The 99,533-nt window shown below is 50.2% G+C and carries 81 protein-coding genes, 1 pseudogene, 1 riboswitch and 2 other annotated features; of the genes and pseudogenes, 62 read left to right on the plus strand and 20 right to left on the minus strand.

Translation table 11 applies throughout. The annotated features are described in order from the left end of the window. Together OEL90_RS05590 and OEL90_RS05595 are read left to right on the plus strand one after the other, a co-directional pair. A pseudogene (locus tag OEL90_RS05590) lies at positions 1 to 2,032 on the plus strand (ATP-binding cassette domain-containing protein); the annotation flags it as partial. A 15-nt stretch (positions 2,033 to 2,047) separates the two neighbouring features. Then, complete coding sequence (locus OEL90_RS05595) at positions 2,048 to 2,956, plus strand: patatin-like phospholipase family protein (RefSeq protein WP_300687435.1); 909 nt, start codon at positions 2,048 to 2,050, stop codon at positions 2,954 to 2,956. A gap of 24 nt (positions 2,957 to 2,980) precedes the next feature. Here the strand turns inward: OEL90_RS05595 and OEL90_RS05600 are convergent, their stop codons facing one another. Further along, positions 2,981 to 3,964 (minus strand): ornithine cyclodeaminase family protein, encoded by a 984-nt coding sequence (locus OEL90_RS05600; RefSeq protein ID WP_300687436.1) that lies wholly within the window; start codon positions 3,962 to 3,964, stop codon positions 2,981 to 2,983. A 211-nt stretch (positions 3,965 to 4,175) separates the two neighbouring features. Further along, positions 4,176 to 4,257: riboswitch (cyclic di-GMP riboswitch) on the plus strand. A gap of 145 nt (positions 4,258 to 4,402) precedes the next feature. Between OEL90_RS05600 and OEL90_RS05605 the strand changes: the two genes are divergently transcribed. The 7 genes from OEL90_RS05605 to OEL90_RS05635 all read left to right on the plus strand — a co-directional run bounded on the left by OEL90_RS05605 (position 4,403) and on the right by OEL90_RS05635 (position 9,810). Continuing rightward, complete coding sequence (locus OEL90_RS05605) at positions 4,403 to 6,271, plus strand: DUF4153 domain-containing protein (RefSeq protein ID WP_300687437.1); 1,869 nt, start codon at positions 4,403 to 4,405, stop codon at positions 6,269 to 6,271. Further along, positions 6,261 to 6,422 (plus strand): hypothetical protein, encoded by a 162-nt coding sequence (locus OEL90_RS05610; RefSeq protein WP_300687439.1) that lies wholly within the window; start codon positions 6,261 to 6,263, stop codon positions 6,420 to 6,422. The genes OEL90_RS05605 and OEL90_RS05610 overlap by 11 nt, the downstream gene beginning before the upstream one ends. 43 nt (positions 6,423 to 6,465) lie before the next feature. Then, positions 6,466 to 6,657, plus strand: a complete 192-nt coding sequence (locus OEL90_RS05615) for a YwbE family protein (RefSeq protein WP_291402784.1) — start codon at positions 6,466 to 6,468, stop codon at positions 6,655 to 6,657. Positions 6,658 to 6,696: 39 nt separating this feature from the next. Then, a complete protein-coding gene (locus tag OEL90_RS05620; protein ID WP_291402774.1) occupies positions 6,697 to 7,329 on the plus strand; it encodes a DsbA family oxidoreductase in 633 nt (210 codons plus the stop codon). 171 nt (positions 7,330 to 7,500) lie between these two features. Further along, positions 7,501 to 8,274, plus strand: coding sequence for a nitroreductase family protein (locus OEL90_RS05625; RefSeq protein ID WP_291402772.1), 774 nt, complete (start codon positions 7,501 to 7,503; stop codon positions 8,272 to 8,274). Between the two features lie 48 nt (positions 8,275 to 8,322). Continuing rightward, complete coding sequence (hisC, locus tag OEL90_RS05630) at positions 8,323 to 9,423, plus strand: histidinol-phosphate transaminase (RefSeq protein ID WP_300687441.1); 1,101 nt, start codon at positions 8,323 to 8,325, stop codon at positions 9,421 to 9,423. 183 nt (positions 9,424 to 9,606) lie between these two features. Then, positions 9,607 to 9,810, plus strand: coding sequence for a cold-shock protein (locus OEL90_RS05635; RefSeq protein WP_330583746.1), 204 nt, complete (start codon positions 9,607 to 9,609; stop codon positions 9,808 to 9,810). Between the two features lie 99 nt (positions 9,811 to 9,909). On the opposite strand, the gene OEL90_RS05640 is transcribed toward OEL90_RS05635, so the two are convergent. After that, positions 9,910 to 10,944 carry a LacI family DNA-binding transcriptional regulator gene (locus OEL90_RS05640; protein ID WP_300687442.1) on the minus strand — a complete coding sequence of 345 codons (1,035 nt, stop codon included), beginning with the start codon at positions 10,942 to 10,944 and terminating at the stop codon, positions 9,910 to 9,912. 377 nt (positions 10,945 to 11,321) lie between these two features. Between OEL90_RS05640 and OEL90_RS05645 the strand changes: the two genes are divergently transcribed. From OEL90_RS05645 to OEL90_RS05700, 12 genes are all read left to right on the plus strand, one after another. Continuing rightward, entirely contained in the window at positions 11,322 to 12,500 is a 1,179-nt protein-coding gene (locus OEL90_RS05645) for a Gfo/Idh/MocA family protein (protein WP_300687444.1), read from the plus strand. Positions 12,501 to 12,621: 121 nt separating this feature from the next. Beyond that, positions 12,622 to 12,921: a nitrous oxide-stimulated promoter family protein gene (locus tag OEL90_RS05650; RefSeq protein ID WP_300687446.1), complete on the plus strand. Its 300-nt coding sequence runs from the start codon at positions 12,622 to 12,624 to the stop codon at positions 12,919 to 12,921. Positions 12,922 to 13,077: 156 nt separating this feature from the next. Then, a complete protein-coding gene (locus tag OEL90_RS05655; RefSeq protein WP_300687447.1) occupies positions 13,078 to 13,596 on the plus strand; it encodes a sigma-70 family RNA polymerase sigma factor in 519 nt (172 codons plus the stop codon). Then, positions 13,589 to 14,530, plus strand: coding sequence for a hypothetical protein (locus tag OEL90_RS05660; protein ID WP_300687448.1), 942 nt, complete (start codon positions 13,589 to 13,591; stop codon positions 14,528 to 14,530). The genes OEL90_RS05655 and OEL90_RS05660 overlap by 8 nt, the downstream gene beginning before the upstream one ends. Positions 14,531 to 14,718: 188 nt before the next feature. Further along, positions 14,719 to 15,714, plus strand: a complete 996-nt coding sequence (locus OEL90_RS05665) for a macro domain-containing protein (protein WP_300687450.1) — start codon at positions 14,719 to 14,721, stop codon at positions 15,712 to 15,714. A gap of 125 nt (positions 15,715 to 15,839) precedes the next feature. Beyond that, positions 15,840 to 16,532 (plus strand): vWA domain-containing protein, encoded by a 693-nt coding sequence (locus tag OEL90_RS05670; protein ID WP_300687452.1) that lies wholly within the window; start codon positions 15,840 to 15,842, stop codon positions 16,530 to 16,532. Positions 16,533 to 16,777: 245 nt separating this feature from the next. Next, positions 16,778 to 17,296: a methyltransferase family protein gene (locus OEL90_RS05675; RefSeq protein WP_291402753.1), complete on the plus strand. Its 519-nt coding sequence runs from the start codon at positions 16,778 to 16,780 to the stop codon at positions 17,294 to 17,296. 34 nt (positions 17,297 to 17,330) lie between these two features. Continuing rightward, positions 17,331 to 17,729: an iron chaperone gene (locus tag OEL90_RS05680; protein ID WP_300687454.1), complete on the plus strand. Its 399-nt coding sequence runs from the start codon at positions 17,331 to 17,333 to the stop codon at positions 17,727 to 17,729. Between the two features lie 44 nt (positions 17,730 to 17,773). Continuing rightward, complete coding sequence (locus OEL90_RS05685; protein WP_300687455.1) at positions 17,774 to 18,088, plus strand: MGMT family protein; 315 nt, start codon at positions 17,774 to 17,776, stop codon at positions 18,086 to 18,088. 239 nt (positions 18,089 to 18,327) lie between these two features. Next, the gene (locus OEL90_RS05690; RefSeq protein WP_291402747.1) at positions 18,328 to 18,765 is read left to right on the plus strand and encodes a MarR family winged helix-turn-helix transcriptional regulator; all 438 of its coding nucleotides are present in this window, start codon (positions 18,328 to 18,330) and stop codon (positions 18,763 to 18,765) included. A gap of 13 nt (positions 18,766 to 18,778) precedes the next feature. Further along, on the plus strand, positions 18,779 to 20,014 hold the full coding sequence (locus OEL90_RS05695) for an efflux RND transporter periplasmic adaptor subunit (RefSeq protein ID WP_300687456.1): 1,236 nt from the start codon (positions 18,779 to 18,781) through the stop codon (positions 20,012 to 20,014). 17 nt (positions 20,015 to 20,031) lie between these two features. Next, complete coding sequence (locus tag OEL90_RS05700) at positions 20,032 to 23,151, plus strand: efflux RND transporter permease subunit (RefSeq protein WP_300687457.1); 3,120 nt, start codon at positions 20,032 to 20,034, stop codon at positions 23,149 to 23,151. A 123-nt stretch (positions 23,152 to 23,274) separates the two neighbouring features. Here the strand turns inward: OEL90_RS05700 and OEL90_RS05705 are convergent, their stop codons facing one another. Beyond that, complete coding sequence (locus tag OEL90_RS05705) at positions 23,275 to 23,712, minus strand: MarR family winged helix-turn-helix transcriptional regulator (protein ID WP_300687458.1); 438 nt, start codon at positions 23,710 to 23,712, stop codon at positions 23,275 to 23,277. A 188-nt stretch (positions 23,713 to 23,900) separates the two neighbouring features. Here OEL90_RS05705 and OEL90_RS05710 point away from each other — a divergent pair, with 188 nt between their 5' ends. Continuing rightward, positions 23,901 to 24,458, plus strand: a complete 558-nt coding sequence (locus tag OEL90_RS05710) for a glutathione peroxidase (RefSeq protein ID WP_300687460.1) — start codon at positions 23,901 to 23,903, stop codon at positions 24,456 to 24,458. Between the two features lie 158 nt (positions 24,459 to 24,616). On the opposite strand, the gene OEL90_RS05715 is transcribed toward OEL90_RS05710, so the two are convergent. After that, positions 24,617 to 26,785 (minus strand): stalk domain-containing protein, encoded by a 2,169-nt coding sequence (locus OEL90_RS05715; protein WP_300687462.1) that lies wholly within the window; start codon positions 26,783 to 26,785, stop codon positions 24,617 to 24,619. A 473-nt stretch (positions 26,786 to 27,258) separates the two neighbouring features. Here OEL90_RS05715 and OEL90_RS05720 point away from each other — a divergent pair, with 473 nt between their 5' ends. From OEL90_RS05720 to OEL90_RS05735, 4 genes are all read left to right on the plus strand, one after another. Further along, positions 27,259 to 29,460 (plus strand): M6 family metalloprotease domain-containing protein, encoded by a 2,202-nt coding sequence (locus OEL90_RS05720; RefSeq protein WP_300687464.1) that lies wholly within the window; start codon positions 27,259 to 27,261, stop codon positions 29,458 to 29,460. A 342-nt stretch (positions 29,461 to 29,802) separates the two neighbouring features. Continuing rightward, entirely contained in the window at positions 29,803 to 30,684 is an 882-nt protein-coding gene (locus tag OEL90_RS05725) for a VOC family protein (protein WP_300687466.1), read from the plus strand. A 35-nt stretch (positions 30,685 to 30,719) separates the two neighbouring features. Beyond that, entirely contained in the window at positions 30,720 to 31,181 is a 462-nt protein-coding gene (locus tag OEL90_RS05730) for a hypothetical protein (RefSeq protein WP_291403483.1), read from the plus strand. A gap of 350 nt (positions 31,182 to 31,531) precedes the next feature. Continuing rightward, positions 31,532 to 31,900, plus strand: a complete 369-nt coding sequence (locus OEL90_RS05735; protein ID WP_291403485.1) for a hypothetical protein — start codon at positions 31,532 to 31,534, stop codon at positions 31,898 to 31,900. Positions 31,901 to 31,960: 60 nt separating this feature from the next. On the opposite strand, the gene OEL90_RS05740 is transcribed toward OEL90_RS05735, so the two are convergent. Then, a complete protein-coding gene (locus OEL90_RS05740) occupies positions 31,961 to 33,229 on the minus strand; it encodes a M48 family metallopeptidase (RefSeq protein WP_300687468.1) in 1,269 nt (422 codons plus the stop codon). A gap of 180 nt (positions 33,230 to 33,409) precedes the next feature. Here OEL90_RS05740 and OEL90_RS05745 point away from each other — a divergent pair, with 180 nt between their 5' ends. The 7 genes from OEL90_RS05745 (at position 33,410) to OEL90_RS05775 (ending at position 41,560) form a co-directional block, all read left to right on the plus strand. Further along, positions 33,410 to 34,807, plus strand: a complete 1,398-nt coding sequence (locus OEL90_RS05745; protein WP_300687470.1) for a DUF2254 domain-containing protein — start codon at positions 33,410 to 33,412, stop codon at positions 34,805 to 34,807. 225 nt (positions 34,808 to 35,032) lie between these two features. Next, positions 35,033 to 35,359, plus strand: a complete 327-nt coding sequence (locus tag OEL90_RS05750) for a hypothetical protein (RefSeq protein WP_291403490.1) — start codon at positions 35,033 to 35,035, stop codon at positions 35,357 to 35,359. 159 nt (positions 35,360 to 35,518) lie between these two features. Then, positions 35,519 to 37,009 (plus strand): DUF2201 family putative metallopeptidase, encoded by a 1,491-nt coding sequence (locus OEL90_RS05755; protein ID WP_300687473.1) that lies wholly within the window; start codon positions 35,519 to 35,521, stop codon positions 37,007 to 37,009. A gap of 33 nt (positions 37,010 to 37,042) precedes the next feature. Continuing rightward, positions 37,043 to 38,620 carry an ATP-binding protein gene (locus OEL90_RS05760; protein WP_300687474.1) on the plus strand — a complete coding sequence of 526 codons (1,578 nt, stop codon included), beginning with the start codon at positions 37,043 to 37,045 and terminating at the stop codon, positions 38,618 to 38,620. Between the two features lie 48 nt (positions 38,621 to 38,668). Beyond that, positions 38,669 to 40,264 (plus strand): leucine-rich repeat domain-containing protein, encoded by a 1,596-nt coding sequence (locus OEL90_RS05765; RefSeq protein WP_300687476.1) that lies wholly within the window; start codon positions 38,669 to 38,671, stop codon positions 40,262 to 40,264. 81 nt (positions 40,265 to 40,345) lie between these two features. Further along, positions 40,346 to 40,813 carry a UPF0158 family protein gene (locus OEL90_RS05770; protein WP_300687478.1) on the plus strand — a complete coding sequence of 156 codons (468 nt, stop codon included), beginning with the start codon at positions 40,346 to 40,348 and terminating at the stop codon, positions 40,811 to 40,813. 225 nt (positions 40,814 to 41,038) lie between these two features. Further along, positions 41,039 to 41,560, plus strand: coding sequence for a GNAT family N-acetyltransferase (locus OEL90_RS05775; RefSeq protein ID WP_291403500.1), 522 nt, complete (start codon positions 41,039 to 41,041; stop codon positions 41,558 to 41,560). A gap of 71 nt (positions 41,561 to 41,631) precedes the next feature. On the opposite strand, the gene OEL90_RS05780 is transcribed toward OEL90_RS05775, so the two are convergent. Together OEL90_RS05780 and OEL90_RS05785 are read right to left on the minus strand one after the other, a co-directional pair. Then, on the minus strand, positions 41,632 to 42,210 hold the full coding sequence (locus OEL90_RS05780; RefSeq protein ID WP_291403502.1) for an RraA family protein: 579 nt from the start codon (positions 42,208 to 42,210) through the stop codon (positions 41,632 to 41,634). Positions 42,211 to 42,378: 168 nt separating this feature from the next. Further along, on the minus strand, positions 42,379 to 44,292 hold the full coding sequence (locus OEL90_RS05785; protein ID WP_300687481.1) for a peptidoglycan-binding domain-containing protein: 1,914 nt from the start codon (positions 44,290 to 44,292) through the stop codon (positions 42,379 to 42,381). Between the two features lie 641 nt (positions 44,293 to 44,933). Between OEL90_RS05785 and tdh the strand changes: the two genes are divergently transcribed. From tdh to ypfJ, 9 genes are all read left to right on the plus strand, one after another. Beyond that, positions 44,934 to 45,959 carry an L-threonine 3-dehydrogenase gene (gene tdh, locus OEL90_RS05790; protein ID WP_300687482.1) on the plus strand — a complete coding sequence of 342 codons (1,026 nt, stop codon included), beginning with the start codon at positions 44,934 to 44,936 and terminating at the stop codon, positions 45,957 to 45,959. A 285-nt stretch (positions 45,960 to 46,244) separates the two neighbouring features. Next, a complete protein-coding gene (gene hutH, locus OEL90_RS05795; protein WP_291403508.1) occupies positions 46,245 to 47,777 on the plus strand; it encodes a histidine ammonia-lyase in 1,533 nt (510 codons plus the stop codon). 363 nt (positions 47,778 to 48,140) lie between these two features. Then, positions 48,141 to 49,367, plus strand: coding sequence for a M20 metallopeptidase family protein (locus tag OEL90_RS05800; protein WP_300687484.1), 1,227 nt, complete (start codon positions 48,141 to 48,143; stop codon positions 49,365 to 49,367). Between the two features lie 170 nt (positions 49,368 to 49,537). Beyond that, complete coding sequence (aspS, locus tag OEL90_RS05805) at positions 49,538 to 51,637, plus strand: aspartate--tRNA ligase (protein ID WP_300687486.1); 2,100 nt, start codon at positions 49,538 to 49,540, stop codon at positions 51,635 to 51,637. A gap of 15 nt (positions 51,638 to 51,652) precedes the next feature. Beyond that, the gene (gene gatA, locus OEL90_RS05810) at positions 51,653 to 53,110 is read left to right on the plus strand and encodes an Asp-tRNA(Asn)/Glu-tRNA(Gln) amidotransferase subunit GatA (protein ID WP_331488108.1); all 1,458 of its coding nucleotides are present in this window, start codon (positions 51,653 to 51,655) and stop codon (positions 53,108 to 53,110) included. Beyond that, positions 53,100 to 54,539 (plus strand): Asp-tRNA(Asn)/Glu-tRNA(Gln) amidotransferase subunit GatB, encoded by a 1,440-nt coding sequence (gene gatB / locus OEL90_RS05815; RefSeq protein WP_291403514.1) that lies wholly within the window; start codon positions 53,100 to 53,102, stop codon positions 54,537 to 54,539. Before gatA ends, gatB begins: the two co-directional genes overlap by 11 nt. A 605-nt stretch (positions 54,540 to 55,144) precedes the next feature. After that, positions 55,145 to 56,482, plus strand: coding sequence for an NADP-specific glutamate dehydrogenase (gene gdhA, locus OEL90_RS05820; RefSeq protein ID WP_291403516.1), 1,338 nt, complete (start codon positions 55,145 to 55,147; stop codon positions 56,480 to 56,482). Positions 56,483 to 56,710: 228 nt separating this feature from the next. Beyond that, positions 56,711 to 56,972 (plus strand) — a binding site (T-box leader). A gap of 116 nt (positions 56,973 to 57,088) precedes the next feature. Further along, positions 57,089 to 58,465 carry a TrpB-like pyridoxal phosphate-dependent enzyme gene (locus OEL90_RS05825; RefSeq protein WP_291403518.1) on the plus strand — a complete coding sequence of 459 codons (1,377 nt, stop codon included), beginning with the start codon at positions 57,089 to 57,091 and terminating at the stop codon, positions 58,463 to 58,465. A 224-nt stretch (positions 58,466 to 58,689) separates the two neighbouring features. Further along, a complete protein-coding gene (gene ypfJ, locus OEL90_RS05830; protein ID WP_291403520.1) occupies positions 58,690 to 59,538 on the plus strand; it encodes a neutral zinc metallopeptidase in 849 nt (282 codons plus the stop codon). Positions 59,539 to 59,632: 94 nt separating this feature from the next. On the opposite strand, the gene leuB is transcribed toward ypfJ, so the two are convergent. The 4 genes from leuB to OEL90_RS05850 all read right to left on the minus strand — a co-directional run bounded on the left by leuB (position 59,633) and on the right by OEL90_RS05850 (position 64,192). Further along, complete coding sequence (gene leuB / locus OEL90_RS05835) at positions 59,633 to 60,712, minus strand: 3-isopropylmalate dehydrogenase (RefSeq protein ID WP_300687489.1); 1,080 nt, start codon at positions 60,710 to 60,712, stop codon at positions 59,633 to 59,635. Then, positions 60,712 to 61,209, minus strand: a complete 498-nt coding sequence (locus tag OEL90_RS05840) for a 3-isopropylmalate dehydratase small subunit (RefSeq protein WP_291402105.1) — start codon at positions 61,207 to 61,209, stop codon at positions 60,712 to 60,714. The genes leuB and OEL90_RS05840 overlap by 1 nt, the downstream gene beginning before the upstream one ends. A gap of 49 nt (positions 61,210 to 61,258) precedes the next feature. Continuing rightward, complete coding sequence (gene leuC / locus OEL90_RS05845; protein WP_300687491.1) at positions 61,259 to 62,557, minus strand: 3-isopropylmalate dehydratase large subunit; 1,299 nt, start codon at positions 62,555 to 62,557, stop codon at positions 61,259 to 61,261. 75 nt (positions 62,558 to 62,632) lie between these two features. Then, the gene (locus OEL90_RS05850) at positions 62,633 to 64,192 is read right to left on the minus strand and encodes a 2-isopropylmalate synthase (protein ID WP_291402108.1); all 1,560 of its coding nucleotides are present in this window, start codon (positions 64,190 to 64,192) and stop codon (positions 62,633 to 62,635) included. Between the two features lie 128 nt (positions 64,193 to 64,320). Beyond that, positions 64,321 to 64,577: a binding site (T-box leader), on the minus strand. Between the two features lie 271 nt (positions 64,578 to 64,848). Between OEL90_RS05850 and OEL90_RS05855 the strand changes: the two genes are divergently transcribed. The 3 genes from OEL90_RS05855 (at position 64,849) to OEL90_RS05865 (ending at position 68,117) form a co-directional block, all read left to right on the plus strand. Further along, entirely contained in the window at positions 64,849 to 66,900 is a 2,052-nt protein-coding gene (locus OEL90_RS05855; RefSeq protein ID WP_300687493.1) for a molybdopterin-containing oxidoreductase family protein, read from the plus strand. 104 nt (positions 66,901 to 67,004) lie between these two features. Then, positions 67,005 to 67,601 carry a protein-L-isoaspartate(D-aspartate) O-methyltransferase gene (locus OEL90_RS05860; protein WP_300687495.1) on the plus strand — a complete coding sequence of 199 codons (597 nt, stop codon included), beginning with the start codon at positions 67,005 to 67,007 and terminating at the stop codon, positions 67,599 to 67,601. A gap of 126 nt (positions 67,602 to 67,727) precedes the next feature. Further along, positions 67,728 to 68,117 (plus strand): acyl-CoA thioesterase, encoded by a 390-nt coding sequence (locus tag OEL90_RS05865; protein WP_300687517.1) that lies wholly within the window; start codon positions 67,728 to 67,730, stop codon positions 68,115 to 68,117. Between the two features lie 184 nt (positions 68,118 to 68,301). On the opposite strand, the gene OEL90_RS05870 is transcribed toward OEL90_RS05865, so the two are convergent. Beyond that, the gene (locus OEL90_RS05870; RefSeq protein ID WP_300687497.1) at positions 68,302 to 69,348 is read right to left on the minus strand and encodes a LysM peptidoglycan-binding domain-containing protein; all 1,047 of its coding nucleotides are present in this window, start codon (positions 69,346 to 69,348) and stop codon (positions 68,302 to 68,304) included. Between the two features lie 505 nt (positions 69,349 to 69,853). Here OEL90_RS05870 and OEL90_RS05875 point away from each other — a divergent pair. Then, positions 69,854 to 71,659 (plus strand): DUF4153 domain-containing protein, encoded by a 1,806-nt coding sequence (locus OEL90_RS05875; protein ID WP_300687499.1) that lies wholly within the window; start codon positions 69,854 to 69,856, stop codon positions 71,657 to 71,659. A 61-nt stretch (positions 71,660 to 71,720) separates the two neighbouring features. Here OEL90_RS05875 and OEL90_RS05880 read toward each other — a convergent pair whose 3' ends face one another. Beyond that, positions 71,721 to 72,137 (minus strand): ACT domain-containing protein, encoded by a 417-nt coding sequence (locus tag OEL90_RS05880; RefSeq protein WP_291402122.1) that lies wholly within the window; start codon positions 72,135 to 72,137, stop codon positions 71,721 to 71,723. Then, positions 72,137 to 73,438, minus strand: coding sequence for a phenylacetate--CoA ligase family protein (locus OEL90_RS05885; protein ID WP_300687502.1), 1,302 nt, complete (start codon positions 73,436 to 73,438; stop codon positions 72,137 to 72,139). The genes OEL90_RS05880 and OEL90_RS05885 overlap by 1 nt, the downstream gene beginning before the upstream one ends. A 643-nt stretch (positions 73,439 to 74,081) precedes the next feature. Here OEL90_RS05885 and glmS point away from each other — a divergent pair. The 14 genes from glmS to OEL90_RS05955 all read left to right on the plus strand — a co-directional run bounded on the left by glmS (position 74,082) and on the right by OEL90_RS05955 (position 89,257). Continuing rightward, entirely contained in the window at positions 74,082 to 74,501 is a 420-nt protein-coding gene (gene glmS / locus OEL90_RS05890; RefSeq protein WP_291402126.1) for a methylaspartate mutase subunit S, read from the plus strand. A 20-nt stretch (positions 74,502 to 74,521) separates the two neighbouring features. Beyond that, a complete protein-coding gene (gene glmL, locus OEL90_RS05895) occupies positions 74,522 to 75,919 on the plus strand; it encodes a methylaspartate mutase accessory protein GlmL (RefSeq protein WP_300687504.1) in 1,398 nt (465 codons plus the stop codon). Positions 75,920 to 75,937: 18 nt separating this feature from the next. Then, entirely contained in the window at positions 75,938 to 77,440 is a 1,503-nt protein-coding gene (locus OEL90_RS05900; protein ID WP_291402130.1) for a methylaspartate mutase subunit E, read from the plus strand. Between the two features lie 22 nt (positions 77,441 to 77,462). Continuing rightward, positions 77,463 to 78,710, plus strand: a complete 1,248-nt coding sequence (locus tag OEL90_RS05905; protein WP_291402132.1) for a methylaspartate ammonia-lyase — start codon at positions 77,463 to 77,465, stop codon at positions 78,708 to 78,710. Between the two features lie 235 nt (positions 78,711 to 78,945). Beyond that, positions 78,946 to 79,788 carry a fumarate hydratase gene (locus OEL90_RS05910; protein ID WP_291402134.1) on the plus strand — a complete coding sequence of 281 codons (843 nt, stop codon included), beginning with the start codon at positions 78,946 to 78,948 and terminating at the stop codon, positions 79,786 to 79,788. A 14-nt stretch (positions 79,789 to 79,802) separates the two neighbouring features. Beyond that, positions 79,803 to 80,441: a Fe-S-containing hydro-lyase gene (locus tag OEL90_RS05915; protein WP_291402136.1), complete on the plus strand. Its 639-nt coding sequence runs from the start codon at positions 79,803 to 79,805 to the stop codon at positions 80,439 to 80,441. Continuing rightward, a complete protein-coding gene (gene citD, locus OEL90_RS05920; protein ID WP_291402138.1) occupies positions 80,438 to 80,722 on the plus strand; it encodes a citrate lyase acyl carrier protein in 285 nt (94 codons plus the stop codon). The genes OEL90_RS05915 and citD overlap by 4 nt, the downstream gene beginning before the upstream one ends. Further along, a complete protein-coding gene (locus OEL90_RS05925; RefSeq protein ID WP_300687506.1) occupies positions 80,719 to 81,657 on the plus strand; it encodes an HpcH/HpaI aldolase/citrate lyase family protein in 939 nt (312 codons plus the stop codon). Before citD ends, OEL90_RS05925 begins: the two co-directional genes overlap by 4 nt. Next, complete coding sequence (citF, locus tag OEL90_RS05930) at positions 81,657 to 83,234, plus strand: citrate lyase subunit alpha (RefSeq protein WP_300687507.1); 1,578 nt, start codon at positions 81,657 to 81,659, stop codon at positions 83,232 to 83,234. The genes OEL90_RS05925 and citF overlap by 1 nt, the downstream gene beginning before the upstream one ends. An 898-nt stretch (positions 83,235 to 84,132) precedes the next feature. Further along, positions 84,133 to 85,344 (plus strand): ammonium transporter, encoded by a 1,212-nt coding sequence (locus OEL90_RS05935; protein ID WP_291402142.1) that lies wholly within the window; start codon positions 84,133 to 84,135, stop codon positions 85,342 to 85,344. Positions 85,345 to 85,359: 15 nt separating this feature from the next. Beyond that, positions 85,360 to 85,722, plus strand: coding sequence for a P-II family nitrogen regulator (locus OEL90_RS05940; protein WP_291402144.1), 363 nt, complete (start codon positions 85,360 to 85,362; stop codon positions 85,720 to 85,722). A gap of 236 nt (positions 85,723 to 85,958) precedes the next feature. After that, positions 85,959 to 86,987 carry a 3-deoxy-7-phosphoheptulonate synthase gene (locus OEL90_RS05945; RefSeq protein WP_291402146.1) on the plus strand — a complete coding sequence of 343 codons (1,029 nt, stop codon included), beginning with the start codon at positions 85,959 to 85,961 and terminating at the stop codon, positions 86,985 to 86,987. Between the two features lie 324 nt (positions 86,988 to 87,311). Next, on the plus strand, positions 87,312 to 89,036 hold the full coding sequence (locus tag OEL90_RS05950; RefSeq protein WP_291402148.1) for an aldehyde ferredoxin oxidoreductase C-terminal domain-containing protein: 1,725 nt from the start codon (positions 87,312 to 87,314) through the stop codon (positions 89,034 to 89,036). Further along, positions 89,033 to 89,257 carry a MoaD/ThiS family protein gene (locus tag OEL90_RS05955; RefSeq protein WP_291402150.1) on the plus strand — a complete coding sequence of 75 codons (225 nt, stop codon included), beginning with the start codon at positions 89,033 to 89,035 and terminating at the stop codon, positions 89,255 to 89,257. The genes OEL90_RS05950 and OEL90_RS05955 overlap by 4 nt, the downstream gene beginning before the upstream one ends. Before the next feature lie 134 nt (positions 89,258 to 89,391). On the opposite strand, the gene OEL90_RS05960 is transcribed toward OEL90_RS05955, so the two are convergent. The 6 genes from OEL90_RS05960 to OEL90_RS05985 form a co-directional block, all read right to left on the minus strand. Beyond that, on the minus strand, positions 89,392 to 90,690 hold the full coding sequence (locus OEL90_RS05960; protein ID WP_291402152.1) for an MFS transporter: 1,299 nt from the start codon (positions 90,688 to 90,690) through the stop codon (positions 89,392 to 89,394). Between the two features lie 98 nt (positions 90,691 to 90,788). Continuing rightward, complete coding sequence (locus OEL90_RS05965; RefSeq protein WP_291402154.1) at positions 90,789 to 91,727, minus strand: ketopantoate reductase family protein; 939 nt, start codon at positions 91,725 to 91,727, stop codon at positions 90,789 to 90,791. A 247-nt stretch (positions 91,728 to 91,974) separates the two neighbouring features. Continuing rightward, positions 91,975 to 93,567 carry an L-glutamate gamma-semialdehyde dehydrogenase gene (gene pruA / locus OEL90_RS05970; RefSeq protein WP_291402156.1) on the minus strand — a complete coding sequence of 531 codons (1,593 nt, stop codon included), beginning with the start codon at positions 93,565 to 93,567 and terminating at the stop codon, positions 91,975 to 91,977. Between the two features lie 12 nt (positions 93,568 to 93,579). After that, positions 93,580 to 94,026: an Lrp/AsnC family transcriptional regulator gene (locus OEL90_RS05975; RefSeq protein ID WP_291402158.1), complete on the minus strand. Its 447-nt coding sequence runs from the start codon at positions 94,024 to 94,026 to the stop codon at positions 93,580 to 93,582. Between the two features lie 351 nt (positions 94,027 to 94,377). Beyond that, positions 94,378 to 95,328 carry a carbamate kinase gene (arcC, locus tag OEL90_RS05980; RefSeq protein WP_291402160.1) on the minus strand — a complete coding sequence of 317 codons (951 nt, stop codon included), beginning with the start codon at positions 95,326 to 95,328 and terminating at the stop codon, positions 94,378 to 94,380. A gap of 416 nt (positions 95,329 to 95,744) precedes the next feature. Further along, a complete protein-coding gene (locus OEL90_RS05985; protein ID WP_291402162.1) occupies positions 95,745 to 97,010 on the minus strand; it encodes a dicarboxylate/amino acid:cation symporter in 1,266 nt (421 codons plus the stop codon). A gap of 634 nt (positions 97,011 to 97,644) precedes the next feature. Between OEL90_RS05985 and allC the strand changes: the two genes are divergently transcribed. Both allC and allE read left to right on the plus strand, forming a co-directional pair. After that, positions 97,645 to 98,877, plus strand: coding sequence for an allantoate deiminase (gene allC / locus OEL90_RS05990; RefSeq protein WP_291402164.1), 1,233 nt, complete (start codon positions 97,645 to 97,647; stop codon positions 98,875 to 98,877). 28 nt (positions 98,878 to 98,905) lie between these two features. Beyond that, a partial coding sequence (gene allE / locus OEL90_RS05995; RefSeq protein ID WP_300687514.1) for a (S)-ureidoglycine aminohydrolase occupies positions 98,906 to 99,533 on the plus strand: 628 nt, incomplete at its 3' end.

Below are 99,533 nucleotides of genomic sequence, written 5' to 3' on the forward strand. Positions count from 1 at the left end.
GCGGCTGACGCCTATTGACACCGAGTTTCACTTCAAAAAAAGTGAGGCAGAAAAGGGTGACGAACACCCTCTTCTGCCTCACTTTTCATTTTTTGCTTTACCCTTTGAATGCACATGGCATGCCGGTTTCAGCTACTATGGTCTTGAGGCGACGGGCGCTAAACCCGTGAGGTCATTTAACGCCGGACAACTGGCGCTGCTGCTGTATGGGGCGGAGAGCGAAGAGGTCCGGAGCCTGTATCCCGACCGGCCGGTGCCTAAGAAGGTGACGGACGGCAGGTTTGAAGGCGTCCTGACCACCCTTTGGCGGCGGCTCTCTGAAAAGGGCGGCCTCACTGAAGCTCTGGAGACCTATTTTCACTCTGAAACGTGTGAGACTTGCCACGGTGAGAAGCTCACTTCCCTCAGCAGAAATGCGACTGTCATGGAGACCCGGCTGCCGGTACTTTCCACCCTATCCTTGGAAGCGCTTCGGGCATGGATCACACGTCTTGGAGAACGCCTCGGTGAGCGCGAAAAGTCGCTGGTTGAGCCCTATCTTCTGGATCTTGAAACCAAGCTCCGGCGGATCGTCCAGGTAGGCCTGGGCTACCTGTCCCTGGACCGTCAGACAATGACCTTGTCCGGCGGGGAAGGGCAGCGGATCAAACTGGCCGCAGTGCTGGATTCGACCATGTCCGGGCTGATCTATATTATGGATGAGCCGACCATAGGCCTCCACGCCAAGGATACGGAGGGGATTCTCAGAGTCCTGAAATCCCTCAGAGACCTTGGCAACACAGTTCTGGTCATTGAGCACGACCCGGAGGTGATCCGGGCGGCCGACTATATTGTAGATCTGGGACCGGGTTCAGGGAAGCTGGGCGGCGAGGTTGTGGGCTTTGGCACTTATGATGCGCTTCTGGCTCAGCCCTTGTCGGTCACCGGTCGCTATTTGAACAGGGAGATGCCCGTTCTGGCGGTGCCGAAGCGGAAGGCTAAGGGCTATTTTTCTGTTCTGAACGCGACGCGTTTTAATTTAAAGCATGTGGATGTACATTTTCCGGTGGGCTGTCTCACGAGTATCACCGGGGTTTCCGGGTCGGGAAAGTCGACGCTGATTTTTGAGGTACTGGCGGCTGGGGCACAAGACCGGTTAAAAGACCAGGATGCTGCCGATGGTTCCGCTCTCAAGCACAGTGAATCCGCCGGCGGCACTGAGTTAAACGGCAATTTTGAGAACCAGGTCATTGGCATGGCGCATTTTGACGCAGTCATCACCGTTGAACAGACACCGGTAACGCGCATGAAGCGCTCCAATGTCGCGACCTACTCCGGGCTCTATTCAGAAGTCCGAAAGATCTTTGGCGCCCTTGAAGCGGCGAAGGCTCAGGGACTGGATGCCAGACATTTTTCCTTCAACACCAAGGGCGGACGGTGCGAGCACTGTGAAGGCCTGGGTTTTGTTGAGAGCAACATGCTGTTTTTTGAAAATATTGATGTGGTCTGCCCGGTGTGCGGCGGCAATCAATTCAATGATGAGGTGTTGTCCGTAACCTACCAGGGGCACTCCATCAAGGCCGTACTCAGGATGACGGTCGTCGAGGCTATGGCGCTGTTTCACGGCCGCGGCAAGCTGCTCAAGATTCTGAAATTGCTGGACGACGTGGGGCTTGGCTACCTGGAACTCGGTCAAACCTTGACGACCCTCTCCGGCGGCGAGGCACAGAGGTTGAAACTGGCAAAAGAACTGATTTCCAGCGAGGGGAAGAACAACCTTTATCTGATCGATGAGCCCACAACGGGACTGCACCCCCTGGATGTGGAGAATTTTCTGGTCCTCCTGAACCGAATGGTGGAGGTTGGGAATACCGTCATTCTCGTCGAGCACAATCTTCAGGTGGTCGGCGCCTCGGACTGGGTCATTGATCTTGGGCCATTGGGTGGCGCACAAGGCGGTCAGGTTGTAGCGGTGGGAACACCGCTGGAGGTTGCGGGGAATCCGGGGTCCATAACCGGCGGTTATATGGCTAAAGCGTTTGCTATAGAGTAAGGAGTTTGACGACTTATGACTAATAAGACAGCACCACTTGATAAACTGGAAAGCAATATAAAAGACACCGCGTTGATTTTTGAAGGCGGCGGCATGCGGGCAAGCTACACGGCTGGTTTTCTTGTCAACTTGCTGGAAAATCAACTCTATTTTGATTATGTTGCCGGGATTTCGGCCGGCGCCAGCCACAGCGTCAATTACCTGTCCAGGGACATTGAGCGCGCGAAGCGTTCCTTTGTGGATCTGGTACGGGATCCGGAGTTTGGCGGTTGGAAGTCTTTTTTCAAGGGCGAGGGCTACTTCAGGTCGGATTATATCTATGAGCAGACACCGGTTCAGGGCGGCGCGCTGCCTTTTGACTTTGAGACATTTCAGAGAAACAGCGCGCGACTTCGAATTGGGGCGTTTGACAGAGACAGCGGTGAATTTGTGGTGTTTAAAAAAGAGGATATACATGAGATTCAGGATCTGATGAAAATTGTCAGAGCCTCCTCTTCATTGCCAATCTTTATGCCTCCGACCCGCCTTGGCGGTCAGGTTTTAGTCGATGGCGGCATTGGCCCCGGTGGGGGAATCGCTCTGGACATCGCGAAGCAGGACGGCTTCAAGAAGTTCTTTGTCGTTTTGACCCGTGAAAAGGGATACAGCAAAAAACCGCCAAAGTTTGGCGGTCTGATTAAATCCTATTATCGCCGGTATCCGCTGGTGGTCGAGGCCATGTTTGAGCGCTACGCCACTTACAATAGGACCCTTGAAGAACTGAAAGAGCTCGAGTCAGAGGGCAAGGCCTTTTTGGTCTACCCGGATCAGATGCCCATTTCCAACCGTGAAACGGACTATGACAAACTTGCCGCCAGCTATCAGCTGGGCTATGCCCAGGGCAAGCGGGATGTGGCGAAGTGGACGAACTGGCTGCGAGGCTGACCACGAGATGCAGCGGTTAGGTGATCAAAACACCACCTGCTGCCCAAGTCCCTTCCGAACGGCCTCTGCGTAGATCAGCTGTGCGACCTTCAGGTCCAGCAGCCCCATGCCCACGGACTTGAAAAAAGTGGTCTCACCCTTTTTCGGAGGCTTTGGCCTATGGTTTTCCGTCAGCAAATCCCCCAGGAACTTCACCTGATCCAGGGTGAGCAGCCCTTCCGAAAGGGGCTGGGACAGGTCTCCGCTTTCCTCACAGGCAAATGGCAGCTCGGTGTAAACGTGGTCTGCCAGCTGCCAGATTGCTGCAGGAAACTCCCGCATCTCGGGCTTGTAGGAGCCAATGCCAATGAAATGCTTCCCGCGCAGCAGGTCGGGATCATTCGGCACCACAGGTTGAGCAGAGGTCGTCGTTGTGATGACGATCTCGCTGTGGCGAACCAGATCTTTTGCCGAGTCGCAGACGTGAAAGTTCGGATGTTCGCGGTCGCTGCCCAAAGCCGCTTTAAGGTCCGCAATGTAAGTATCAAAATCCTTTGGTGAGTGATTAAAGAGATAGACGTCTTTAAGTTCCCTTGCCTCGATCCCATAAAGAATCTGATAGAAGGCCTGGGTCCCAATGCCAATGACCCCAAGGCTCTGACTGGCTTCAGCGGTAAAGCAGCGTATGCCGACCCCGCCCACAGCCCCGGTTCTCAGGGAAGTCAGGTACGACCCGTCCATAATGGACAAGGTTTTGCCGGTTTCACCATCATTAAGCAGCATCAGGCCATCAATATACTTGAGTCCTTTTTTTGGATTGTTTGGGAACAATGTTAGAAACTTCGTCCCAAAGCCATCCTTTAGAAAACAGGGCATAAAAAGGAGCGTGTTGTCACCGTGGGTGACAGAAGGGCGATCCGGCATATAGAAATCGCCGCTGGCAAATATTCTGTATGCCTCTTCGACCTGATCCATGACCTGAGTCAAAGAGACTGCGCTGCGCATGTCCTTTTCGTTTAAAATCAACATGGGTTAGTCCGCCTTTCTGTTAGTAAAAGCTGTGTTAGACGCCTATTATCCCTCAAAGTATTAGAAACAGAGACACCAAAGACTGAGTTTGCCGATGGTGGGTAGATTTACCAAAAGGATAACATCACAGCCCGTTCTTAGTCAAATGGCGATTGAAGACCCGGAAATTTGGTATATATAATACGAGACCTACGCTTTCTGTGAAGCGCCAGTTACATAAGGAGGCTGTGAACCAAAGACTTATTTGGACGCTTGGTCTTTGGGGAGCCGGCAGCGTAACCGACCTTTGTGGGTCGGTTTTCTGTTGGATTGGCAGGAACTAAAATGCGCAATTATTAGTCTAATAATTAAGTGATAACGATTTTCATAGAACGTTGTCATATGGATCGGTCTTATCCAATTTTTCAAATGGATTTCAAAATTATGGAGGTGACTATAATGAGTGCTTTTACCCGTTCGATCTCTAAAGTTTTCGAAAGTGCAATCGGTACTTTCAAGACTTTTCCTGCTTCCATTGCCAGCGCAGTGGGCTTTGCCGTGGTCACCATGATCCGGATTCAGCTGGACTGGCCCGAGCAGGAAGCGTATAATTTCCTGTTCAACTGTCTGCATCTAGCCTTTGCGGTGGGCGCCATTTTCAGCCTTGCGGCCATAACAGCTGCCAAGGTCAAATTTAACACCGCCAAGGCATTCCTGATCGCAAACCTCCTGGGTGTGGCCTCTGTCGTTGTAACGTTCCTGCTGCTGTATTTCTTTGGCGGAAGTGAGCCGGACCGCTGGGCAAACATGATTGTCAGAGTTTCCGGATTGGCGGCTGCCCGTGTATCCGTGGTCATAGCGGTCAGCGTGCTCAGCTTCATTATCCTCGCAGCACAACCCAAGGAACAGTCAGACTTCTCCCGTGCGTTTCTGATGACGCACAAAGCGTTCTTTATTGCCATGATCTACGGCGCGGTCATCATGGCCGGCACCTCCGGTGTGGCCGGAGCCGTCCAGGCGCTGCTTTACAGGCAGATGAGCAGCAAGGTCTATCAATATATTGGGACGATCGTAGGGTTCCTGACCTATACCATTTTCGTGGGCTACTTTCCGGACTTCAGGAAGGGTGTTGTCGACGACAGGCGCGAAAATCTCCAGAAGCAGCCGCGGTTTATTGAAGTCTTATTTGAGTTTATTATGATCCCAATAGCCTTGGCACTGACAGTCGTCCTGTTGATTTGGACTGGCAAGACCCTCGTAGCCGGTCAGGGGGCATCCTTTATGCGCCTTGCCGGGATTGCCACCAGTTATGCAGTGGGGGGCATCTGGCTCCATATTATGGTGACCCACAACACGTCGAATTTGGCGAAATTCTATCGCAAAATCTATCCGTTTGCAGCGCTCCTGATCCTCGCGTTTGAGGCCTGGGCACTGATTGTACAGTTGAATCGTTTCGGGATGAAAAGTGTGGAGTATTCTTTCCTCCTCATGTGGATCGTAGCCGTATCAGCTGTGGTGCTTTTAATTCTCAGGAAGGATAAAGCACATGTGCTGATTGCGCTATTGGTCTCATCGGCCGCTTTGGTCTCTGTTTTGCCACTGGTGGGCTATCATTCCCTTCCTGTCAGATCTCAAATCAGCCGTTTGGAAAATTTGCTGGTTTCAGAGAACATTCTTAAAGACGGGACACTGGTGCCAGCGACGCAAGAGCCTGAACGTTCCGTACGGGAAGCTATCACAGATTCGGTCACCTTCCTTGCCTACGCTGAGAATGCGAACCTGCCGGCGTGGTTCAGCGACGAACTTGGCCAACCTAATAATTTTAAAACACAGCTGGGATTCGAACAGATCTGGCCGGATCCTGAAGACTACTTTGGAGAAGCACCTCAGGAGGTTATGGGGGTCTCTCTCATGCTCGCGAATGGCGCTTTTGAGATTGAGGATTACCGCTGGGCGGTCAAACTGCAAAACTATGAGGGCAAGGAGCCCGGCAGCGCAGAAACTGTAGTGGAAGGCGACAGGGGAACCTACAAAATCAACTGGATTGTCGACACTGTGAGCGGCATGCCAACCCTTGAGATTAGGCTCAATGATCAGGTTATTTTGGAAGAAAGCATGCGCGCTTATTTTGACCGGATCTCCGGAAGTTACGAACTTGGTCCTCGACCTTATAATGAAGGGACCCTGGAAGAAATGAGTCATAAGTTAGAAAGTCCGGAAATTGAAGTGCTGTTGGTCTTCAATAATATTGATTTCAATGTCAATGTCAAAGAAGATCAGATGCATTATTGGATCAACCTGGACATGATGTATATGCGTGAGAAATAGACCCATCATTCTTGACATGGAGCGGGGTCTGAGGGTGATGTCTTCGGACCCCTTCATGATTCAGGGACAGGCTCAGGAAGAGGCTCAGGAAATGGTGCCAGTGAAAGTCAGCTGTCGACTTCACATTGACACCATTTTTCCTTTAGTGTGAAAATGGTTTGAGAAATGCAGAAGAGAAGGATTGTGAGCGAAATATGGTAAACTATAATAAAAGCGAGCTGAAAATTGGTTCAAAGGTGCGGATTGTCCAAAAACAGGATCAGCGCAGCGGCACTTTAACCGAGGGCGTTGTCCAGCGGATTCTGACGAAATCACCAGCGCATCCCCACGGTATTAAAGTTATGCTTGAGAATGGTCTGGTCGGAAGGGTCAAAGAAATATTATAAGGGTGAAGGAGCGGGAAAATTATGGGCGGCAAGCGTAAAATGAAAATAGAAATTTGGTCTGATTATGTATGTCCTTTTTGCTATATGGGTAAGAGAAGGTTTGAAGAGGCCTTGAGGCAATTTGAGCACCGGGATTCCATTGAAGTCGTTTATAGAAGCTTTGAACTGGATCCCAATTCAAGGCGGGATGTGACCATTAATCTCGTGGATCACCTTGCTGAAAAGTACAACATTACCAAGGCGGCAGCGAAGGCGAACATTGAAAATATCACCATGAATGCCAAGATGATGGGTCTCGAATACCATCTGGAAGAGGCGATCCAAGCCAATACGTTTGATGCCCACAGAGTGTCCCATTACGCGCAAACGCTCAATCTGACGGATGAAATCACAGAGAGACTGATGCAGGCGCATTTCACTGAAGGCCTTAATATTGGCGACCAGGACGTGCTGGTGACGCTTTCAGAGGAAGTTGGTCTGAATGGGGAAGAGGTTCAGAAGGTGCTCAGCCAAGGTCAATTTGGAGAAGAGGTACGGCGTGATCAGCAGAGAGCTCGTGAGCTCGGGATCAGAAGTGTGCCGAACTTCTTAATTGATGGCCGCATATCCGTTTCAGGCGCTCAGCCTATCCGGGTGTTTCTGCAGGCTTTGGAAGAGGCCTGGGGGAAATAATCGTCTGAGAATAAGCAACAAGTTGGAAGAAGGTGTCAGAGGCCTTTGGCCTAGTGCCCCACCATTTTTCCAACTTATGATGGAATAAGGTGTCAGCAGCCTTTGGCCTATTGAGCCCTCTTCCAACTTATTAAAAGTTTCACCACCAATAATGTCAACCGGAGGCTTTCTATGATTAACCAGCAACTCTACCAAAACATTTACAAGCGAAAATCTGTACGCAGATATGATATGACCCCGTTGCACGAGTCGGTGCTGATGGATGTCAAGGCCTTCGCCGAGTCGGCGGTGCCATTGATAGATGACATTAAGTACGAATTCACTTACCTCAGTGCTGGTGATGTTAAAAATCTCTTGCCTATCAAGGCCCCACATTATATCTGCCTCTATTCGGAAGCGAAACCTAATTATCTAATGAATGCGGGCTATCTGCTCCAGCAGATTGATCTATACCTGTCCCATAAAGCCCTGGGCAGCTGCTGGCTGGGGGTGGCGAAACCAAGTAAGCAGGTCGCGCTTCAGCAGAATGGACTTGATTTTGTCATCATGCTGGCGTTTGGCGCGCCAAACGAGCCCGTTCACAGAGAAAAGCCTGACGACTTTAGGAGAAAAATGACCCATGAAATATCGAACGTGTCTGGTCATGATGCGCTGGTGGAGGCGGTGAGACTGGCGCCCTCCGCTTCAAATTCCCAGCCTTGGTTTGTCAGTGAAACCCCGGAGGGTCTGATCCTCAGCCGGGAAAAGCTAAATATCCTTCGTGGGGCTCTTTACGGCAAGATGAACCAGATCGATATTGGCATTGCGCTGCTTCACCTGGATATGGCGGTCAGACATCACGGCAGACAGGCGATTTACAGCTTTTCACCTCAGAATGCGCCGGGCGGGATCCCACTGGGCTATGAATTCATGGTCAGAGTTGAGACGAAGGCGATTGACGAGTGAACTGAAGGCGTGGTAAGATGCTAAAAAACAGAAAAGGTGCGGTTCTGTATGAAAAACTTCTTAAGCCAGCTGGCACTTGGTCTAGAGCCCTACATTCCCGGCGAGCAGCCGAAAGATAAAAAGTACGTCAAACTGAATACCAATGAGAATCCCTATCCGCCTTCCGAAAAGGTAGAAGCGGCAATTCATAGCGTCCCAATGGATCAGCTGCGGCTTTATCCGGATCCGGAATCGACAGATCTGCGCGTCACTATTGCAGACTACCTCAATGGGCTGATGGACTGCGAGTCGGCAATCCTCACCGCAACCAATGTCTTTATGGGCAACGGTTCTGACGAGGTCCTGGCCTTTGTATTTCCTGCGTTTTTCACCGGCCGGTATATTGTGTTCCCTAATATTACCTACAGTTTTTATCCTGTTTACGCGAATCTGTTCCAGACAGAGTACCGGGAAATTCCGCTTCTCGAAGATTTTTCGGTTAGGGTGGAAGATTACCTGGAACTGGCTTCCAAAGGCGATCTGGGTGCTGATGGTATCCTCATCCCCAACCCGAACGCCCCGACCGGCCGCGCATTAACTAAGGCTGAAATCGAACAGATCGTCGCTTCCAATCCGGACATTGTGGTCGTCGTAGATGAAGCCTACATTGATTTTGGCGGCGAATCCGCAGTAGATCTCGTTCCAAAATATGATAATCTGCTGGTGGTTCACACCTTATCAAAATCCAGATCCCTGGCGGGCTTGCGTGTCGGTTTCGCCATAGGCAGCGATCAACTGATCGACGGCCTCAACAGGGTCAAAAACTCCTTCAACTCCTACACCATGGACCGGATTGCTATGGCAGGCGCCAAAGCCGCGATCCTGGATCACGATTACTTCAATGAGAATCGAAACCGGATTATCAGCACCCGGGAGCGCGTTGTCGCCAGACTGGAGACAATGGGTTTTGAGGTGGTGCCATCCAAGGCCAATTTCATCTTTATCAGCCACGAGACTAAGGCGGCAGCAGAACTGTTTTCCAGACTGAGGGAAATGGGAATCCTGGTGCGGTACTTTAAAAAGCCGCTCATTGATGATCATCTCCGGGTTTCCATAGGCACAGACGAGGAGATGGATCAGTTCTTGAAGGCTTTGGAGTCCTTGATTTAACTATTAAAAATAACATTTGACATTGTGGTCTCTACGTGTTAGTATAAGTTGTTGCTTAAATGAAGAGCAAATGATTTGACAAATGGTTTTAGAATTGGTGTCCGTTCAGTTGGGCCCTCTGATTTTAAAAGTCTATGTTATTTTCATTGCCAAGGTTTAAGACTAAAAAATTAGGAGGTACCTATTATGAATGGTACAGTAAAATGGTTTAACGCAGACAAAGGCTTCGGCTTTATCACAGATGAGAATGGCAAAGACGTCTTTGCTCACTACTCACAAATCAATGCTACTGGTTTCAGAGCATTGGAAGAAGGCCAAAAAGTAACGTTTGACGTTGCTCAAGGTCAAAAAGGTCCACAAGCTGAGAATATCGAAATCGTAAGATAGTCCCTTGAGACTTAAGCCCCTGCGCCGTATGGCGCAGGGGCTTTTTTAAGGTTTTTGGCTGTAAGTGAAAAGGAAACCGGGTGTCAGACACCCAGTTTCTCATTTAAGATGTTCACCCGACGATTCCCTCAGAAGCAGCTCGGTGGGCATAACAATGCTCTGAATGGGCATACTCGGATTTGACATCCGGCTTTGCAGCAGCTCGACCGCTTTGGCGCCCTGAAGCCTTGGGTGGGCGGTCACTGTGGAGAGGGAAGGACTGAAGGAAAGTCCTTCCGGAATCTCGTCGAAACCTATGACCGCCACATCCTTCCCTGGCACAATACCTCTGGATTTAAGCGCCATCATAGCACCTATGGCTATGGTGTCGTTATACGAGAAAATGGCTGTCGGCGGATTCGGAAGTTTAAAAAGGTGTTCAATCAAGTTTGACGCTTCTTCCCGGTTGCAAAGGCTTTCGGGTGTAAGTTCAGGATCGAAGTCGATCCCGAATTCATTCAGTGCCTGTTGATACCCCTGAAGGCGGCCATGCCAGGTATAGAGCTGCCGGTTGCCTCCAATGAAGGCAATGCGTCTGTGTCCTAGGGCCAGTAAATGCCTGGTGGCTTCGTAACCGCCATGGACGTTGTCGACCCCAATATAATCACAAGGCAGATCCGGAAACAGACGATTGATCAAAACAACCGGAATCCCAAAACGCTGAATACGTTTGATCACCTCACTGCTGGTACCTGGCGCAGCGAAGAGCAATAAGCCGCTGATCCGGTACTCAAGCATCATAGAAATCATTCTGTCTTGGACCTCACAGGAGTCAAAGGTGGTTCCGAGCAGTGAAGTCTGCTCGGTTTCGTTCAGCTTTTGCTGAATGCCTATTAAAAGTTCCGTATAGAAAGGATTCACCAGATCCGTCACAATGATGCCTATTGCGCCCGAACCGGCAGTACTTGAGCGAAGGCTGGCAGCGCCCCGGTCATAGACGTAGCCCAGTTCCTCAATAGCTTTGAAGACCTTCTGGCAGGTCGCTTCGGGGATGCTTGGGTTTCCATTCAGGGCCATGGAAGCCGTCGTCAGGGAGACCCCTGCATGGGCCGCGACTTGCTTTAGGGTCACGCGTTTTTGTGTGGATTTTTTCAAGGGGGGGATCACCTGCTTCATTTGAAATCTAAAGACCTTTCTCCAACGGCGTCGAAACACAGCCAATCGTCTGACTTCCTTTGCGCTTATTCAGCGCTCTGGAATTCAAAAGCCTGGAGTTTTACATCATTATACTCGGTTTTGAGAGACTGTGTCAAAGAATTTACTGAAACGATTCAACGGTTCGTAATTGACAATTTAATAACGTGCTAATTCAGAGTTGAACCCAATTGACAAACTGAACCAGCCCGCTTAAAATACTATTAAAACGATTTACTGAAACGATTTAGTAATCGGTAGAGACTTAATCAACCAGTATAAAGCATAGACATTTTATCGGGATGTATGATAATGATGAAAGCTCAGGAGGGTTTCAAATGGCGAAAAAGGAAGTTGTTATCGCACTGGTGGGCGGAGGATACGGCGCGGTTCTTCACCTCAACGGTTATGAGAAAATTCATGGTGTGGATGTCCGAATCAAGACGCTGGTCGACGTGGATGTTGAAAAGGCTATGACGCTCAAGGAAAAGTACAATATTGAGCAAGTCATCACAGACTACAAAGACGCCCTCAACGACCCTGAAATTGACATCATTGATATTGTCACCCCGCCATCGCTGCATCCTATGATGGTCTATGACGCCATGCGCGCTGGCAAGCACGTCATCTGCGAAAAGCCTTTTACAGGGTATTTTGGTGAAGCAGGCGATCCGGAGCTGATTGGCAAAAACGTCTCTAAACGTCAAATGTTTGAAGCTGTCTGCATGGAGCTGGACAAGGCGAGAGACATAGTCCAGGCCAGCGGCAAGCTTTTCATGTATGCTGAGAATTTTGTCTATGCGCCAAACCTCAGAAAGGCCGCTGAGTTCATCACCGCCAAGGGCAGCCGCATCTTGTTCATGAAGGGCGAGGCCAGTCTCAAAGGCTCCAGCTCGGCAGTTGCGGGGCTTTGGAACAAAACCGGCGGCGGGCCGCTCATGCGCAACGCGATCCATCCGCTGACCGGCATGCTTTGGCTGAAGAAGACTGAGGCTGCTTCTAAAGGCGAGGACATGAAGGTGGTCAGTGTCACGGCGGATGCCGGGAATGTGGTTCCTAGGCTCACCAAGGAAGAACGCAGGCACCTCAGCGCCAACCCTGTTGATGTGGAAGACACGATCACCGTCACCCTGACCTTTTCGGACGGGACTAAAGCCCTGGTCATAGGCTCGGATACCTATCTGGGCGGGACCAAAACCTATATTGATGTCTACGCGAACGACGCGACCTTCAATTGCAACGTCGCGCCTACGGATTACTTTCAGACCTATTTCCTGGATGAGGAAAAGATTGAGGACATCTATCTGGCGGAAATGATTCCGAACAAGCTGGGGTGGAACCGCTCCTTTGTGTCGGATGAAGTCCTCAGAGGCTATACCGGCGAGCTTCAGGATTTTGTTGAATGCGTTGCGTTTGACCGCCATCCGGTCAGCGACTTTGACCTGGCAGCGGAAAGCGTGAAGCTGGTGTACGCCGCCTACCTCTCGGCGGAGGAAGGCAGACGGGTTGACCTTTAGGCGCATTGTGGGATTACGGGACCATCGGCAGAGCTTTTGTTATTGCCGATGGTCTTTTGTCGTCCTCCATTACGCGGTTTACTCGGGCATAAAATTGGTAAATATGTAAAAGGTGATTCGTATGGACAAGGACAGAATAGAGATGGAAAAACGCGTTGTGAATAAAATGATCGAGATCTACTGTAAGGGGCACCACAACAAGGCATCCGTCTGTTCTGAATGCGACGCGTTGGCTTCTTACGCGCTGACTCGGTTAGAGCGCTGCAAATTTGGCTCTGAGAAACCGTTTTGCTCTAAGTGCTCAGTGCATTGCTACAGTCCTGAGATGCGGGACCGGATCCGGGAGGTCATGCGGTATTCAGGGCCTAGGATGCTGTTTTATGAACCCGTCGCGGCACTGCGCCATTTGGTGGGGAAGTAATAAGACGACAGACTGATTCAACTTAAGGATAATGGTGGGATTAAGGGACCATCGGCAGAGCTTTTGTTTTTGCCGATGGTTTTTTGTTAGCGTAGTGAAACCTTTTAATCTCCTCGATGGTCTAATGGGTGAATCTTGAAAGGAGGGATCGTAGCGGTGTTTGGAAAAAAGAGAAATCAGCTGCAGGATCGGGAAGCAGCGCTCATTCAATTAATACAAGAGCATAAACTCCAGCTTTACCGTATTGCTTACAGTTATGTCAAGAACGAGCAGGACGCATTGGATGTGGTTCAGGAGGCCACGTACAAGGCTATTGTCAATCAGGAGAAATTGAAAGAGGAAGCCTATATGAAAAGCTGGCTGATCAGGATCCTGATCAATTGTGCTTTGGATGTGCTCAGAAAAAGAGAAAATGTCGCCCAAGCCCCTGAAGTCTGGGTTGGAGCCTCATCAAATCAGGGACTGGATACTGAGGCTGTCATGGACTTGAGGGAGGCCATTCAGGGACTGGATGAGACTCAGAAAAAACTGATTCATCTGAAATACTTTGAGGATCTGAAACTCGAAGAAATTTCCGGGATTATGGAAATGCCGCTGGGCACGGTGAAGAGCCAGCTGCACAGAATTGTGAAGCGGCTGAGAATTGAGTTAAAGGAGGTCGAAGTGTTTGAATAAGCGGGTTCAAGCATTAAATCATATGAAAATGAATTATCGTGAGTTGAAGGCACCTGAGAAATTGGATGAGGTCATAAATAATGCGATTCTTGAGGGGCAACGTGACAAGCAGACTATGACACGAAAAATTAATTCTGGAGAACAGAAGTCTTCGCAGGCACTTAGGCGTGTTCTTTATGCTTCAGCTGCGGCGCTGGTAATTTTTGTAGGCAGTCTAAATGCTTCGCCCATGTTCGCAAGTAAACTGGCAGAGATCCCTGTTTTGGGTCAGTTGGTCAAAATACTGACCTTCACGGACGGCAAGGCAAGCGGCGGAATGGTCACTGATGGCACTGACATCAGTGGAATCAGCACACAAACTGAGAACGGAAAGGCGCAGTTCATCATCCATTTCGACCAGGACGGCGCGTCGCAAGACCTTGCCAGTGCCTATAAGGTCGTCTATGCGCAAAAGCCTGAAACGCTGTTGTTTGAAATCAGCGGTGTCAGAATGCTCTCGGCGCTAGAGGATTTTGAAAAAATCAAGGAGAGTCCGCTTGTAACAGCGGTCTATCCTGTCGTCACGCTGGATGACTCCATGGTCCGCTTTATGATTGTGTTTTCGGTGTCTATTTCCTACGAAATACGCGAGATGGCGTCACCTGCGAGTCTGGTGGTGGAGGTAGAAACCTCTCCTGAGGCCACAACTGTTTTAGAGAGCTATCGAGTTCGAACTGTGGACATGCCGCGTGGCGAAGGTCTGGCGATCCTGGAAGAAACCATCATGAATCAGTATCCAAATCGCAGGATTTTGCCTTCCGCAACGGAAAGCGACCTCTTTTTCCTGGAGATTGGACAGCTGGATTCTGAAGCCCTTGCTGTGGAAATGCTGGATGAGCTCAGGGCATTGTATCCAGGGCTGGAGATTTTCATTGAGAAGACTGAGGCACAATAGATATCGCTTATAAAAAAATTATAAAAAAATTTGGGATACCTCTTGGCAGCATAAAAGTGGTAAGATGGGAAAAAGAAGGATAAACTCGTGGTTGATAAACTCGATGTCAGCGGCTAGCGCCTATCAACCCCGAGTTTCAACCCCGAGTTTCACTACCTTTTATACACTGTGACCAGGAGGCTGAGCCCATGCCGTTAAAGTTTGTTCGAAATGACATTACCAAAATGAATGTGGATGCCATTGTCAATGCGGCCAATGCCGGGCTGCAGATGGGCGGCGGTGTGTGCGGCGCTATCTTTGAGGCAGCGGGACCAAGAGAGCTCCAGGCCGATTGTAACCGCATAGGCAGCTGTGCCGTGGGCGGCGCAGTGATCACCCAAGGCTACCGGCTTCCGGCGAAATTCGTCATTCACGCGGTAGGGCCCATCTGGCAGGGTGGCGGGAACAAGGAGGAAGAACTCCTGAGAAGCTGCTACACTCGCTCCATGACTCTGGCCGTTCAGCATAATTTAAATTCGATCGCCTTTCCCCTGATTTCCTCTGGCATTTACGGCTACCCTAAGGATGAAGCCCTGCGTGTGGCTATAACGGCCATCAGTGAGTTTTTAATGAAGCATGAGCTCGAGGTTTACCTGGTGCTGTTCGACAAGAAGGCGTTTGTCCTGAGCCAGAAGCTGGTTGAATCAATTGATCAGTATATAGACGATCATTATGTGGATGAGCGTGCAGTTAGCGAACGTGGGCGTGTCCTGCAACATTATGATGTCAGTGTAATGGAGTCTGTGAATCGACCATCGGCGGCCATAAGCAAAGAGATGACGCTGGAGGAGCGGCTGGATCGGCTGGACGAATCGTTTTCAGGCATGCTCCTGAGGCTGATCGACGAGAAGGGCATGACGGACGTGGAGGCCTACAAGAAGGCCAACATTGACCGACGGCTGTTTTCGAAGATCAGAAGCCAGCCGGAGTACAGCCCCAGCAAAGCGACAGCCATAGCTTTCGCCATATCCCTCAGACTGGACCTGGGAGAGACCCGGGAACTGCTGAGCAAAGCCGGCTTTACCCTGTCCCGCAGCAGCCGCTTTGACCTGATCATCTCCTATTTCATTGAAATGGAAATCTACGATATCTTCAAAATCAACGAGGTCTTGTTTGCCTACGATCAGGCGCTCCTCGGTGCGTGAGGATCAAATCTGATTTAGATATATTGCCTTGTCTTGACCGGTTTAAATTGTCGCTTCCGAGGCGACCATCCGACCTCCCGAAATTGGTATGCTTAAGGCATCCAATACCAGGGAGGTTTTAAATTATGAAAGCTATGACTGAGACAATGGACAATAAACCGCAAGCCGCAAACCTCACCGAACTGATTTTTATTCTGGACCGCAGCGGATCCATGTCGGGGCTGGAAAGTGACACCATAGGCGGGTACAACGCCATGATTGAGAAGCAAAAACAGGAACCCGGCGACGCCGTCATCACCACGGCGCTCTTTGACGACCGCTATGAGCTGCTGCACGACAGGATTCCGCTGAAAGGCATTCGACCTATCACAGAACGCGAATACTATGTGCGTGGGACGACCGCGCTGCTGGACGCTATTGGACAGTCGATCCAGAAGCTCATCAATGTTCACCGTCATACCGCACCGGAAGCCCGGGCGGACAAGGTACTGTTCGTCATCACCACGGACGGCATGGAAAACGCCAGCCAGGAATATACCTACAAAAAAATTTACGACATGATTCGCCATCAAAAGGAACGCTATGGCTGGGAGTTTATTTTCCTCGGTGCCAACATTGACGCCATCAAGACCGCGGCCAAGTTTGGCATAAATGCCGACCGCGCAGCCAATTACCATGCAGATGAAGCCGGGACCCAGCTGAACTTCAGGTCTGTCAGTGAAGCTGTCAGCGCAGTAAGGGCGAACAGGGAACTGACCGAGGACTGGAAGGCAGACATTGAGCAGGATTTTGTGAAGCGCGGGGGCAAGCGGAAGTAGTGAGCCGCTCAATTTAAAAGTCATCCGGAAGATGGCATCTCAAAGCTTATGGCGGAGGATGCCGTCTTCTTTTTTTCGATTAATGTCGAAATTTCGCGTTTCAGTGCTCGCTATAAAGGGGATGAATGAGGTGATAGGTTTGCCGATGGTCTCCTAAGGCAGATGTCATCCAACATTACTTCAGGGGGTAAATGACGCTCATAAGAAGCAAAATATATAAAAATCTGTTTTGGGTGGTGAGCCACGTGAATGCGATCTGGACTGTGTTTCCCGTCTTGTTAATCCGTTACGCGCTGCCAAACTTATTTGACAAAGACGCTCTCAAAAGGCTCGCGCATTTTCCACCGCTCATTGGAAAAGAGAAATGGGCTTTTTGGGTCTATCAGCTCACTAACGCCGCTATGGTTTTGCAGTTATACTTTTTTGAAATTAAGTTCAACACGACTTGTTCAGTTGTTGGCGCTGTCATTTACCTTTTGGGTTTGATAGGCTACGTCATTTCGGTCGGCCAATTTTCAAGACCTTCGAGGCGCGGCATAATCACCGGTGGTCTTTATAAGTGGTCTCGAAATCCCATGTATATAACTTATTTCATTATTTTTGTTGGATGCGTCATCTTGACGGGCTCATTTTCGCTTTTAATGCTGCTCGTCGCTTTTCAGATTTCAGTCCACTGGCTGATTCTGGCTGAGGAGCGCTGGTGTCTCGAAACTTTTGGATCCAGATATCAGGACTACATGGATCAAGTTGGGCGGTATTATTAAGGTTATTTGCGGCGTGATGAAGAGGAGGCTAAAAATGACAGGGCAATCCAGTATAATAGACGACTATATCTCTCAATGTGAACCGGCGCTTCAGGACCGGCTTCGCGAGATTCGCAGGGTTATTCAGGAGGCGGCGCCTGATGCTGCGGAGGCCTTCAGCTACCAGATGCCAACCTTTGTATTTCATGGCAATCTGGTGCATTTTGCCGCCTTTAAAAATCATATTGGTTTTTATCCCGCGCCAAGCGGTATCGAGGCTTTTAAGGATGAAATCTCTGTCTATAAATGGGCGAAGGGCTCAGTTCAGTTTCCCCTGGATCAGCCCATTCCCTTCGATTTGATCCGCAGGATTGTGCTGTTTCGGGTTGAGGAGAATCAGAGGCTTGCTGAAGAGAAAAAGGCCAGGAAGAAATCAGCCGCAAAAAAACCATAGAGTCAACACCTTGACTAAAATCCGCACTTAGGAGCTGCTGAACCATGACACCATTTACGGAGCGCACCATTGAAATCATAAAAAACATTCCGGCGGGCAAAGTGGCGACTTATGGCCTGATTGCGCTTAGGGCAGGAAATCCCCGGGCTGCCCGTCAAGTAGCCCGCATTCTCCATTCCATGAGCAGCAGTCAGGGTTTGCCTTGGCACAGGGTCGTCAATGCGCAGGGGAAGATTGCACTCAGTGCCCCTGAGGCGTTTATAACGCAAAAACGATTGCTCGAAGCAGAAGGTGTGGAAGTGGACGCTGCAGGTCAAGTGGATTTGGATGTGTTCTTCTGGAATGAGCAGACCTATTAAATTAAGTGAATGTACGAGAGATGCTGGTGGTTGAAGTGACCATCGGCATATTTTTTTGAATTGGAAGGCGGGGGTGATAGTCATAGGCCAAAGCAGGCCCAAGCCTATTGAGGCCTGCTTCCAACTTCCTCAAAATTACTTGTTTTGCCGGATTGACGCCAGCTTTTTTAAATGTTACATTTTATAATAGTTACTAAACATAACTATTAAACAGAATAATAACGGAATGGAGGCTGAGGATGGATCGGAGAATTCTGATTGAATCTATAATGACTTTGGTGCCGGTGCTTCACAAGAAATTTTCGAAGGATCTGGGCAGCTGCGAGATTACGAGGCAACAGATGGAACTTCTGTTTTTTGTCAGCACGGAGGGCGAGAAGCCCATGTCTTATTATGGCTCGAAGCTGATGATTTCAAAACCCAACCTGACGGTTATGGCGGACAAGCTGATCGAAGAAGGCTATATTGAGCGGATTTTGTCGCCAACCGACCGCCGTGTGGTGCTGCTGAAGATGACCGAAAAGGGTGAAGCGTTTTTTGATGACCAGCGAAAAAAGGTGACGGAGCTGATGCTCGAAAGACTGGAAGACTATAATGATCTGGAAATTGAAAGACTGAATGAATTATTTAGTGAAATCAAGTCGATCTTCATGAAAAATGAAGTATCTGACGTTTAATGGAGGGTGCCCTTTGAAAAAAATTTTTAGCGCACTTATGATAGTGACCCTGGGCCTGACTTTGCTGACAGGGTGCAGCGACAATACCAACACCGCTGAAACCCCGGAGGTCCAAGCTGTGGCAGTCAGCGTCACTGAGATTCAGAAGACCAGCATTGAAAACTTGCGGACGGTTGTGGGCAAGACCCAGCCGGTTCAGGAGGTCAGCGTCTTTGCCAAAATGCCGGGCACTGTGACTCAGGTCAATGCCGAGGTCGGACAAGTGGTCAGCAAAGGTGACCTGCTTTTCTCTGTCGAAGATGAGGATATCCGCCTTCAGGTTCAGCAGGCCCAGGCGGGGCTCAACTCTGCCCGCGCGAATCTGGCCCGCTCCAGCGGCGGATCTGTGGAACTGCAGCTCGTCCAGCTGAAGTCCAGCCTGCTTCAGGCTGAGCTCATGTTCAAGGATGCTCAGACCGCTCTGGACAGCGCCAAGATTTTGTATGACGCAGGCGCCGTTTCAAAATTTGAGCTGGACTCAGCACAGACCCGCTTCACGACTGCCCAGGCGCAGTATGAAACCGCGAAGAAGGCCGTCGAGCTGACGGAGTCGACGATCAATAAAGAAAATGCTGCCATCGCCAGCGCTCAGGTTCAGCAGGCCCAGGCGTCTTATGATCTGGCTAAAAACCAGCTTGAGAACGCCCGCGTCACAGCGCCTATCAGCGGCATTGTTTCAGTGAGAAATGCCACCAAAGGCGAACTTATTTCCGGCGCTGTGCCAGCGTTTACCCTGGTTGACCTCTCGACGGTGGTCGTGGAAATCAGCGTCATGCAGGAACTGGTAAATACGGTGACTATGGGTGAAACCGTTGAACTGGAGATTGAATCCGCCGGTTCGGGATCTTATAACGGTAAGGTGACGGCCATCAGCCCAAGCGCCGACCCGCGTACCCAGGCCTACCTGATTAAAATCGAAGTCCCTAATGCCGACGGCATGATCAAGGGCGGCATGCTCGCCACGGTCAACCTGACTACTGATGCACGCGCCGAAGCCTTGGTTGTCCCTATGGACGCCGTCCTGGACGACAACGGCAAGAGCATTGTCTTTGTGGTCGAAGGCGACGCAGCAGTCCGCAGGGAAGTGACCACCGGCCTTTCCAACGGAGAATTCGTGGAAGTTTCCGGCGAGATCAGCGAAGGCGAAAAAGTCATCATCAAGGGTCAGAACTATCTTCAGGACAAATCTAAAATCACCGTGGTGGACTAAGCGGAGGGGGAAGACTTATGAATATTTCTGAACTCTCCATAAAGCGCCCGGTCACCGTCATCATGATGATGCTGATCATTGTGGTCCTGGGCGTCGTGTCGTTTATGCGGGTACCAATCGACCTCATGCCTAGCCTTGAAGTGCCTATGGCCATTGTTGTGACGAGCTATGAGGGCGCCGGTCCCCAGGAAGTGGAGAACTTCGTCACGCGCAATATTGAAAACGCCCTGGGCTCTGTCAACAATATGAAGAGTATCCAGTCCCAGACCTCGGAGGGCAATTCCGTGGTCATTGTGGAGTTTAACGATGGCACCGACATGGACTTCGCCACCCTGCAGATGCGGGAAAAAATTGACCTGATCCGGGGCTTTCTGCCGGAGGGCACCAATGACCCCATGGTTCTGAAGCTGGATCCCAACATGCTGCCGGTTGTTCAGATAGGTGTGTTCTCTTCCACGCAGGACGACATTGAGCTTAAGCAATATGTCGAAGACGTGGTAAAAATGCGCCTGGAGCGCCTGGACGGCGTGGGTTCTGTCAACGTCACCGGCGGCGTCGAACGTGAAATTCAAGTGGAGCTGGATCCGGACAAGCTCACGGGCTATGGGATCAGCTTCAATCAAATCGTGTCCGTGCTGCAGTCGGAGAACATCAATCTTCCGGGCGGCAGTGTGGAATATGGCAGCAAGAATCTCATTGTAAAGAGCATGGGCGAGTTTTCGTCCGTTTCAGAGATCATGGAGATGCCGATAGCGCTGCCATCGGGCGGCGTCGTTTATCTTTATGACCTGGCGGAAGTCAACGATGGGCTGAAGAACCAGGCCACCCTCACCCGAATGAATCAGGAGAACAGCGTCGGCGTCTCGATCCAGAAGCAGACGACGGCAAACACGGTCGCAGTGGTCAACCTGGTCAAGGAAGAGATCGCGCAGATCAAAAAGGACAACCCGGAGGTCGACATTCAGCTGGTCTTTGACCAGGGGCAGTTTGTCGAGCTGGCCATCAGCAACGTGTCGACGAACGCGGTCATGGGTGGGCTGCTCGCTGTCCTGATCCTGTTCATTTTCTTGAGAAACCTCAGAACGACTCTGATCATAGGCATCGCCATCCCCGTGTCGATCATTACGACGTTCATTTTGATGTATCTGGCGGACACGACCCTCAACCTGATTTCCATGGGTGGCCTGGCGCTGGGGGTCGGCATGATGGTCGACAACTCTATAGTCGTTCTTGAGAATATTTTCAGGCACCGGCAGCAGGGCGAGGGGCGGTTCCATGCAGCCATCAAGGGTGCCAAAGAGGTTGGCGGTGCTATTACAGCCTCGACGCTGACGACAGTAGTCGTCTTCCTGCCAATCATCTTTACGGAGGGCATGGCAGCCCAAATCTTTAAGGAAATGGCGCTGACAGTGACATTTTCACTGCTGGCTTCACTGGCAGTGGCTTTGACAGTCGTGCCAATGCTCAGCTCAAAAATGCTGGCCATGGCCAAAACAGACAAACCTAAGAAGACTTTCCTGGATGCGGTCTTTGATGGCTGGGGCAGATTCTTCGACAGAGTGGATGCCTATTATCAGCGCGTCCTGGTGGGGGCGCTGAAGCGTCGAAAGCTGACGGTGCTGATTGCCCTTGTCATTCTGGTGACTTCTGTATTTGCTGTCCCGTTGATTGGCGTTGAATTTATTCCTGCAACGGATCAGGGCCAGTTCACGGTCAGCATTGAGCTGCCTCAGGGTACACAGCTTGAGGAGACAAATCTGGTCGCTTCTCAGGTGGAAAGTCTGCTGGCGGAAACACCGGAGGTTGAGAAGGTGTTTACGACTATAGGCGGGGGCGACAGCATGATGATGTCCACCTCGACCGATTCCCACGTCGCATCGATCAGCGCGACTCTGGTCTCAAAGGGGGACAGGCGGCTGAGCACTGCTGAGGTCGTCGAGGCGATCAGAAATCAGGTTAAGCTGATCCCGGGCGCCAAAATTGACGTCACCGAGGTCACTATGATGATGGGTGGCGGCGCTTCCGGCATGGGCGGCGACGCGATTTCCGTCGAGATTTCCGGTTTTGATTTTGAACAACTGGGGCAGATTGCTGCGGAGGTTGAGGAAAAGATACAGCGCGTGGAAGGAACCAGACAGATCAGTTCGAGTATTGCCGATGGTCGCCCCGAAGCCCAAATCTTCGTTAACAAGGAAAAGGCGTCACAGTACGGCATCACCAATATCCAGGTGGCCTCTGCCATACGGAGCGCGCTCCAGGGACAAGTAGCGACACGCTATAGAGTGGAGGGCGACGAGATCGACGTCCGTGTTCAGCTGCCTGAGGACCAGTCTTCAACTTTTGAACATCTACAGGATTTGAAATTTACAGCACCGACCGGTTCAGTCATGAGACTGGGTGATCTGATTGACATACAGATTGATGAAGGCCCGGTCAGCATAGCCCGTAAAAATCAGGTGCGCTACGTGACAGTGAGCTCAGAACTCTTTGACCGGGATGTCGGGAGCGCGACGGATGAGCTGCAAATCTATTTAGACGAGCTCGTCCTGCCTGAAGGCTATGATTTGACTATTGGCGGACAGTACCAGCAGATCGTGGACGCGTTTTCATCTTTGGTGCTGGCGCTGATTCTGTCGCTGCTTTTGATTTACATGGTCATGGCGGCGCAGTTTGAATCCCTGATTCAGCCGTTTATCATCATGTTTTCGGTGCCGCTGGCATTTTCGGGGGCGGCAATTGGACTCGCGCTCACAGGCAGGACCTTTAATGTACCTGCGTTCATTGGCATTATTATGTTGTCGGGTATAGTCGTCAACAATGCGATTATCTTGATCGACTACATCAATATGCTGAGGCACAACGGTCATGAGAGAAATGAGGCAATTATCAAAGCCGGTCCAACCCGTCTCAGGCCAATCCTGATGACGACGCTGACCACGGTTCTGGCCATGATTCCTATGTCGCTTGGATTAGGCGAAGGCGGCGAGATGCAGGCGCCTCTGGCGACGGTCATCATCTTTGGTCTGTCGCTGTCAACCATGCTGACTTTGCTGGTCGTTCCGGTGACCTATACGTTGTTTGATGATTTGGCTGTGAAGCTCAAGGATAAGTTCAAGAAGAAAGAATTGAGCCACTAAAAAAAGATCAAGCAGATGCCCTTGGGCGTTTGCTTGATCTTTTTTTTGAATGAGGGTGGGCAATAGACCAAAGGCCGCTGACACCCGCTTCCAAGTTGTTTATAAGAGTTCAATGCATTAAATTCACTTTTTTAATGCGCCAATCAGACGATGCAGATCGACGAGCAGGTTGCCGGTGGATTCCAGATCTGATGGCAAGGCGCAGATCATCTGCTTGGGTACCTCCAGCGCTGGGTTTTTGAGCTGCTTGCCTTTTGCGGTCAGCCAGATGTAGACCTGGCGCTCGTCCAGTGGGCTGCGGCGGCGGGAAAGGAGACCATCGGCCTCCATTTTTTTAAGAAGGGGGGTTAATGTGCCGGTGTCCAGGGAAAGGCGCTCGCCCAGTTCTTTGATGGTGATTTGGTCTTTCTCCCAGAGGACGAGCATGACAATGTAGCCCGTATAGGTCAGACCAAGGGGATCCAGCAGGGGTTTGTATAGGCGGATGATTTCCTTGGAAGCGACGTAGAGCGCGAAACAGAGCTGATTGTCGAGTTTTAACAGATCATCAGTGGTTGTCATAGTAGTATGACCTCCCGTCGATTTATCAATTATACAATTGAATTGTATGAAATATTTTTTAAAAAGTCAACAAAAGGGTTGACGACAACAAATATATTGCGTACAATACAATTGTATCAAATACAAATGAATTGCTCCTCAAAACGACCGAAGTTAACACACAATATAATGAATGGATGGTGCTTACTATGTCAGTACATGAATTTGTTGTCAAAGATGCAGAGAATAAGGATGTTTTACTTAAAGACTATGAAGGCAAGGTGCTTCTGATCGTCAATACTGCCACGGCTTGCGGACTTACACCGCAGTATGACGGACTTCAGTCCCTTTATGAGAAATATGCGGACAGTGGCTTTGAAATTCTGGACTTCCCGTCCAATCAGTTCCTAAATCAAGCGCCGGGAACGAATGAAGAGATCGTCAGCTTCTGCCAGCTCAATTTTGGCACAACTTTTAAAACTTTTGGCAAAATCGATGTCAATGGCGAGAATGCGGATCCGCTTTATAAGTACTTGAAGGCTCAGAAACCATCGGATGCAGAGAATAAAGAGAGCGAAGGCTTCCTGGGTAAACTGAAATCCATCAACCAGATGGTTTTAGGCAACAGCATCAAGTGGAACTTCACGAAATTCCTGGTGAATCAGGACGGACACGTGGTCAAGCGTTATTCCCCTACTGTGAAGCCGGAAGAGATTGAAGGGGACATTGAGGCGCTGCTGCAATACAGTGAAGAAGCAGCGGTGTAAGTGGTCGCAGTTAGAAAGCGGAAGGAAACTGGGGGTTGATAGGCTTAAGCCGCTGACACCGAGTTTCTTTTGGAAAGAAACTGGGTGTCAGACACCCAGTTTCATTTGATATGAAAGAAGTGAGGTCATCGGGAGCGATGATCTCACTTCTTTTCGTCTTACAAATCGATTTCGTCCAGCTTGTAGAGCTGGTGGGTTTCAATCAAATCCATCAATTTGATGGGATACTTCGAGTCGGTGGCATAACCGGCACGCTTCAACGCCCAGGCCCCGAGGCTGCTGTCGAACATCACGGTGCGGAAGGTTTCGTAGCGGGCACCGGTCAGCAAGAATTTCTTGTGGTCCGCCCAGCTTTCGTTGGCGCTGTAGTAAGCTCTGAATTTCGCATCCACTCTAAAGGCAACGCCGTTGTATTCCTCCCAGGTGTTGGAGGTGACGGAGCCGGCAGGGCCGCTGCCCTTGATGCCAAAGAGGTTGGAGGAAAGGCGGCCGGTGTATTTGTCGACGGGGACGCTCTGGCCCCATCCGGTCTCGAGGATCGCCTGAGCGGCTTGCAGGGCGGCGGACATGCCGGACTGGCGGAAATCGTACACCGCCAGATTGGAGGCCATACTGAGGAATTTGCTTTTTTCAATAATGGGCTGCGGTCCATAGATCTTGCCCGTGTAGACCATGACAGCAACTTCCTCGGTTTCAACAATTTGGCCGTTAGTTGTCGTGGCCACGGCTTTGAGCTTGTACTGGCCATCATCGCCAGGGACCGGGGTATAGGTGAATTCAGTCGCGCTGCCTTGGAGGGACGCGACAATTTTTTGTTTGCCCGTCGATGTCCGGGTTAGGATGTAGCGAATCCCGGAGAGTTCAAAATTGCTCAGGGCGCTGAGCTTGGCAGGGACAGCGGTGGTGATGACCTGATCCGGTCCTGCGCCTCGAAGGAGCAGCCGGTTGGAGCCGCTGAGCACAACTGCCACGGGATCGCTGGTATACCACTCACCAGTCATGTCCTTGACACGGACCAGAAGCTCCTTGCTGCCTGAGTAAGCCGGTCCAGGGAACCAGACGTGAGCGCCGTAAGGGATTTGAGCCAGGTACTCTTCTTTCTGAGTGACGGGATCACGAAGGATATATTCGGTCGCCTGAGCATCAAAATTTCGAACGGCTATGAGGGAGACCGGTTTGCTGATGGTCTGCCCGGCCTTGACGCCGCCCAGGGCGAGGCGCCGTGGCACATTCACCGCGAGGGTCACGGTTTGTCCCGGATAGGCTTGATGTTTCTGATCATAGGCGGTGACCTTCAGAGCCACGTCGCCGTTATATTCTACAGTTGGGGTCCACGCGTAAGTGCCCAGCGGATCTTGGACGTCTGTGGCGAGGGTTTTCCCTGTAGCGAGATGAACGATCTCATACTTCACGTAAGCTGCGCCAAAGTTGAGGCGTGCGCTCAGGTTGACCGTGCCCGTCGCGGGTTGGCCGGCCTCAACGCCGGTGACCATCAAGGCCACAGCAGGACTGATACTTATGGTTACGGGAACTGCATCGCCGCCGAGGAACTGGCCACTTTCAGAATAAAGGGCTGCGGTGAGGACTTTTGCGCCCTGGTCTCTCATTTTAGGATTCCAGGTGTAGGAACCGGACAAATCGCTGCCTTGGGCAATCACCAAACCCTTACCGGTTGAAGGATCCACCAGGAGGTATTTGATCTTGGCGGCATTCTCTGGGGGCGCGGCCGTAAAGGCCGACTGAAGGGTGGTGGTGCCGGGGATGAGGGCGTTAGGCTTGATCGAGGTGAGTTTGATGTCGAAGAAAGGCTCGATCACTGCGCTCGTCGAAGAATCCACACGTACGGTTCGGGTCTCGCCCTCCCAGGAAATGCCCACGCCCAAAGCGTTGCTGATCAGGCGCAGGGGCACAAAGGTCCGGTCCTGATGGATGAAGGGCTGTACGTCGCTGAACTGGTACTGCTTAAGGCCGTCGATGGTGTAGTCCACGAGGCTGCGGTCGATTCTGAGGAGGATGGTTCTGGTGCCTTTTTCGATCAAAACAGAGCGGTCGGCCGCGTTCCAGGTGACCTCGGCGCCCAGGGTTTCGGAAACAACGCGAAGGGGAACGACAGTGCGGTCGTTTTTGATCATAGGCGCCGGGTCTGCGGTGATGGTCTGGCCATCAATGATGAGGTTGACCAGTGGGGTGGTGGCTGGGGCGGCGAAGGAAGGTGTCAGAATGCCGAAGGTCGCGGTTAAAAATGCGGTGAGCAGGACGGCTTTGATTTTTTTGTTTTTTGCCGCGGAGAGGATCAGTTTTGGTGATGAATCAAGTTTAAAGATCATGGTGTGAATTCCCCCAATATTGGTTGATGGGTGATGCGGCGATTAATGAGACCATCGGCAGAAAATGCTTTAATTTTAGACGTGTGAATAGGGTGAAAAGTTTCATCATACTTAAGGATAGCATATTTGGGAGAGAGTTGGGAGATTGAAGGGCAAGTGGGGACTATGAGTCGGATCAGGCATCAAGAAATTGATCGAAGGACTGGGGAATTGAAATGGCTTGCAAATAAGTTTTTAAAAAATGGGTATAAATGTAGCGGAAGTGATGAATGTGAGGACCATATGGACGCGTTTCCCCACAGGAGCCAAAAGCGTAACCGACCAAGAAATTAGGTCGGTTTTTTTATTGGGGAAAATACTGCTAAAAAAGGGGGTGGCCATGTAAGTGTGCTTGATGTTGAGGTTTATTCTAGATTATGTAAGGTTAAGAGATGTTGGCAATGCAACCTGTATACAATTTGGAGGTCTTGAAAATGTGTTTGAAAAAAGTTGGGCTATTGTTGCTGATGGCCATCCTCGTTTGGGGGATGATGCCTGCAGGCTATGCTGTGAACGATCGGGACGGTAATGTTGAGGAGGGTGTCGAAGAAGCACCCAAAATGGACAATAAGCCAGATCCACTCACCACTGAGCAATTGGAGTTGAAGGGTAAGGCTTTTGAAGCAAAATTAAGTGGCAAGGATGCTGGCAATACAGTCGAAGTCGCCAAAGGGCAATTTGTTGAACTGGCCCGCGAAGGAGAAGGGGCTATTTGGACTGTGCTTGGGGAGTTTGCGGATTTAGCGCATAACTCAATGCCTGAACCGGACAGAGCGGTTGACAACACAACGATTTGGGTTCCTGACTTTAGCCGGGACTATTACATGGACCTATTATTCGATGATGCCAAAGGCGCGAATTCCATGCGCAACTATTACATTGAGCAGTCTTCCAACCGTTACACGGTGCATGGGGATGTGACGGATTGGGTGGAAGTGCCTGGTAATCTTGTGGATTATGATGATAATCCTGATTCCAATGTTTGGTACTTCCTTGAAGACAGCGTCAACAGCTGGTATGCATCTCAGATTGCAGCAGGGAAGACACCTGCTGAGATCAATGCCTATTTAAGTCAGTTTGATGTTTGGGACCGCTATGACTACAATGGGAATGGCAATTTTGATGAACCTGATGGTTATATTGATACCTTCCAGTCTGTCCATGCTGGTTATGGCGAAGAAGGCGGCGGGGCACCTACAACTATTTGGAGCCATAGCTGGTACGCTCGATATAACTTAATAGGTTTTGATGGACCTGCATTTAACTTATATGGTGGGATCCAAATTGGAGACAGCGACTATTGGGTTGGTAAGTACACCGTTCAACCTGAAAACGGCGGAGTAGGTGTCTTTGCCCATGAATTTGGCCACGACCTCGGACTGCCTGATCTTTATGACTATTATGGAGAGAATGGAACAGGTTTCTGGACGTTGATGTCTTCAGGCTCTTGGATGAATGACGGTTTAGATGACATTGGTTCCAAACCAAGTCATATGGGTGCCTGGGAGAAATTCCAACTTGGTTGGCTGAATTACGAGGTCGCCAGAGCAGGTGTGAAATCTGTTCACAGACTGGGTCCAATGGAATTTAACACAAAACAGGCACAGGGGTTGTTTGTGATTTTGCCGCAGAAAGCGGTTACGAGCTTTATCGCAGATCCATTTGCAGGTAGTTACTTCTACTTTAGTGGATCAGCCAATAATCTGAATAACAAGATGGTAAAATCATTCACCTTACCAGTAAGTGCAACATTAAATGCAAAAGTAAATTATGGAATCGAAGAAGATTATGACTTTGCATACTTAATCATATCTACTGATGGTGGAGTAAATTGGTCAAATGTACCGACTAATCTTTCCAATCAACCTGATTTCGGTTTTGATGGTGATTCAGGCGGTTGGGTTGATTTAACAGCAGATTTAAGTGCTTATACAGGTCAGGTCATGATTGGATTCAAATATCTTTCTGATGGCGGTGTTAACTATGATGGTTTGATGGTAGACGACATAACTGTCTCAGGTGATGCTGCAACCTATGGTGCTGAATTAGACGAAGGTTGGACAATGACTGGTTTCAGAATCACCACAGGAACAGAAGACAAATTTTTCAACCAATATTACGTCGCCGAATACAGATCCTACCTGGGCTATGACAGTGTTCTCAAAACAGGCCCATATTACTTTGGGTATCCAACTATGCCTGATTTCGTCGACCACTTCCCATATCAAGACGGACTTTTGATTCACTATTGGGATACAGCACAAGCAGACAATAATACAGGATTACACCCAGGACAAGGTTTGCTGCTGCCAATTGATGCACATTATCAAGCACTTAAACGTGTAGATAATGGCATATGGCGCAACCGCATCCAGTCTTACGATTCAACCTTCTCCATTTCACCTACAGATGGTATTCCTAACATTCATCACAATGGCGTTCTTTCCCCTGTCCCTAGCCTCCCTGGTGTCAAGGTTTTCGACGACAGGATTACCTATTACGATCCAGCTAATCCATTAGGCAGTGTCATGAATCCAAACACCGGAACCATGATCACCGTCCTTCAAGAACCATACCTGAAAGTCAAAAATCCACAGGCACCATTCATGCAAATTCAGGTTAGTCCTGCAAAATAGTACAAAGTGCGATCTGTGAATGACATGTTGATCCTCAAATATTGACAAAATAATTTCGTGTAAATTCTGAAGTCAGATTGATCAATCCACAAGAGGGAAAGCAGCGCTGCGGAAGTTGGCCCCCTAACTTTCGGCATGACGCTGCTTTCCCTCGTTTTTGATTTCCGTTCATTTATTTTAGCAATGACGCAATATTTGGGTATAATAGAAAAGCTGACAAATCGAATCTATAATTGTTTGTCACAGCTAGAAAGCAGGTTTTGAAATTATTGATGATGGGCTGATGGGGTGGTTGGGTGACCATCGGCAAAACTTTCGCTTTTGAATTAGAGGAGGATCTTCATGCAAAAAATAGTGCCGCATTTATGGTATGATACGGAAGCTGCTGAAGCTGCTGAGTTCTACATGTCACTATTCGAGAAATCCAGGCTCATCAGCAAAAACGTCCTCAAAGACACGCCTTCAGGTAACGCGGAAATTTTGATGATTCAGCTTGCCGGTCAGGAGTTTATGCTCATGTCAGCAGGTCCGTACTTCAAGTTTACGCCTGCGGTGTCCTTTCTGGTCTCCTGCAGCACACCTGAAGAGGTGGACGCTTTCTGGGGCAAACTGATTGAAGGCGGTGCTGCGCTCATGCCGCTGGACACTTATGACTTCAGCGCCAGATATGGCTGGCTGATGGACAAATACGGCTTGTCCTGGCAGTTTATGTGCACGGGGGATGCGCCTATCACACAAAAGATCAAACCGACCCTCATGTTTGTCGGTGATCAGTGCGGCAACGCTGAACCGGCGGCTGAGTTTTATGCCAGTCTCTTCAACAACTCTGAAATTGGCGGCATCATGCGCTATGAAGAGGGCTGGGCACCAAACAAACCGGGAACGATTCAGCACATGCAATTTACCCTGGACGGTTATCAGATAGCCGCCATGGACAGTGCTTATGAGCACGATTTCACTTTTAATGAGGCGGTTTCCCTGGTGGTCCACTGCGATACCCAGGAGGAAATTGACCATTTCTGGGATGCCCTCAGTGCCGTTCCGGAAGCGGAGCAGTGCGGCTGGCTGAAGGACAAGTTTGGTCTTTCCTGGCAGATCGTGCCTTCCATTATGAATGACTTAATGGTGACCGAGGATACAGATCAGCTGGCTCGTGTCACCCAAGCCTTCCTCAAAATGAAGAAATTTGATCTTGAAACGCTGAAAGAGGCTGCGAAAGGCTAAGTTTTCCATAAATTTTGAACAAGGAGCGTCAAAGTATGGCAAAAATCGTATCGAAAAGTAAGCCATCATGGAAGGCTAAACCTGAGGCTGGCACCAAGCCAGCTGCTCAAGGGAAAAGCACCGGAGGTTTGAAGACAACCGGAGGAGTAAAATCGTCAGGTGAATCGAAGTCCTTTGGGGGATCAAAGCCAGCGGGTGGCCCAAAGACCATGAGCGGATCAAAAACCTTTAGTGGATCGAAGCCATCAGGAGGGGAAAAATCAACCGGATTTGAAAAATTCTCTGATGGCGCCAAGTTTAACAATCCTGTCAAAGCTATGACAGACCAGCTGATTCTCGAATTGCTTCTGGAGGATGTTTTTGAAGAGCCAACGGATTACGGCGCAGTGAAGATTCAATCTTTTAAGAAAGCCGGCATTCAAAGTGAGCAGCCGGGTGTCCTCGTCACTATGGAGGATGGATCGGCGTACGAAATTGTGATTAAGAAGGTTAAGTAAGAAAGCGAATGGAGCGGATCTCAGTGGTTTTAAACTGTTGATCCGCTTCTTTTTTTGCGGTGCAATAGGTAAGCGGCCGCGATAGGCCAATGGCTGCGAACACCAACTCCCCCCCAAAAAAAAAATAGAAATGTGGAAGTTGGTGTCTGACACCCGCTTCTTGTTACTAAAAATATTTTCATAAAAACGTTGATTTTAACTCGGATTCGAAAAAAAATTTCATTATTTCAAAATTATTTATTGAATATTCAGAATTCATGTGTTATAGTCAATTTAACAAATACATAAATAATTTTACCTGAACAAATAATATCAACAAAAATTTAACGAAAAATTAGGAGGGAATAAACATGAGTAAAAAAGATGTCATCCACGCTAACGATAGGATCCCTTTTGTCCTTAATGAAGATCTCGATTACGACTTTATGCGCGGAGGAGACATGTTCCCTTCGAATTACAAAGAGGTTTCTGCTGAGGCCTTTGGAAATGCCTATGATCAGGCACTCACCAACATCAGCAGGTCTATTGCAAAACAAAGCGAAAAACAAATGGAAAATGGATTTAAAGTAGATCAGGTCACGCTGAATCTCGAGTTCAAACTGGATTCCTCCAGCGGCAGGATTGGGCTGGACGGATCAGCAAAAATTGAAGTTGTGCTAAAACCGGCAGATCAAGTTCAAGTGTTTGAGGTAACAAAAAAATTTGGTGCGGCAGTTTAAAAGAGAAGGGCAGCCGGCGCGGTAACGCGCCAGCTGCCCTATATTATTTTTTGCGATTATCTACTGTCCACCAAGCCTCTCAATCGCCTCAATCCGTTGACTGATGGGCGGGTGTGTGTAGGTGAGTTTGACGGCCAGGGGGTGAGGGGTCAGGTTGGAGAAATTCTCACGAGCTAGAATTTTGAGGGCGCGAGTCATGGCTGGGCCGCTGGTGGTGGAGGCGGCGAAACCATCGGCCGCATACTCTGCCCTGCGGGAGATTGCGGTAAGGGGAATGCCAAGCAGGAATCCGAGGGGATCCGTGAGCATCCCAAAGTGGAGAAGGGCAAAACCAAGGTGCGGATTGGAAAACCCGAAGGACGACGCCCAACTGCCTGAAGCGGTCAGGAAAAACAGGAGCAGCGCGAGGGTCGCCCCAATCTGGACCACGGACAGCAGGAAATTCTTTAGGACGTCCTTATGCTTGGCATGGCCAATTTCATGGGCCAAGACGGCCACAACCTCTTCGAGACCACACTTTTCAATGAGTGTATCATAGAGCACAATGTGCTTGAAACGGCCAAAGCCGGAGAAAAAGGCATTGAGCCGGGTAGAACGCTTAGAGGCGTCCATCACGCTGATTTCCTTAATGGCGTAACCGGTGTTGTCCGCCAGCCCGACGATTTGATCGTACAGGGGTCCCGACCTCAGAGGCGTCAGGGTATTGAACAGTCGAATGAAGACTTTTGTATACAAAAGATTTACGACCAGAGTCACCAGAACAATCAGCAGCCATGCGATCAGCCAGACCTGGACCCATGCCGCCCCGCTGCCTGGCCCAGAAGACGCCTTAAACAGATTTAAATACAGCCACAGCAGGCAGTAAAGCAGGCCTCCGCCCAGCAGCAGGCCCAGGATGACCGACTTGATCTGATCCAGAACAAACACGCGCGATGTCGTGGCGTTAAAGCCATAGCGCGACTCTATGCCAAAGGTTCTGTAGAGTTTGAAGCCCAGGTTCAGGGTGTACTGGAGCAAATAAACCAGTCCCAGAAAAACAAGCACCCTCAGAATCTCGTGACCGGTCAGGCCGTCAGCGCGCTGGGCCAGGTACGGAAAACCCTTGAATAGGAGCACTGCGACCAGCGCCCCGGTGTTGACAACCCGTGAGATCATGGCAAGTCTGTGGGTTTCCATGGTGTAGTCGAGCCAGCGCTGATATTGAGCCGAGTCGTAGACATCCCGGACATTTTCTGGGATAGGCTGGCTGCGGCGGCGGTAGTTTAACAGGCTGATGGTTGTTTCCAGCACCAGCGTGAAAATGACGATTAGGATTGTAAAGATTAGCATGCTATGGCCCTCCTTTGAGTGCAGCTGTGTCACAGACTATTGTACCCAACTTTGCGCCACACTATTTACAAAAACTTTTTAGTCGTGATTATGCAATCCCATTCTATTTACGGGTAATAGACATAACATAGACAGAATATGCCGCTGTACACAGGAAATTTTGAAATTGGAGGCGTCCGCATGTTAAAAAAACTGCAGCTTATGATCCGAAAACGCGTCTGGTTTTATCCGGCACTCATTTCTGGGCTATCTTTTATTCTCGCTTTTGGAGTGGGGTGGTTCGACCTCAGTCAGGTCTTATCCTCCGGAGACGGCTTTCCGACTTTGTTCCTGACCAGTGTTGATCTCGCTAAAACTATTCTCAGCGTCATTGCCGGGTCCCTTATGACCATGACGACCTTCACCTTTTCCACAACCATGGTAGTTCTGACCACCTACGCTTCTCAATTTTCCCCGCGCACGGTGGAAAATTTCCTGTCGGATGACGATACCATGAAGGTCCTGGGTGTCTTCATGGGTGGATTTGTCTACGCCATTATAACTTTGATGTTCATGCGTAATAGTCTGGGGGATCATTTGGTGGTTTCTGCGACCATCGGCATAGCTTTTGCTTTGGTATGTCTGGTGCAGTTTATGGTGTATATCCAGCACGTGGGCTCCTACATCCAGACGCACAACCTGATTCAAAGGATTTTTGACGAGGCAGAGGAAAACATTGAGGCGTATCATGGGCTGCAGAAGCGATGCGAGCGGCTGGAGAGGCTTGAGACGGGAGACCAGGCTTTTGTGGTGCGGCTGAAGAGCAGGCGCTATGGCTATATCCAGCGGATTGAGCATGAAAAGCTCGCGGCGCTGGCCAGGTCTCTGGGGTGCCGCGTGGTCGTTGAGAAGATTAACGGGCAGTTCGTGACGGATGAAACGCCGCTCGTGGTGCTTTACTTTGATCGTGAGATGACGGCTGAAGCCGGTGAGATGGAGAAAGCCCTCGACTATATAGCGATTGGCAGCGAAAAGCTGGAATATCAAAACTTCAATTTTTCTATTCAGAAGATCGTCGAGATTGCCCTTAGGGCTATTTCACCGGGCATCAACGACCCCAATACGGCCAGGCACTGCCTCAAAATGTTGGGGGTGTTAGTGTCGCGGCTTGCGAGCCTTGAAGGCGGGTATTTTGTCTACTCTGTGGGGGCGTCGTCGACTGAAAAGACTCAAGAACCTGAGGAGCGCAATGAGTCAGGCGGGCGTTCAGGCAGTGAAGAAGCCGGCGTCCCTAAAGGCGATGCAGTATTCGAGGCGGTTGACTTCAAGCAAGAGCTTTATGCCGGGTTCTATCAGATCGTTCACTACGGGCGTTCGGATGTGTCTGTGATGCTGTCACTGTTGAAGGCGCTGCGGTTTGTCATGGAAAAGGCATCCATGGAGAACCGGAGGGCAGTGCTGTCGTTTCTCGAGGTCCTTTGGAGCAAGCTGGACCCGGCTCTGCTGGAGGGGTATGATCGAGACCTGCTGGAGAAGGAGCGGGCGGACATTCAAGCGCTCATTGCCCTTGGGAAGCAGGCTGGCTCAGTAAGGCTATAAAAAAAATTAAATCCGGTTGGCGGGGTCGTTTGAGTAAACAACGAACAAAAGCATGGATAATGTTTCTTTTTTCAACTGGATTAAACAATAAGTGACAATCAGAGGCAGTTTCAGACATGGCTTGACAAAATAATAACCTTTAATCTGCTTCTTAAAATTATGAGTAAGCCAATTGCTTTTGGGCATAATAAAAGCATGACATTTCAACATGAGGAGGCGGGCGGTATGGGTCAACCGGAAAAAAAGGACAACACGGATATGATTCCTTTTGTTTTCAGTGAGGATCAAGATTATGATTTTATGGGCAGTGATAACATGGAGACGCCCAATTATCTGGAAGTCAGCACAGATACTTTTGAGAAGGCTTATGATAACGTAATGAACAATCTCAGCAAAATAATCTCCGCCCAGAGTGAAAAGCAGAAGGAAGCGGGATTTAAGCTGGATCAGGTCAAGCTCAATCTCGAGTTTGGCGTGGACGTCGCTTCCGGGAAAATTGGCATAGCGGATAGTGCAAAGATTGAGGTTGTGCTGAAGCCAATTGAGAAATAATTGAGTAAGAATGTGAACGAAAGCTGGAAAGTCCCGCGTCCGTGAGTCGGACTCGGGGCTTTCTTTTAGATTCCAAACACTTTACTTCTTTTTGTAAGCGTGATACCGTCATTATAAGAAAGAATGACAGCTTACATCAGAGAACAGGAGGGGACTGGGATGCAGGAGAATTTAACCTCGGAGGCGGACAGACTGTCGGCAGAAATTATGAAGCTGACGCGAGATTCGCTGATGGTAGGGCTCAGATTCATGGATGTGGCCCTTTGTCAGCTGGTCCCGATTCCCTTTGACCTGAAGGGGTTCACCTCGGATGGCACCCACTTCTTTTACAATACGCGGTATGTGCTGGAAACCTACATGAAGGACCGGGAAACTCTATCCAGAGACTATTTGCACGTCGTCTTTCACTGGGTGTTCAATCATCCTTTCGTGGGAAAAGGCATTGACCGGGAACGCTGGAATTTGGCGTGTGATATCACCGTTGAAAACCTGATGCTGGAGCTGGGTGTGCACAAGACGCCGGATCCCCGACAGGCTGAAAAGCTCAGACACATTGAGGCGCTTAAAAACAGTCTGGCAGTCTTAACGGCTGAGACCCTCTACAGACACCTGGCGGATTCCGATACAGGGGAACAAGAATTAGCCGAACTCAAGAAGCTCTTCTACCGTGATGAGCATCAAACCTGGTACGTCGAAAATCCGGATGAGGGCGATCAAAAACCTGAAGATCAAAAAAATGAAGACCGGGATGAAAATCAGGACGACCAGGGTCGCCGGCGAGAGCGGGACCAGGACAGCAGTGAGGAAGACACCAGGCCGGATGCCAGGGAAAATGACCACACGCAAAACACCAACAACACTGAAACTCGAAGAACGCAAATGCCCAGAACTTCAGAGGCGGACCGCGAAGAGGCCTTTGACACCTGGCAAAAAATAAGTGACCGCGTTAAAATGGACATAGAAAATTTTTCGAAGGCCTGGGGTGAGCAGCCCAATAGTCTGACCCACAACCTGAACGCCCTCCGGCGTGAAACCTATGACTACAGCGCTTTTCTGAAGCGCTTTGCGGTCCTCGGTGAGGAAATGCAGGTCAACGACGATGAATATGATTACATTTTCTATACCTATGGATTAAAGCTCTATGAAAAGATTCCTTTGATCGAGCCTCTGGAATATAAGGAAACCAAGCGGGTTCGGGAGTTCGTCGTTGCCATTGACACCTCCGGCTCCTGCTCGGGGACCGTGGTTCAGGCGTTCCTCAACAAAACCTACAACCTATTGAAGCAGAGCGAAAACTTTTTCTCGAAGATCAATCTCCATATCCTGCAGTGCGACGACATGCTCCAAAAGGATACCAAGATCACGTCTCAGGCAGAGTTTGACACGTTTCTGAGTACCCTCGAGCTGCTGGGCGAAGGCGGCACGGATTTTCGACCAGTTTTTCGCTATGTGGATGAGCTGATTGAAGCCGGAGAGTTCGAGAACCTTAAAGGATTAATTTATTTTACCGATGGTTTTGGCACCTACCCCAAACACCCAACCTCATATGACACCGCTTTCGTCTTTTTAGGGGATGAAATCACCAGCCAGATTGAGGTTCCGCCCTGGGCCATCAAACTGGTCCTGCCGCCGGAATCACTGGTAAACTAAGACCGCAAAGTGACAGAACAAGGAGTGACGCCCATGAATATCAAAGACGCCAAGACCCAGGTCAAGAACGCGGTCTTCGCCTATCTTTCCAAGGATGAATTCAACGACTACAAAATTCCGGTTGAGAAGCAGCGCCCCATTTTCCTATATGGTGTGCCGGGAATTGGAAAAACCGCTATCATGGAGCAGATCGCCGAGGAAATGAGCATTGGTCTCGTGGCCTATTCCATGACGCATCATACCCGCCAAAGCGCCCTGGGGCTCCCGTTTATTGCCCGAAAGACCTATGGTGGCAAGGAATATGACGTTTCAGAATATACCATGAGCGAAATCATTGCCAGCATCTATGACACCATGGAGGCTTCCGGGGTTCACGAGGGGATCCTGTTCCTGGACGAGTTGAACTGCGTCTCTGAGACGTTGGCTCCGGCTATGCTTCAGTTCCTCCAGTTTAAAATTTTCGGACGCCATAAGGTGCCGGATGGCTGGATTATTGTCACCGCAGGCAACCCGCCGGAATATAACAAATCCGTCCGTGAGTTTGACATTGTCACTATGGACCGCATCAAAAAAATTGACGTGGAACCCAACCTCAAGGTCTGGAAGGAATACGCCTATCAGCAGCAGGTCCACGGCGCGATCCTTTCCTATCTTGAACTGAAGAACCACCATTTCTATTCAGTGGAAACCACCATAGATGGCAAAGCCTTCGTTACCGCCAGGGGCTGGGAAGATCTGTCCAAAATGATTCAGCTCTATGAGGGTGCCGGCATTCTGGTGGATGAGCACTTGATCATCCAGTACCTCCAAAACAACAAAATCGCCAAGGACTTCTCGGTGTATTATGATCTCTACAATAAATATAAATCCGACTATCAGATTCGTGAAATCTTAGAGGGAAATGCCTCTGAGACACTTCTGGAGCGGGCGGCTGCGGCGCGGTTTGACGAGCGTCTGTCCCTTTTGGGGCTGCTTCTTGACGCTGTGACTGCTGAAATGCGGGATACAGTCGAAATGGACAGGGTGATCTCAGAGCTAGTAAAGCTTCTCAAAGACGTGAAGGCAAGGCTTATGGGAGGCAGTGCTTCATCCTTTATGTCAGAAAGAGGACCGGTCCAGTCTGCAGCGCCATCGGCAATTGATCTCCTGGAGGAAGCCATTCAAGGCCAGCAGCAGGCTATGTATAAGGAAAAGATGACCGGCGCAGTGTCTCAGGAGCGAAAGGCGATCCATCTCAGGATCATTCAGGCAATGGAGGCATATAAATCAAAATTGGTGCTGGCAGCTGCCGGCAGTTCCGCTGAAGCGTTTGAGATCCTGAAGTCCTTATTTGAACAGGATGTGGCTAAACTCAAATCCAGTATCACGGAAGTTCAAAAAAACCTCGACCACATGTTTGCGTTTGTAGACGAGGCTTATGGTTCCGGCAATGAAATTTTGATACTGGTGACAGAGCTCACCGCCAATTGTCATAGCGCTGGTTTTATTGGACAATTCGGCTGCGACGCTTATTTCAAGCACAACAAGGCGCTTCTGTTCTATGAGCGCCAGCAGGAGATTGTTCAAAAAATTGAAGCCCTTGGATCAGCTATGCACTCGCTTGAGAAATGATCATAATGTGTTGCTGACTGAATAACCGCGCTTCAAAGGAGGTAACCTATGGATACGGCGGGATTTCATGTAGATCAGGAGCAGGGCCTGCTGATCCGCTATAAGGGACACGATCCGCATGTCGTAGTGCCTGAGGGCATCCGTGTGATTGGAGAGTATGCCTTCGCCAACAATAAAGATCTTTACAGCGTCGAGCTCCCCAAGAGTGTGACTGAGCTTGGCAGCTGGGTCTTTGACCGCTGTGAGCGGCTCGGAAGCGTATATTTGCCGGAAGGACTCGAAGCCATAGGCAATAATGCCTTTTATGCGTGCTACAACCTCGCGTCCATTCATTTGCCGTCCAGTTTGAAGCGGCTCGGGGAGAACGCGTTTTGGGGCTGTATTCATCTTCAGAGCATTGCATTGCCTGAGGGACTGGAGGAAATCAGCCATTGCGCATTCAAAATGTGCCTTAAGCTGAAACGCGTTGAGATTCCGGAAACCGTTAAAAGCATTGGCCGATGGTCGTTTTCAGACTGTGAAAGCCTCGACGGACTGGTGCTTCCAAAAGGCATCCGCCGGATTTCGGATCACGTCCTGAGTGGCTGCAAGTCACTTACCCGGCTGGAGCTGCCAGAGGGAATTACACAAATTGGCGAATGGTCATTTTCCGGCTGTGTGTCCCTTGGTGCTCTAATACTTCCAAAAAGTCTTGAGGAAATAGGCGAATGGGCCTTCAAGGGCTGTACAGGTCTTCAGTCAATGGATATTCCTGCTGGGGTCAAACGTATTGGCGCAAATGCATTTCATTCATGTACCGCCTTAAAGCGTATTGAGGTATCGAAGGACAACGTCTTTTACACGTCTGTGGACGGCGTTTTGATGAACCGGTCTGAGAGTCTCTTGATCAGGTATCCTGTGGCGTCTGAAGCGGTTGAATATCACATACCTTTTGGTGTGAGACAAATTTCGGACCGGGCTTTTGGAGACTGCGTCACCCTTGAAAAGGTGGAGGTCCCTGAAAGCGTCGATCACATTGGCGATTTCGCTTTTGAAAACTGCAGGCATCTCAAAGTGGTGAGTTTTCGAAATCATTTGGCGCAGGTGAAAGACGACACCTTCAAAAAGTGTCCGGAGCTCAGACTGCACCTTGGTCTTCAGGCTTTTAACGGAGAGGATTTGCACAAGGTGATTCAAAGCCACGACGTGGAGCCTGAGCGCATCCTGTTTCCTTTTGTTTCAGTATGGAGCAAAGTACCGCTTTCCAGAATCCCTGAGCTCAAGGCATGTGTTGAATCTGATGAGGCAGAAATCCGCATTCGGTACGGCACGTATCAAAGGCTCTTTGAAGTAGTCGACACCATGGACGAAAAAGTGGAGCTTGCACTTAAACGCATGGTACATTCTGTGGCGCTGACTGCTGAAAACTATGAAATCTATCATCTCTATCTTCGAAATAACCTGAAAAAATGTGTCTGGCATTTCATGAAACGGCATGATGCGCAAGCAATGCTTCAACTGATTGAGCATGGCGTGATCCACACAGACAATGTCGATCAGATAATAGAGATGGCAAATACCGGAAAGCATGCGGAAATTGTGGCAATGCTGCTTCAGTACAAATATGAGCATTCAAGTTTTGCCGAGGACAAGTACACTCTATAGACTCAAGTGTGGAGAAAGTGGATTAAATTGTTTGCAATCTTATTTTATGAAATACAAGTTGGTTTGAGGGGGGCGTGCAAAATGAAGGTCGATATTGACGCACTGGCCAGCGAACTCGAGATGAGCTTTGATGAACTAAACATGTATTTGGATCTGGAAACCGGCGAGCTAACCATGGTGAGTGATGAAGAAATGCGGCTCGCCATTAATTCAGAAGAGGGGGAAGATTACGCCTCTTATTCTGAGTGGGAAAAAGAAGCTATTGAAGCAGCTTTAAAGATCTGGTTGAATAGTGATCGGTATAAACTGCTTCCAAAGATGTCCTCCCATGAAGCTTATGAGATCATGTCTGATTTTTGTAATACTGTCAAATCTGCGTCCATCAGAGAAAAGCTTTATGAGGCACTCGAAGGAAAAGGGCCTTTTAGAAGGTTTAAGGATACGGTATTACATTTTAACATTGAACAGGACTGGTATGCTTTCAGGAGTGAGAGAGTAAAGGCGTTCGCAATAAAATGGTGTGATGAGAATGGGGTGCCTTACGAATAAGCAAAGTGATGCTTTGCCTTGGGGTGTGAAGTGAATAAGTCAAGAACTGAGACGAGCCTGCGGACTGTGGTGAGATCACAATCGGCAGGCTTGTTTTTTATACAAAATTGTTTATGAATATTGCTTTTTCCTCTTGAAATGATTTCGGGTTTCGTGTATCATTATGCATATCAAATGTATAACTTGTGTTTTCTGAAAATAAAATCTATTCCCGGGAGGTGCCTTATGGCTGTGAAAACTGTTATGGTAAGACTAGCGACAAAAGAAGATGTGCCTGCGATTCGTCAAATCATGCAGGAAGCATTTTCCTTCTATGCCATGAAGGTTGGAATCTCGACCCCGGGAGCGGTTCAAGCCCTTGAAGAAACCTGTGCCGACATCGAAAAGCAACTGGACGAGAAAATTGTCTATGTCGCTGAATGTGACGGTGTGGTAGCAGGCAGCGTCAGACTTGAAGTGATGTCGGACGGCACTGTTTATTTTAGCCGCTTTGGCGTTCTGGATGCCTATAAAGGTCAAAATATTGGCGATCAGCTCATGGAAGCTGTAGACGATTTTATGCATCACCATGGTTATGAGTGTTTGAGCCTGCATACGGCGGCAAGTTTATTGTCGTTAATCAGATTTTACTATGCCAAGGGTTTTGTGATCGTTTCCTCAGACGCGCCGCGCGGGTACACACGTGCTATGCTGTGCAAGTATTATGAAGGTGTTCAGGTGAAATACGCAGTTGGCGGCAGCTGGTAGAGTTTATAGAACTTAAATTTAAAGGAAGTTGGAGCATCATTTGATGTCGCCAACTTCCTTTTTGGTTGCTGTTATTTTGGGGAGGAGATGATCTCCTTCTTAAGGTCGTGATCTGCTTGCCATTTGCGTTCAGCGGCGGCATAGACAGTCTGAAAATGCTCAGTGGGGATGACTACTACGCCGTTTTCGTCCCCCACCACAATATCTCCGGGAAGCACGTTGAGGCCGCCGCAGCTGACGGGAATCTGTGTTTCACCCAGTTCGCTGTCGAAATAGGAGGCGGGGGAAATGTATCTGTAGAAGACGGGCAGGCCCATTTCGGAGATGCGGTTGACATCTCGGATTGGTCCGTCTACAACGACGCCGCTGACGCCTCGCGACAGGGCCATGGTTGTACGAACGTCGCCCCAGACGGCGCGGCGCTTGCTGTTGCTTGTGGATATGACAATGACGCTGCCTTCCGGCGCGTTCAGGACTTCATCCATGGTGGTTTTTCCGTTTTCAAAGGGAAGGTGGATCGTGAATGCAGGTCCGGCCATTTTCATATTGAAGTGAATCGGGCGGATTTCCACGTCCATGACGTTTTCACCGCGCATAGCATCGGCCAGTTCGGCGGTGGAAAACTTGCTGAGTAAGTCAGATGTTGTCATTTCTATAACCTCAAATCTTTTGAATTAGTGTTGTTGGAATAGGTTGAAGGGCTTATTTAAGATTGTATAAAATATAATGTTTTTTTGAGGTTATGTCAATACACTCATAAAAAAACGGCCCTGCTGGAATGAGTCCCGCAGGGCCGATCTTTTAACTCGATCAATTAATTACTGACCAACTGTTGATGTCGAGCCTGTAACAGCACTCTTCTCATCCATTGTAAAGCCAACTGCAGCTTCTGCGTTCATGAAGACAAGGTTTCCAACAATCTTGGAATTTGTCATCTTGAAGTTAGGGGTGCTGACATAAACGTTGCCGTCAACCGTTGTGTTGACCAATTGGAAGTTCGTGCCTTCAACGTAGACGTTACCGTCAAAGATGCCGCCCTGAATGCGGGCATTCGGGCTCTTCACCGTAATGCGCTGAGCCATCAGTGTGAAGTTTCTGGTGATTTTATGATCCGCGTCCTGGCTATAGAGCGCAAGCTTTCTAGCGACTGCAGGAGGTGTCTTGGTGTTTTCGAATTCGCCGTCCATGACCAGCGCTTTATTGACTGCGAGGTCTCTGGAGATGGAAAGAATCCAAGTGCCTTCTGTGCCGATCCCTTTTTCAAGGTCAGCGACGTTGTCGACGAGGGAAGCGTTTGTAACTGCGTCAACCTGGATCAGAACCTTTTCACCGTTGACTTTGCTGACTGCGTCCGTTTTGAACGTGTCTTTAGCTTCTTGTGTCATGAAGTAGATGTTGCCGTTGACAGTTTGCTTCACGAGGTTGAAACCTTTAGCGTTGACATAGACGTCACCGTTGAAGATACCGCCCTGGAAGACTGTATTCGGGCTGTTGACCCAAACTTTAGGCGCTGTCAGGGTGAAGACGCGTGTAATGTTGCGCTTGTCATCCTGGCTGTAGAAAGCGAGCTTTCTGCGGATAATGTCATTGCCTTCAGCGTCTTTCTTGCCATCTGTGAAAGTGCCGTTGATGACAACTTCTTTATCTGTCTTGATGTCGCGAAGCGCTGCGACGATCCATTTGCCGTCAGATTTGAGGCCTGCGGTCATAGCGTCAGCGTTGTCGACGAGGGATGCTGTAGTAACAACGTCAGGCTGAACGAGGATCATTTCGCCGGAAACTGTGGACTTGGCGTCAATGATAGCGCCGTCTTTAGCAGCTTGAGTTGTAAAGTGGACGCTGCCTTCGATTTTAGCGTTGGTCATTTTGAAGCCGGCTTCGGAAACGTAAACGTTGCCTGTAACCTTAGTGTTGCGGATTTCAAACTTCGCAGCATTCACATAGAGATCGCCTACAAAGGCACCGTTCTGAAGACGGCCGCTTGGACTCTGGATTGTGAGCTTTGGTGCTTTTAATGTAAAGTTGTCAATAACGTTGTGATCCGCGTCTTGAGTATAAAGCGCGATTTTTCTCGCTTCTTTGCCGTCGTCATTGACGAAATTGCCGTCGAGGACAAGCGGTGTAGTAAACGTCAGATCTTTGAGCGTAGCGGCGAGCCAGAAACCGTCTTTGCCGATTGCTTTTTCAAAGTCTGCGTTGTTGTCTACAATAGAAGCGGTTGCGACAGTGTCGACTGCCGGTCCTACAGTCTTCTCTTCAGAAGTCGCTGTTCCGGAGGTGACAGGCGCAAGCTTAGCAAGAGTTTTTGGTCCAACGATGCCATCTGCAGCAAGACCATTTGCGCCTTGGAAAGTTCTGACTGCTGCTGCTGTCAGTTTTCCAAAGAAGCCGTCTACTGAAAGATTATAGCTGAACTTGTTGAGCAGGGTCTGAAGGAGCTTGACATCTTCGCCGAACGAGCCTTCAACGAGGAGTCTCAGGATGCTCGTGCCATTAGCAGGCGCGGAAGCAACAGGTGCTGAAGTGGATGGCGCCGGTGCAGCTGGTTTTGGAGCAGGTGCCGGAGTTGGCTTTGGAGCAGGTGCTGGAGCCGGTGGCGGAGCAGGTGTCCAGTTCGATGCGCCTGTGTTGCCGTCAGTGGCATAAGAGCCGGTAGACGTTACAGCAGGAAGCATTGAGAAGGAAACTGCCGCAGCCATGGTGAGTGCGATGAGTTTTTTGTGTTTAATCATACTGTCCCCCTTGATTTTTTTGTGAAAAGCCACGCAATTCTTATGACATTTGCTAGTCCTATAGCGGCCATAGTGGTGCGACATTGCGTTTTATTTTTCACATACTTACATTATATCAGATGATGTAATTTCGTATATGGATTCGTTATCATTTTTCTGTAAACAATATTTACAAAATAATATTAGACATTAATGTAAAAAATTAACACTCTCTGTGGCAGGGAATGGAAACGTCTGATAATTTGAAATAATCTTTTCTTACCATAAAGAAATTGATTAAATAACCGGTTTTTTGCTTTTGAGAAGGGGTTTAGTATTTGCCTTGAAATATTAAAGTATACATTTTGTATACGGTATTGGATTGACAAAACCAGATCCGGATGGTAATCTTTGAACGGGTAAAAATGATACACACTTCCGCTTGGCGGAATGATTGCTGGTCTCTTGGTTATTCAAATATCAAACCGTCCTTTTCGATTCCCCAATCGAAGGAAGGCTGGGACGTTGGTTAAAAATACCAACTTACCAGCCTCTTTTTTTGTCTTGAAAATATTATGTAATTGATATAGAATGCTGAATTGTATTAAACCGCAGGATACGATAAAATTAGAGCAGAAATTAATCAAAGGGGATTGAAAAGTATGAAAGCTTTAGTTAAAAAGTATGCCAAACCAGGCCTTTGGCTGGATGATGTCGAAATGCCGGAAGTCGGGATCAATGACGTTCTGATCAAAATCAAAAAAACTTCAATTTGTGGTACGGACATCCATATCTATCAATGGGATGATTGGTCCCAAAAAACAATCCCGGTGCCAATGCATATTGGCCATGAATTCGTAGGCGAGGTCGTTGGCTTTGGGGATAATGTTCATGACGTCTACCTTGGTGAAATTGTTTCCGGTGAGGGCCATCTCGTCTGCGGACGCTGCCGCAACTGCCTCGCGGGCAGACGTCACCTGTGCATGAATACCAGCGGCGTTGGCGTGAATCGTCCTGGCGCTTTCGCTGAGTATCTTTCTATCCCTGTTACGAACGTTTGGCACTGTGATCCTGAAATCCCCCTCGAGATCCTTTCCAGCTTTGATCCTTTTGGCAATGCAGTTCATACAGCGCTCAGCTTTGATCTTCTTGGTGAAGATGTTCTCATTACCGGCGCGGGTCCTATCGGCATTATGGCTGTGGCTGTCGCGAAGCATGCCGGCGCACGCAACGTGGTCATCACTGATGTCAACGAGTACCGTCTGGAGCTCGCCAGAAAAATGGGCGCGACTCGTGCCGTCAATATCATGGACACTAAAATTGAAGACGTCATGAAAGAACTGAAAATGAAGGAAGGCTTTGACGTTGGACTCGAGATGTCCGGTAATGCCGCTGCCCTGAACAGCATGATTAAAAATATGTGCCACGGCGGTAAAATAGCAATGTTGGGCATTCAGCAGCCTAGCACGACAATCGATTGGAATACCGTCGTCTTTAATGGACTTACCATCAAAGGGATCTATGGCCGCGAGATGTACGAGACTTGGTACAAGATGACGGCGCTGCTCCAGTCCGGACTTGATCTGTCACCAATCATCACCCATCAGTTCCATTACACTGAGTTCGAAAAGGCCTTTGAGTTGGCGGCTTCCGGCCAAACCGGAAAAGTTGTGCTCAACTGGGATTAATAAAGGACTCGATTTTAAAATTCAGACACATTTGAATAAAGCGTGACACTTGCGACCATCGGCATAGCTTTTAGTTTTTTGTGCCGATGGTTGTTTGTTTCCAAGTCAGCCTTCACGACAGGCAAATAATTTTAAACTCTCTCAGGAAATTTGACGTATTCTTGACGCTTTGTCCTTATACTTTGGGTAAATAATAAAAGTGTCAAGCGGATGCCTTTCATTAGTTATGGCGCTGTGTCACTCACAAAATAAAATCAATCCGTCCAGACCAAAGGAGAGAATTACATGTCCAAAATCAGAATTGACGGCAATCAATTGACGATCAGCCAGGTTGTTCAGGTAGCGCGGTACGGTTACGAAGTCGAAATCGTTGAAGCTGCTCAAGCGGCGATCACGCGTTCCAGGGAAATCGTCGACCGGTTCGTCGAAGAGAAGCGCAATGTCTACGGCATCACAACAGGTTTTGGCAAGTTTTCTGATGTGCCAATCTCCAAGGAAGAGACCAAAGAGCTCCAGCGCAATCTGATTATCAGCCACGCATGCGGCGTGGGACCGTTTTTAAGCGAGGAAATCTCAAGAGCCATCATGCTGCTGCGGGTCAACGCCCTTTCAAAAGGATTTTCCGGCATTCGCCTTTCCACGGTAATGACGCTGGTTGAGATGCTCAACAAAGGGGTTACGCCATTAGTGCCTGAAAAGGGCTCCCTTGGTGCCAGCGGGGATTTGGCGCCGCTCTCTCATATGGTTCTGGTTATGCTTGGTCTGGGCGAAGCGCTCTACAAAGGCGAACAGCTTTCTGGTGCGGAAGCTATGTCGCGTGCCGGCATCCCTGTCGTCGAGCTGACGTCTAAAGAAGGGCTTGCGCTCATCAACGGAACTCAGGTTATGACAGCAGTAGGCTGCATCACGGTCTATGACGCCATGAACGCATTCAAATTGGCGGATATCACCGCTTCAATGACCATGGAAGCACTCAATGCAGTCACAGACGCGTTTGATCCGCGCCTTCACGCCGTCAGACCGCATCAAGGCCAAATGGATACAGCTGCGAACCTTCTCAGAATCTTAGGGGGCAGCGGGCTGACGACACGTCAGGGCGAAATCCGCGTTCAGGATGCTTATGCGCTGCGCTGCGTACCGCAGATTCATGGCGCGAGCAAGGATGCGCTCAAGTTTGTCAAAGAAAGAGTTGAGATTGAGATCAACTCTGTAACAGATAACCCAATCATCTTCCCGGATGACGACGCGGCTATTTCAGGCGGAAACTTCCATGGACAGCCTGTGGCTATGGCTTTTGATTTCCTGGGCATCTGCATCGCAGAAATGGCTAACTCCAGCGAACGCAGAATTGAGAGACTTGTTAATCCGCAGCTCAGCGGACTTCCGGCGTTCCTCACGCCAAACGGCGGCCTGCACTCGGGCTTCATGATCGCACAGTATAGCGCGGCGGCGCTTGTTTCTGAAAATAAAGTTCTGGCACATCCGGCCAGCGTGGACTCCATTCCTTCCTCTGCTAACCAGGAAGACCACGTCAGCATGGGGACGATCGCAGCCAGAAAAGCCAGAGACATTTTGACCAACACAATTCATGTCCTTGCAGTCGAGCTGCTTGCTGCGGCACAAGGCATTGAGTTCAAGGATCCCAGCAAGCTTGGCAAGGGTACTGCTGCTGCCTTCGAAGTTGTTCGTGCGTCCGTGCCTAAATGGGTGGAAGACCGTGAAATGTACATTGACCTTCGTAAAGGCGAAGCCCTCGTCCGAAGCGAAGAAGTCGTCAAAGCGGTTGAAGCTGCCATTGGTGAGCTTAAGCTGGTATAGTGAGTGGATTGTTGAGCCAAGGCAAGAAAACGGCGCACCGCGTCGTTTTCTTGCCTTGGCTTTTGTTATAAGGTGGATCAGACAAAGTCATATAGACGTAAAAAAATCATTACCTTGTAAAAATGCTTTGACGTTTGAGGGGGTGGAAGGGGGTGTCTGGCACGTCCTTCCACTTTTTTTTGTGATGACGTTTTCAGAATGCAGTTTTTGCAAGCGCTCGAATATAATTATTTAAGTTCCTGTTTTCAACTTCATGTGGCACATTTTTTGCTTTACAACTAAGTGAAAAGATTTATGTTATGAATCCCGGACTTTGGAGATGAATAAAACAGAAGTGCTTAGATGGATCAGGAGGTCTGCATTATGAAAGGTATTATTGAAGCTGCAAAAGCAGTCGAGAGCAAGATTATTGAAAACAGACACGCGCTGCATCAAATTCCTGAGATAGGATTCGATCTCCCTGCAACGGCAGCTTACATTAAAGAGCAGTTGAGAGAAATTGGCATTGAGCCTAAGGATTGCGGCGGACCGGTGGCGCCGGAAGTACGAGAAAAGTTTCGTTCAGCAGGTTTTCCGGATATGGCCAATTGTACCGGGATTACAGCAACAATTGGACAGGGAGAACCTTGCATTCTTCTGAGAGGTGACATGGACGCGCTGCCTATGAAGGAAACTTCGGGTCTGACCTTTGCTTCTCAAAATAATTTCGCTCACACCTGCGGCCACGACAGCCATGCTGCCATGCTGCTCGGAGCGGCGAGGATTCTCAAAGCTATGGAGTCCGAATTGAAGGGCACGGTAAAGCTGATGTTCCAGCCAGGCGAGGAGCTTGGGTATGGGTCAAAGCTAATGATTGAGGCAGGACTCATGGAAAGTCCAAAAGTCGACGCCGCCATCGCCATACACGTCATGTCGGATATTGAGGCGGGTCAAGTGCAGTATATCAAAGGCATTACCTCGGCGGCCATGGATACCTACATGCTGAAAATAAAAGGCAAAGGCGGCCACAGCTCCATGCCCCACAAGGCCGTGGATCCGAACATGATCATGACACAGCTGTATACGGCACTGAACCTGCTTCCGGGTCGCGAGATCGATCCTCAGGAAACGGTTATATTGACGGCGGGCAAGGCGGCTGGCGGCTCGGCTCCGAATATCATCCCGGACACCGCTGAGCTGCAGGTCGGCATCAGGTCTTACAATAAAGAAGCCAGGGCACATATTTTACAAAGAGTGCCGGAGATGATCGACCACTATGTGAAGGCATGGCGCGGAGAGTATGATATGGTGAAGTTCTCAACACCTTCAACCTACAATGACGCTGAGCTCTGTAATACTTTATTGCCTTTCGTTCGGGAAGCGGCGGGTGCGGATAAAGTTGTCGAGGCGGCAAAACCTCTTCCGGGCTCAGAAGACTTCAGCCACGTCAGCGACCTTGTGCCCGGTCTTTTTCTTATGCTCGGCGCAGGAAAACCCGGCGCGTACCCTATGCATAATCCGAACATGGTGCTGGATGAATCTGTTTTCGCGACGGGGTCTGCCATTTATGCGAATTGTGCGGCAGAGTGGCTGGCTGCTAACGCGAAATAAAGATTTTTCTGCCGATGGTTACGGGCATACCCTCAATCTGGGGCATACTGTTTTAAAAACTGAAAAAATGGATATAAATACTCTAATTCGGGGTGGGGGATCTTTTAAGGTGCCCTGCCTCTTTTTATTAGCAGTGAAAATGGAAAGTATGTTGAAGGGGGGGCATCAGTTTGGCGGAGACACTTGGCACCATGAAACGCAGTCATTACTGTGGTGAAATTAGAGAAACGGACATAAACTCAAAAGCCGTCATGATGGGTTGGGCGCAGCGCAGGCGCGATCTCGGCGGGGTTATTTTTATTGATCTCAGAGATCACACGGGCCTTGCGCAGATCGTCATAGACGCGAAAAATGTGGACGAAGCGGATTTTGTCAAAGCAGAGCGCATTCGGAGTGAGTATGTCATAGCGGTAGAAGGTGTGATTGAAAAGCGTGATCCGGAAACAGTCAATCCACTGCTGGAAACCGGGACGGTGGAGCTGAGAGCGAGTAAACTCAAAATCCTGTCAGAGGCCAAAACACCGCCTTTCGCCATTGAAGAAAAGAGCAGTGTTCGCGAAGAGCTGCGGCTCAAGCACAGATATTTGGATCTCAGGCGGCCTGACCTCTTACATAATTTGAAAATGCGTCAGAAAATGACCCAGGCGGTACGGGAATTTTTAATGGGGCAGCGCTTTCTTGAAGTCGAGACACCGGTGCTGACCAAGAGTACGCCTGAGGGTGCCAGGGACTATCTGGTTCCGAGCCGCGTCTTCAAAGGCAGCTTTTACGCTTTGCCTCAGAGTCCGCAGATCTATAAGCAGCTCCTTATGGTTGGCGGTGTAGACCGGTATTTTCAGGTGGCGCGCTGTTTTAGGGACGAGGATCTCAGGGCGGATCGCCAGCCTGAGTTCACCCAGGTGGACATGGAAATGAGCTTTGTGGATGAGGCTGAGATTGAGTCTCTTCTGGAGATTTTGTTCGCTTCGGTGTTCAAGACGGTGCTCGGGAAGGATATTGCGCTGCCTATGCGCCGGATGACCTGGCTGGAAGCTATGGACAAGTATGGTGTCGATAAGCCGGACCTGCGTTTTGGTATGGAAATAGTCGATCTGACGGATATAGCTGCGACCTGCAGCTTTGAAGTCTTCAAGAAAGTCACGGCCTCCGGCGGCGTCGTAAGGGCGATCAATGCCAAGGGCTATGGAGATTTGACGAGGACGGAGATTGAATTTCTCACTCAGAAGGCGGTGTCCTACGGCGGAAAAGGCATGGCGTGGATCTCTATTCGAGAAAACGGGGAGCTTTATTCCGTGCTGACTAAGTTCTTTAAGAAAGAAGAGCTCGACGACATGATAGAGCGTCTGGACGGAAAACCCGGAGATTTCATTATTTTCAGCGCGGACAGGCTGGAAGCGGTCAGAACCATACTTGGAAGCCTGCGCCTTGATTTGGCTGACCTCAGGCATTTGAGGCGAAAAGAAGACTTTGCGTTTCTTATTGTAACGGACTTTCCTCTCCTGGAATGGGATGCGGAAGAAAACCGCTATGTGGCCATGCATCATCCTTTCACCATGCCGTTGGAAGCAGATTTGCCGCTGCTTGAGAAAGAGCCTCTCAAGGTCCGGGCCAAGGCCTATGATGTGGTGCTGAACGGCGTTGAGCTGGGCAGCGGCAGTATCAGGATCCACCAGAGAGAGCTCCAGAAGAGGATGTTCAAGCTCCTTGGCTTCTCAGAAACCAGCGCTCAGGAACGCTTTGGGTTTATGCTGGACGCGTTTCAATATGGCGCGCCGCCCCACGGAGGATTTGCCTTTGGTCTGGACCGCCTCATGATGCTGGTCGTTGGGGCGGACAGCATACGGGATGTTATTGCGTTTCCGAAGATGCGGGATGGGTCCTGCGCTATGAGCCAAAGTCCGTCGAGGGTCAGTCAGAGCCAGCTCAAGGAACTGGATTTGCTGTCCGGCTCCAAGGATTATGTTCATGTGGAACCAGAAAAGCCTTTGGTGTCTGAAGAGGATGTCGATTATGTCGCCGCCCTGGCGCGACTTGAACTGAATGATGAGGAAAAAGAGGAGCTGACGAGAAACCTGCGGGACATTATTGCCTTTGCGGATAAACTGAATGAACTGGATGTCTCCGGGCTGGATCCAATGGCCCATGTCATGCCAATAGAAAACGTCTTCAGGGCAGATTTTCTGGGAATTTCAGATGATCGAGAGCTGATTCTGAAGGCTGCGCCTGCCCAAAAGGACGGCTGCTACTTCGTGCCCAAGGCTGTAGAATAGGAGGTGTCAGAGCTTATGAAAAAAATGAATGAATTTACACTTGCTGAGAGCCTTTCGCTTCTCGGTAAAAAAGAGATCTCCAGTCAAGAGCTCGTGAGCGCCTATTTCGAGCAGATCGATCGAGTGGACGCAGAGGTTGGCGCTTGGATTACCTTAGACCGGCAGGGTGCGTTGCGGCAGGCGGCGCGGATCGATGACCATCGGCTAAAAGGTTTGGCACTTGGGCCTTTGGCTGGCGTGCCGGGGGGATTGAAGGACAATTTGTGCACGACAACCATGCCGACGACCTGCGCCTCGAAAATGCTGGTCCAATATACCTCGCCTTTTGACGCGACGGTTGTCGAGAAGCTTGCTGGCGCGGATGCAGTGATCCTGGGGAAATTGAATATGGATGAGTTCGCCATGGGATCTTCCACGGAGAATTCTTACATTAAACCGGTGCGAAACCCTGTCGATCTGACGAGGGTGCCCGGGGGGAGCTCCGGCGGTTCAGCGGCGGCGGTGGCGTCTTTCCAGGCTGCGTTCACCTTGGGGTCGGACACGGGTGGTTCCATTCGTCAGCCGGCTGCCTTTTGCGGCGTGGTGGGTCTGAAACCGACCTATGGCGCGGTATCGAGGTATGGACTGATCGCCTTTGCGTCCTCTCTGGACCAGATTGGGCCGTTGACGCGGGATGTGACAGACCTGGCGCATGTGATGAATGTTTTGGCGGGACATGATCCAAGGGACTCCACCTCCGTAACCGTGGACTGGCCGGATTTCCGGGACAGCCTGAGGGCGGACGTGAAGGGCATGAAAATTGCTCTGCCAAAAGAGTATTTTGGCAAAGGGTTGAATCCTGAGGTCAAGGCGGCTGTGCTGGAAGCGGCGCGGCGTTTTGAACTGCTTGGCGCTGATGTGGATGAGGTCGGCGTTACGACTATGGAATACGCGCTCCCTGCGTATTATCTGATTTCTTCCGCGGAGGCGTCTTCAAATCTGGCGAGGTTTGACGGCGTGCAGTACGGCTATAGAGCGGATGACTTTGAGGACCTGAGGGACTTGTATGTCAAGACTCGAAGCCAGGGCTTTGGCAAAGAGGTCAAGCGCAGAATTCTGCTGGGCACCTATGCCTTGAGCTCGGGCTATTACGACGCCTATTACAAGAAGGCACAGCAAGTCAGGGGGTTGATCCGCAAGGAGTTCAGCGATTTATTCAAGACCTATGACCTGATCTTGTCGCCGGTGGCGCCTACCACCGCCTGGAAGCTGGGTGAGAAAAGCAAAGACCCGCTGGAGATGTACATGGAGGACATTTATACGGTGCCTATCAATATTGCCGGAGTTCCGGCCATTTCGGTACCCTGCGGCAAGGACACCAGCGGAATGCCTGTTGGCATGCAGCTGATAGGAAAGCCTTTTGATGAGAAGACGCTGATTCGCGCAGCGTATACCTTTGAACAGTCTGTTGGGGGGTGGCGGCATGACGGCTAAGGACTTTGAAGTGGTCATGGGTCTTGAGGTGCACGTGGAACTCAAGACGGCGACCAAAATATTCTGCGGCTGCTCAACAGCCTTTGGCGCGCCGCCTAACACCCAGGTTTGCAGGGTGTGTCTGGGACTTCCGGGCGCGCTTCCGGTTCTGAATGAGAAAGTAGTGGACGCTGCTGTAAAAGCGGGCATAGCGACTAACTGCGAGATCACGGCGTATGGCAAGCAGGATCGAAAGAATTATTTTTATCCGGATCTGCCAAAAGCCTACCAAATCAGTCAATATGATCTGCCGCTTTGCCATGGGGGCTACATTGATGTGGAGGTCCGTGGTGAGACCAGACGGATCGGCATTACCCGCATTCATATTGAAGAGGACGCCGGAAAATTGATTCACGACGGTGAAGGAACGCTGATCGATTATAACCGCGGCGGGGTGCCGCTGATTGAAATTGTCTCAGAGCCTGACTTCAGAAGCGCTGAAGAGGTAGGGGCTTACCTGAGGAAGCTCAGGGCGATCCTGATCTACGCGGGGATCTCGGACTGCAAAATGAACGAAGGTGCCTTTCGCTGCGACGTCAACTTGTCGGTCAGACAGCGTGGAAGCTCGGAATATGGCACCCGAACGGAAATGAAAAATCTGAATTCCTTCAATTTTATTCAAAAGGCCATTGAACATGAGGCACAGCGACAAATTGCCCTGGTCACCTCCGGCGGCAAGGTCGTTCAGGAGACGCGGCGCTGGGATCAGACCGCCGGGAAATCGATTTCCATGAGGACTAAGGAAGACGCCCATGATTACCGTTACTTCCCGGATCCGGATCTGATGCCTATAGTCGTCTCCACTGAAAGAATCTCAAAGCTGGCGTCAGAGCTTCCGCAGATGCCGGATGAGCGAAAAGCCCACTATATCCAGCACTATGGACTCGGTGCCTATGATGCGGAACAGCTGGTGTCCTCCCGGGCTGTCGCGGACTATTTTGAACAGGCTGTTATTGGCTGCAGCAACGTTAAACTCCTCTCCAATGTCATGACAACGGAGATCTTCAGACTCCTGGGTGATCAGGAAGGGGAGGAAAGAGTGCCGGCTTTTAGCGCAGCGGATCTTAGGGACTTGGTGAATCGCATTGAGGATGAGACCATCCATATGGGCATTGGAAAGAAAGTTCTTTCGCTGATGTGGACTGGGGCCGGCCATCCGGACGCAATTATTGAAGCCCAGGATCTGAAGCAGATTAGTGATCCGGAGCTTCTGAAGCTCGTCGTCGCAGAAGTTATTGAAGCGCATCAGAAAGCGGTACTTGAATATTTGGATGGTAAAGATAAGGCGTTTCAATCTTTAATGGGTCAAGTTATGGCGAAGACTAAAGGCAAAGCCAATCCGAAAATGGTCAGTGAACTGCTGGAAAGTGCGATTCAAACTATGAAATAGAGTAGTGAAATTGAGTCAGTTTTCGGCGAATTTATTGTTAGGGTGCGAGATTGCCAGCGTTTTGTCGAAGATTAGGTAAAACTGTTGAAGTGTTGTTGAAAAAATTGAAAAGTGCCGCTGTGCGGCACTGATCCGAACGTTAAATCTGTTAAAGAGATAACGTTCGGATTTTTTCTTTTTGGGTTTAAACTTTATAAAATATGCGAATTGAGATTTTATAATAAACTTGGTCGTCTGAATGCCGCTGATTTCAAAATGTTTATACAATTTTGCCGCAAAAATGAATATTATAAAATTGCAAATTTCATAATTTGAATTATCTGATTATTCAGCCTGCGAATATAATTGCGTTTATGCATTATCGTATACAATTATTTCGACTTCTAAAAAAATAGGAAATTGTGCGCTTTGTTTTCAACGTTGTTTTGAAAAACGACTCAATTCCAAGGGTTTTAGGGGTGTGTACCTTAAAAAAGACAAAGTATTCTGTCAAATTGCTATTGACTTATTCGTGTTTCACTATTAGAATCAATAACTAATCAAGCAGTGTTCGAGTGATAATTATACAACGCCGGATACTTAAAATTGAATGGAGGTTTTATAAAATGAATTATGTTGAAAAGGCACTTGCAAATGTGAAAAAGAGAAACGCTAACGAGCCGGAATTTATACAAGCGGTTGAAGAAGTATTTATGTCCATTGCACCGGTCATTGAACAAAGACCGGATTATGTAGAGGCGAACATTCTCGAAAGAATGACTGAACCGGAGAGAACGATCATCTTCAGAGTGCCTTGGGTGAATGACAAAGGCGAATTAATCATCAACCGTGGTTTCAGAATTCAATTCAATGGCGCCCGTGGTCCTTATAAAGGCGGGCTTCGCTTCCATCCGACTGTTAACCTCAGTATTCTCAAATTCCTGGGCTTCGAGCAAACCTTCAAAAACACATTGACAGGCAGACCGATTGGCGGCGGTAAAGGCGGATCGGATTTTGATCCAAAAGGAAAGAGCGACAAAGAGATCATGCGTTTCTGCCAAAGCTTCATGACAGAGCTTTACAGACATATCGGTCCTGACGTTGACGTTCCGGCTGGCGACATTGGTGTAGGCTCAAGGGAGATTGGTTTCCTCTACGGTCAATACAAGAGAATTCGCGGCGCCTATGAAGGCGGCGTCCTCACTGGAAAGCACCTTCAATACGGCGGTTCTTTTGTCAGAACAGAAGCAACCGGTTATGGACTTCTCTATTTGACGAAAGCTATGTTTGATCATCACAATATTCAGTTGAAAGACAAAGTCGCTGTCATCTCAGGCTCCGGCAACGTCGCGCTCTATGCCGCTCAAAAAGCCATAGAGTTCGGGATCAAGGTCGTCGCCATGAGTGACTCTTCCGGTTATGTTTATGACGCTGAAGGCATTGATCTTCCTTACATGATTGATCTTAAAGAAGTCAAGAAGGGCAGAATCAGCGACTACGTCAAGACCCACCCGCAAGCGCAATATGTTGAAGGCTGGGAAAAGATCTGGAATGTTAAATGCGATATTGCGTTCCCTTGCGCGACTCAAAATGACATTACTCTCGAAATCGCTGAAAAGCTTGTTGCGAACGGGACTATTGCAGTTGCTGAAGGCGCTAATATGCCTACTACGAACGAAGCCCTCGAGTACCTCAAGAAGAGCGGCATCCTGATCACGCCGGCAAAAGCCAGCAACGCAGGCGGCGTCGCGATCTCTTCTGTAGAAATGACCCAAAACTCCATGCGTCAAAACATGACGTTCGAAGAGGTGGACAACATCCTCAAGGACATCATGACTACCATTCATACGGATTGCGTAGAAGCCGCTCAGCAATACGGCTTTGGTTACGACCTCGTCGCAGGCGCAAATATCTCCAGCTTTATGAAAGTCGCAGATGCTATGCTGCTTCAAGGCGACTACTAAACCGGTAATCTCCCCATTTTGAGGGCCGCCCGGATTCCCCTGGATCCGGGCGGTTTTTAACAAGATGTGAAACTCAGTGTCAGACACCGAGTTTCAACCAAAATGAGAAACTTAGTGTCAGACACCGAGTGTCTAACAATTAATTTTTAGCGTTCAAAATAGTTGGAAAATTTCGAACTATCCCTTGACATTAAATCGAGGAGCGAGTAAGATAACTCCAATACAAATTTTAAACCGTTGATCAAGAGGAGTACATGTCAGGCTTAACTTTCAGAGAGTCGCAAAAGGGTGGAATTGCGGCAGTGCAGGCGACATGGAATGGACTTGTGAGGGTGGCGCGAACAGCGTGGTTTAATAAAGCCAAAGCTCAGTAGCAGCCAACGGGATCTCCACCCGTTATCCAGGGAGCGCGCATGTTGGTGCGCGAGCGAAGTGGGTCTTAACAGACCAATTCGGGTGGTACCGCAGGAAATCAACTCCTGTCCCTTAGCTTAAGGGGCAGGAGTTTTTGTTTTATCCGGATTTCTTTCGATCCAGCATTAAACCAACGACACGTGCAACAACCCCATACAAAAATCAGTTTGTGTAAATGAGAGGAGAATGACCATGACAGTCAAAAAAACCGTACCTTACAAAACTTATCTCACCGAAGAGGAAATGCCGAAGAGCTGGTATAACCTGAGAGCAGATATGAAAGAGCAGCATGCGCCATTCCTGAATCCGGGGACACTTGAGCCTATTCAGGCGGCTGATCTGTATCCGGTCTTCGCTGAAAAACTGGCAGATATTGAAATGGATGAGACGACACCATACATAGCGATCCCGGAAGACGTTCAAAATTTCTATAAGATGTTCAGACCGTCTCCCCTCGTCAGAGCATATGAGCTGGAGAAGCTGCTGGAAACACCGGCGAAAATCTATTACAAATTCGAAGGCAACAATACCTCTGGCAGTCATAAACTCAATGCCGCTGCGGCCATGGCCTATTATGCCAAGGAACAGGGACTCAGTGCCTTGACAACAGAGACAGGGGCAGGGCAATGGGGGACAGCCCTCGCTGTATCGTGTGCCCATTACAAGCTGGATCTGACGGTGTTTATGGTCAAAGTCTCCTTTAACCAGAAGCCATTCAGAAAAGCTGTCATGGAAACCTACGGAGCCAGCATCATTCCGAGTCCGTCAACGACGACAGCGGTTGGCAGAGCAATTCTTGAGAAAAACCCTGAGACCGGCGGAAGCCTGGGCTGTGCCATTTCTGAAGCTATTGAACAATCCATGCAGGATGATCAGTGCCGTTATGCCCTTGGTTCTGTCCTGAATCAAGTCTTGGTATTTCAATCCGTCATTGGACTTGAAACCAAGATCGCCATGGACAAACTCGGTGAATATCCGGATGTGATCGTGGGCTGCGCAGGCGGCGGCTCCAATATTGGCGGGTTGATGGCCCCTTACATGCAAGACAAGTTGACAGGAAAAGGAAATCCTCGAATAGTCGCCGTTGAACCTGCGTCGTGTCCTTCCCTGACCAGAGGCAAATATGCCTATGACTTTTGCGATACGGGAAGGATCACACCGCTCGCCAAAATGTATACCCTGGGCAGCGACTTCATGCCGGCGCCAAACCATGCCGGCGGGCTCCGCTACCATGGTATGTCCCCAATACTGTCCAAGCTTTATCACGACGGTTACATGGAAGCCGTCTCTGTCGCTCAATCAGAGGTCTTTGAAGCCGCTGTTGCCTTCGCGAAATGCGAGCAAATCCTGCCGGCGCCGGAATCTGCACACGCGATCTATGGCGCGGTACAGGAAGCCCTCAAATGCAAGGAGACGGGAGAAGAGAAAACGATCCTCTTTGGCTTGACAGGAACCGGCTATTTTGACCTTCAAGCCTACGCAAACTTCAACGCAGGCAATATGTCGGATTACATCCCTACAGATGAGGATCTCAAGCAAGGCTTCGATGGCCTGCCGAACGTTGGATAGTCATTTCGTCGCCGCAAATAAACAAAACTAAATCACCAGTCTGAAAATCCCGCTTCAGCCTGGCAATTGAAATGGTGCTGAATGGAGGAGAGTGAACTTCGACTTCCATCGGCACCATTTCCCTGTTTTTTGAGACAACAGACATTCATTGGGTATCATAAATATTAAAGGTATTAAAGAGACGGTGTCGACATGCGATAAAGTCTGAGTCAGGAGGAATTTATATGCGTTGGCAGGGCAGACGAGGCAGCAGCAACGTAGAAGACAGGCGGGGCGCGAGGGGCGGCGGCAACAAAGCCATTGGCGGCGGGATTGGCATCATCCTGATCATCATTGTGGCGCTTCTGGGCGGCGATCCAAGCCAGATTCTAGGGGCGACTGATATCCTGGGTCCGGGTTCGGATCAGGCCTACGAAGCGACTCAGGAGGAGCAGGAGCTGGCGGAGTTTGTGTCCGTAGTCCTGGCAGACACAGAAGTCGTGTGGAATCAAATATTCGAGGAAGCAGGTCTTGGGGATTATGATGAGCCTGGTCTGGTGCTCTACTCCGGCTATGTGGACTCTGCCTGTGGCACCGCTGGCGCTTCAACCGGGCCGTTCTATTGTCCGGGAGACAACAAAGTTTACATCGATCTGAGCTTCTATGAAGAACTGAGAACGAAATTCAAAGCACCTGGTGATTTTGCCATGGCCTATGTCATAGCTCATGAAGTAGGCCATCACGTGCAGAACCAGCTGGGGATCCTCCAGCAGGTCCAGGATCTCCGCACCCAGCTGAGCGAGGCGGATTACAACGCGTATCAGGTGCGGCTTGAGCTGCAGGCGGACTATCTCGCCGGTGTCTGGGCCAATCACGTCAAAGGCATGGGCTACCTGGAAGAAGGCGACTTGCAGGAAGCCATGAACGCCGCCAGCGCCGTAGGCGACGACCGGATCCAGATGCAGAGCAGGGGCTATGTCGTGCCGGACAGCTTCACCCATGGCACGTCAGAGCAGCGCCAGCGCTGGTTTTACAAGGGCTTTGAATCCGGAGACCTCAGTAACGGCGACACTTTCAACACCAATGATTTGTAAGCGAAAAAAGGGGGAACACCTTCAGCGAAAGCCGTAACTTCGACTTTTTGCTGACTGTGTTCCCCTTTACTGTTTGTATAGCGGCTGCACCGGATTATCGCTTCAATGCTTCGACAATCCTTCTTCCCATTTCCTTTGTGCCGATGGTTCTCTCGCCCGGCTTCGCAATATCTCCGGTACGCCATCCTGCCTCCAAAACCTCGCTGACCGCGCGGTCGATTGCAGCGGCTTCCTGCTCCAGTGTAAAGGCGTGGCGCATCATCATGGAGAGGGAGAGAATCGTCGCAATTGGATTGGCAAGATCCTTGCCGGCGATATCCGGTGCCGATCCGTGAATAGGCTCGTAGACGCCCGGCATCCCGGTGCCGCTGAGGCTCGCACTTGGGAGCATGCCTATGGAGCCGGTCACCATGCTGGCTTCGTCGGAGAGAATATCTCCAAAGATGTTGCTGGTCAGAATGACATCGAATTGCTTTGGATTTCTGACGAGCTGCATGGCGGCATTGTCGACAAACATATGCTCAAGGGTGACATCCGGATAGTCTGCCGCGACTCGGATGACCACTTCTCTCCAGAGTCTGGAGCTCTCCAGGACGTTGTTCTTGTCTACGCTGGTCACTTTTTTGCTGCGGTGTCTGGCAGCTTCAAAAGCTGCACGGGCAATCCGCTCGACTTCCATTTCGCTGTAGCATTCGACGTCATAAGCTTCCGGGCCATTCGGACCGGTTCTTCTGCCTTTTTCACCAAAGTAAATGCCGCCGGTCAGCTCCCGCATGACCAGGATGTCCAGGCCGCCGACCACGAGGTCTGCGCGAAGGGGACAAGCGTCCTTCAGAACGTCATATAGAATGGCGGGGCGCAGGTTCGCGTAGAGACTGAGCGATTTTCTGAGCTTCAGAAGACCTGCTTCCGGTCTGAGATGACCCGGCATGCCGTCCCATTTTGGACCGCCTACCGCACCGAGAAGGACGGCATCTGATTCTTTGCAGATTTCAACGGTTTCATCCGGCAGCGGCTCGCCAAAGACATCAATGGCGGCGCCGCCTGCGAGAACGTGGGTCATGGCAAATTCGTGACCGAAGAGCTCGCCGAGGCGTGAGAGGACGGATTCCGCCTGTCCTGTGATTTCGGGTCCAATGCCATCCCCGGAAATGACAGCTATTTTATATTTCATTAGGCTTCACCCCTCGACTTTTTGATGGAGGCGATCAGACCGCCGCCGTCGATAATGTCGCGCATGAAAGGTGGGAGTGGCTGAGCCTGATAAGTTTCGCCTTTAGTGATATTTTCGATTTTGCCGCTTTCGAAGTCGACGCGGATTTCGTCGCCATCGGCAATCTTCCTGGCGGCCTCGGCGCATTCGATGATGGGAAGACCAATGTTGAAGGCATTGCGGTAAAAAATTCGGGCAAAGGTTTCGGCAATGACGCAGGACACGCCGGCGCCTTTGATGGCGATGGGCGCGTGCTCGCGGGATGAGCCGCAGCCGAAGTTGCGGCCGCCAATCATGATGTCTCCCTTTTGAACTTTGCCTGCAAAGGTGTCGTCAATGTCGATCATACAGTATTTTGCGAGAATTTCAGGGTCTGCGGTGCTCAGGTAGCGTGCCGGGATGATGACGTCGGTATCAATATTATCGCCAAACTTAAAAGCGCGGCCGGATGTGCTCATGGAATGTCCTCCTCGTAACGTTAATTATAATAGTAGAAAGTGATCTGAATCAGGCGCGCTCAGGATTAGCAATCTTGCCGGCAACTGCTGAAGCTGCTGCGACGGCCGGACTTGCCAGATAAATTTCTGACTCGGTGTGGCCCATGCGGCCAACGAAGTTTCTGTTGGTCGTCGCGACCGCGCGCTCGCCTTTTGCCAGGATGCCCATATGGCCGCCCAGGCAAGGGCCGCAGGTCGGGGTGCTGACAATGGCGCCGGCTTCAATGAAGATCTCGATCAAGCCTTCTCTCAAGGCGTCCAGATAAATTTTCTGTGTCGCAGGGAAGATAATGACGCGAACGCCTTTGGCTACTTTTTTACCTTTAAGGTAGCGCGCCGCAATGCGAAGGTCGTCGAGGCGGCCGTTGGTGCAGGAGCCTATGACTACCTGATCAATTGTGATGGCGCCTTTCTCCTGCTCCATGCGCTCGATTTCGTCAATGGTGCGGGTGTTGTCAGGAGAATGCGGGAAGGAGACTGTAGGACGGATGGCCGCAAGGTCGATTTCAATAACCTGGGCATAGACAGCGTCCTGATCTGCTTCGAAGATGACGCTAGGCCGCTTGCCGCGGTTTTCGAGATATGCCTTAGTGCGCTCATCTACCGGGAAGATGCCGTTTTTAGCGCCGGCTTCAATGGCCATATTGGCAATGGTGAAGCGGTCGTCCATAGTGAGGCTGGCAACGCCTTCGCCCACGAATTCCATGGACTGGTAGCGGGCGCCGTCGACGCCAATTTTGCCGATGATATGAAGAATGACATCCTTGCCGCTGACGTGCTCTGACAGTTTCCCCTTCAGGACAAACTGGATCGCCTCCGGTACTCTGAACCAGCAGAGACCGGTCGCCATACCCGCAGCCATGTCTGTGGAGCCTATGCCTGTGGAGAAGGCACCCAGGGCGCCGTAAGTACAGGTGTGGCTGTCCGCGCCTATGACGACGTCGCCAGGGACCACGAGACCTTTTTCAGGCAGAAGGGCATGCTCAATCCCCATTTCACCGATCTCAAAATAATTCTCAATGGACTGGTCGTGAGCAAAGACGCGCATTTGTCGGCACTGCTCAGCACTTTGGATGTCCTTGTTTGGCGTGAAGTGATCCGGGACAAGCGCAATTCTCTTGTTATCAAAGACTGCGGGCTGGCCAAGCTTGGTGAACTCTTTGATGGCAGGCGGCGCGGTGATATCATTGCCGAGCACGAGGTCGAGCTTCGCCTGGATGAATTCGCCCGGTGCGACGAAGTCTTTGCCGGCGTGGGCGGCGAGGATTTTCTGAGTCATTGTCATTGGCTGTTTTGCTTGAGTGGACATGAATGATGGCTCCTTTTTAGCAGATTTATGAGTGAGGGATCCTTTGCTTTCGCGCCGGATCCCTTGGGGTACGTTCTACGAGATCACGCGGATAGGGGGTTCTGCAGAAATGGACTCAAGCTTTTGAGCCGCGTTCAGGTAAGCGAGAATACTTGCTTCAATAATGTCTGTGGAAAGTCCGCGGCCTGTGACAGCGCGGCTGCCTTTCCTGAGCTTGACAATGGCTTCGCCCTGGGCGTCTTCCTGCTCTGTGATGGACTGGATCTTGTAATCCTCCAAAGTCGCGCCGGTTTTGACGATTTTCTCAATGGATTTGTAAGCGGCGTCAATTGGGCCGTCTCCGGCAGAGACTTCCTCGTAGATCTGGCCTTCTACTTCCAGAGCGATCGTCGCTGTGGCGGTGATGGTGTTGCCGCTGTTGATGATGAAACGCTTGAGCTTGTACTTGTTGTGCTCTTCGAGGTTCATAACATCGTCCTGAAGAAGTGCTTCGATGTCCCGGTCGTCAACGGTTTTCTTTTTGTCCGCGAGGACTTTGAAATCGTCAAACGCGCGGTTGACTTCTTCTTTAGTGAGCTCGTAGCCCAGGGTCTTGAGACGGTCTTCAAAGGCGTGGCGACCTGAGTGCTTGCCAAGGACCATGGCATTCGTTCTCAGGCCTACGGACTCCGGGGTCATGATTTCGTAAGTTGAGGCGTTCGCAAGCATACCGTGCTGATGGATGCCGGACTCGTGGGCAAAAGCGTTGGCGCCGACAATAGCTTTATTTGGCTGAACGCTGATACCTGTAATGGAAGTCAGGAGCTTGGAAGAACGGGCAATTTGGGTAGTCTCAATGCCGGTTTTGATGCCGTAGTAGTCGAAGCGTGTCGCAAGACCCATGGCAATCTCTTCAAGGGCGGCGTTGCCGGCGCGCTCGCCAATACCGTTGACGGTACATTCTACCTGCGTGGCGCCTGCCTTGACGGCAGCCAGTGAGTTGGCGACAGCCAAACCAAGGTCATTGTGGCAGTGGACGGAGATGTCGACTTTGTGGATGCCGTTGACTTTTTCCCGGATAGACGAAATCAGGCTGCTGTATTCCATAGGGGTTGTATAGCCAACCGTGTCAGGCACGTTGAGTGTCGTTGCGCCGGCTTTGATGACGGCTTCGAAGATGCGGTACAGGAATTCGGGGTTGGATCTCGTCGCGTCTTCCGCTGAGAACTCTACGTCCTCGCAATAGCGCTTGGCGTATTTGACCATAGCCACCGCGCGTTCGAGAACGGCATCCGGCTCCATTTTGAGCTTATACTGCATATGTATGTCGCTCGTCGCAATGAAGGTGTGGATTCTAGGGCGCTTCGCGTACTGGACAGCTTCCCAGGCCACGTCAATGTCCTTTTCGAGGGCTCTCGCCAAACTGGCGACAGTCGTCTCCTTAAGCTCCTTGGCTATGGTCTGGACGGATTCAAAATCGCCGGGAGAAGCTATGGCAAAGCCGGCTTCAATGATGTCTACTTTCATTTTCTCAAGCTGTCTGGCCATGTCGATTTTTTCTTTAAGGGTCATGCTGCAGCCCGGGGACTGTTCCCCGTCGCGAAGCGTCGTATCGAAAATTTTGATCGTCTTGTCCGGTTGAATGATTGTACTCATTTTTTTGACCTCCTTGTTCTGGATGAATCCATTTGTGCCGATGGTGTTTAAAGATGAGAAATAACTTAACCGTAAGATTCTGATCCTCAGAAAAAGTGTTTTTCTGCAACAAAAAAGAGCGCGTCCTATGCAAGGACGAGCTCTATGCCCGCGTTACCACCTTTTTTTTGCCTCCTGCTTCAAATGGGAGACAACTCTCTACGGTTCAAACAAACCTGTGCCGATAACGGGGCGACCGGATGCTCTTAATGCCGAAAGTCTTAAAAGGTTTCGGAGCATCTGCTCAGGAGTGAGAGTCTTACTGATGTCACTGCCGGCTTTCACCATGTCCGGCTCGCTTTGAATGACGGGTGCAGTAAGGGTATGTCTCCATCAGCGCAAAAATTGCTATTAGGGTGTGAATGTTAAGAATATTTATTAAACGAATCTTAACAGGTGGGGCTTAGATTGTCAACACTTGGGGAGAAAAATTTTATAAATTTTTATTTTTGACGCTCATACGGCTCGCAGGGCGGGATTGGATGCTCTGATGGGTTGTATGGAATTCGGTACAAGATACGGCGCTTGTGGGGAGATTGAAAAAAAGTATTTTTTGAAAATTCAGAAGACTGAGGTTGCGGCAGAAGAGGTATAATGAGGGTGAGGGGGTGGGGCAGGTGACCATCGGCAAAAAAACGGAAAATGAAAAACAGGTGATTTCAACAGCGTGTCCCCTGGATTGCTGGGATGCGTGTTCAATTTTGGCTGCGGTGGAGGACGGTGTGATCAAGTCGCTGGCCGGGAATCCGGCGAATCCTGTGACGGGGAAGGCGCTGTGTTCCAAAGGGCTGGCCCATATGGCGAGGCAGGCCCACCCTGAGCGGCTCAGGCGTCCGCTGGTCAGGGACGCAGCGGGAGAAGGCTTTCGGGAGGTGACCTGGGATGAGGCGCTGGATCTGGTGGCGAAAAGGCTGGATCAGATTCGCCGGGAGGGTCCTGCCACGGCGGTGCTGCACTGCGCCCATGCGGGGAGTGTTGGGCTGCTGAAGAAGCTGGAGGCCAGGTTTTTCAGTGCCTATGGCGGGGTGACCACTTCTGTGGGCAGCTTGTGTGAAGGCGCTGGGCATCAAGCGCAGAACTACGATTTTGGCGCTGCCATGAGCCACGAGATTTCGGATGTGGTGAATGCCCGCGTGGTCGTGATTTGGGGGCGGAATCCGGCGGAAACCGGGATTCATGCCATGCCATTTTTGAGGCAGGCGAAAGAACGCGGCGCTGAGATTGTGGTGATTGATCCTCGCGGGTCAGCGACTTCTGCGGCTTTGTCAGCTCAGCTTGTGACGCCGCGGCCGGGGACGGATGGTGCGCTTGCCTTATCCATTGCGCATGTGCTGATTGAGGAAAACCTGGTGGATGCAGAGTTTATACGTCGTCATGTCAAAGGGTATCCAGCTTTTAAAGATGCGGTTAAGCCGTGGACGCCGGAAGCGGCTGAGGCGGAAACGGGGGTTTCGGCTGAGGTGGTCCGGTCGCTGGCGCGTCTGTATGGAAGTGCAAAACCTGCCTGTCTCTTAGTGGGGTATGGTGTGCAGCGCTATACTAATGGCGGGGAGACCATCAGAGCTATTGATGCGCTGGCGGCGATTACCGGTAATATTGGGATTTCCGGTGGCGGTGTGAATTATAACAATGACCGGATGTCCGGATATTTGGATTCCGAGGTGCTGAGCGGCCAGTCTCTCAGAGTGCACCACAGAACCTATCCGAGACCAATGATGGCGGATTTTATCCTTTCTGCGGATCATCCCAAAATTAAGGCGATCTTTACGACTAAGGCCAATCCTGTGACGCAGTTCATGGACACTGGGAAAATGCTGAAGGCCTTTGAGTCCGTTGACTTTAAGGTAACTATTGACCAGTTCATGACGGATACGGCGCAGGTCTCGGATGTCGTGCTGCCTTGTGCGCACTTTCTGGAATCGACGGATGTGATCCTGCCGCCGGCAGTGCACTCCTATTTGACTTATTGTTCGCCGGTCGTCGAGGCGGACCCCTGGGTGCCGTCTGAGCACTGGATTTTCACGCAGTTAGCCAAGCGCCTTGGCCTCGAGGCTTTTCCGGCGCAGAGCGAAGAGGCGTGGCTGGAGTTAGCTTTGAAGCCGTTATCAGAGGCTTTAGGTTATTCGGTGGACGTACTGAAAAAGGGGCCTGTGCCCGTTCATGAGAAGGATTCCGAAGTGGACAACGGCTTGGTGGCATGGTCAGAGTTGACGTTTAAAACGCCAAGCCGCAGAATTGAGCTTTGGTCCAACCGGGCCGGCATGGATGGCTTTGATCCGGTGGCGGTCTATAGACCTGTCGGGAAGCGGCCTTCGCCCGAAGAGCCTTATTATCTCCTGACGCCGCATATCAAGGAGTCCCTGCATTCTCAGCATTTCCTGGATCTTTTTGGACAGGCTCTTCCGGTGGCTTATCTTGGTCTGTCTGCAGCTAAAGGGCTTGGGGTAGCCGATGGTGACAAAATCAAAGTGTTCAATTCCACAGGGCAGCTGATCTGTACCGCAAAGGTGGAGGCGGATCAGAGTCCGGAGCTCGTTTTAATCCATGAAGGCTGGTGGCTGCAAAAAGGCGGCGGCGTCAATCAGCTGGTTGCGGAACGCGCCGCGGGGATGGGGCTGCACGCGGCTTATTATGAAGTCAATTGTAATGTGACTAAATGTAATGGGTAGGAGCATCTTTAATGAAAGTGACGAGTTCGGGGGGTAGTTGACGGTGTGATCCAAGACCGATTTGGAAAGCGCGGTTCGGAGTTTTATGACTGGAGGTGTTAGCTGTGACCGAAAAAGAACTGCTGATGTTTTTCAAGTCGCTTGACCGGGCTTATTTTATTGACGGTCCCTCTAAAGCGTTGGCAGGGCTGGATCACGCGCTGCCTATAGGCTATGGGCAGACTATTTCTCAACCCAGCCTGGTGTTTGATATGACCTGGCACTTAGCCCTTGAACGTGACAGCAAAGTGTTGGAAATAGGGACGGGTTCTGGGTATCAGACGGTTTTTCTTGCGGAATTTGGCGGTTCGGTTTACACTATAGAACGTCTGCAAGAACTGGCGGTCCCAGCCAGGACGCGTCTTGAGGGGCTTGGCTACAGCAACATTCGATTCAGGATTGGGGATGGCAGCGGAGGCTGGCCTGAAGCCGCGCCTTTTGACCGCATTATAGTCACTGCGGCATCTTCCGCGGTTCCGGTTGAACTGGTTGAGCAGCTGGCAATCGGCGGAAGAATGATTTTGCCGGTGGGCATTCCCGGGGACCAGGATTTGCTTTTGGTGGTCAAGGACGCAGAGGGCGTTGTATCCCGGAGGGTATTGACCAAAGTCGTTTTTGTGGAACTGGTTGGGAAATATGGCTGGGATGGGTTTGAAGACTGAAATGATTAATAGCTGAGTGTATAGAGACTAAACTGACTTCATTTTGGGAGGGTTCAAGTGGTAAATAATATTTCATTCACAAGGGCGGAGACCTGTATGGTTATGGAGCCGCGACATAGTAACATTATGGGCAATGTTCATGGTGGAGAACTCATGAATCTGATGGACAATATTGCCGGGATAACGGCCTTCAAACACTGCAAAGGCGACGCTGTGACGGCAAGGGTGGATGAAATCGTCTTTCTAAAGCCGATCCACATTGGAGATATTGTAACGTGTGTAGGTCAGTTGACCTATGTAGGGCGAAGCTCTATGCAGATCATGGTCAGCATTTATGTCAATGACTTCAGCTCGGATGTCATGCCGGAGGCCTCTCTCAAGGCGTTTTTCACCATGGTGCATATAGTAGATGGTGTGCCGACACAGGTACCGCGTCTGGTGCCAAAAACGCCTGAGGAACATGCGTTATATGCATTGGGAGAGAAGAAGTACTTAGAGATTAAGGCGAAGTATTGAAAGTGGAAAGCGGAGTCGCCGGCATACGCCTATTGAAACTCGGTGTCAGACACCGAGTTTATTTTTTTGGAAACTGGGTGTCTGACACCCAGTTTTCCATCAGACACCGAGTTTTCCATTTTGCAGACAAATAAAAAAAGGTCCATTTCAGTTGCGAAATGGGCCTTTTTGAATGTTAATTTAATTATTTAACAGGAACAACAACTTCAACTCTGTTTTTGTAAGCTTCGCCAACTGCGCCGAGGAAATCGCCATGTGCGTCGCGGATGGACATAGTTGCACCGGAGACGACATCAGCAAGTGCAGCTTTTTCTTCAGCTGTTAAAGCAGCAAGTTTGGCAAGATCCGCTTCGTTAGTTGTCGTTGCTTTGATTGGACGACCTGCGGCGGTTGTATTTTTACCAAACCACTGCTCGAGTTCCATGACAGTTTTGCCTTTGAAGAACTCTTGGAAGAAGTCCATTTGCTTGTACCATTCATTTGCTGGATTCATGTGATAAGTATCGCCGCGTTGGCGCTTAGTGAGCCAGTTGTTGACTTCAGCAGCAGCGGATTCAGGAGTGTTGGTTGAAACGCCGACGACCTTCTCAGTTGTATGGTCGGTGACGTTATAACCTGCTTGACCCGGCCAGCCGGAGAAGTGAGGCATTGAAGCGCCGTCATAGTTAGGGGAAGAGACTTCGTAACCGTCTATGTAGACATTGAGAATTCTGCCGGCTGAGTCAAAAGTAGCGGCGGCCATTGCGACGTTGAAACTATAGACTGGCACTTCTTCGCTGTCTTTGCCAGGGCCGTTTCTAAATGCGACTTTATAGCCAATGCCTTGATAAACCTTGATGACACTGTCAGTTGCCGCAGGAGCTGCAGGGGCTGTGGTGCTGGCTTTACGAAGAAGTTTTTGGCCAACGTAGATCAGGTTGATATTCTTGACTTGAGGATTGAGAGCAACCAACTCGCTCAGGGTCATCCCGTGTTTGACGGCGATTTTGTACATAGTGTCGCCGCTGACGACAACGTGGTACTCTCCACCATCCATTGCTGGCATAGCAACTGGGGTGGTAGTTTTAACCGGAGCAGGAGCAGGTGAGCTTGGTACGCTTGGCTGTGCTGGCTCTACCCATGGCGGAGATGCAGAAGTAGTGCTGTCTGCCGCAAGTGACATAGGCGCGAAGACGATCGCGGATGTCAAAAGCATCAATAGTGCCAGGGCTCTTGCTAGATTCTTTTTCAAACGTATTACCTCCTCTTGAATTTTTTCAGGTTGTCCTCAGTTTAATTAATGTTGTGAAAATGTTGACAAATCAAGTTGAAGACGACCTGATTTACATAAAAATTGTAACACAATTGTTACTTCATAACCACAATTTACCTGGTTTTTTCTGTTAACAATATGAACAAAACTCTGTAACGGCAACACTTTCGAGTGATTTTATGTTAGTGATTGGCGAAAATAATAGTTAGAATATTCAGATATCAAGAGTTACAAACATATCAAACTCTATTTGGATATTTTCAGAGACATGGATGTAACGCCTTGGTAACGCGACATTTTTAATGCAGGTGGTTTAATCTCTTTCATCCATAGGAGCATTGGCTGTAACTATTCTGTAATGCGCGTTGAAGGTTAGTCAGCTATGATAGGGATGCATGATGTCATTTGTGTGGGGGATTCTTGAAATGCTCAACCTGTATTCATTCGCCATTTTGTAAAAAATAGGAATCGGGAAGGTGCTGTTATGAAGGAGATTAAAGGGACACTTGTTAGACGACTGCAAGGCCTCATTAAGGCTGCGGAGAGGTTTCCGGTCTCAGTTGCCGGGTTTGCTGCAGCGCTGCTGGTGGTGTATGCCATCATAGGCGAAGATCTGGATCCGCCGCTGATCATGCAAAAAATGGTGTTCACTCTAGTTATTGGCGCTGTTCTTGGGATAGCGATTCAATTTACGGTTGAGAGCTTTGACGGGCTTTCTTCCCGCAGGGTGGCGGCTTACGTTGCCGGTCTGCTTCTGACTTTGGGATATTTTCTGATTCTGCTGCCGGCATCGGAGATCAGCGACGCAGTGGTGATCCGAAGCCTGGTGACGGGGTTCGCCTTGATCTGCGTGGTGCTGTGGTTGCCTTCTGCAGGCGGGAGAGAGGACTTTAACCGTGTTGCGCTGACCTATGTCAAAACCTTCGCCACGTCCTGGCTTTATGCGGCGGTGCTTTCGGCGGGGTTTGCAGCTGTGATCGCGACCGTTGACATTTTGTTGTTTGAAGTCAGCGATGAGGCGTATGCTTATTCTATGGCGACGGTGTGGATTTTATTTGCACCAGTGTACTTTATGTCGCTGCTGCCGCGCTTTGACCATCGGCAAAACGCTCTTGAGAATGGTTCTGGCGCTGACCGCTCAGGTGGGGCTGGCGCGTTTGATTATCCAAGATATCTGGAGATTCTGGTCTCTTACATAGCGGTGCCTCTGGTGGCGGTGTATACGGCGGTGCTGGCGGCTTATTTGGGGAAGATTCTGGTGACTCAGGTCTGGCCTTCGGGGCAGCTGGGACCTATGGTGCTTTTGTATTCTGCTGCCGGGCTGCTAATTTTTGTAATGGCCAGCCTTCTGGACAATGGATTTGCGAAAGCCTACACGCGGGTGTTTCCAAAGGTGCTGATCCCGGTAGTCATTTTGCAGCTGATCTCGGTGGGCATACGGCTTGAGGCGTACGGTGTGACGGAATCCAGGTACTATGTCGCGCTCTTTGGCGTTTTCTCGCTGGCTGCGGGACTAATGCTGAGTTTCAGCCCGGTTTCGAAGAACGGCAGGGTGGCGCTGCTGGCAGCAGTGTTCGCGCTGGGGTCAATTCTTCCGCCGGTGGATGCGTTCACGGTGTCCCGAAACAGTCAAATTGGGCGGCTTGAGGGGCTCCTGGCCGCGGAGGGGATGCTGGTCAATGGCGAGCTGGTGGCAAAGGCAGAAGCCTCAGAGCTTACAAAGACTGAAACGACGAGTATTGTGAACTATCTGCAGGGTTCAGGCGGGTTGGATTACGTAGAGTGGCTGCCTGAGGATTTTAAAGCTTATGAGGATTTTGCGCGGACGTTTGGGTTTGAGCGTACTTTTGAACCGGCAGGTGGTCAGCGTTACGCCATGGTATCGCTGGATCCGGGGGTGGCCCTCGAGGTTGAGGGGTTTGATCGACTGCTGTCTTTTGAAGTGGCGCGGTACGAAAAAGAAATGGAGCCTCAGTCCCAGAGTATAGAGTTGGCTGGTGAAACTTATGAAGTCAAGGTGACGCGAACCACACCGGAGGATGCCGTGGTAAAGTTGGTAACGCCGGTTGGGGATGAGGTTCTGGCGATTGCTTTGGAGGATGCGGTAAACAGTATTGCGCCTGAAATGGGTGCATTTAAGGAATTGATGCTGCCGGAGGCTATGACGGTCGCGGTCGAAAACGACCAGTTCAGGATGTCGGTGGTGTTCCGGGGGATTCATCTGTATGAGATGGGTCAAGGGGAAATTGCCTCGGATTACAGCTTTTATGTGTTAGTGGGAAATAAATAAAAATAAGTCAGTGCCGATTAGCCCTTTTGGGCTGTGGACACTGACTTATTTTATTTTTTGATTATAGATCCACGACGGTATTAAGGCCTTTGTCTTTCAATATCTGCAGCGCTTTTTCCTGGTTGTCGGTCTTGAAGACGACATAAGGCATTTCGCGGCGGCGCATGACAAAGGAGTAAATGTATTCGATGTTGATGCCGTTGTCGCCCATGATGTGGAAGAGCTCGTTCAGGCTGCCGGGTTTGTCGATGGGCTCGACAGCTATGACTTTGCTGAGTTTGGCGACGAAACCATCGGCCTTCAAGTCTTTGAGGGCTTCTTCGGGCTTGTCGACGACGATGCGGACAATGCCAAATTCGGTCGTGTCAAAGACGGCGATGGCCCGGATATCAACGCCATAACGGTAAAGTGCGTCTGTGACGGCGGCGAGGGCGCCATGGCGATTTTCAACGAAGACGGATAGTTGATCGATGAGCATTATTTTACCTCCCTCATATCGATGACGCGTTTGGCCTTACCTTCGAAGCGCGCCAGGGTGCGCGGCTCGTGCAGGTGGATTTTGGCGTCGATGCCTAATACGGTACGAAGTCTCGAACGGATGGTTTGTTTAAGGGCTTCAAGCTGGCCAAAGGATTCGAGCAGGTTGTCGTCAATGAGCTCGACGTCGATTTCGATCTTGTCCAGATAGCCTTTCTTGAAGACTTTGATCTGGTAGTGCGGGCCAATGCCTTCAGTGTTGAAGAGGACTTCTTCGATTTGGGACGGGAAGACGTTGACGCCGCCGAGGATCAGCATGTCGTCTGTGCGGCCTTGGATTTTGGCCATGCGGACGGTGGTGCGGCCGCAGTCGCAGGTTTCGTAATGGAGGGAGGTGATGTCTTTGGTTCGATAGCGGATAAGAGGCAGGGCTTCTTTGGTGACGGTGGTGATGACGAGCTCGCCGACTGAGCCTGGAGGCAGGACTTCCAGGGTCTCTGGGTCTATGATCTCCGGGATGAAGTGGTCTTCTGAAATATGCATGCCGCAGAGGGCTTTGCATTCGCCGGAGACGCCGGGGCCAATCAGTTCGCTCATGCCATAGTTTTCGGTGACGAAGATACCCCAAGCGTCCTGGAGCTCGCGGCGCATGGCTTCGGTGGAGCCTTCGCCGCCGAAGAGGCCCCATTTGAGCTTTAAGTCTTTCTTGGGATCAATGCCCATGGACTTGGCGACTTCGGCCATATGTAAAGCGTAGGAAGGTGTGCCGATGAGGGCGGTTGTTCCAAAGTCCTGCATGATCATAATCTGCTTTTCGGTATTGCCGCTGGATATTGGGATAACGGAGGCGCCGACGCGTTCGAGACCCTGGTGAAGGCCAAATGCGCCGGTGAACAGGCCATAGCCAAAGGAGACCTGAGCTGTGTCCTCTGCTGAGACGCCTGCCATGGTGACGATGCGGGCGATCAGCTCGGTCCAAGTCTCCATGTCATTTTTGGTGTAGCCTACCACGGTGGGTTTGCCGGTGGTGCCTGAGGAGGCATGATAGCGGACGACTTCCTTTTGGGGGACGGCGAAGAGTCCGAAGGGGTAGTTGTCCCGGAGGTCATTTTTGACTGTCAGAGGCAGCTTTTTAAGGTCCTCCAGAGACTGAATGTCTTCTGGATTAATGCCGAGCTCATTTAGCTTGGCGCGGTAATGGGGAACGTGGTCATAGACGCGGCGGACAGTCTGCTTCAGCCGTTCGAGCTGAAGCTTTTCCATCTGATCGCGCGCCATGGTTTCATAGGTGCTCCAGATCATGCTTGATACCTGCCTTTCACTATTTTATAAATTTTATTGTTCTTTAAAGAATACCTTTTGGGGATTTGATTGGCAAGCGGTGAATTTTGAAAGATTGTGAAAGAATTTGGAAGGTTAATGGCAGTTTGGGGCGGGGGGTGAGGCTTGGTGGGACTGATTGAAGGCAACGTGGATGATAAGCATTCTCGCATGCTCTGGCACCGAAATGATTTGAGTGTCAGACACCGAAATGAACTGAGTGTCAGACACCGAAATGAACTGAGTGTCAGACACCGAAATGAACTGAGTGTCAGACACCGAAATGAACTGAGTGTCAGACACCGAAATGAACTGAGTGTCAGACACCGAGTTTGATTGAGTGTCTGACACTCAATCAATAACTGTCCGCGTCACCAACCTGAAAAAAGTTTGAAATCAGGATTTTAGACAAAATCATACAACCGACTGAAAAATTATGGAAAACTAGTTTTTTCAATGGTTTGAACGTGTAAACAAAAATAAAAATGCAAGATAAAATGCAAAAAATATCATATTCGGTGACAAAACAATAAAATTATGAAATATTACTTGCAATTTAATAAGAATATGATATTCTCATATCAAACAAAGCGATCCACTTCAAAGTGAAAACGGAGGCATAAGAATGACGAATACGGTTGTACTTGGAGTCATAGGCGCGGACTGTCATGCAGTCGGCAACAAAATTTTGGATTACGCATTCAGCAAAGCGGGCTTCAACGTGGTAAACATTGGTGTCCTATCTTCCCAGGAGGAATTCATCAACGCTGCGGAAGAAACCGGTGCGAAGGCCATGATCATCTCGTCTCTCTACGGCCACGGCGAGATCGACTGCCGCGGACTCAGAGAAAAATGTGACGAGGCGGGTCTCGACGACATGCTCCTCTACGTCGGCGGAAATCTGGTCGTCGGCAAACACGACTGGGAGGAAGTCAAAGAGAAATTCCTCGCTATGGGCTTCAACCGTGTCTACCCACCGGGTGCAGACCCGGAGCAAGGCATCCGCGACCTGAGGGACGACCTCAAGCTTCCTAAGCCAGAATAGCCTCGAAAGGGGTCTTTAAAGTGAACAATTACTTACTCATCGATTTTGGCAGCACCTACACCAAGCTGACAGCCGTGGATTTAAACGCTGAAGCCATCCTGGGCACTGCCAAAAGCTATACTACTGTCGAAACCGATATCATGACGGGCTATGAAGCCGCGCTGGTCGAGCTGAAAGCGACCCTCGCAGCAAAAGGCCGCCCGGACCTTGAGTTCGACCGAAAACTGGCATGCTCCTCGGCGGCAGGTGGCCTTAAAATGGTGGCCATAGGACTGGTCCAGGAGCTGACAGCGGAGGCGGCCAAGCGGGCGGCCCTCGGCGCAGGCGCACGAGTGCTGCAAGTCTTCGACCACGATCTGACCCGTCGGGACATCGAAAAAATAGCAGCCCTAAAACCGGACATGCTCCTGCTGGCAGGCGGCACGGACGGCGGCAATCAGACCTGCATCCTTCACAACGCAAAGCGCCTCGCGGAGGCGAAGCTTCCGGTCCCCATCGTCGTGGCCGGCAACAAATCCGCCATGGATGACATCGACGACTTATTTAAAGAAGCTGAGCTCATCTACAGCATGTCCGACAATGTCATGCCAAAGCTCAATGTGCTCAACGTCGACCCAGCCCGCGAGGAAATCCGGGAAATCTTCATGCAGCGCATCACCCACGCCAAAGGCATCCACACCGCCACCGGCATGATCGACGACATTCTCATGCCGACCCCGGCAGCGGTCCTGAAGGCCGCTGAGCTCCTGTCGAAAGGCACCGATCTGGAGGACGGCATAGGCACCCTGGTCATGGTGGACATAGGCGGCGCAACCACAGACGTCTACTCCATCTGCGACGGCGAGCCGACTCAGCCGGGCGTGACGCAAAAGGGGCTCGAGGAGCCCTTCGCCAAACGCACCGTCGAAGGCGACCTGGGCATGCGCTACTCGGCACTGTCACTCAAGGAGGCCGCCGGATCCAAACGCATCCGCGCCTACCTGAAAGATGATTTAGCCGATGTCGACGCTGCCTGCCGTCACCGCAGTCTGCAGCCAGACATGATCCCGCAGTCGCCCGAGGAACGTCACATGGACGAAGCCATTGCCAAAGCTGCAGTCGCCCTCTCCGTAGAACGCCACGCAGGCTGCCTCGAATCCTATTACTCGCCCATGGGGGTCGTGATTTCACAGCTCGGCAAAGACCTCGGCAACGCAGCGGCTTTTATAGGCACAGGCGGTGTCTTGGTCGCCAGCGAAAATCCTAAAGCCATATTGCAGGAAGGACTTTACGACCAGGAGACACCCACGAGCTTAAGACCTAAATCACCGGCCTTCAAGCTGGACCAGGACTACATCCTGTCGGCCATGGGACTGCTCTCGCAGGACCATCCCGACACTGCGCTCAGAATCATGAAGCGGCATATCGTGACGCTCTAACTTATAGGGGGATACAAAATGGAACTCAAAAATAAGAAATTGTCCATGGACGAATTTTTACGCATCCGCGAAGAAGTCCTCAAGCAGTGGCCGACCGGCGAAGGCATAGATCTCGAAGCCAACGTCGCTTTTCTGAAGCAAGTGCCGGAGCACAAAAGCTTCCCTGCGAAGCTTCGCTGGGCGAAGGAAAACGGCATCACGCTGGCACAGCCTCGTGCCGGTGTCGCGCTCATCGACGAGCACATCCAGCTCCTCAACTTCCTTCACACTGAAGGCGGCGCGGACCTGCTGCCAAGCACTATCGACAGCTATACCAGACAAAACAAATACAACGAATGCGAACGCGGCATCACGGAAAGCCGCAGAGAGGGACGCTCTCTCCTGAACGGCTTCCCGGGCGTCAATCATGGCGTTCACGGCTGCAGAAAAGTCTTCGAATCCGTCAATCTGCCGCTCCAAGCACGTCACGGCACACCGGATGCCCGCCTTCTTTCCGAAATCATCCACGCGGCCGGCTGGACCTCCAATGAGGGCGGCGGCATTTCCTACAACATTCCTTACGCAAAGAAAGTCAGTCTCGAGAAGACTATTACAGACTGGCAGTACTGCGACCGCCTCGTCGGCTACTATGAAGAGCAAGGCATTTCCATTAACCGCGAGCCGTTCGGTCCGCTGACAGGAACGCTGGTACCGCCAAGTATGTCCAATGCTGTGGCGATCATCGAAGCGCTCCTCGCGGCAGAGCAGGGCGTCAAGAATATCACCGTGGGCTACGGCCAGTGCGGCAACCTGGTTCAGGACGTCGCGGCCATCAGAGCCCTCGAAGATCAGTGCAATGAATACTTAATAGCTTCCGGCTATAACAACGTTTACCTGACCACCGTCTTCCACCAGTGGATGGGCGGCTTCCCGCAGGATGAGTCCAAAGCCTTCGGCGTCATCTCTTTGGGCGCGATCGCAGCTTCCCTGGCGGGTGCTACCAAAGTTATCGTCAAGACACCTCACGAAGCTTACGGCGTTCCTACCAAAGAAGCGAACGCTCAGGGCATCAGAGCCACAAAGATGGTCCTCAATCTCCTTCAGGAGCAGAAAATGCCGCTCAGTATCCAGCAGATCAACGAGAGCCGCATGATCAAAGCCGAAACCCAGTGCATCATTGACAAAGTCCTTGAACTGGGTGATGGCGACCTCGCCATCGGTACAGTCCGAGCCTTCGAAGCCGGCGTTCTGGACATTCCATTCGCCCCATCTGTCTACAATGCAGGCAAAATGATGCCAGCCCGTGACAATGACGGCGCGATCCGTTACCTCGACTTTGGCAACGTGCCGTTCTCTGATGAGATCAAAGAATTCAACCGAAATAAGCTCGAAGAGCGCGCCATGTACGAGCATCGCGAAGTCGACTTCAAAATGACCATTGATGACGTTTATGCCGTCAGCAAGGGCAACCTGATTGGTCGGCCTGAAACGGAGACAGACGCAGCGAAGAGCATTAAAAAATATCTCTATAAAACCGAATAGCAGAAGGGGTAAGGTGGATATCATGAAAATTATTGATGTGGTTTGTGCGCCAGGAAGAACTGGCTTCTATTTTGACGATCAAAGAGCCATAAAAAAAGGCGCGACGCTGGATGGCTTTGCTTACCAGGGCGCGACCATGACACCGGGTTTCCATGCCATCCGCGTAGCTGGTGAAGCGATTTCAGTCATGCTGATCCTCGAGGACGGCCAAGTGGCTCACGGAGATTGCGCCGCGGTTCAATATTCCGGCGCCGGCGGCCGCGATCCGCTCTTCATTGCGGCTGACTTTATTCCAGTCATTGAAAAAGAAATCGCTCCTAAGCTGATTGGCATGGAGCTCACTTCCTTTAAACCTTTGGCGGAAGCTTTTGATAAGATGGAGATTAACGGAAAACGCATGCACACAGCGATCCGTTATGGCATTACTCAAGCCCTTCTTGACGCGGTAGCGAAAGCGCAGCGCATAACTATGGCTGAAGTCGTCCAAAAGGAATACAACACAGGCGTTGATATCAAACGCATCCCTATATTCGCCCAATCCGGCGATGATCGCTATGACAACGTCGATAAAATGATCATCAAAGGCATTGACGTCATTCCACACGCTTTGATCAACCACGTTGAAACGAAGCTGGGCCGCCAGGGTGAGCTGCTTTATGCTTATGTGGAATGGCTCAGAGACCGCGTCATCAAACTCAGAGCGGATGAAACCTATAATCCTATTTTCCATATTGACGTTTACGGGACCATCGGCATAGCCTTTGAAAATGATCTGGCTAAAATGACAGATTATATCGAGACTCTGGCAAAAGCTGCGGCGCCGTTCCAGCTTCGTATTGAAGGCCCTATGGACGTGGATGACCGCGAAAAGCAGATGCACGCGCTGAAAGACCTCTGCGCCATGATAGACGCCCGCGGCATTCCGGTGGAGATCGTCGCGGACGAATGGTGCAACACGCTGGAAGACGTCAAGTTCTTCGCTGACAATAAGGCGGGTCATATGCTTCAGGTTAAGACGCCGGATCTTGGCGGCGTCAATAATATCATTGAAGCGCTGCTTTACTGCCGTGAAAAGAATCTCGGAGCCTACAGCGGCGGCACATGCAACGAGACGGCCCGCTCGGCGGAGATCACGACACAGATCGCGATTGCCTGCGACGCATCTCAAGTGCTTGCAAAGCCGGGCATGGGTGTTGACGAAGGCTTCATGATCGTCAATAATGAAATGAACCGCGTTGTGGCCCTCGCGGCGAGACGCCAGCGCGCGTAGTGAATGCACAACTAAACAGTATGTGATTTTCAGCAGGGTCTGGGTAAAGGTGAACCGTCAGGAAAGTGATGGCTAAACCCGCCCGGACCCTGCGTCTGCATTAGGAGGCCCGGGGCTTGGTCTCGACTTTCGGTAAAGGATTAAAATTTTTTTTGCCGATGGTCGGTGCCGCCTAAACTTTTAACAAGTGACATTGTTTTTGCTATGGAAAACCCATTTTAATGAGGTGAAGCGATTGAAACAGATCCACGTCAATAATATTACAGAAGCGGTGAAAAACAGTTGTCTGGAAGCGAACTACCGGCTGCCGTCGGATGTCATGAACGCGCTGGAAACGGCGGCCGCATCCGAGCCTTTCAAGCCTGCCGCAGGGATCCTAAACCGAATTGTCGAAAACCACCATCTCGCTGCCAAGGGTGTCTATCCCATCTGCCAGGATACAGGGATTGTCTTTGTACTGGTCGAGCTGGGTCAGGAGGTCCACATTGAGGGGGGCTCGCTGGAAGAGGCCATCAACGAGGGTGTCCGCCAGGGTTACGGCCAGGGTTTTCTGAGGAAATCCGTGGTTGGGGATCCGATTCAGCGGGTCAATACCGGCGACAACACACCGGCGGCGATCCAGTGGCGCGTGGTGCCCGGGGATCAGCTGCGGGTCGTCATTGCGCCAAAAGGCTTTGGCTCGGAAAATATGAGCCGGCTTAAAATGCTCAAACCCTCAGATGGGCTTCAAGGCGTTGAGGACTTTATCCTGGAGACGGTGGAACTGGCTGGCTCCAACCCGTGCCCGCCTATTGTCATAGGTGTTGGTATTGGCGGGACCTTTGACCTGGTGGCGGGTCTGGCGAAGCGGGCGCTGATGCGTCCGCTGGATGAGGCGCATCACGATCCGTATTATCAGGCACTGGAAGCATCGCTTTTGGAAAAAGTCAACGCAACGGGGATTGGGCCTCAGGGCTTTGGCGGAAAAACCACGGCGCTGGCCGTGCGAATTGAAGCTTATCCTACCCATATCGCCGGGCTGCCGGTAGCGGTCAATATAAACTGTCACGCGGCAAGACACGTGGAATTTACCTTATAAGGAGGCGGGTTTTTATGATGGAGAAAACTGAAAACATTCAAAAAGATATCCGCATTACGGCGCCTCTTTCCCGTGAGCAGGCTTTGGAGCTGAAGGCAGGGGATTCCGTGCTGATCAGCGGCGTGATTTATACGGCTCGGGACGCGGCGCACAAGCGCATGGTGGAGACCCTCGACCAGGGCGGGGATCTGCCCTTCGACGTGCGGGACGCCATTGTGTATTACGTGGGACCGTCTCCTGCGAGACCGGGCAATGTCATAGGCTCTGCGGGTCCGACGACCTCGGGCCGCATGGATGCTTACGCGCCGCGGCTGCTGGATTTGGGGCTGCGGGGCATGATTGGAAAAGGCGCTCGAAATCAAGGGGTTATTGACGCCATTGTTCGAAATGAGGCGGTTTATTTTGCGGCTATTGGTGGCGGTGCGGCGGTGATTGCGGACAGTATCAAGTCCATGGAAGTGATTGCCTTTGAAGAGCTGGGCGCGGAAGCGGTGCGCAGACTGGAGGTCGTGGATCTTCCTGCGATTGTGGCCATAGACAGCACAGGCGCGAATTATTATGACATTGGACGCCGGGCTTATCTCGCGGAGCGGGATGGCGCTGCAGGTGATGTTACTGATGCTGCAGGTGCCGGGGAAGGTGACGAGGTATGAGGGTGACCAGAACAGCCAAAGCCGGAACTCTGGAGTCCAATGACATCTTTATTATGGTGTCGCCTTCAGAGGCCGAAGGGGTGACCCTGGAGCTCCAGAGCATTGTCCTGGCTCAGTTTGGCCGTCAGATCCGGGAAACTATTTTGAGGACTGTGGCGGCGCGGGGTGTGACTCAGATCAGCATTCTGGCTCAGGACCGGGGCGCGCTGGATTATACTATTGAAGCCCGGGTTGAAACGGCCCTTGACAGGGCGCTGGCGGAACCGGGGGTGATCCTGTGAAGCGGCTTCGAAGAACTATGCTTTTTGTGCCCGGCAACAATCCCGGTATGATTCAGAGTGCCAGCGTGCTGGGCGCGGACTCGGTCATCCTGGATCTTGAGGACGCCGTTAGTCTCAGCGAAAAGGACAGCGCGAGAAAGCTCGTGACTAAGGCCCTTCGAAGCTGGTCTTTCAAGACCACAGAGGTGACGGTGCGCATCAATCCAATCACGACGGTGTATGGGCCTCTCGACCTGGAGGCCATGCTGGAGGTTCAGCCGGACATTTTGCTGATTCCCAAGGCAGAAGTGGCGTCTATTCAGGAAGTTGAGGCGCGGATTTCAGCCTATGAGGCGGCTAAGCTTGGCGGCGAGGCGGTGCGGACCAAGCTCTTTGCTTTGATTGAGAGTGCTGCAGGCGTCGAGCATGTTCACGAGATCCTGGCGTCGTCGCCGCGGCTTGTGGGAGTTCTGTTTGGCGGCGAGGATTATACCTCGGATATGGGGGTTGCCAGAACTATGGGCGGCATGGAAATTGAATATGCGCGGAATAAGGTGGCGGTAGCCTGCAAGGTCCATGGGGTGGACGCGGTGGATACGCCGTTTACGGATGTGGACAACCACGAGGGGCTGCTGGCGGATGCGCGCAAGGCGAAAGCCATGGGCTTTACCGGCAAGGCGGCGATCAACCCGCGTCAGGTGGGCATCATTCACAAAGGCTTCGCGCCGGATCCGGTGGAGGTGCGGTATGCCCTCAGAGTGCTGGAAGCCATGGAAGAAGCCGAGGCAGAAGGTAAAGGCGTCTTCTCGCTGGACGGCAAGATGGTGGATGCGCCAATTATTCAGCGGGCCCGCCAGATGGTGGCCCTGGCGGAGAAGCTCGGGATGGTTAAGGGTTCAACTGCTTCAAAGGATGAAAAAAACGCAAATGATTCTCTAGAAGGAGGCTTGGTGTGATGCATGGTATTGAGTTTGAAATTGCGCCTGCGTCAGGGGAAACCCGACGCCAGCCGCTTCCTGAGTATATCGAGGGCTATGGCGAGGTGCGGGCCTTTGAAGGGGCGTTTGCCAATGTTGGGGTGGGAATTTCTGACCATCGGCCAAGGCGTTCTAAATCTGTGCGTCCCGGGCAGACGAAGTTTCTGGCAACTATTGAGGAAGCGCTGGATCGGGCCGGGCTGCGTGACGGCATGACGCTGTCCTTTCACCATCATCTGCGCAACGGCGACCATGTGCTCAACCTGGTTATGGAAGCGGTCGCGCGGCGGGGTGTGCGGGATCTGACCCTGGCGGTCAGCTCGATTTTTCCGGTCCACGAGCCTCTGGTGGCGCTGATCGACGCGGGCGTCGTGACGGGCCTGGCGACGAACTATATGTCTGGACCGGTGGCGAAGGCGGTGTCCCAGGGGCGGCTGAAAAAGCCGGCGGTCATGATGACCCATGGCGGACGGCCCCGGGCCATTGAGAGCGGCGATTTGCCTGTCGACATTGCGTTTATAGCTGCGCCATGCTCGGATCCGTATGGCAACTGCAACGGCGTCCGTGGCAAGTCGGCCTGCGGGGCGCTGGGCTACGCGGTGGCGGATGCCCAGTATGCGGAGGTGGTGGTGGCGATCACGGATCACCTGGTGGCGTATCCTGCGTCGCCGGCTGAAATCACGCAGACCATGGTGGATTATGTGGTGGAGGTGCCGTCGATTGGGGATCCCCAGGGCATTGTCTCCGGCACCACGCGCATTACCCGGGATCCGGTGGGTCTGGCGATTGCCCATAAAGCGGCCCAGGTCATTCATGCATCGGGACTTCTCGAGGACGGCTTCTCCTTCCAGACCGGTGCTGGCGGCACGTCGCTGGCGGTAGCGGCGGAGCTCAAGGACATGATGAAAGAGGCCGGGATTGTTGGGAGCTTCGCGGCCGGCGGGATCACCGGCTACCTGGTGGATATGCTGGAGGAAGGCTTGTTCAACAATCTGCTGGACGTTCAGTGCTTCGACCTCAGGGCAGTTGAGTCTTACAGAGACAACCCAAGACATTTGCCGATGGACGCTTCCATGTACGCCAATCCCTTCAGCAAGGGTGCCGTTGTCAATCAGCTGGATGTGATGATCCTGGGGGCGACGGAAATTGACCTGAACTTCAACGTCAACGTCACGACGGGCTCTGACGGCACCATCATGGGCGGCTCCGGCGGCCACAGCGATACGGCGGCCGGCGCGAAGCTGGCCATGGTGGTCACGCAGCTGGTCAAAGCCAGACTGCCAATCGTCCGCCGTCACGTCACCACCATTACAACACCGGGTGAAACGGTGGATGTGTTAGTAACGGATCATGGCATTGCGGTGAATCCGGCGCGGCAGGATTTGATTGCTGCTTTGGAAGCGTCTGGACTTAAAGTGGTTACGATTGGGGCCCTGCTGGCTTTGGCGGAGTCCATGACAGGCATTCCGGATGAAGTAACCTTTAGCGATGACATAGTCGCCGTGGTGGAATACCGGGATGGTACTGTGGTGGATGTTGTGAGAAGAACGAAGTAGGTTGGGGAAGAAAGAAGAAAAGAATTGAGAGAAATGGTAGAAACCCTATCGCGGGAAGTCCGGTGCGACTTCCCGCGATAGGGTTTCTTTTTTGAAAGTGTGCCCAACGACCTTCGCTGCGAAATATTACAGAATTATTACCGCAACTGACACTGAATCGAAGTGAGTGTCAGACACCGAACTTAAATGAGTGTCAGACACCAAACCTGAACGAGTGTCAGACACCAAGTCAGATTGAGTGTCTGACACCAAAACTGAACGAGTGTCAGACACCAAATCAGATTGAGTGTCTGACACCCAACCTGAACTGGAAAATGGCGTGCCATTTTCCTTCCTTTTTCATTTCTTTGGTTGAAATCTTGCAATTCACACAAAATCAAAATTCATTTTATAAAACTTTGTGAGGAGACGCATTGTGTATAAATGATCATTTGTATATAAATATACAATATGGCACATTGTATACAATCTGCTAAAAAACGAACAAATATTGTTTTTATATGTGTAATTGTTTGTTTATTTGACAATAAATCTCTGAAAAAAGTCAATTGTTAATGAAAAAGCACTTGACAACGGAAGTGAACGACTCTAAAATCATATACTATATTAACAAAGCGCGCTCATAATTATGCATTGATGCAAAAACAAGTCTAAGGTGGTGATTGTCTGTAAATGAATACAAAGGAATCGGAAATTTCATTTATCAGCTATTTTACGTTACGTCCTATTTGCAAGCTAAACTTGCAGACTTCACCGAATCATACTGGAAGTCAGCGCTAAAATTCGGAATGAACTTCAAACCGCAAACCATAAAGCGATCAGGTTTGTGAGTGTCAACCATCGGCGTGCTTTGGCTCTTGAAATGGGCATGCCAAACAGAAGAGGAGGGAACTGTCAAATGGATACCATGATCCTGAATACCATGTGGGTTTTAATCGCCAGTGTTTTTGTTTTCCTGATGCACGCAGGCTTCGCTATGGTCGAGGTCGGATTTACGCAATCGAAAAACGCCGTCAACATCATCATGAAAAACTTCGTAACGGTGTCCATAGGCGTTCTCGGATATTATGTCGTGGGGTACGCCTTGATGTATGGGACGGATGTCAGCGGCCTGATCGGCAGCGATCAGTTTGTGCTGATGGGCTCGCCGGAGTCGGTCGCCGGGATTTCCTTTGACGTCTTTTTCTTCTTTCAGGCGATCTTCGCGGCGACCTGCGCGACCATCGTTTCAGGCGCCATGGCGGAACGCACGAAATTTTTCTCTTACGTGGCCTTTTGCGTCGTCGCGACAACGGTCATCTACCCTTTGATAGGCCACTGGATCTGGGGTGGCGGATTTCTTTCCAGTGTGGTCGGATTCAGAGACTTCGCAGGCGGCACGGCAGTTCACGCGGTCGGCGGGTTCTGCGCGCTGATTGGCGCCATTATGGTTGGACCGAGAAACGGTAAATATAAAAACGGGGTACCGCGTGCGATCCCGGGACACAACATTCCGCTAGGCGCGCTGGGCGTCCTGATCCTCTGGTTTGGATGGTTCGGCTTTAATCCGGGCAGCACGCTGGACATCACGTCACCAGCGACTGCGCACGCCGCAGTGACGACCCTGATCAGCGGCGCGGCAGCCACCATTGCGGCCATGATTTTGAGCAATGTCAAATATGGCAAGCCTGACGCAGGCCTGACCCTCAATGGCGCTTTAGCGGGACTGGTCGGGATCACTGCGGGCGCCAACCAGATTTCGTTTGCCGGCGCAATCCTAGTAGGCGCGGTCAGCGGCGTGCTGATGCTGCTTGCAGTTGAATACATTGACACGAAGCTGCGCATAGATGATCCGGTGGGCGCGATTTCAGTCCACGGCGTCTGCGGCGTCTTTGGAACGCTGGCAGTGGGCGTGTTGTCCATGGACGGCGGCCTCCTCTATGGCGGCGGGATGACGCTGCTGACCGCTCAGATCATTGGTGTTGGGATCAGCGCGACGGTGGCCATGGGGCTGGCCTTCCTGACTTTTGTGGGGATTAAGGCGACCATCGGCCTCCGGGTTGAGGAAAGCGAGGAACTGCACGGTCTGGATGGGATCGAGCACGGCATAGCGGCATATATGGATCTTTAGAGGGAGGCGCGGACAATGGTTGAAAAGATGAGCAAAATTGAAATCATCATGAACCCTGACAAGTTTGAGGACCTGAAGGAAGCCATGAACGGGATTGGCGTGACGGGGATGACGGTGACGAACGCGCTGGGGTGCGGGCTCCAGAAGGGGCACAAGGAGTACTATCGGGGGGTTCAGGTGGAAATTAATCTGAAACAGAAGCTGAAAGTGGAGATCGTCGTGTGCGAGGTGCCCGTGGAGACGGCGATTCAGACGGCTCTAAAGATTCTGCAGACAGGGAATATTGGAGACGGCAAGATTTTTGTCTACGACGTGGTGGACGCGGTGCGCATCCGGACGGCGGAGCGGGGACCGGCGGCGGTTAAGGATCCAAAGTGATCAAGGGCAAGGCGCTCAGCCGATGGTCGCAGCCACTCCACGCGAGATTGTGAGTGACAATGACCATCGGCAAAAAGCTTTTAGAACTGGTGACACAATATACAGATACTTCCATGTTTCAACGCCTTAACGAATCCTTCCAAAAAATCAATTTGAATTTTGGAACGATTCGTAATATAGTGTTCTGAATACATAGAATTTTATGTGAACGCAGTGGACTTAAAGGGGTGTTTAATATGGGAATGAAATTTATCAAACGGTTGCCAAGTAAAGAGGAAGTCCTCGCGGAACAGCCTCTATCACTTATTTCAAAGAAGAAGAGGGACCAGCGCGTCGACGAAATCAAGGCGGTGCTGGAGGGGAAGGATGATCGCTTTCTGCTCATCATTGGGCCGTGCTCGGCGGATAACGAGGAATCGGTCTGCGACTATGTCGAGAAGCTCGCGCTGGTGCAGGAGAAGGTCAAGGACAAGCTGATCCTGATCCCACGGATTTACACCAATAAGCCGCGGACGACGGGGGCCGGATATAAGGGTATGGCCCATCAGCCGGACCCGAACAAGGAGCCGGATATCCGCCAGGGGATCCGTGCGATTCGCCAGATTCATCTGCGTGTCCTGATGGACTATGGCCTTCCGGGTGCCGATGAGATGCTTTACCCCGACAACTACTCCTATTTGGCGGATGTGTTCGCCTACAATGCAGTAGGCGCGCGGTCTGTTGAGAATCAGCAGCACCGGCTGACCTCCAGTGGGGTAGATGTGCCGATAGGCATGAAAAACCCAACCAGCGGCGACTTTTCTGTCATGCTGAACGCCATCAACGCGGCGCAGCAGGGCCACAGGTTTATTTACAGGGGCTATGAAGTGGAGTCGGACGGGAATCCCCATGCCCACGCGATTCTTCGAGGCGCTGTGGACGTTCATGGACGGAATTTGCCAAACTATCATTACGAGGATCTGATTCACTTCATTCATATGTATGACAAGTCGGGCTTCCAGAATCCTGCCATTGTGATTGACACGAATCACTCGAATTCCATGAAGAAGCATTACGAGCAGCCGCGGATCGCTAAAGAGATCCTGTTCAGCCGAAAATATGACCCGAGCATTCGAAGCATGGTCAAAGGTATGATGATCGAAAGCTATCTGGTGGGCGGGACTCAGAAGATTGGCGAGAACATTTATGGAAAGTCCATTACCGATCCTTGCCTGGGCTGGGAGGAATCCGAGCAGCTGATGTACTATATTGCGGATAATGTATAGGAAATTTAATTAGAACGTATGATTAGAAAATGGTGAAACCGGCGGCGCCCAGAAGGATTGGGCGCTGCCGGTTTTTTAATTGGAAGAGTTGAAGGAAAAATGAATAATGAACACTGATCCTTGGTGATTATTACTGATATGTTACCGTCCGCGACGAGTTGAAACTTGTCCGCGTCCCCAGATCAAAAGTTGTCCGCGCGGCCTGTGGCCTATTGTCCCCAACCCACCCTGTGGAACATCCGTCATCGAGGTACAAATCACGTGAATTGACCTCAAAGTTTTGTTAAACTATATATAAGAAAACATAAATCTCAGGAGGGCGTTATGGACAACATACTCAGAATCAATACCAGAACGAGAACGATCCAGTACGAGACTACACCTGAGTCCTATCTAAAAACCGGCGGCAGGGGCCTGATCGCGAAGATCCTGCTGGATGAAGTCGATCCAGCCTGTGAGCCCCTGGGGCGTCACAACAAGCTGATTTTCGCCATGGGCCTGCTGACAGGCACCAATGTGTCCAGTGCCAGCCGCGTCTGCATAGGCGCCAAAAGTCCGTTGACTCAGGGTATTAAGGAAAGCAATTCCGGCGGCACCACAGCTATGCGGCTTGCTCAGATGGGCTTAAAAGCCATGATTCTGGAGGAACAGCCGGAGGACGACCACTGGCACTATGTCAAAATCAGCAAAGGGGCGTGTTCTCTAGAACCTGCAGAGGCATATCTTGGCATGGGCACAGGGGAATTCTGCGACGCTATACATAAGCTTTACCCGGGCGCGGCTGTCAGCTGCATTGGTCCCGTCGGAGAAATGCTCTACAGCTCAGCGGGGATCGCAACGACAGATGCAGATCATAAGCCGGGCCGTTTCAGCGGACGCGGCGGTCTTGGCGCTGTCATGGGCTCCAAGAAAATCAAAGGGATTGTCGTTCTGGGAAAGGACACCATGCCTCTGGCGGACAAAGAGGGCTTTATGGCCGCCTTAAAGACTTACACCTCTGTGGTGAAGGATGCGCCATCCACACTCAACTACAGAACCTTGGGCACAGCTTCTATGGTGCGCATCATGAATGGTCATGGCGGCCTTCCTACCCACAATTTCAGTCTTGGCCGGTTTGATGGCATGGACCAGATCTGCGGTGAAACTATCTTTGATGTGATTACTGAAAGGGGCGGAGACGGCCGAACCTCCCACGCCTGCATGCCGGGCTGTGTGATTCAGTGCTCCAATATATACCCTGACATAGAGGGTAAAGCAATCGTTTCCCCTCTGGAGTATGAAAACTTGGGGCTCCTGGGCTCCAACCTGGGCATCTCTGACCTGGATACCGTCGCAAGGCTCAATGCTCTGTGCAACGACATGGGCATTGATACCATCGAAACCGGCGCTGCCATAGGTGTGGCCATGGAAGCGGGGGTTGCCGCTTTCGGTGACTCAGAGGCAGCCTTGGGCTTCATGGAAGATATCCGAAGAGGCACCGTTCTGGGCCGCGTACTGGGCAATGGCGCTGTGGTTACGGGTAAAGTCTTTGGGATCCGCAACGTACCGGCGGTCAACGGACAGGCTATGCCTGCCTACGATCCGCGGGCCATCAAAGGCATGGGCGTGACGTACGCCACTTCACCCATGGGCGCGGATCACACCTATGGTGCAACCGCCCGGGCTCAGATTGAACAGGCCTCAAGCGTTGGCCAAGCCGAGCTTTCCTTCAGCACCCAGAAAAACATGGCTGTTTACGATACCCTGGGTTTTTGCATCTTCTGCAGCGGCGCCGTTGGAAACCAGCATCAGCTTATAGCGGATCTGATCAACGCAAGGTATGGCTGGTCTGTGGATGTCCCGTGGCTGAAGTCGATTGGGGAAGAAACCCTTAAGAATGAGCACCTCTTCAACCAAAAGGCCGGCTTTACCAAGGCCCATTACAAAATGCCGGAGTGCTTTACCGAGCGCGTGCTGCCTGGGGTCAACACCGTCTTTGACGTGGGGCAGGAGGAACTGGAGCAGGTCGTGGAAGCGCATTTAGAAGGTCGAAGGACTCTAAAGCCATGATAGTCGTCAAAGTCCCAGGCGGCATAAAAAAAGAGGTCAGTGTCGCAGAGACGTTGACGCTGGAATGGAAACCAATGACGATCCTGCAGTGGTTGGGGCAACTGGGAATTGAAGAAAAACAGGTCGGCGCAGTGCTCGTTAACGGCAAACCAAAGAAAATGTCTCATACCCTTGAGGACGGAGATGAGGTGCAGATCCTGCCCGTCCTGAGCGGCGGATAGGGTGGAAGTGCAGCGACGTCATGAGGAAGGGGGTGTCAGCGGCGTATGCCAGTTGACACCTTCTTATGGTTATAGGTGAAAGAAAAATGACCATCGGCTGCCGATGGTCATTTCTATATACAACTAAATTTTCGTCACGCCGTCTTCAACAGCCTCTTGAAAAACACCGACTGTAGCCATACGAGACTGAGCCCGCAGAGTCCGGTCAATACCAGAAAGCCAACCCAGGCAAAGGCATAGCTGCCGGTTTGGTCATAAATCAGATTTGTGACGAGGGGCCCCGTTGTCGCGCCGGTCATCATGGTGATATTGACCAGGCCATAGACGTTGCCAAAGTCCTTGCTCCCAAAGAAGCTGCCCGTCAGGTAGGCGTTGCCGACTGTGGACATGGAGGCGGCCATGCCTACCAGGACTGAGGCGCCTACAGCGACGACGACTGCGGAAGCGTTCAGATACCCCACCATGGTCACCATCAGAGCGGAGATGCCTATCAGAATGCCGCGTCTTGCACCAAATCGGTCAAAAAAAGCGCCTAAGCTAAGCTTTCCAACCAGCATGCCAAGGGCCTGGACGGAAAACATCAGGGCAGAGAATTCTGCAGAGTAGCCCAGCTCCAGCATATAGGCAGCTATAGTCAGCTGTGAGCCGCCAATCACGACACAGAGGAAAAACATGGTGATAAAAAACATCCAGAAGGCAGGCATGACTTTGAGCTCAGAAAGCATAAAACCTGCTGGTGCTTCAGTCGCAATAGATCCGGCGGCCTCGACAGTTTTTACTGTGGCAGCTGCATCAGAAGGTCGCTTAACCAGGGGACTCAATCCCTTTTCTTCAGGACTTCGAACGGCAAACCGCCAGGTGAGCGGTAAACATACCATCAAAATGAGTCCGCCGCTTACCCAATACCCTGCCTGCCAGCCCCAGCCAGAAATGACGCCTGAGATCATGGGTGATAGCAGGGCGGTGCCAATTCCGCTTCCGGCGGCGACAAGCCCAAGGGCAAAGCCACGCCTGTCGATAAACCAGTGGTTGACCAGGAGTGAGCCCGCCAGGTTTGAGCTTCCAACGAAACCAGGTCCCAAAAGAATAGCAATCAGGTAAAATTGCCAAGTGGCCCTTGCGAAAGAAAATGAAGCGAAAGCCAGTCCGGCAAGGAGTATGAAGAGCGTCAAGCTGCGCTTCAGATGCCGGCTGCGGCTTAGTATTCTGCCCACCCAGGCGGAGGAGGCGGCTGCGGAAAGGCCCACCAGCGTAAACGTCAGGGTGAATTCACCTCGTTCAAAGCCCAGCGCTTCAGTGACGGGAAGCACAAAGAGGCTATGACAGCTCATGATGATCGAAAAGCTGACTGCCATGAGCATGAAACCGAAGAAGACGATCCACCATCCAAAAAAGAGGGGTGGCTTTTTTTGTGTTTTACCAGGATGATTCATTGAGGTAAGCCCCCCTTAAAAATAATCGACTTTGAGAATGACACGTGTCTTTGCATCCCGGTGGGGTGTGAAGTACCGGGACCATCGGCTCAAATTTATTATTTTTGGCCTGACAGCGCATCCGCCGTCTTGATGGCACGGTACATGACCTCATTTACCGGCGTGGGGACCCCGTACTGACGTCCGAGGGCCATGATTGTTCCGGACAGCATCTCGACCTCGGTCTTGCGGCCGCTCTCCAAATCGTTAAGCATGGAGGGTCGGCTCTCAGGCGGCATGGCCATCAGGACTTTGTCCCAGTTTTCAAGGTCCGTTTCGGTGAGACCAATGCCGTTTTTCTCCGTAATCCGGATCAGCTCCCACATGGCCGAGCGCATGAGGGCGTGGGCCTCAGGGATGCGCTGGAAGACACCGAAGCCGCCGCGCACGACGGCAGCCGCCTGGTTGATGCCCACGTTGACCATGAATTTGTACCACAGTTCCCTGAGCATTTTGACGGGGATAGTGTATGCAAGTCCCACCCGGTCGAAGAACGCCGCCACTGCTTTGACCTCGTCTCTTACTTCCGAATTGTCCGCGTCACCAAAGCTGACGGTGCCATACTGTGTGAAGCGGATCCGGTTTTGATCCCGGGCGCCGTCGATGCTCATCACCAGGCCATAGAGTACACGCGACCTTCCGAAGGCTGCCGCCAGACGGTCCTCGCTGGTGATGCCGTTCATCAGCGACAGAATCAGCGTGTTCTTGCCGACAAAAGGCGTCATGTCCTCAATAGCCGAGTCCAGGCCGTAGTCCTTAACTGCGACCAAAATCAGGTCTGCAGGTTCCGGGTTTGCCTCGTCCGGATCCGCCAGAGTAAAGTCATAGCGATGACCATTGATCACCAATCCCTCCGCCGCATAACGTCGTTTCCGCTCGCCACGCGCCAGAATGCGAAGGCAGTTTGGGTCATAATCGGCAATTTTTTTGGCATAGGCCCCACCGATGGCACCCGTGCCGCAGATCAGTACATTGTTTATGGATTGCAAAGATTGCAAAGAGCCACCTCCTCAAGGAAAGAAGATTATATTTTATAAAACTGTTGTATAATCTTACCATAAGACCCTGTAAAAATGTAAGATGGAATGTTGAAAAACCGAAAAAATGCAAAGTGAAATGTTGAATTTTATTTGACAAATATTTAACTTGGTGACGCGGACGGTAATGTAATTGTAACATTGAACAAAAAAGCCATGTCCGCAGAATCATAACCACGGACATGGCATTTTCTCTTTACAACGGCAATTACACCAAATTTTCCTTAATACTTCTCGGACTCATCCACCTGAGGAGGTTCAACATGGAACCAGCCTTATCGTTGGTACCGGATAGCCTTGAGCCTCCAAACGGCTGCTGCCCGACAACAGCACCCGTTGGACGGACGTTGATGTAAAAATTGCCGGCACTATGGGTTAATGCTTGATTGGCAAGCTGAATGGCATAGGGGTCCGTCGCGAAAACAGAACCGGTCAAGCCGTACTTGGAAGTCGTATCGCAAAGCGCCAGGGCATCCTCAAAAGCCTCATCCTCATAGAGATAAACCGTCAATACCGGACCGAAAATTTCCTCTTCCATGGTAATGAAGTGCGGATTTGTGGTGAGGATGACCGTCGGCTCAACAAAGAACCCTTTGTCTTTTGAGCATCCGCCCCCTGCGATCACCTGGGCCTCATCAGAAGCCGCAGCAGCCTCAATACAACGCTTTATATTATTGAAGGACTTCTCGTCGATAACAGCGCCCATAAAGTTATCAAAGTCCTCAACATTCCCAATTTTGATTTTGCTGAGCTCTTCAAACAGGGCTGTCTGGATCTCAGGCCATAAACCCTTCGGAAGGTATGCCCTGGAAGCGGCAGAGCACTTTTGCCCCTGGTACTCAAAGGCGCCCTCTGCCAAGCCGTGAGCGACTGCTTTGACGTCTGCGCTGGTATGTGCAATGACAAAGTTCTTGCCGCCGGTTTCTCCTACCAGCCTTGGGAAAGTTCTGTAATTCTCCAATTGGTTGCCGACCGCTTTCCAGATGTGCTGAAAGGTTTTCGTGGACCCGGTAAAGTGTACACCACTCATGTATTCGTGCCCGAGGATCACATCACTGATCTCACTGGCATCCCCCGGCAAAAAGTTGATGACGCCAGCCGGCAGTCCTGCTGCTTCGTAAAGCTTGTATACCACATAAGCCGAGTATACCGCGGTGGAAGCCGGCTTTAACAAAACCGTATTGCCGCAGATTGCGGGTGCAGCGGCCAAGTTGCTGCCTATCGCTGTAAAGTTGAAGGGGGCAACCGCAAAGACAAAGCCTTCAAGTGGCCGATAGTCAGTTTTATTCCACGCGCTCAAACCAGAAATGGGTTGATCCGCATAGAGGTTACTCAGGCAATAGGCATTGAATCTCATAAAGTCAACCAACTCACAGGCGGCATCAATTTCTGCCTGTTTGAAAGTTTTGCTTTGGCTGAGCATGGTGGCCGCGTTCAACTTTGCCCTCCAGGGACCGGCAGCGAGCTCGGCAGCTTTTAGGAATATGGCAACTCTGGAAGACCAGGGGAGACTTTCCCATTTCTTTTTTGCTTTCAGGGAAGAGTCTATGGCTAGTGCTGCTTCACTTCGTCCTGCTTTATGGTAAATCCCCAACACATGCTGATGATTATGAGGCATAACGCAATTTGAAGTGTTGCCGGTTCTAATTTCCTTGCCATCTATAATGACGGGAATCTCGATGCACTCAGACTTTATTCTAGTTAGTTCGCGTTCCAGTTCAATACGTTCCGGGCTCCTGGGCAGGTAGCTTCTGACGGGTTCATTGACAAAGGGATTGACTTTGGGGCTGTGAAATTGCATAGCTTAGACCTCCTAAGTGTCTTCAAGCTGTGGTGACTCTGTCAGGATCAGCATGGTAAAGGTTTCGAGCATGCCTTCAATCTTTAGAAGGGCATCGTGAAGCTGGGTCATCTGATCTGTTACGCTGGCTCGAATTCTGAGCATCATGCACCACTGGCCGGTAATTCGATAACATTTTTCAATTTTTAATCCTTCAATGCGAATAGACATGACGCGGTTCATGATGTCGTTAAAATCTGTGGTTTTAACATTCATAAAGACAAAGGCGCGAATGCCTTGTCCGGTTTTACCCCAGTCGATCTCAGCGGAGTAACCCTTGATGACGCCTGTGGCTTCGAGTTTGGAAATTCTCTGGTGGATGGCAGGGCGTGACATATTAAGCCGCTTGCCGATCTCTTCGTGAGACAGGCGGCCGTTATGTTCCAGCAAATTTAAAATTTTAATATCGAGGTTGTCCATGGAAGTCCCTCCTTGAGAAGATCGTAAAGGAAAAAGGGTAGTGTTGCAACTAATAGTTTGTATTATTAAGAAAATCAAACGAAAAGAAAATTACGGATTCGTCATATGTCGATTTCGGGTGTCTAAGACAACGAAACGAAAGGATGGAGGGAAAGGCCCAATTGAGAAACGTCTTGAGTTGGGGGTCAGTCTACATTCTCGGTTTGAGGTCAGTTCCAATTCTCGGTTTTGAAGAACTGTAAAAAGTATATAACGTTAAACGAAAAAGTCATGTCCGCGAAACAATCTCTGCAGACATGACTTTTATTAAACCTTATGATCTAATCACTCAATCTTTAAAAAAGATCTATTTTAGTTAAACGTCACATGAGTCCCAGCCTTGCCATCAAGCGCCTCTACAGCTTTGTAAAGGGAAGTGATGATAGCCCGCTTGGACGGGTTGGCGCGAACGAAGCGAATGGCAGCCTCGACCTTAGGCAGCATGCTGCCCGGCGCGAACTGTCCTTCATCCACGTATTGCGCAGCCTCGATCAGGGTCATATGGTCGAGGTCTTTTTGATCTGGCTTGTTGTAGTTGATGGCGACCTTTTCGACTTCCGTCAAAATAAGCAGGATATCCGCGTTGACGTCCTCGGCGAGGCGTTCCGCCGCCAGATCCTTGTCGATCACAGCCGCGACGCCTTCAAAAGTCCCGTCAAAATGCTCAATGACCGGAATGCCGCCGCCGCCAACAGTGATGACTATTGTCGTATCCCAAAGTCGTTTGACTGAATCTAGCTCGACGATCTTTCTCGGAATAGGGGAGGCGACCACACGTCGCCAGCCCCGGCCGGCGTCTTCCTTCATGATGTAGCCCTTTTCCTCCATGAGCTTTTTCGCTTCATCCTCAGAGTAAAATGGCCCTATAGGCTTCGTAGGATTCTGAAACGCCGGATCGTTCTTCTCGACGACCACCTGGGTCACGAGGGAGACAACGGGAATATTTTTATTGCGTTTATTCAAAGCGTATTTCAAGCCCTGCTGGATGTGATACCCAATATAGCCCTGGCTCATGGCGCCGCAGACGTCAAAAGGCATGGCAGGCGTCACGTCTCTTGCGGTTTCTGACGCGAGGAGAATGCGGCCAACTTGTGGTCCGTTGCCATGGGCAATCGCGATCTCATATCCACGGCAGCTGATTTCAGCAAGGTGCTCACAGGTGTTTTTGACAACTTCGAGTTGAGCCTCGGCAGTCGCTGGGCTCCCCGGCTCCTGAAGCGCGTTGCCTCCTAATGCGATGACCACTTTTCTGGCATTGCTCATTCTTTGCGGGCTCAGGCGCGAGGCGTGGGCCCTTCTCTCCTTTCGACGATCGGAATTTGAGATGCTGGTTATTGGGAGGTTATATACCCTACACACTTCTATTATACGCAACCAACGGTTGTTAGGATATGACGATTATAGTATGTGTTATTTGAATTATATTGTGGAATGATCACATTATTATCGATTCATTAATAGAATAAGTGAGAAATTAAAATAATATTGTTTTAATCAAGTAACATTAAAAGCACAAAATCGCTGAAGTATGAAGTTTCAGCGATTTTGCTTTAATATGATGTTGCATTATTGGGCGTATTTTGTTTGCTAAATCACGTTCATTTCCTTAACTATTGTTTTATGTTTTGAAAGGGACTTCGATATTCATCTAGAGTCTTAAATTTAAACAACTTGTTATTTTAAGCAGTGAGGTACTCCACGGTTTTTGTCTCATTGTATACATCCCTGTCAAGTTCACCAAGTTTGTCAGCGACCAGCATGGCAATCATTACATCATTTGTATTGTTTAATACTGTTCTGAATACGCCGGAGAACCAGTCAATTCCAATCAGAATCGCAACAGCCTCAAGTGGAAGTCCTAAAGAGGAAGCAAGGAAGGTATAGACAATGACCATACCGCCAGGTACTACAATTGTTCCCATACACATCATGATTGAGAGTACGATAGCCAATCCCATCTGTAAAGGAGCAAGCACAACACCCGTTGCTTGGCTGATGAAAAAGATTGCAATAACATAGCACATTGCTGCGCCGTTTGCGTTCATGGACATAGTGATCGGTCCGGTAAAGTCAGCTACTCTGTGGCTAACGCCAAACTTGGTTACGGAGTCTTCCATTTTTGTAGGAAGAACGATTGCAGAAGAGGTAGTTGTTGCTGCAAGGATCGCAATTTTGGCGAATTTCTTAGGCATTTTGAAAGGATTCGTTTTTGTTAATAAGCCGGTCATTGGTCCGAAAACCATAAGCTGAATGACGTCACCAATAGCCAGTGCGCCTAAGAACTTAAGCATCGGAATTATGACTTTAAATCCAGTAGTTCCTGAGACTGCAGACAACAAAGCGAAGATGCCGATTGGAGCGAGTTTCATAACCATTTTAATGATTTCCATTATAACCGCATTAAAACCAACAATAAATTCTTTGACAACGGTATTGCCGGAGTTGCGAGTATATGTACCCATGCCCATTCCGAAAAGGAGTGCAAATATGATACTAGGAATCATTGCGCCACTTGCCATTGAAGATATAATGTTGGTGGTAAAAAAGCCTAAAATAGTTTCTTTAACTGAAGCTTGAATAGGTTCTGCAGCGACAGCGCCGTTAGTAATATCAATGCCGACACCCGGTTGGATGATGAGAGCTAACGCAAGACCTAATAATGACGCAAATGTAGTCATTATGATAATCCATTTGAATGTGTGAAAGCCCATTCTTCCAGCGCTTTTTCCATCGACGTTTCCAATCGCTGCCGCTACGGATGTCATAACTAGCAGGACAACAGACATTTGAATAAGGCGTATAAAAATATCTCCAATAAATTTAATATTGCCAGCCCAAGGTCCAACAAGAGATCCAAAAGCTATACCACCAATTGTCGCAATAAGTATTTGATTTGTTAAAGACATTTTAAATGATGACGATTTTTTTGCGCTTGCATTAGACATATACTCAACGCTCCTTTTCATATTAAGACCTTGACAATTTTGTAGATTCTTGTTCTTACTAAGTTTTTCAATAATGGTCTGGTCTGGAATGAAACATACAGATTTTAGAAATGGCTATAAAAAACTGAATTATAAATATTTATTATGAAAACTAACTGGGTGGTCGACCGTTACACAGCATCCCAATTGGTATCACCTAAGTTTTTATAATTCAGATGTTTTTGATAATTGCACAAGTATGCGACAATGCCATTAAGAAAAAGGAACTTAATATGAATGGAAGCGATTATTTTGTATAGGTCTGCTCGAATTATGAACAATTTAATTTGTGTATAAAAAATCTCTAAGTCATGTTAAATTGAATATTGAGCACCCAATAAAAGGTTTACATTGAATATTCTCCAAAGTGATGAATCTTGAACAAGCAAGTGATTTATTTCCTTGATGCATTTCCTGTTTGCTTGATGTTCACAGTATATTCGTTTTTTCAGATTGTTTTGTTATCTAACTTTGATAAACTTCTGCATCAAATTTGTCATCATATATCAATGAGTTACATTTGTTGTACTGATAATATCTGGTTAACGAGTTGAACCAAGAATAACTTGATTAAAAATTGAAAGGGGAAAGCTTTGTGAGTAGATATGGCATAGAGAATAAATTAACTGAGTATATGGACTGCTTATCAGAAATAGGAGCGGATGATAAAGGAGGTGTTACACGCCTGCTTTATTCTGACGCTTGGAAGGCTGCACAGGAAAAAGTTAAATCCATAATGTGTGATATTGGAATGACATCAGAATATGATGCTGTCGGCAACTTATACGGTAGAGTCACCGGAACGGAAAACGGAAACGAGACTATAGTAGTAGGCTCACATATTGATACTGTAAAGAACGGCGGGAAATACGATGGTCAATTCGGGATCGTTACAGGACTTGTCGCTATTGAATACTTATATAAGACATTAGGGGCTCCAAAAAAGAATCTTGAGGTATTATCAATTTCAGAAGAAGAAGGAAGCAGATTTCCTTGTACCTTTTGGGGGGTCAAAAACGTTTTGGGAATAGCTCAACCTGAAATTGCAAAAAATTTGGTTGATGCAGACGGCATAAGATTCGAAGATGCAATGTTAAATTCTGGATTTAATTTCATGCCTTCCAATTACGAAAAGAGAACAGATATTAAGAATTATATTGAAATACATATTGAGCAAGGTGGCGTATTGGAAAGAGAAAACAAATCAATCGGCGTGGTGACGGCTATAGTTGGACAACGCAGATTTAATGTAAGCGTCGTTGGTCAAGCCAATCACGCTGGTACGACACCAATGGGCTATAGAAAAGATGCGGTCTATGTGACAAGTAAAATGGTGAGTGCTATTGTGGACAAAGCTAAGTCATATGGCGATCCTATGGTTGCGACAATTGGTAAGATTGAAGTATCGCCTAATGCCGTCAATGTTGTTCCTGGAAAAGTAAATTTTACTGTTGATATGAGACACACAGACCTGGATACATTAGAAGAGTTTACTGAATTCGCAAAAAAAGAAATGAAGAAAATTGCAGATGAAACAGATGTGGAGCTAACCGTTGATATGTATATGAGCGAAATACCAGTTCCAATGGATGCTGGACTTGTAAATATGATTATTGAGACGTGTGAGCAAAACAACTTAGAGTTCAAAGTCATGCACAGCGGTGCTGGCCATGACGCACAATTAATGGCCCAGCATTACCCATCAGCAATGTTTTTCGTCCCGAGTGTTAATGGAATCAGTCACAATCCATTAGAATTTACTGAAACTAAGGATTTGGTTGTAGGGGTTGAAGCAGTCATTGATGTTCTTAAAAGACTCGCTTATTAATTGAATCAAATACTAAGGAGTGTTGAATATGCCTTACCCGATGGATCTATTGAGTTCAAGAGCAGTAATCAGACCAGGAAAATTCGCGATTGTTCCACCTGAAGGTCTTGTGAATAATGTCATTCCTAGATTCAAGAATTGCAAGATTTCAATTTTGGTTTCCCCGAAAATTGGAGCAAGTTTTGTTGAATATTTGGTGAATGTCGAACCTGAAGGTGAAAATCTCCAGGGATTTGGTGGGGAAGGAATCGAAACCTTCGTATTTTGCTTGAGTGGACAAATAAAAGTCAAGTCTTACACAGAAAGTGAGTTTATTACGCTTGATGGAGGTGGCTATTTTTATTGTCCACCAAGCGATTATATGTGCTTCAAAAATGATAGCGGAGAGGTGGCCAAATTACTATTATACAAGCAACGCCATGATCATCTCCCAGGATATGAACCAAAAGCTGTAGTAGGAAACGTCAATCAAATTGAATCTTGTGATTATGATGGAATGGAATCTGTACAATTAAAAGATCTATTGCCATCTCATCTCGACTTCGATATGAACATGCACATATTGACTTTTTCATCTCCTGGATGCCATCCGTTTGTTGAGACGCATGTTCAGGAACATGGTGCCTATATTTTGTCAGGTGAAGGTTTATATCTGT

The sequence above is a fragment of the Acidaminobacter sp. genome, from assembly GCF_030247605.1.
In the GTDB taxonomy this organism is placed as follows: Bacteria; Bacillota; Clostridia; order Peptostreptococcales; family Acidaminobacteraceae; genus Acidaminobacter.

Coding starts and splice junctions, on each gene's coding strand:
- OEL90_RS05665 (WP_300687450.1), top strand. CDS start 14,719: ATGCCGTTAAAGTTTGTTCGAAATGACATTACCAAAATGAATGTGGAT.
- OEL90_RS05600 (WP_300687436.1), bottom strand. CDS start 3,964: ATGTTGATTTTAAACGAAAAGGACATGCGCAGCGCAGTCTCTTTGACT.
- OEL90_RS05880 (WP_291402122.1), bottom strand. CDS start 72,137: ATGCTCATCGATCAACTATCCGTCTTCGTTGAAAATCGCCATGGCGCC.
- OEL90_RS05850 (WP_291402108.1), bottom strand. CDS start 64,192: ATGAGTACAATCATTCAACCGGACAAGACGATCAAAATTTTCGATACG.
- leuC (WP_300687491.1), bottom strand. CDS start 62,557: ATGTCCACTCAAGCAAAACAGCCAATGACAATGACTCAGAAAATCCTC.
- OEL90_RS05710 (WP_300687460.1), top strand. CDS start 23,901: ATGTCAGTACATGAATTTGTTGTCAAAGATGCAGAGAATAAGGATGTT.
- citD (WP_291402138.1), top strand. CDS start 80,438: ATGAGGGTGACCAGAACAGCCAAAGCCGGAACTCTGGAGTCCAATGAC.
- OEL90_RS05720 (WP_300687464.1), top strand. CDS start 27,259: ATGTGTTTGAAAAAAGTTGGGCTATTGTTGCTGATGGCCATCCTCGTT.
- OEL90_RS05905 (WP_291402132.1), top strand. CDS start 77,463: ATGAAAATTATTGATGTGGTTTGTGCGCCAGGAAGAACTGGCTTCTAT.
- OEL90_RS05940 (WP_291402144.1), top strand. CDS start 85,360: ATGGTTGAAAAGATGAGCAAAATTGAAATCATCATGAACCCTGACAAG.
- OEL90_RS05900 (WP_291402130.1), top strand. CDS start 75,938: ATGGAACTCAAAAATAAGAAATTGTCCATGGACGAATTTTTACGCATC.
- OEL90_RS05645 (WP_300687444.1), top strand. CDS start 11,322: ATGGCGAAAAAGGAAGTTGTTATCGCACTGGTGGGCGGAGGATACGGC.
- gatA (WP_331488108.1), top strand. CDS start 51,653: ATGAAAAAAATGAATGAATTTACACTTGCTGAGAGCCTTTCGCTTCTC.
- OEL90_RS05975 (WP_291402158.1), bottom strand. CDS start 94,026: ATGGACAACCTCGATATTAAAATTTTAAATTTGCTGGAACATAACGGC.
- OEL90_RS05715 (WP_300687462.1), bottom strand. CDS start 26,785: ATGATCTTTAAACTTGATTCATCACCAAAACTGATCCTCTCCGCGGCA.
- citF (WP_300687507.1), top strand. CDS start 81,657: ATGCATGGTATTGAGTTTGAAATTGCGCCTGCGTCAGGGGAAACCCGA.
- leuB (WP_300687489.1), bottom strand. CDS start 60,712: ATGAAATATAAAATAGCTGTCATTTCCGGGGATGGCATTGGACCCGAA.
- hisC (WP_300687441.1), top strand. CDS start 8,323: ATGAAAAACTTCTTAAGCCAGCTGGCACTTGGTCTAGAGCCCTACATT.
- OEL90_RS05740 (WP_300687468.1), bottom strand. CDS start 33,229: ATGCTAATCTTTACAATCCTAATCGTCATTTTCACGCTGGTGCTGGAA.
- arcC (WP_291402160.1), bottom strand. CDS start 95,328: ATGAGCAATGCCAGAAAAGTGGTCATCGCATTAGGAGGCAACGCGCTT.
- OEL90_RS05705 (WP_300687458.1), bottom strand. CDS start 23,712: ATGACAACCACTGATGATCTGTTAAAACTCGACAATCAGCTCTGTTTC.
- OEL90_RS05770 (WP_300687478.1), top strand. CDS start 40,346: ATGAAGGTCGATATTGACGCACTGGCCAGCGAACTCGAGATGAGCTTT.
- OEL90_RS05950 (WP_291402148.1), top strand. CDS start 87,312: ATGGACAACATACTCAGAATCAATACCAGAACGAGAACGATCCAGTAC.
- OEL90_RS05985 (WP_291402162.1), bottom strand. CDS start 97,010: ATGTCTAATGCAAGCGCAAAAAAATCGTCATCATTTAAAATGTCTTTA.
- OEL90_RS05615 (WP_291402784.1), top strand. CDS start 6,466: ATGGTAAACTATAATAAAAGCGAGCTGAAAATTGGTTCAAAGGTGCGG.
- OEL90_RS05915 (WP_291402136.1), top strand. CDS start 79,803: ATGATGGAGAAAACTGAAAACATTCAAAAAGATATCCGCATTACGGCG.
- OEL90_RS05800 (WP_300687484.1), top strand. CDS start 48,141: ATGAAAGGTATTATTGAAGCTGCAAAAGCAGTCGAGAGCAAGATTATT.
- OEL90_RS05595 (WP_300687435.1), top strand. CDS start 2,048: ATGACTAATAAGACAGCACCACTTGATAAACTGGAAAGCAATATAAAA.
- OEL90_RS05955 (WP_291402150.1), top strand. CDS start 89,033: ATGATAGTCGTCAAAGTCCCAGGCGGCATAAAAAAAGAGGTCAGTGTC.
- OEL90_RS05755 (WP_300687473.1), top strand. CDS start 35,519: ATGCAGGAGAATTTAACCTCGGAGGCGGACAGACTGTCGGCAGAAATT.
- OEL90_RS05865 (WP_300687517.1), top strand. CDS start 67,728: ATGGGCAATGTTCATGGTGGAGAACTCATGAATCTGATGGACAATATT.
- OEL90_RS05625 (WP_291402772.1), top strand. CDS start 7,501: ATGATTAACCAGCAACTCTACCAAAACATTTACAAGCGAAAATCTGTA.
- OEL90_RS05935 (WP_291402142.1), top strand. CDS start 84,133: ATGGATACCATGATCCTGAATACCATGTGGGTTTTAATCGCCAGTGTT.
- OEL90_RS05620 (WP_291402774.1), top strand. CDS start 6,697: ATGAAAATAGAAATTTGGTCTGATTATGTATGTCCTTTTTGCTATATG.
- OEL90_RS05680 (WP_300687454.1), top strand. CDS start 17,331: ATGACAGGGCAATCCAGTATAATAGACGACTATATCTCTCAATGTGAA.
- OEL90_RS05685 (WP_300687455.1), top strand. CDS start 17,774: ATGACACCATTTACGGAGCGCACCATTGAAATCATAAAAAACATTCCG.
- OEL90_RS05670 (WP_300687452.1), top strand. CDS start 15,840: ATGAAAGCTATGACTGAGACAATGGACAATAAACCGCAAGCCGCAAAC.
- OEL90_RS05875 (WP_300687499.1), top strand. CDS start 69,854: ATGAAGGAGATTAAAGGGACACTTGTTAGACGACTGCAAGGCCTCATT.
- OEL90_RS05840 (WP_291402105.1), bottom strand. CDS start 61,209: ATGAGCACATCCGGCCGCGCTTTTAAGTTTGGCGATAATATTGATACC.
- tdh (WP_300687482.1), top strand. CDS start 44,934: ATGAAAGCTTTAGTTAAAAAGTATGCCAAACCAGGCCTTTGGCTGGAT.
- OEL90_RS05885 (WP_300687502.1), bottom strand. CDS start 73,438: ATGATCTGGAGCACCTATGAAACCATGGCGCGCGATCAGATGGAAAAG.
- hutH (WP_291403508.1), top strand. CDS start 46,245: ATGTCCAAAATCAGAATTGACGGCAATCAATTGACGATCAGCCAGGTT.
- OEL90_RS05960 (WP_291402152.1), bottom strand. CDS start 90,690: ATGAATCATCCTGGTAAAACACAAAAAAAGCCACCCCTCTTTTTTGGA.
- OEL90_RS05785 (WP_300687481.1), bottom strand. CDS start 44,292: ATGATTAAACACAAAAAACTCATCGCACTCACCATGGCTGCGGCAGTT.
- OEL90_RS05735 (WP_291403485.1), top strand. CDS start 31,532: ATGAGTAAAAAAGATGTCATCCACGCTAACGATAGGATCCCTTTTGTC.
- glmS (WP_291402126.1), top strand. CDS start 74,082: ATGACGAATACGGTTGTACTTGGAGTCATAGGCGCGGACTGTCATGCA.
- OEL90_RS05605 (WP_300687437.1), top strand. CDS start 4,403: ATGAGTGCTTTTACCCGTTCGATCTCTAAAGTTTTCGAAAGTGCAATC.
- OEL90_RS05690 (WP_291402747.1), top strand. CDS start 18,328: ATGGATCGGAGAATTCTGATTGAATCTATAATGACTTTGGTGCCGGTG.
- ypfJ (WP_291403520.1), top strand. CDS start 58,690: ATGCGTTGGCAGGGCAGACGAGGCAGCAGCAACGTAGAAGACAGGCGG.
- OEL90_RS05750 (WP_291403490.1), top strand. CDS start 35,033: ATGGGTCAACCGGAAAAAAAGGACAACACGGATATGATTCCTTTTGTT.
- OEL90_RS05725 (WP_300687466.1), top strand. CDS start 29,803: ATGCAAAAAATAGTGCCGCATTTATGGTATGATACGGAAGCTGCTGAA.
- OEL90_RS05700 (WP_300687457.1), top strand. CDS start 20,032: ATGAATATTTCTGAACTCTCCATAAAGCGCCCGGTCACCGTCATCATG.
- OEL90_RS05760 (WP_300687474.1), top strand. CDS start 37,043: ATGAATATCAAAGACGCCAAGACCCAGGTCAAGAACGCGGTCTTCGCC.
- OEL90_RS05945 (WP_291402146.1), top strand. CDS start 85,959: ATGGGAATGAAATTTATCAAACGGTTGCCAAGTAAAGAGGAAGTCCTC.
- OEL90_RS05765 (WP_300687476.1), top strand. CDS start 38,669: ATGGATACGGCGGGATTTCATGTAGATCAGGAGCAGGGCCTGCTGATC.
- OEL90_RS05745 (WP_300687470.1), top strand. CDS start 33,410: ATGTTAAAAAAACTGCAGCTTATGATCCGAAAACGCGTCTGGTTTTAT.
- pruA (WP_291402156.1), bottom strand. CDS start 93,567: ATGCAATTTCACAGCCCCAAAGTCAATCCCTTTGTCAATGAACCCGTC.
- gdhA (WP_291403516.1), top strand. CDS start 55,145: ATGAATTATGTTGAAAAGGCACTTGCAAATGTGAAAAAGAGAAACGCT.
- OEL90_RS05730 (WP_291403483.1), top strand. CDS start 30,720: ATGGCAAAAATCGTATCGAAAAGTAAGCCATCATGGAAGGCTAAACCT.
- OEL90_RS05650 (WP_300687446.1), top strand. CDS start 12,622: ATGGACAAGGACAGAATAGAGATGGAAAAACGCGTTGTGAATAAAATG.
- OEL90_RS05780 (WP_291403502.1), bottom strand. CDS start 42,210: ATGACAACATCTGACTTACTCAGCAAGTTTTCCACCGCCGAACTGGCC.
- gatB (WP_291403514.1), top strand. CDS start 53,100: ATGACGGCTAAGGACTTTGAAGTGGTCATGGGTCTTGAGGTGCACGTG.
- OEL90_RS05825 (WP_291403518.1), top strand. CDS start 57,089: ATGACAGTCAAAAAAACCGTACCTTACAAAACTTATCTCACCGAAGAG.
- OEL90_RS05775 (WP_291403500.1), top strand. CDS start 41,039: ATGGCTGTGAAAACTGTTATGGTAAGACTAGCGACAAAAGAAGATGTG.